This window comes from Acidobacteriota bacterium (assembly GCA_016716715.1).
Classification (GTDB): domain Bacteria; phylum Acidobacteriota; class Thermoanaerobaculia; order UBA5066; family UBA5066; genus Fen-183.
Map to the genome: position 1 here is coordinate 57,312 of JADJVE010000009.1, position 115,343 is coordinate 172,654.

At 70.1% G+C, this 115,343-nt stretch carries 96 protein-coding genes and 1 pseudogene (2 of these 97 cut by a window edge); 57 read left to right on the forward strand and 40 right to left on the reverse strand.

Annotation, left to right across the window (positions count from 1 at the left end; translation table 11 throughout):
- The 17 genes and pseudogenes from IPL89_14905 to IPL89_14985 form a co-directional block, all read left to right on the forward strand.
- Window positions 1-1,760, forward strand: the 3' portion of a protein-coding gene (locus IPL89_14905) for a bifunctional (p)ppGpp synthetase/guanosine-3',5'-bis(diphosphate) 3'-pyrophosphohydrolase (GenBank protein ID MBK9064460.1). The gene continues 424 nt to the left of window position 1, outside the view; 1,760 of the gene's 2,184 nt are visible here — the last part of the coding sequence; the start codon falls outside the window, past its left edge; the stop codon is at window positions 1,758-1,760.
- Between the two features lie 312 nt (window positions 1,761-2,072).
- Window positions 2,073-3,068, forward strand: coding sequence for a type IV pilus assembly protein PilM (gene pilM / locus IPL89_14910; GenBank protein ID MBK9064461.1), 996 nt, complete (start codon window positions 2,073-2,075; stop codon window positions 3,066-3,068).
- A 4-nt stretch (window positions 3,069-3,072) separates the two neighbouring features.
- Window positions 3,073-3,747 (forward strand): PilN domain-containing protein, encoded by a 675-nt coding sequence (locus IPL89_14915; protein ID MBK9064462.1) that lies wholly within the window; start codon window positions 3,073-3,075, stop codon window positions 3,745-3,747.
- A 12-nt stretch (window positions 3,748-3,759) separates the two neighbouring features.
- Window positions 3,760-4,425, forward strand: a complete 666-nt coding sequence (pilO, locus tag IPL89_14920) for a type 4a pilus biogenesis protein PilO (protein MBK9064463.1) — start codon at window positions 3,760-3,762, stop codon at window positions 4,423-4,425.
- Window positions 4,422-4,916: a pilus assembly protein PilP gene (locus tag IPL89_14925; GenBank protein MBK9064464.1), complete on the forward strand. Its 495-nt coding sequence runs from the start codon at window positions 4,422-4,424 to the stop codon at window positions 4,914-4,916. Before pilO ends, IPL89_14925 begins: the two co-directional genes overlap by 4 nt.
- Window positions 4,917-5,002: 86 nt before the next feature.
- Complete coding sequence (gene pilQ / locus IPL89_14930; protein ID MBK9064465.1) at window positions 5,003-7,720, forward strand: type IV pilus secretin PilQ; 2,718 nt, start codon at window positions 5,003-5,005, stop codon at window positions 7,718-7,720.
- Window positions 7,721-7,734: 14 nt separating this feature from the next.
- The gene (locus IPL89_14935) at window positions 7,735-8,103 is read left to right on the forward strand and encodes a hypothetical protein (GenBank protein ID MBK9064466.1); all 369 of its coding nucleotides are present in this window, start codon (window positions 7,735-7,737) and stop codon (window positions 8,101-8,103) included.
- The gene (locus IPL89_14940; GenBank protein ID MBK9064467.1) at window positions 8,100-8,324 is read left to right on the forward strand and encodes a hypothetical protein; all 225 of its coding nucleotides are present in this window, start codon (window positions 8,100-8,102) and stop codon (window positions 8,322-8,324) included. Before IPL89_14935 ends, IPL89_14940 begins: the two co-directional genes overlap by 4 nt.
- A 13-nt stretch (window positions 8,325-8,337) precedes the next feature.
- Window positions 8,338-10,929 (forward strand): IPT/TIG domain-containing protein, encoded by a 2,592-nt coding sequence (locus IPL89_14945; protein ID MBK9064468.1) that lies wholly within the window; start codon window positions 8,338-8,340, stop codon window positions 10,927-10,929.
- A gap of 94 nt (window positions 10,930-11,023) precedes the next feature.
- A complete protein-coding gene (locus tag IPL89_14950) occupies window positions 11,024-12,640 on the forward strand; it encodes a hypothetical protein (protein MBK9064469.1) in 1,617 nt (538 codons plus the stop codon).
- 39 nt (window positions 12,641-12,679) lie between these two features.
- On the forward strand, window positions 12,680-13,174 hold the full coding sequence (gene accB, locus IPL89_14955; GenBank protein ID MBK9064470.1) for an acetyl-CoA carboxylase biotin carboxyl carrier protein: 495 nt from the start codon (window positions 12,680-12,682) through the stop codon (window positions 13,172-13,174).
- 6 nt (window positions 13,175-13,180) lie between these two features.
- On the forward strand, window positions 13,181-14,554 hold the full coding sequence (accC, locus tag IPL89_14960; GenBank protein MBK9064471.1) for an acetyl-CoA carboxylase biotin carboxylase subunit: 1,374 nt from the start codon (window positions 13,181-13,183) through the stop codon (window positions 14,552-14,554).
- A gap of 14 nt (window positions 14,555-14,568) precedes the next feature.
- Window positions 14,569-15,108 carry a shikimate kinase gene (locus IPL89_14965; GenBank protein ID MBK9064472.1) on the forward strand — a complete coding sequence of 180 codons (540 nt, stop codon included), beginning with the start codon at window positions 14,569-14,571 and terminating at the stop codon, window positions 15,106-15,108.
- Window position 15,109: 1 nt separating this feature from the next.
- Window positions 15,110-15,868: a metallophosphoesterase family protein gene (locus tag IPL89_14970; protein ID MBK9064473.1), complete on the forward strand. Its 759-nt coding sequence runs from the start codon at window positions 15,110-15,112 to the stop codon at window positions 15,866-15,868.
- A complete protein-coding gene (locus tag IPL89_14975) occupies window positions 15,865-17,982 on the forward strand; it encodes a peptidylprolyl isomerase (protein ID MBK9064474.1) in 2,118 nt (705 codons plus the stop codon). The genes IPL89_14970 and IPL89_14975 overlap by 4 nt, the downstream gene beginning before the upstream one ends.
- Window positions 17,979-18,152, forward strand: a complete 174-nt coding sequence (locus tag IPL89_14980) for a hypothetical protein (protein MBK9064475.1) — start codon at window positions 17,979-17,981, stop codon at window positions 18,150-18,152. The genes IPL89_14975 and IPL89_14980 overlap by 4 nt, the downstream gene beginning before the upstream one ends.
- Window positions 18,149-19,061: pseudogene (locus IPL89_14985) on the forward strand (D-glycerate dehydrogenase). Before IPL89_14980 ends, IPL89_14985 begins: the two are co-directional and overlap by 4 nt.
- Before the next feature lie 56 nt (window positions 19,062-19,117).
- On the opposite strand, the gene IPL89_14990 reads toward IPL89_14985, so the two are convergent.
- Genes IPL89_14990 through IPL89_15000 form a run of 3 tightly spaced genes read right to left on the reverse strand, consistent with a single transcriptional unit; the run spans window position 19,118 to window position 22,809 of the window.
- Window positions 19,118-20,767, reverse strand: a complete 1,650-nt coding sequence (locus IPL89_14990) for a hypothetical protein (protein MBK9064476.1) — start codon at window positions 20,765-20,767, stop codon at window positions 19,118-19,120.
- Complete coding sequence (locus IPL89_14995) at window positions 20,764-21,492, reverse strand: ABC transporter ATP-binding protein (protein ID MBK9064477.1); 729 nt, start codon at window positions 21,490-21,492, stop codon at window positions 20,764-20,766. Before IPL89_14995 ends, IPL89_14990 begins: the two co-directional genes overlap by 4 nt.
- A gap of 9 nt (window positions 21,493-21,501) precedes the next feature.
- Complete coding sequence (locus IPL89_15000; GenBank protein ID MBK9064478.1) at window positions 21,502-22,809, reverse strand: Glu/Leu/Phe/Val dehydrogenase; 1,308 nt, start codon at window positions 22,807-22,809, stop codon at window positions 21,502-21,504.
- 218 nt (window positions 22,810-23,027) lie between these two features.
- Between IPL89_15000 and IPL89_15005 the strand changes: the two genes are divergently transcribed.
- The 14 genes from IPL89_15005 to IPL89_15070 all read left to right on the forward strand — a co-directional run bounded on the left by IPL89_15005 (window position 23,028) and on the right by IPL89_15070 (window position 40,939).
- Window positions 23,028-24,311, forward strand: a complete 1,284-nt coding sequence (locus IPL89_15005; protein MBK9064479.1) for a Glu/Leu/Phe/Val dehydrogenase — start codon at window positions 23,028-23,030, stop codon at window positions 24,309-24,311.
- A 42-nt stretch (window positions 24,312-24,353) separates the two neighbouring features.
- Entirely contained in the window at window positions 24,354-27,119 is a 2,766-nt protein-coding gene (locus IPL89_15010; protein ID MBK9064480.1) for a PEP/pyruvate-binding domain-containing protein, read from the forward strand.
- Window positions 27,116-27,697, forward strand: a complete 582-nt coding sequence (locus IPL89_15015; protein MBK9064481.1) for a sigma-70 family RNA polymerase sigma factor — start codon at window positions 27,116-27,118, stop codon at window positions 27,695-27,697. The genes IPL89_15010 and IPL89_15015 overlap by 4 nt, the downstream gene beginning before the upstream one ends.
- 204 nt (window positions 27,698-27,901) lie before the next feature.
- Window positions 27,902-28,207 (forward strand): hypothetical protein, encoded by a 306-nt coding sequence (locus IPL89_15020; GenBank protein MBK9064482.1) that lies wholly within the window; start codon window positions 27,902-27,904, stop codon window positions 28,205-28,207.
- A 9-nt stretch (window positions 28,208-28,216) separates the two neighbouring features.
- The gene (locus IPL89_15025) at window positions 28,217-29,185 is read left to right on the forward strand and encodes a hypothetical protein (protein MBK9064483.1); all 969 of its coding nucleotides are present in this window, start codon (window positions 28,217-28,219) and stop codon (window positions 29,183-29,185) included.
- 55 nt (window positions 29,186-29,240) lie between these two features.
- Complete coding sequence (locus IPL89_15030) at window positions 29,241-30,119, forward strand: 3-hydroxybutyryl-CoA dehydrogenase (protein MBK9064484.1); 879 nt, start codon at window positions 29,241-29,243, stop codon at window positions 30,117-30,119.
- Complete coding sequence (locus IPL89_15035; protein MBK9064485.1) at window positions 30,116-31,969, forward strand: tetratricopeptide repeat protein; 1,854 nt, start codon at window positions 30,116-30,118, stop codon at window positions 31,967-31,969. Before IPL89_15030 ends, IPL89_15035 begins: the two co-directional genes overlap by 4 nt.
- A 130-nt stretch (window positions 31,970-32,099) precedes the next feature.
- Window positions 32,100-34,883, forward strand: coding sequence for a TonB-dependent receptor (locus IPL89_15040; protein MBK9064486.1), 2,784 nt, complete (start codon window positions 32,100-32,102; stop codon window positions 34,881-34,883).
- Between the two features lie 2 nt (window positions 34,884-34,885).
- On the forward strand, window positions 34,886-35,650 hold the full coding sequence (gene fabG / locus IPL89_15045; GenBank protein ID MBK9064487.1) for a 3-oxoacyl-ACP reductase FabG: 765 nt from the start codon (window positions 34,886-34,888) through the stop codon (window positions 35,648-35,650).
- Complete coding sequence (locus IPL89_15050; protein ID MBK9064488.1) at window positions 35,647-36,642, forward strand: ketoacyl-ACP synthase III; 996 nt, start codon at window positions 35,647-35,649, stop codon at window positions 36,640-36,642. Before fabG ends, IPL89_15050 begins: the two co-directional genes overlap by 4 nt.
- Before the next feature lie 13 nt (window positions 36,643-36,655).
- On the forward strand, window positions 36,656-37,627 hold the full coding sequence (locus tag IPL89_15055; GenBank protein ID MBK9064489.1) for an alpha/beta hydrolase: 972 nt from the start codon (window positions 36,656-36,658) through the stop codon (window positions 37,625-37,627).
- Window positions 37,624-39,273 (forward strand): long-chain fatty acid--CoA ligase, encoded by a 1,650-nt coding sequence (locus tag IPL89_15060; GenBank protein MBK9064490.1) that lies wholly within the window; start codon window positions 37,624-37,626, stop codon window positions 39,271-39,273. The genes IPL89_15055 and IPL89_15060 overlap by 4 nt, the downstream gene beginning before the upstream one ends.
- Complete coding sequence (locus tag IPL89_15065) at window positions 39,270-40,082, forward strand: alpha/beta hydrolase (protein ID MBK9064491.1); 813 nt, start codon at window positions 39,270-39,272, stop codon at window positions 40,080-40,082. The genes IPL89_15060 and IPL89_15065 overlap by 4 nt, the downstream gene beginning before the upstream one ends.
- Window positions 40,079-40,939, forward strand: coding sequence for an alpha/beta hydrolase (locus IPL89_15070; GenBank protein ID MBK9064492.1), 861 nt, complete (start codon window positions 40,079-40,081; stop codon window positions 40,937-40,939). The genes IPL89_15065 and IPL89_15070 overlap by 4 nt, the downstream gene beginning before the upstream one ends.
- On the opposite strand, the gene IPL89_15075 is transcribed toward IPL89_15070, so the two are convergent.
- The gene (locus IPL89_15075; protein MBK9064493.1) at window positions 40,936-41,592 is read right to left on the reverse strand and encodes a TetR/AcrR family transcriptional regulator; all 657 of its coding nucleotides are present in this window, start codon (window positions 41,590-41,592) and stop codon (window positions 40,936-40,938) included. The two genes, IPL89_15070 and IPL89_15075, sit on opposite strands and share 4 nt — an antisense overlap.
- Window positions 41,593-41,601: 9 nt before the next feature.
- Entirely contained in the window at window positions 41,602-42,912 is a 1,311-nt protein-coding gene (locus IPL89_15080) for an aminotransferase class I/II-fold pyridoxal phosphate-dependent enzyme (GenBank protein MBK9064494.1), read from the reverse strand.
- A 93-nt stretch (window positions 42,913-43,005) separates the two neighbouring features.
- Between IPL89_15080 and IPL89_15085 the strand changes: the two genes are divergently transcribed.
- The 7 genes from IPL89_15085 to IPL89_15115 all read left to right on the forward strand — a co-directional run bounded on the left by IPL89_15085 (window position 43,006) and on the right by IPL89_15115 (window position 53,455).
- A complete protein-coding gene (locus IPL89_15085; protein MBK9064495.1) occupies window positions 43,006-44,670 on the forward strand; it encodes a hypothetical protein in 1,665 nt (554 codons plus the stop codon).
- Between the two features lie 47 nt (window positions 44,671-44,717).
- A complete protein-coding gene (locus tag IPL89_15090) occupies window positions 44,718-46,499 on the forward strand; it encodes a proline--tRNA ligase (GenBank protein ID MBK9064496.1) in 1,782 nt (593 codons plus the stop codon).
- 16 nt (window positions 46,500-46,515) lie between these two features.
- Window positions 46,516-47,337: an MBL fold metallo-hydrolase gene (locus IPL89_15095; GenBank protein MBK9064497.1), complete on the forward strand. Its 822-nt coding sequence runs from the start codon at window positions 46,516-46,518 to the stop codon at window positions 47,335-47,337.
- 95 nt (window positions 47,338-47,432) lie between these two features.
- Complete coding sequence (locus IPL89_15100) at window positions 47,433-49,688, forward strand: NADP-dependent malic enzyme (protein ID MBK9064498.1); 2,256 nt, start codon at window positions 47,433-47,435, stop codon at window positions 49,686-49,688.
- Window positions 49,689-49,731: 43 nt separating this feature from the next.
- Window positions 49,732-50,991 (forward strand): glycosyltransferase family 2 protein, encoded by a 1,260-nt coding sequence (locus IPL89_15105; protein MBK9064499.1) that lies wholly within the window; start codon window positions 49,732-49,734, stop codon window positions 50,989-50,991.
- Window positions 50,964-52,139: a glycosyltransferase gene (locus IPL89_15110; protein MBK9064500.1), complete on the forward strand. Its 1,176-nt coding sequence runs from the start codon at window positions 50,964-50,966 to the stop codon at window positions 52,137-52,139. Before IPL89_15105 ends, IPL89_15110 begins: the two co-directional genes overlap by 28 nt.
- On the forward strand, window positions 52,136-53,455 hold the full coding sequence (locus IPL89_15115) for an exopolysaccharide biosynthesis polyprenyl glycosylphosphotransferase (GenBank protein MBK9064501.1): 1,320 nt from the start codon (window positions 52,136-52,138) through the stop codon (window positions 53,453-53,455). Before IPL89_15110 ends, IPL89_15115 begins: the two co-directional genes overlap by 4 nt.
- A gap of 53 nt (window positions 53,456-53,508) precedes the next feature.
- Here the strand turns inward: IPL89_15115 and IPL89_15120 are convergent, their stop codons facing one another.
- Window positions 53,509-53,658, reverse strand: coding sequence for a lmo0937 family membrane protein (locus IPL89_15120; protein MBK9064502.1), 150 nt, complete (start codon window positions 53,656-53,658; stop codon window positions 53,509-53,511).
- A 122-nt stretch (window positions 53,659-53,780) separates the two neighbouring features.
- Between IPL89_15120 and IPL89_15125 the strand changes: the two genes are divergently transcribed.
- Window positions 53,781-55,028 (forward strand): hypothetical protein, encoded by a 1,248-nt coding sequence (locus tag IPL89_15125; GenBank protein MBK9064503.1) that lies wholly within the window; start codon window positions 53,781-53,783, stop codon window positions 55,026-55,028.
- Here IPL89_15125 and IPL89_15130 read toward each other — a convergent pair.
- Window positions 54,986-55,276 (reverse strand): hypothetical protein, encoded by a 291-nt coding sequence (locus IPL89_15130; protein MBK9064504.1) that lies wholly within the window; start codon window positions 55,274-55,276, stop codon window positions 54,986-54,988. The genes IPL89_15125 and IPL89_15130 overlap by 43 nt on opposite strands.
- Before the next feature lie 116 nt (window positions 55,277-55,392).
- Here IPL89_15130 and IPL89_15135 point away from each other — a divergent pair, with 116 nt between their 5' ends.
- Entirely contained in the window at window positions 55,393-55,626 is a 234-nt protein-coding gene (locus IPL89_15135) for a hypothetical protein (GenBank protein MBK9064505.1), read from the forward strand.
- 29 nt (window positions 55,627-55,655) lie between these two features.
- On the opposite strand, the gene IPL89_15140 is transcribed toward IPL89_15135, so the two are convergent.
- Entirely contained in the window at window positions 55,656-57,512 is a 1,857-nt protein-coding gene (locus tag IPL89_15140) for an O-antigen ligase family protein (protein MBK9064506.1), read from the reverse strand.
- Between the two features lie 24 nt (window positions 57,513-57,536).
- The gene (locus tag IPL89_15145; protein ID MBK9064507.1) at window positions 57,537-58,637 is read right to left on the reverse strand and encodes an A/G-specific adenine glycosylase; all 1,101 of its coding nucleotides are present in this window, start codon (window positions 58,635-58,637) and stop codon (window positions 57,537-57,539) included.
- 23 nt (window positions 58,638-58,660) lie between these two features.
- Between IPL89_15145 and IPL89_15150 the strand changes: the two genes are divergently transcribed.
- The gene (locus IPL89_15150; protein MBK9064508.1) at window positions 58,661-59,071 is read left to right on the forward strand and encodes a hypothetical protein; all 411 of its coding nucleotides are present in this window, start codon (window positions 58,661-58,663) and stop codon (window positions 59,069-59,071) included.
- 4 nt (window positions 59,072-59,075) lie between these two features.
- Here the strand turns inward: IPL89_15150 and IPL89_15155 are convergent, their stop codons facing one another.
- From IPL89_15155 to IPL89_15180, 6 genes are read right to left on the reverse strand one after another with little or no spacing between them, the layout of a single operon-like run.
- Complete coding sequence (locus IPL89_15155) at window positions 59,076-59,720, reverse strand: carbohydrate-binding family 9-like protein (protein ID MBK9064509.1); 645 nt, start codon at window positions 59,718-59,720, stop codon at window positions 59,076-59,078.
- Window positions 59,717-60,583 (reverse strand): CHAD domain-containing protein, encoded by an 867-nt coding sequence (locus tag IPL89_15160; GenBank protein MBK9064510.1) that lies wholly within the window; start codon window positions 60,581-60,583, stop codon window positions 59,717-59,719. Before IPL89_15160 ends, IPL89_15155 begins: the two co-directional genes overlap by 4 nt.
- Window position 60,584: 1 nt before the next feature.
- The gene (locus tag IPL89_15165; GenBank protein MBK9064511.1) at window positions 60,585-61,925 is read right to left on the reverse strand and encodes a nitrate/sulfonate/bicarbonate ABC transporter ATP-binding protein; all 1,341 of its coding nucleotides are present in this window, start codon (window positions 61,923-61,925) and stop codon (window positions 60,585-60,587) included.
- The gene (locus IPL89_15170) at window positions 61,922-63,643 is read right to left on the reverse strand and encodes an ABC transporter permease subunit (protein MBK9064512.1); all 1,722 of its coding nucleotides are present in this window, start codon (window positions 63,641-63,643) and stop codon (window positions 61,922-61,924) included. Before IPL89_15170 ends, IPL89_15165 begins: the two co-directional genes overlap by 4 nt.
- Window positions 63,640-65,415 carry a bifunctional diguanylate cyclase/phosphodiesterase gene (locus tag IPL89_15175; protein ID MBK9064513.1) on the reverse strand — a complete coding sequence of 592 codons (1,776 nt, stop codon included), beginning with the start codon at window positions 65,413-65,415 and terminating at the stop codon, window positions 63,640-63,642. Before IPL89_15175 ends, IPL89_15170 begins: the two co-directional genes overlap by 4 nt.
- A gap of 30 nt (window positions 65,416-65,445) precedes the next feature.
- Complete coding sequence (locus IPL89_15180; GenBank protein MBK9064514.1) at window positions 65,446-65,931, reverse strand: GNAT family N-acetyltransferase; 486 nt, start codon at window positions 65,929-65,931, stop codon at window positions 65,446-65,448.
- A 58-nt stretch (window positions 65,932-65,989) separates the two neighbouring features.
- Here IPL89_15180 and IPL89_15185 point away from each other — a divergent pair, with 58 nt between their 5' ends.
- From IPL89_15185 to IPL89_15195, 3 genes are all read left to right on the forward strand, one after another.
- Window positions 65,990-66,568 carry a class I SAM-dependent methyltransferase gene (locus IPL89_15185; GenBank protein MBK9064515.1) on the forward strand — a complete coding sequence of 193 codons (579 nt, stop codon included), beginning with the start codon at window positions 65,990-65,992 and terminating at the stop codon, window positions 66,566-66,568.
- Window positions 66,565-69,477 (forward strand): excinuclease ABC subunit UvrA, encoded by a 2,913-nt coding sequence (locus tag IPL89_15190; GenBank protein MBK9064516.1) that lies wholly within the window; start codon window positions 66,565-66,567, stop codon window positions 69,475-69,477. The genes IPL89_15185 and IPL89_15190 overlap by 4 nt, the downstream gene beginning before the upstream one ends.
- A gap of 531 nt (window positions 69,478-70,008) precedes the next feature.
- Window positions 70,009-70,653 carry an RDD family protein gene (locus IPL89_15195; GenBank protein MBK9064517.1) on the forward strand — a complete coding sequence of 215 codons (645 nt, stop codon included), beginning with the start codon at window positions 70,009-70,011 and terminating at the stop codon, window positions 70,651-70,653.
- Here IPL89_15195 and IPL89_15200 read toward each other — a convergent pair.
- Window positions 70,640-70,966, reverse strand: a complete 327-nt coding sequence (locus IPL89_15200) for a hypothetical protein (GenBank protein MBK9064518.1) — start codon at window positions 70,964-70,966, stop codon at window positions 70,640-70,642. The genes IPL89_15195 and IPL89_15200 overlap by 14 nt on opposite strands.
- Before the next feature lie 533 nt (window positions 70,967-71,499).
- Here IPL89_15200 and IPL89_15205 point away from each other — a divergent pair.
- Genes IPL89_15205 through IPL89_15215 form a run of 3 tightly spaced genes read left to right on the forward strand, consistent with a single transcriptional unit; the run spans window position 71,500 to window position 77,461 of the window.
- The gene (locus IPL89_15205) at window positions 71,500-74,565 is read left to right on the forward strand and encodes a hypothetical protein (GenBank protein ID MBK9064519.1); all 3,066 of its coding nucleotides are present in this window, start codon (window positions 71,500-71,502) and stop codon (window positions 74,563-74,565) included.
- Between the two features lie 8 nt (window positions 74,566-74,573).
- On the forward strand, window positions 74,574-76,022 hold the full coding sequence (locus tag IPL89_15210; protein ID MBK9064520.1) for a serine/threonine protein kinase: 1,449 nt from the start codon (window positions 74,574-74,576) through the stop codon (window positions 76,020-76,022).
- Window positions 76,019-77,461, forward strand: a complete 1,443-nt coding sequence (locus tag IPL89_15215) for an outer membrane protein transport protein (protein ID MBK9064521.1) — start codon at window positions 76,019-76,021, stop codon at window positions 77,459-77,461. The genes IPL89_15210 and IPL89_15215 overlap by 4 nt, the downstream gene beginning before the upstream one ends.
- A gap of 12 nt (window positions 77,462-77,473) precedes the next feature.
- Here the strand turns inward: IPL89_15215 and IPL89_15220 are convergent, their stop codons facing one another.
- The 9 genes from IPL89_15220 to IPL89_15260 form a co-directional block, all read right to left on the reverse strand.
- Window positions 77,474-78,604: a GGDEF domain-containing protein gene (locus IPL89_15220; GenBank protein MBK9064522.1), complete on the reverse strand. Its 1,131-nt coding sequence runs from the start codon at window positions 78,602-78,604 to the stop codon at window positions 77,474-77,476.
- A gap of 35 nt (window positions 78,605-78,639) precedes the next feature.
- Window positions 78,640-79,569 carry an SDR family oxidoreductase gene (locus IPL89_15225; protein ID MBK9064523.1) on the reverse strand — a complete coding sequence of 310 codons (930 nt, stop codon included), beginning with the start codon at window positions 79,567-79,569 and terminating at the stop codon, window positions 78,640-78,642.
- Complete coding sequence (locus tag IPL89_15230) at window positions 79,569-80,864, reverse strand: UDP-glucose/GDP-mannose dehydrogenase family protein (GenBank protein ID MBK9064524.1); 1,296 nt, start codon at window positions 80,862-80,864, stop codon at window positions 79,569-79,571. Before IPL89_15230 ends, IPL89_15225 begins: the two co-directional genes overlap by 1 nt.
- 72 nt (window positions 80,865-80,936) lie before the next feature.
- The gene (locus IPL89_15235) at window positions 80,937-81,836 is read right to left on the reverse strand and encodes an alcohol dehydrogenase catalytic domain-containing protein (protein MBK9064525.1); all 900 of its coding nucleotides are present in this window, start codon (window positions 81,834-81,836) and stop codon (window positions 80,937-80,939) included.
- A gap of 46 nt (window positions 81,837-81,882) precedes the next feature.
- The gene (locus IPL89_15240) at window positions 81,883-82,713 is read right to left on the reverse strand and encodes a hypothetical protein (GenBank protein ID MBK9064526.1); all 831 of its coding nucleotides are present in this window, start codon (window positions 82,711-82,713) and stop codon (window positions 81,883-81,885) included.
- 8 nt (window positions 82,714-82,721) lie between these two features.
- Window positions 82,722-83,288 (reverse strand): hypothetical protein, encoded by a 567-nt coding sequence (locus IPL89_15245; protein MBK9064527.1) that lies wholly within the window; start codon window positions 83,286-83,288, stop codon window positions 82,722-82,724.
- Window positions 83,285-83,848 carry a hypothetical protein gene (locus tag IPL89_15250; GenBank protein ID MBK9064528.1) on the reverse strand — a complete coding sequence of 188 codons (564 nt, stop codon included), beginning with the start codon at window positions 83,846-83,848 and terminating at the stop codon, window positions 83,285-83,287. Before IPL89_15250 ends, IPL89_15245 begins: the two co-directional genes overlap by 4 nt.
- A gap of 56 nt (window positions 83,849-83,904) precedes the next feature.
- On the reverse strand, window positions 83,905-85,338 hold the full coding sequence (locus IPL89_15255) for a hypothetical protein (GenBank protein ID MBK9064529.1): 1,434 nt from the start codon (window positions 85,336-85,338) through the stop codon (window positions 83,905-83,907).
- A gap of 8 nt (window positions 85,339-85,346) precedes the next feature.
- Window positions 85,347-86,669 carry a hypothetical protein gene (locus IPL89_15260; GenBank protein MBK9064530.1) on the reverse strand — a complete coding sequence of 441 codons (1,323 nt, stop codon included), beginning with the start codon at window positions 86,667-86,669 and terminating at the stop codon, window positions 85,347-85,349.
- 149 nt (window positions 86,670-86,818) lie between these two features.
- On the opposite strand from IPL89_15260, the gene IPL89_15265 reads away from it, so the two are divergent.
- From IPL89_15265 to IPL89_15275, 3 genes are read left to right on the forward strand one after another with little or no spacing between them, the layout of a single operon-like run.
- A complete protein-coding gene (locus tag IPL89_15265) occupies window positions 86,819-90,076 on the forward strand; it encodes a CHAT domain-containing protein (GenBank protein ID MBK9064531.1) in 3,258 nt (1,085 codons plus the stop codon).
- Entirely contained in the window at window positions 90,073-90,585 is a 513-nt protein-coding gene (locus IPL89_15270) for a sigma-70 family RNA polymerase sigma factor (protein MBK9064532.1), read from the forward strand. Before IPL89_15265 ends, IPL89_15270 begins: the two co-directional genes overlap by 4 nt.
- Window positions 90,582-91,205, forward strand: a complete 624-nt coding sequence (locus IPL89_15275) for a hypothetical protein (GenBank protein ID MBK9064533.1) — start codon at window positions 90,582-90,584, stop codon at window positions 91,203-91,205. Before IPL89_15270 ends, IPL89_15275 begins: the two co-directional genes overlap by 4 nt.
- A gap of 13 nt (window positions 91,206-91,218) precedes the next feature.
- On the opposite strand, the gene IPL89_15280 is transcribed toward IPL89_15275, so the two are convergent.
- Genes IPL89_15280 through IPL89_15295 form a run of 4 tightly spaced genes read right to left on the reverse strand, consistent with a single transcriptional unit; the run spans window position 91,219 to window position 95,084 of the window.
- Window positions 91,219-92,250 carry an NAD-dependent epimerase/dehydratase family protein gene (locus IPL89_15280; protein ID MBK9064534.1) on the reverse strand — a complete coding sequence of 344 codons (1,032 nt, stop codon included), beginning with the start codon at window positions 92,248-92,250 and terminating at the stop codon, window positions 91,219-91,221.
- Entirely contained in the window at window positions 92,247-93,419 is a 1,173-nt protein-coding gene (locus tag IPL89_15285; GenBank protein ID MBK9064535.1) for an MCE family protein, read from the reverse strand. The genes IPL89_15280 and IPL89_15285 overlap by 4 nt, the downstream gene beginning before the upstream one ends.
- A gap of 22 nt (window positions 93,420-93,441) precedes the next feature.
- Window positions 93,442-94,197 (reverse strand): ABC transporter ATP-binding protein, encoded by a 756-nt coding sequence (locus IPL89_15290; GenBank protein MBK9064536.1) that lies wholly within the window; start codon window positions 94,195-94,197, stop codon window positions 93,442-93,444.
- A 44-nt stretch (window positions 94,198-94,241) separates the two neighbouring features.
- Window positions 94,242-95,084, reverse strand: a complete 843-nt coding sequence (locus IPL89_15295; GenBank protein ID MBK9064537.1) for an ABC transporter permease — start codon at window positions 95,082-95,084, stop codon at window positions 94,242-94,244.
- Window positions 95,085-95,318: 234 nt separating this feature from the next.
- Here IPL89_15295 and IPL89_15300 point away from each other — a divergent pair, with 234 nt between their 5' ends.
- From IPL89_15300 to IPL89_15315, 4 genes are all read left to right on the forward strand, one after another.
- Window positions 95,319-96,224 (forward strand): hypothetical protein, encoded by a 906-nt coding sequence (locus IPL89_15300; protein ID MBK9064538.1) that lies wholly within the window; start codon window positions 95,319-95,321, stop codon window positions 96,222-96,224.
- Window positions 96,225-96,271: 47 nt separating this feature from the next.
- Entirely contained in the window at window positions 96,272-96,991 is a 720-nt protein-coding gene (locus IPL89_15305; GenBank protein MBK9064539.1) for a 1-acyl-sn-glycerol-3-phosphate acyltransferase, read from the forward strand.
- Window positions 96,992-97,081: 90 nt separating this feature from the next.
- A complete protein-coding gene (locus IPL89_15310; protein ID MBK9064540.1) occupies window positions 97,082-98,560 on the forward strand; it encodes an anion permease in 1,479 nt (492 codons plus the stop codon).
- Window positions 98,561-98,656: 96 nt separating this feature from the next.
- Window positions 98,657-99,715, forward strand: a complete 1,059-nt coding sequence (locus IPL89_15315) for an Mrp/NBP35 family ATP-binding protein (GenBank protein ID MBK9064541.1) — start codon at window positions 98,657-98,659, stop codon at window positions 99,713-99,715.
- Window positions 99,716-99,718: 3 nt separating this feature from the next.
- On the opposite strand, the gene IPL89_15320 is transcribed toward IPL89_15315, so the two are convergent.
- Both IPL89_15320 and IPL89_15325 read right to left on the reverse strand, forming a co-directional pair.
- Entirely contained in the window at window positions 99,719-100,204 is a 486-nt protein-coding gene (locus IPL89_15320) for a hypothetical protein (GenBank protein ID MBK9064542.1), read from the reverse strand.
- Window positions 100,201-100,518: a hypothetical protein gene (locus tag IPL89_15325; protein MBK9064543.1), complete on the reverse strand. Its 318-nt coding sequence runs from the start codon at window positions 100,516-100,518 to the stop codon at window positions 100,201-100,203. The genes IPL89_15320 and IPL89_15325 overlap by 4 nt, the downstream gene beginning before the upstream one ends.
- A gap of 59 nt (window positions 100,519-100,577) precedes the next feature.
- Here IPL89_15325 and IPL89_15330 point away from each other — a divergent pair, with 59 nt between their 5' ends.
- The 3 genes from IPL89_15330 to IPL89_15340 are packed head-to-tail and all read left to right on the forward strand — an operon-like array spanning window position 100,578 to window position 103,328.
- Window positions 100,578-101,336 (forward strand): urate hydroxylase PuuD, encoded by a 759-nt coding sequence (locus IPL89_15330; GenBank protein ID MBK9064544.1) that lies wholly within the window; start codon window positions 100,578-100,580, stop codon window positions 101,334-101,336.
- A 55-nt stretch (window positions 101,337-101,391) separates the two neighbouring features.
- On the forward strand, window positions 101,392-102,858 hold the full coding sequence (locus IPL89_15335) for a gamma-glutamyltransferase (protein MBK9064545.1): 1,467 nt from the start codon (window positions 101,392-101,394) through the stop codon (window positions 102,856-102,858).
- Between the two features lie 8 nt (window positions 102,859-102,866).
- Window positions 102,867-103,328 carry a gamma-glutamyltransferase gene (locus tag IPL89_15340; protein ID MBK9064546.1) on the forward strand — a complete coding sequence of 154 codons (462 nt, stop codon included), beginning with the start codon at window positions 102,867-102,869 and terminating at the stop codon, window positions 103,326-103,328.
- Here the strand turns inward: IPL89_15340 and IPL89_15345 are convergent.
- The 9 genes from IPL89_15345 to IPL89_15385 form a co-directional block, all read right to left on the reverse strand.
- Window positions 103,243-105,132 (reverse strand): hypothetical protein, encoded by a 1,890-nt coding sequence (locus tag IPL89_15345; protein ID MBK9064547.1) that lies wholly within the window; start codon window positions 105,130-105,132, stop codon window positions 103,243-103,245. The genes IPL89_15340 and IPL89_15345 overlap by 86 nt on opposite strands.
- Window positions 105,133-105,221: 89 nt before the next feature.
- Window positions 105,222-106,745 carry a beta-lactamase family protein gene (locus tag IPL89_15350; GenBank protein MBK9064548.1) on the reverse strand — a complete coding sequence of 508 codons (1,524 nt, stop codon included), beginning with the start codon at window positions 106,743-106,745 and terminating at the stop codon, window positions 105,222-105,224.
- Window positions 106,746-106,785: 40 nt separating this feature from the next.
- On the reverse strand, window positions 106,786-108,822 hold the full coding sequence (locus IPL89_15355; GenBank protein MBK9064549.1) for a M13 family metallopeptidase: 2,037 nt from the start codon (window positions 108,820-108,822) through the stop codon (window positions 106,786-106,788).
- A 63-nt stretch (window positions 108,823-108,885) separates the two neighbouring features.
- Complete coding sequence (gene ccsA, locus IPL89_15360) at window positions 108,886-111,282, reverse strand: cytochrome c biogenesis protein CcsA (protein ID MBK9064550.1); 2,397 nt, start codon at window positions 111,280-111,282, stop codon at window positions 108,886-108,888.
- 1 nt (window position 111,283) lies between these two features.
- Window positions 111,284-111,679, reverse strand: a complete 396-nt coding sequence (locus IPL89_15365; GenBank protein ID MBK9064551.1) for a cytochrome c maturation protein CcmE — start codon at window positions 111,677-111,679, stop codon at window positions 111,284-111,286.
- Window positions 111,676-111,807, reverse strand: coding sequence for a CcmD family protein (locus IPL89_15370; GenBank protein ID MBK9064552.1), 132 nt, complete (start codon window positions 111,805-111,807; stop codon window positions 111,676-111,678). The genes IPL89_15365 and IPL89_15370 overlap by 4 nt, the downstream gene beginning before the upstream one ends.
- Window positions 111,804-112,421 carry a cytochrome c biogenesis protein CcsA gene (gene ccsA / locus IPL89_15375; GenBank protein MBK9064553.1) on the reverse strand — a complete coding sequence of 206 codons (618 nt, stop codon included), beginning with the start codon at window positions 112,419-112,421 and terminating at the stop codon, window positions 111,804-111,806. The genes IPL89_15370 and ccsA (IPL89_15375) overlap by 4 nt, the downstream gene beginning before the upstream one ends.
- A gap of 107 nt (window positions 112,422-112,528) precedes the next feature.
- Complete coding sequence (locus IPL89_15380; GenBank protein MBK9064554.1) at window positions 112,529-113,824, reverse strand: hypothetical protein; 1,296 nt, start codon at window positions 113,822-113,824, stop codon at window positions 112,529-112,531.
- Window positions 113,824-115,343: the final stretch of a hypothetical protein gene (locus IPL89_15385; protein MBK9064555.1), read on the reverse strand. The gene runs 3,067 nt beyond the window's last position; only the last 1,520 of its 4,587 coding nucleotides appear in the window; its start codon lies beyond the right edge, outside the window — the gene reads right to left on this strand; its stop codon occupies window positions 113,824-113,826. Before IPL89_15385 ends, IPL89_15380 begins: the two co-directional genes overlap by 1 nt.

Consider the following 115,343-nt stretch of genomic DNA (forward strand, 5'->3'; position numbering starts at 1 on the left):
ACAACATGCGGACGCTCGAGCACCTGCCCGAGCCGAAGCAGCGCACCGTGGCCGCCGAGACGATGGAGATCTTCGCCCCGCTCGCGAACCGGCTCGGGATGGGCAAGATGAAGGGCGAGCTCGAGGACCTCTCGTTCCGGTTCCTCTACCCCGAAGAGTTCGCCACGCTGCAGACGGCGGTCGACGAGAGGATGAAGGCCTCGGCGGCCAGCGTCGAGAAGATCCGCCAGGAGCTCATCGCCAGGACGCAGGCCATGGGCATCGAGGCGGAGATCACGGGCCGTGTGAAACGGTACTGGTCCGTCCGGCAGAAGCTCATCCGGCAGGCCATTCCGCTCGAGCAGCTCTACGACGTCCTCGCGTTCCGCATCCTCGTCTCGAGCATCCCCGACTGCTACACGGTCCTCGGCATCGTGCACCAGTCCTGGCGGCCCGTTCCCGGGCGCATCAAGGACTACATCGCGATGCCGAAGCGGAACTTCTACCAGTCCCTCCACACGACGCTCGTCCCGGAAGGGGCCGTGCCGTTCGAGGTCCAGATCCGCACGCGGGAGATGGACCTCATCGCCGAGAACGGCATCGCGGCCCACTGGAAGTACAAGGAAGGGGAAGCGAGCCGCGCGCAGGAGGCGCACGTCGGCCTCCTGAGGCAGATCTTCGAGACGACGCGGGACGTGTCGGACCCGCGCGAGTTCCTCTCGTCGCTGAGGATCGACCTGTACCCGGACGACGTGTACATCTTCAGCCCGAAGGGCGCCGTCTTCGCGTTTCCTCGTGGCGCGACGCCGGTCGATTTCGCGTACCGCGTCCACACGGACGTCGGACACCACACCGTGGGCGCGCGCGTCAACGGGCGCCTCGTGCCGCTCAAGACCCCGCTCGTGAACGGCGACATCGTCGAGATCCTGACGTCGCCCTCCTCCCAGCCCTCGCGCGACTGGCTCAGCTTCGTGCTGACCGCGCGCGCGAAGAACAAGATCCGCGCCCACATCCATACGGCCGAAAAGGAAAAGTCCGTCGAGATCGGCCGGCGCCTGCTCGACCGCGAGCTCAAGAAGTGGAAGAAGAGCCTCCCGAAGCTCCTCGAGGCGAAGGCGTTCGATCCCTTCCTCGGGGACTTCGGCGTTTCGAAGGTGGACGACCTCATCGCGGACGTCGGCTTCGGCAAGCTGGCGCCGCGCGCCGTCGTCGCGAAGCTCCTGCCCGAAGCGGGGGGGGACGGCCAGGCGCCTGCGCAGTCCCGCGTGGCCGCGATCGGAAGCGCCATGCGCCGCGTCCTGCCGTTCGGGGCGGCGCCGGGGATCCGCGTCAAAGGGGAGAACGACCTCCTCGCGACGCTCGCGAAGTGCTGCCAGCCCGTCCCGGGCGAGGACATCGTGGGCTACGTTTCCCGCGGCCGGGGCGTCTCGGTCCACTCCGTGGGCTGCTCGAACGTGCGGAGCCTCCTGTTCGACCCCAGCCGGGAGATCGCCGTCCAGTGGGAGACGGCGAAGGACCAGTCCGTCACCGTGGACCTCGAGATCCACACCGAGGATCGCCAGGGCATGCTCGCCCGCATCACCCAGCTCCTCTCGGCCGCGAACTCCAACATCCGTTCGATCGAGGCCCGGACGAGCGGGGACGGCCGCGCGACGATCGACGCCAGCGTCACGACTCAGGATCGGCGGCACCTGGAGCGCCTCCTCGTCGGCCTGCGCGCGCTTCCGGGCGTCACCGACGTGAGACGAAAGCTGCATTCCTCGGACGCCGAAGCCGGCTGACCCTGGCCCCGGATGGTGTCCTTTTTCAGCGCGATCGAATCGGCGGGGCCCTGACGGAGCTTCGCCTCTACCCGCGTTTTCCTGAATTCCGGATGGGGCGGACTTGTACCACAATCGATTCCCGGCCGCAAGGGAAATCGCACATTCGCAACGACTTGACACTACCCGGGGGGGAACGCCCAGAATAAGGCGAGTCAATCTCTTTTCACGGCAGACCGTGTCTCGCGTTCCGGGGTAGGAGGTCAGCAGACCGTGCTGTTCCGCAAGGCGAAAAACCTCGTCGGACTCGACATCGGCTCTTCGGCCGTCAAGATGGTCGAGTTGAAGGAGGGCAAGGAGGGCACGTTCCACCTCGTGAAGGCGGGACTGGAGACCCTTTCGCCCGAAGCCATCGTCGACGGGGCCATCATGGACTCGTCTCTCGTCGTCGAGACCATCACCCGGCTCCTCGCGTCGACGGGCGTCAAGAACCCGAACGTCGCCGTGTCGGTTTCGGGCCACTCCGTCATCGTCAAGAAGATCATGCTGCCGACGATGCCGGAGGAGGAGCTCTCGGAGTCCATCCGCTGGGAGGCCGAGCAGTACGTCCCGTTCGACATCAACGACGTCTACCTCGACTACGTCGTCCTCGACCCCGGCGCCGTGGGCGAAACCATGGGCGTCCTGCTCGTGGCCGCCAAGAAGGAGAAGGTCGACGACTTCAAGAACGTCGTGACCCAGGCGGGGCGCACGCCGTCGCTCGTGGACGTCGACGCGTTCGCTCTCCAGAACTGCTACGAGGTCAACTACGGGGCCGATCCGGGCCGCGTCGTGGCTCTCGTGAACATCGGCGCCTCGGTCATGAACGTGAACATCCTGTCGCAGGGCCAGACGGTCTTCTGGCGCGACATCACGTTCGGCGGCAACCAGTTCACGGACGCGCTCCAGAAGGCCTATTCGCTCAACTTCGAGCAGGCCGAGTCCCTCAAGAAGGGCGAGCCCGTCGCGGGGCAGACGGCGCAGTCCATCCAGCCCGTCCTGACCGGCGTCTCGGAGGACGCGGCGGCCGAGCTGCAGAAGACGCTCGACTTCTTCCAGGCCACGTCGGGCGCCGACCGTGTGGATTCCATCGTCGTCTCGGGCGGCGGCTCGAAGGCCGCGCACTTCGAGGACGTCCTGAAGGACAAGTTCGGCCTCCCGGTCGAGGTCATGAACCCGTTCCGTTCGATCTTCACCGACGACCGCGCGGTGGACGCCGCGTGGCTCTCGGAGGCCTCGCCCTCGCTCGCGATCGCCGTCGGACTCGGCGTCCGGAAGATCGGGGAGTAGCCGCATGATTCGGATCAACCTCCTCGCCGAAGCCCGGCCCCAGCGCAAAAAGAAGGGCGTCTCCGCGCTCGGCGCAGGCGGGCGGCTGAACACCCTTCTCCTCGGCGGGGCGATCGGCCTCGCGGTCCTCGTCGGCGTCATCCAGTTCTGGGTGCTCCGCAGCCAGATCAAGGCGCAGGAAGAGAAGATCCGGACGGCGCAGGTCGAGGTCACGCGCCTCGAGTCCGTCCTCAAGGAAGTGAAGGACTACGAGGCGAAGAAGGCCCGCGTCCAGCGCAAGGTCGACCTCATCAACCAGCTCAAGCAGAACCAGCGCGGGCCCGTGCGTCTCATGGACGAGGTCTCTCGCGCGCTGCCCGACCTCGTCTGGATCGAGAGGATGGAGTACCACGGGAACGCGATCTCGCTCGAGGGCAAGGCCTTCAACCCGCCGGCCGTCGCGAACTTCATCGCGAACCTGAGGCTCGTGCCCGCGTTCCAGGAGCCCAAGCTCGCGGACCTTTCCGCCTGCTCCGGGGCCTCCGGTTCCTCGCTCTACTGCTACAAGATGTCCTTCACCTTCTCCAACCTCGACCGCACGCAGCCCGAGACGGCCGCTCCGCCGCCTCCGAAGCCGGCCGAGCCTCCGAAGAAGGCCGAACGCGGCGCGGGCGGCGCCGCCGGCGTCCAGGGAATGTAGGAGGGCGCGCGAATGGCCTCGCTCGACCTCAAGCAGCTGGAAGGGAAGCCCTGGTACTACGGGCTCGGCATCGGCGTTGCGATCGCGCTCGCGCTGTACGCCGTCGCGTACTACCAGATTCCGAACTTCTCCGAGATGAAGCAGACGCTCGAGAACAAGAAGAACGAGCTCGACGTTCTGCAGCAGAAGATCACGCAGGGCCGCGCCGCCGAGCGCCGGCTGCCGCAGCTCCGCGAGGAGGTCCGGCGGACCGAGCTCGACCTCCAGCGGCTCCTGGCGATCCTTCCGACGGCCCGCAACGCCGAAGAGCTCATCAAGAAGGTCCAGGCCCTCGCGGGCCAGGGCGAGCTCTTCACGAAGAAATGGTCGCCGAAGGAGTACATCAACCGCGACTTTTACGCGGAGTGGCCGATCGACCTGCAGGTCGACGGCTCGTACCACAACCTTGCGCTCTTCTTCGAGAAGGTCGCGCGATTCTCGCGGATCATCAACATCGAGGACCTCGTGATGACCGGCTACCCCGACGCGCGGGGCGGCCGTACTCTCGGGGCCAACTTCACCGCCAAGACGTTCATTTACCTCGGCGACACGGAGCCGGCGACGCCGGCCGGCGCGAAAGCCGCCCCGAAGGCCGCGCCGAAGCCGGCCGGCGTCTCGAAGAAGGACACGGAAGGATGAGCGCCCGCCACTCCAGCCTCCGTCTGCTCGCGGTGGCCGCTGCATTCGCCGCCCTCGCGGCCTCGCCCGCCGCGGCCCAGGCTCCGGCCGCCCCGGCGCCGCCGCCCGCCGAGACGCCGAAGATCACGGACCAGGACTTCACCCCCTCCGTCTACACGTACGAGGTCGGCGGCCGGCGGGATCCGTTCCGGTCGCTTCTCGTGCGCAACCCCTCGGAGAGGGAGCGCGTCCGTCCGCCGGGCCTCGCCGGCGTGATGGTCGACGAGCTCGAGCTCCAGGGCACGATCAAGGTCAAGCAGGGCTGGGTCGCGATGATGCGCGGCCCGGACAACAAGTCGCATCTCATCCGCAAAGGCACGACCCTCTTCGACGGCGAGGTCACCGACGTGTCCGCGACGGAAGTCACGTTCCGCCAGAACGTGAACGATCCGACGAACCCGAAGCCGTTCCGCGAAGTGGTCAAGGCGCTCGCACTCCAGAAGAAGCCGTGAGCGAAGGGACGTCCATGACGACGATGCTCAGTGGGTCCGGAAAAAGAAGGGGCTCTCCCGATCAGGTGGGGTCTGGTGGAGGAAGCATGCGCAACCCGTGTGTCCTCGCCGCCCGTGTCGCGGCGCTCGCGCTGCTCGTCCCCGTGCTCTCCGGCTGCGCGTCCTCGGGCGACAACGTCGCCGCGGGGAGCTCCGGAACCACGGCGCCGGCGCCGGTCGTCCTGACCGGAGCGACGCTTCTCGCGGACGGGGATTCCCCTCGTCTCCTCCTCACGGGGAACGGACCGCTCGCCCCGACGCTCTACAACCGCGAGGGTTCCACCAAGGTCGTCATCGACGTCGCAAATGCGGTGGCCGCGCCCGGCCTCGAGCCGCCGCGCGCCGACGGCACGCTGCTCTCGCGCCTCGAGATGAAGTCCTTCGTGGAAATGGGCAAGCCCCACATCCAGTTCGAGCTGACGGCGCGCGTCCCTCTCGAGCCCGCGATCTCCTCGGACTCCGGGTCGCCCGCGATGGCCGTCAGCCTGGTGAAGGCGGCGCCCGTCCTCGTGGCGTCGGCCGCTCCCGCGGCCCCGCCCGCCGAGATGCCCGTCGTCAAGGTCGAGGCCGAGCCGAGCGTGAAGGCTGAAGAAATCCCGGCCCCCGCGGCGACGACGTCGACGACGACCTCGATCGCGGTTTCCGAGGCGGCGCCGGTTCCCGTCCACCATGCGGCCACCGGGTCGCGCGCCACGCGCCTCTCGGGCGTCGCCGTCGCCCAGAGCGGCGGCAGGCTCGTCGTGACGCTTTCGGGCAACGGATCGTTCGCCTACGAGACGTTCGCCCTCGCGAACCCCCCGCGCTACGTCGTCGACCTTCCCGGCGTCCTCCTCGCGACGCCGAAGAAGTCGCAGGACGTCCGTCACCCGGCCGTCACGCGCGTCCGCGCCTCGCAGTTCAAGGGCGGGCTCGAGCCCGTCACGCGCGTCGTGTTCGACCTCGCGAGCCCGGTCGAGCCGGCCGCGAAGTCCGCTTCCGCGGGCCTCGCGTTCGCGTTCGGGTCGGGCTCCTCCGCGCCCGCGGTCGCCGCCGCGCCGATCGTCAAGGAAGCCCCCGCGCCGCTCGTGAAGGTCGAGGCTCCGGCTCCCGCGCCCGTCAACAAAGTCACGGCCGCGCCCGAGAAGGTCGCCGTGATCGCGGCCCCCGCGGCCTCGTCCTACGAAAAGCACGAAGTCGAGGACGCGGCCGAGCCTGTCGTGAAGGCCGCGCCCGCTCCGGCCACCCCGGCCCCCGTGGCGGTCGCGGCGGCACCTCCCGCCACTTTTTCGGCCCCGCCGCAGCCGGTTGCGGCGCCCGAACCCGCTGTTTCCGACGCGCCGCACATCGTGACGGCGACGCCGGAGATCCGGCTGATCCCGGCGGAAAAGCCCGCGCCCGTCGCGAGCGCGGCCTCCCGCCCCGTTCCCCCCGCGGCCGAGCCGGCGCCGAAGCGCCGGAAGACGTCCGAGGACAAGGCGCTCATCGAGGCGGCCGAGACGCTGTTGAACCAGCAGGACGCGGCCGGAAAGCCGCGCGAGATCGCGAATCCCTTCGAGGCGCGCACGCTCGGCGCCGGCGACAAGCAGTACACGGGCGAGCCGATCACGCTCAACCTCAAGGACGCGGACATCAAGGACACGCTCCAGAGGTTCAGCGAGCTCACCCAGCTCAACATCGTCCTCGACCCCGACGTGCGGGGCACGGTCACGGTCTCCCTCCAGGAGATTCCGTGGGACCAGGCGCTCGAGCTGATCCTCAAGATCAACCAGCTCGGCTACGTGCTCGAAGGCAACGTCATGCGGATCGCGTCGTCGAACAAGCTCCTCCAGGAGGAGCAGGCGCGGCTCGCGTTCTCGGCGGCGCAGGACAAGAATCGCCCGCTCCGCACGGTCCTCCAGAAGATCTCGTACTCCAACGTGTCCGAAATGGCGGCGACGGCTCGCAAGGTCATGTCGTCGCGCGGTGACATCTTCGTCGACGCCCGGTCGAACACGCTCGTGATCAAGGAGCTGCCGGATTACCTTCCGACGGTCCTCGACCTCATCAAGAACCTCGACGTCGCGAGCCCCCAGGTCATGATCGAGGCCCGCATCATCGAGGCGAACCGCACGTTCTCGAACGAGATCGGCGTCGTGTGGGGCTTCCAGGGTGTCGCGGACGCCGCCCACGGCAACACGACGGGCCTCGTCTTCCCGAACTCGGGGAACGTCGCGGGCAACGTCTCGCTCCCGAGCGGCGCGCCCCAGGTCCTCAGCCTCTCGCTCGCGAACGTCCTCGACACGTTCCGGCTGGACGCCTCGATCCACGCGGCCGAGTCGCGCGGCCTCGTGAAGGTCGTCTCGACGCCGAAGGTCCAGACGCAGACGGGGGAGGCCGCGAGCATCCAGTCGGGCTTCCAGATCCCGGTTCAGACGACGGTCAACAACACGACGTCCGTCCTCTACATCAACGCGACGCTCCGCCTCGACGTGACCCCGCAGATCACGAACGAGGGCACGGTCATCATGGACGTGACCGTCCAGAAGCGCGAACCCGCGGTCGGCATCAACATCGCCGGCGGCCAGAACATCCCGCTCACGACGCGCGACGCCAAGACGCGCCTCATGGTGCGCGACGGTGGGACGGCGGTCATCGGCGGCATCTTCAAGATCACGAGCAACGACGGCCAATCGATGATCCCCGGGCTCTGGAAGATTCCGATCATCGGGAATCTCTTCCGGAGTCGCACCCAGAGCGAGAACACCGACGAACTCATGATCTTCATCACTCCGCGGATCATCCGCTGACAGGAGCGCGTGCGATGAAGAAGACGACTTCCTCCGTTCTGGCCCTCGGAGCCCTGCTCCTGGCGCTCCTTCCGGGCTGCTCGACGAACACGCAGGGCGACGACGCCGCACCGGTCTTTCTGGTCGGCGAGTTCACCGAGCTTCTCCTCGAGAAGCTGCTCGTCGAAGGCACCCCCGTGCAGTTCAAGACGACGACGCTGCGCAGCCGCCTCAAGGTGCCGGGCTCCGCGTCGGTGCAGTTCCTCGACGTGCAGATCGACAGCTACGTCGTGAATTGGAGCCGCCTCGACGGCGGGACGAAGGCCTCCGCTCGGAGACGTTCGCCGGGAACATCATCGTGCCGGTTGGAGGCACGTCGACGCTCAACAATTACCAGTACATGACCGCGGACGCGCTCCTGCGGTCTCCTCTCGACCAGCTCTACCCGTTCAACGGCGGCATCGACCGCGAGACCGGGAGGACCTCGATCCGTCAGGCGGGCCACGTCATCTGGTACGGCCACACGCTCTCGGGTCAGCCCGTCGTGTCGAACGAGGCCACGTTCGACCTCACGTTCCGGTACAGCGCTGCGTCCGGCCGAATCGAGGGACAGCTTGCTCGGTGACGAGGTGAAACCCATGCGAAGAATCCCGTTTCCGGCCGCCGCGCTGGCCGCCGGCCTCGTGGCCCTCCTCACCGGCTGCGCCGGCGAGACGCCGACGTCGCCCACGGGCACGCAGCCCCCGGGCCCCCCAGGCACCTGCACGGTCTCGATCGCGATGCTGTCTACGTCCCTCTCGCCCGTCGTGGGGAGCGAGGTCGTCGTCCGCGCCGCGGTGACGAAGGGCGGCGCGGCGGTCCCCGACGGAACGTCCGTCCAACTGACGACCGACCTCGGCGTCTTCGCCGAGAACGGCCTGCCCACCGTCTCGAAGACGACGGTCGCCGGCGCGGCCGACGTCACGCTCTTCTCGCAGAACGCGGGCGCCGCTCACGTGAAGGCGGCCTACGACTGCGGGTCCGCCAGCCTCACGATCAATTACTCGGGCGCTTCGACGCTCGGCCCCTACGTGTCTTCCTATTCGCCCACGAGCGGAAGCTGCCTGGGCGGCGAGACGGTCACCATCCTTGGCGGCCTCTTCGGCAACACGGCGGGAATCGTCTACTTCGGCGGCGCTCCGGCCTCTCTCGTGACCTGGGCGACCAACTCGATCACGGTCAGGACGCCGATCCGGAATCTGAAGAACCCGGCCGTGCCGGAGCTCGTCGACGTCGTGATCTCGGCGGCCGGGGCGACGGTCACGGCGCCCATCAAGTTCACGTATTTCTGCATCGCGCCCGACCAGAAGATGTCGATCTCGTCCATCAACCCGATCGCCGGTTCGCCCGGCGGCGGCGACGCCGTGACGATCCTCGGGAGCCACTTCGGCCTGAACATCTCGACGACCCAGGTCACGTTCTGCGGCCTTCCGGCGCAGATCACGGGCCAGTCGGACTCGCAGATCACGGTCACGACGCCGGCCCACACGCTGGCCAACCCGGCCTTCTCCGAGGCCTGCCCGGTCGTCGTCACACGCGACCTCGGGCTCGTCTCCACGCAGTCCGCGACGTCGCCCGTGCCGTTCACGTACCGCGGCAGCGGCTCGACAGGAGCCTGCAACACCGACCCCACCTTCTACGTGACGAGTCTCAAGCCGACCTCGGGCAGCCCCGACGGCGGCGACGTCGTGACGATCACCGGCTCGGGCTTCCCGACGAACGCGACCCTTCTCCGGGTCGACTTCGGCGGCAACCCCGGCACGCTCGTCGGGAGTCCGACGTCGACGACGTTCCAGGTCTCGACGCCCCGCCGCGTTCTCGCGACGCCGGACGTGCCCGAGACCGTCGACGTCGTCGTGACGGACCTCGGCAGCGCCTCGCAGCGCTGCGCCCGCGTCGGTGGCGCCTTCGTTTACACGGCAAGGGCGCTCGACCCGGCGATCTACGGCAACTCGCCGGTCACCGGTCCCAACGACCAGTCGACGCGCGTCACCCTCTTCGGCACGAACTTCCAGTTCCCGATGCAGGTCTTCATGACGGGCGGCCTCACCTGCGGCGCGCAGCGCGTGGAAGCGGCGCAGCCCATTCAGGTGTCCCCGACGCAGATCATCTTCCAGACTCCGGTTGCGAACGGCGGGAACGCCTGCCTCGCGGGCCAGCTCGTCGACATCGTGATCCTGAATCCGTCGACCGGCAAGACGGCCAAGTGCGTGTCGTGCTTCAAGTACTACTCGTGCCCGGTCGTCAGCGTCGCGTCGCCGTCCATCGGAAGCACCACGCAGCCGACGACGGTCGTGATCTCGGGCAACAACTTCCCCGAGCCGACGTTTGCGAACTTCCGCCTCGCATCCTCGGGCACGCCGCTCACGTCCCTCCAGGTCACCAGCGTGTCGAACACCTCCATCATCGTGACGATGCCGTCGCTCCAGACTCTGCTCGGCGGCTCGCTGAGCTGCGGGAACACGGACGGCTTCATCGACCTCTCGTTCCCGGGCGTCACGTGCATCCCGAACACGATCTCGGTGCCGTTCGCCTACCACAGCGACCCGCCGACGGCCTCGACCGCTTCGCCGTCGAACCTGAGCCAGGACGGCACGCTGTACCCGGGCACCGGCTCGCCCGCGACGATCACGCTCGTCGGGACGAACTTCCAGGCCCCGATGACGGTCACGCTCATCAAGGACGGCGTCCCGGTGCCGAACACGCCGGTCAACAACGCGTCCGTCTCGAACCCGACGGTCCTGACGTTCGCGGCGCCCGCGGTCCCGAACAACGCGCTGAACCAGCAGAACTGCTCCTCGGGCGGGCCGATCAACGGCCTCAAGTACGTCTCGACGTCGTTCGGCATCCGGGTGAGGAACACGCTCACGGGGTGCACGGTCGACCTCCCGAACGTCCTCGTCTACAACCCGATCGACCTGACCTGCCGCGCGGCCCTTCAGATCATCACGCCGTCGCTGCCGAACGGCACGGCGGGCGCGGCCTACTCGGCGCAGTTCATCGCCTCGGGCGGCGCGGGCGCGCCGTACTCGTGGTCGGCCGTGGGCCTTCCGGCGGCGCTCGTGCTCAACGCGGCAACCGGCATCATCTCGGGCACGCCGGCCGCGGCGGGCACGGCCACCATCAACGTCACGGTCGTGGACGCGGCCGCCAACACCACGACCCGTATCTACACGCTGCAGGTCAACTGACGCCGCACTCGGGTCTCCAGGGTTCGGGCCGCCTTCGGGCGGCCCGAACTGTCTCGGAACCGGATGCCGTAGACTCGGAGACGGATCGAAACACATGGCTCTCTTCGGCGGCCCGTCCCAGCCCGTGACCCGTCTCGAGGAGCTGAAACGGCTCCTCCAGCGGGATCCCACGTCGCGCCAGTTCCTGGCGCTGGCGGAGGAGTTCCGGCGGCACGGGAAGTACCGCGACGCGGTCATCACGCTCGAACGCGGCCTCGCCCTCCATGCGAACTCCGTCGCGGGGCACGTCGCGCTCGGGAAGACGTACCAGCAGCTCGACCGTCTCGAGGACGCGATCCGGGCGTTCAACAACGCGCTCCGGATCGACCGTGAGAACCTCGTCGCGATCCGGCAGCTCGCCGAGGTCTTCCTCGCCAAGGGCGACAAGATCGAGGCGATCAAGAAGCTGAAGCTCTACCGCGGCCTCAAGGCCGGGGACCGCGACGTGAACGACATCATCGCGCGCCTCGAGCTGGAGATGTCGGCGGCCGTGAGCGAGCGCGCCGGCTTCCGCAGCGGAGCCCGCCCCGCGGCCGAGGCGCCGCCGGGGTTCCTGCCCGGCCCCGCCTCGTCGAGCACGCTCCGCCGCGCCGCGCTCCTCAGGAAGCTCGAGACGCGCGCGCCCGAGGCGACGGCGCCCCCCTTCCCGGTGGCGGAGCGGGCCGCCGACCCGATGGCCCTCACGTACGACGGCGCCTCGATCGCGCGCGCTCTGGAGAGGTCCCGGCCGATCCCGGTCGTGCCGCCGCCGCCGGCGCCGCCGCCTCCGCTCGAGGACCTCTTCCTTCAGACGACGCCCGAGCCGGCCGCGCCCGCCGTCGAGGTCTCTCCGTTCACGGCGCCGATTGCCCAGGTTCGCGAGACGGCTCCGGCGCTGGACCTCCCGGCCCCGCCGGCTCCCCTCGAGGTTTCCCCGCCCGAAGTGGACATCGACGACGTTCCCACCGCGCCATTCCAGTTCCCGGTGGACCTCTACCGCGTCGGATCGGCGCCCGAGCCCGCGGCAGCTCTGCCGGAGGCTCCGACCCCAGCCCCGGCCGCGGTTCAGGCGCCGGCTCCCGAGCCGGAAGCCGCACCGGCCCCCGCCGAACCGCCCCTCGTCACGCCGACGCTCGCGGCGCTTTACGAGCGGCAGGGCTTCGCGGCCGACGCGCGTGAGACCTACCGCACGCTCGCCGAGACCGAGGCGGACGAGGCGCGTGCCCAGGCCCTTCGCGACAAGGCCGCGGCGATCCCCGCCGAGCGGCGCGACCGGCCGCATCTCCGCCGGCTCGCCCGGCGCTTTCCGAAGCGCACGGAGGCGACGGCGAACGACCTCCACGCGATGATCCGCGCGCTCGTCGAATCGACCGAGGGTATCCGGGCCGCCACGTTGACCGATCTCGAAGGCCTGCCGGTCGTGACGGCCGGACCCGGCGCGCGCGAGGGCTCACAGGAGATCCTCGTCGCCGAGCTGACCTCCTTCCTCAACAACGTCGGACGCTCGGCGGGAGAAGTCGGCGCGGGGCGCCTGCGCAGCCTCGCCCTCGCCGGCGCCAACGGCACCGCCATCGTGTCCCGCGTGAGCGACGACTATTCGCTCATCCTGCACGTGGACCCCGATGCGATCCTGGGCGAGGTGCGATGGGAAGCCGAACGCACGGCCCGCGCCCTCGCCCCCGCGGTTCGCTGAGCGCCGAGAGAGAATTCAGGAAACGAACCGAGAGGACACATGAACGTCAAGGAAATCAAGGAACTGGTGGACCTCGTATCCCGACGCGGGCTCGCGGGTCTCGAGATCGAACGCGCGGGCTTCCGCCTGCGGATCGAGGGCGCCCCGCGGGTCCCGGCCGCGGGGCCGCGCGGCTGGGAGCCGGCCGTGTTCGCGGAGCCCGTCTCCCTGCCCGCGCCCGCCGCGCCGGTCGCAGGGCCGCCCGCCGTCGCCCGCGTCGCGCCCGGCCCCCCGGGCTCGGGCGAGACCGAGGGCTTCCACGTCCTCACGTCGCCCATCGTGGGCACTTTCTACCGCGCGGCCAATCCCGACGCGGATCCGTTCGTCAAGGTCGGCGACGTGGTCGAGAAGGGCAAGACGCTCTGCATCGTCGAGGCGATGAAACTCATGAACGAAATCGAGGCGGACGTGGCGGGGACGATCGTGGCGATCTACCCGCAGAACGCGCAGCCGGTCGAGTTCGGCGAAAAACTCTTCGCGATCCAGCCCCGCTGAGGCGACGTGTTCCAGAAGGTTCTCGTCGCCAACCGTGGAGAGATCGCGCTCCGCATCATCGCCGCCTGCAAGGAGCTGGGCGTCGCGACCGTGGCCGTCCATTCGGAGGCCGACCGTGACGCGCTCCACGTCCGGGCCGCGGACGAGTCGGTGTGCATCGGGCCGCCGGCGCCGTCCGGCTCCTACCTGAACATCACGTCGCTCGTCGCGGCGGCCGAGATCACCGGGGCCGACGCCGTGCACCCCGGCTACGGCTTTCTCGCGGAGAACGCGCACTTCGCCGAGATCCTCGAGGAAGTCGGCCTGAAGTGGATCGGCGCGTCGCCCGACTCGATCCGGCGCATGGGAGACAAGGCGGTCGCGAAGTCGACCGTCAAGGATTCCGGCGTGCCCACGGTCCCCGGAAGCGCGGGCCCGCTCGACTCGATCGAGGACTCGATGCGCCTCGCCGAACGGATCGGGTACCCCGTGCTCCTGAAGGCCGTCGCCGGGGGCGGCGGGCGCGGGATGCGCGTGGCGCGCAACGACAAGGAGCTCGCCGCGGCCTTCGAGCTCGCGACGCGGGAGGCCGAGCGCGCGTTCGGCAACGGCAGCCTCTACCTCGAGAAGTACCTCGCCGAGCCGCGCCACGTCGAGATCCAGATCTTCGGCGACGCCCACGGACGCGTCGTCCACCTTGGCGAGCGCGAGTGCTCGCTCCAGCGCCGGCACCAGAAGATCATGGAAGAGTCGCCGTCGCCGGCGCTCTCCGACGCCCTGCGCGCGAAAATGGGCGCGGCGGCCGTCGCGTGCGCGCGGGCCGTGAACTACGTCGGCGCCGGCACCGTGGAGTTTCTCCTCGACGAGGACGGGTCGTTCTTCTTCATGGAGATGAACACGCGCATCCAGGTCGAGCACCCGGTGACCGAGATGGTCACGGGCTTCGACCTCGTGAAGGAGCAAATCCGCGTGGCGGCGGGGGAGCCCCTGTCCTTCGGCCCGACGCCCGGCGACGGGGACGGGGCCGGCTGGAAGCCGCGCGGGCACGCGATCGAGTTCCGCATTAACGCGGAGGATCCCGTCACGTTCGCGCCGTCGCCCGGCACGATCACGACGTTTCACCTCCCGGGCGGACCCGGCGTCCGCGTCGACACGGCCGCCTACTCGGGCTGGAAGATCCCGCCGTACTACGACTCGCTCATCGCGAAGCTCATCGTCCACGGCCGCGACCGCGAGGAGGCGCTCGCCCGCGGCAGGCGCGCGCTCGAGCTCTTCATCGTCGAGGGCGTCAAGACGACGATCCCGCTCCACCTGCGGCTCCTCGACGACCCGGACGTGCGGCGCGGGCGCTTCTCCACGAAGTGGCTCGAGCGCTGGCTCCTCAAGCACGGACCGGGCTGACCGGAGGCCCGCGCGTGGCGGCCGCGCCGGGGCGCATCTACCTCGTCGGCTTCATGGGAAGCGGGAAGACGACCGCCGGACGGCTCCTCGCCGGGCTGTTCGGCCTCCCGTTCGTCGATCTCGACCTCGCGTTCGAGGCGATGGCGGGGCAGACGATCCGCGAGACGTTCGAGACGCGGGGCGAACCGTGGTTTCGCGAGCGCGAGGCCGAGCTCCTGCGCGGGACGGCGTCGCTCGGGGCGGCCGTCGTCGCGCTCGGCGGCGGGACGTTCACGTTCCCCGAGAATCGCGACTTCGTAAAGTCGCACGGGCTCTCGATCTTCCTCGACGCGCCGTTCGACGTGATCGCCGAGCGGCTGGCCGGCAAGACCGCCGACCGGCCTCTGTTTCCCTCCGAGGAGCGTGCGCGGGAGCTCTGGGAGGCGCGCCTCCCATCCTATAGAATGGCAGATCGGACGCTCGACGTGACACGCGACATGACTGCGGCCGACGTGGCCGGCCGACTGGCGGATCTCGCGGCACCGCCGCTGACGGCCCCGGACGGAGCGGCCTGACGTGCGCTACCTGATCATCTCCGATCTGCACTCGAACGACGAGGCGCTGACGGCCGTCCTCCGGCGCGTCAAGCGCAAGAAATTCGAGCGCGTCATCTGCCTCGGGGACTTCGTCGGCTACGCCGCAGACCCGAACAAGGTCCTCGACCGCTACCGCACCTTCCGGCGCCCGACGTACGCGATCCGGGGAAACCACGACAAGGTCGTCTCGGGCGTCGAGGAGGGCGCGCTCTTCAATCCGCCCGCCCTCGAGGCCGCTCGCTGGACGACGGACCGGCTCTCCCGCGAGAACGCCGACTTCCTGAGGAAGCTCGCCCCGGGTCCCGAGGTCGTCGACGGGAAGTTCGTCGTGTGCCACGGTTCGCCTCTGGACGAGGACGCGTACATCTTCTCGGACTTCGACGCGTCGCTGAACTTCGTACAGATGCACCGGCTCGCCGAGGGCGTCAACCTGTGCTTCTTCGGCCACAGCCACATCCCGTCGATCTTCACGCTCGAGCCCGGCGGCATCCGCGTCGAGGCCGTGCGCGACCCGCGGTACAAGCTGCGCCTCGACCCCGAGAAGCGCTACCTCGTGAACCCCGGCTCCGTGGGCCAGCCGCGCGACCGCAATCCGCGCGCCGCGTACGCGATCTACGATTCGGACGCGGGCGTCGTCCACTTCGACCGTGTCCCGTACGACGTCGCGACGACCCGCCGGAAGATCGAGCGCGCCGGGCTTCCGGCGGTGCTCGGGGACCGGCTCCTCGTCGGCCTTTGACCCACGGCGGGCGCCGCGCCGCGGCCACGGCTGGGATTCTTCTCGCCGCTGCCGGCTGCGTGTCTTTCGGCGGCGCGCCCGGCCCGCCGAAGGGCACGTACCGCGAGCGCCTCCACGGTTTCGCCGGCCTCCTCGCGATGGAGGACCGGCGCTCCTACGACCCGCTCCTCGCAGGCCGCATGGCCGCGTCCCCGGACCCGTGGCTGCGCGCAAAGACGGCGCTTGCCGCGGGCCGCCTCCGGGATCCCGACGCGTCGATCCTGATCCCGCCCCTGCTGGCCGATCCCGAGGCTTCCGTCCGCGGCGCGGCGGCGCTCGCGGCGGGGGTCTCGGGCGACGTGCGGCTCGTGCCGCTTCTTGCGAAGGCTCTCCGGGACGCCGACGCGGCGACGGCGGCCAACGCCGCCGAGGCGCTCGGCAAGCTCGGCGGCAAGGACGCGACGGACGCGCTCCTGGCCGTTCTCGCGGCGCGCGACGGCGTCACGTCGACACGCGCCGCAAGCGCACTCGCGATGTTCCGCAGGCCCGAGGCGAGGACGGTCGCGGCGCTGGTGAAGGTCCTCGCAGAGGATCCTCTTGCTCCCGAGCTGAGGCAGGCGGCCGTCTATTCACTGTCGCGCAAGCCAGAACCCGCAGCCGTTCCGGCGCTTCGCGCCGTGCTTAGAAAGGGTTCGGACGAGCCGATCGTCGTTTCCTGGGCAGCACGCGCAGTCGGGTTGCTGGGGGATGAAGAGAGCGCCGCGGACCTCGTCGCGCTCGCCCGCAGCCCGAGCGTCTCGATCGCGGTACAGGCGTTGGGCGCGCTGAATTCACTTTCTAAGCAGAATCTCTTCTCCGAGTCTTCGGACCTGACTCGGATCGTCCGGGGCGTCGGTCTCCTCCGAGCAAAAGACTTCGTCCCCGGGGTCGCCGTTGCGGCGATCCGCCTTCTCGGCGTGCTGCCGGATTCGCCCGAGTCGCGGGCGGCGCTCGAAGAGAACCTTCTTCGAAAGGGGTGGAGAGGGCAGACGGCTCTCGTCGCCCTGACGCGCCTCGATGGGGCACGGGCGCCCGAGAAGGCCGCCGCGCGGCTCGAGAAGGCGATCGTCGGCGGGACGCTCGAGCAGCGTCTCGGCGCCGCCGAGGCGCTGGAATATCTTGCCGGAGGAGAGACCGGGAAGGACAAAGAGGGGATTTCTTTGAATGACCCTCTCGTAACGACCCTTCTCGCTGATCCCGCCGCGCGCGTCCGCGCTGCCGTCCTTTCTTCACTTTCAAAGAATTCTTCTCCCCGGGCTTTCTTCTGGCTCCTCGCGGGCCTCGCTGACCGCGACCCTGCGGTGCGCGGAGTGGCGCTCGAGGAGTCCGCGCCCCTGCTCGAAAAGGGGAGTGAGGACCTCCGGCGCGCCTGGAAGTCCGCGTTCGACGCCGCGTTCGACTCGAGCGAACCGGACTTCACGGTCGGCGCGCTGGACGCCGCCGCCGCGCGTGGCGAGGCCGGGCGGGCTCTCGTCGCCGGCCACGCGAACGACGCCGACGCCGTGACGCGGGACAAGGCCCGGCGCGTTCTCGTCGAGAAATACGGCGCCGCGGCCGCCTCTTTCCGCCCGATTCCCGTGAATACGCGGCTCACGGACGCGGATTACGACCGTCTCTCGCGGGCCGCCAACGAATCTCTCTTCTCGGCGACGGTCGAGACCGCGCGGGGGACCGCCGTCCTCGACCTCGACGCCGAGGAGGCCCCGATGACGGTCGAGAGTTTCCGCGCGCTCGCCGCGAAGCGCTTCTTCGACGGCATCGTGATCCATCGCGTCGTCCCGGACTTCGTCGTCCAGACCGGCGATCCGCGCGGCGACGGGAGCGGCGGCCCGGGTTACGCGATCCGAGACGAGATCAACGCCCTCCGTTACGCGCGCGGCGCCGTGGGCATGGCCCTGTCCGGACCGGATACCGGCGGCTCGCAGTGGTTCGCGACGCTGGCGCCCCAGATTCACCTCGACGGCGGGTACACGGTGTTCGGCAGGGTGCGGAGCGGGATGGACCTCTTCGACGGCACGGAGCAGGACGACACGCTCGTCTCCGTGCGCGTGACGGAGCGCCCGCGTCCGGCGCGGCCGCCGGGAGCGTCCGAGTGAGGTTCTCGATCGGCCGCGCACTGCAGCTCGTCGGGATCGTGCTCGTGGGCGTCGGGCTCGCCATCGGCCTCTTCCGCGACGATCTGAGGTACGAAGAGCGGATGTTCTTCGCGGGCGGGGGCGTCTTCTTCGCCGGCTGGCTCCTCGTGAGGCCCTACAAGGCGCCATGAAGGTTTTCGTCGGACAGCCGCTCGTCGAGCCCTCGACGCAGGAGGTCCTCGCCGGGCACGTGGTCGTCACGGGCGAAGGCAGTCTCCCGCGCGCCGAGTGGCCGCTTCTCGCGGATGCGGACGCGCTCCTCCCGACACCGCGCGAGCGGATCACGGCGGAGGTGCTCGAGGCGGCTCCGCGGGTGCGCATCGTCGCGAGCCACTCGGTGGGCGTCGACCACGTCGACCTCGCCGCCTGCCGCGCGCGCGGAGTTCTCGTCACGAACACGCCGGACGTCCTCACGGACGCCACGGCCGATCTCGCCTTCGCGCTGATCCTCGCCGTCGCGCGGCGCCTGCACGAGGGCGAGGCGCTCGCCCGCTCGGGCACGTGGGACGGCTGGAAGCCGCAGGAACTGCTCGGCGTCTCGCTCGCGGGGAAGACCCTGGGCATCTACGGCATGGGCCGCATCGGCCGCGCCGTCGCACTTCGCGCGGAGGCGTTCGGGATGGACGTCGTTCCGTTCGAGAAGGACGGGACGGAAGAGGAATTCAGAAACTTTCTTCTGGAAGTAGATGTGTTGTCGATCCATGCGCCCTTGACCGAGGAGACGCGCGGGAGATTCGGAGAACGGGAATTCCTGCGAATGAAGAGAGGGGGCGATCCTGATCAACACCGCGCGCGGCCCCATCGTGGACGAGAAAGCGCTTGTCGCATCCCTTCATTCGAAGCATCTCTTCGGCGCCGGCCTCGACGTGTTCCAGCGCGAGCCGCAGATCGAGGCGGCCCTTCTCGGGCTGCCGAATGTGGTTCTCCTCCCGCACCTCGGGTCGGCCACCGCGGAGACGCGCCTCGCGATGGCGCGGCTCGCGTGCACGGAGATCGTGCGGTTCTTCGCGGGCGAACCGCCGCTCAACCCGGTGCCCTGAGCCTCGCTCGGGCGCTCGTCGCCTATTCACCCTTCTAAGAAAATCTTCTTAAAAGGTCACCCGATGCTGAGGTCTTGCCGCCCGAGCGAGCGGCCTGCCAGGACCATCGGAACCGCGGCCGCGGCAGCGGCCGCGCAGAGAAATACAAGCAGCATCGGTGCAAGCGTCAGACGTTGGTGGAGTAGCGCCCCCAGCAGCGTCCGCAGCTCCGCCGATACGGCGACCGTCGCGAAGAGGGAGAGGCCCGTGGACAGGACGAGCGCGAAGAGGCCGCCGGGCCCGAGCGCGACCGCGACGGGGTTCGGGGCGTCGTAGCGCGGGAAGAGGCCTCCGAGGCCGGTATGGAGCGCCGGGATCGCGAGGCCGCCGGCGAGCGCGACCGCGAGCGCGGCGCCCGTCGTCGAAGCGCCGGGCCTGAGGACCGCGAGGCTCGCGCCCGTCAGGACGAGCGAGGCGAGGACGGCGGGAATCGCGCGCGCCGCCCAGCGGGCGAGGAGGTGGCGGCGCGGGTCGAGCGGCAGCGACCGCAGCACCGCGGCCGCGCGCGCGTCCGTGGAGACGGCGGGATAGGCGAAGCGCAGCGACAGGGCTGAAACGAGGAACAGCGAGAGCCCGGTCTGCAGCCCGGCGACGAGGTCCCGGGCCGCGGGATCGGACGTCGGGAGAAGGCGCACGTTCAGGAGGTCGAGGAGGAACACGGCGGCCAGCGACCCGAGCTGCGCGGGGGTCGACGCGTCGCGCAGGACCGTGGCGACCTCGGCGCGCAGGAGGACGCCGCCGAGCGAGCGGGCCGGGCGCCGCCGCCCGGGACGGGTCGCGCCCGACGAAGCCTCGCGCACGTCGCGCCATACCGTCCGGTGAGCGCCGGCGAGCACCGCCGGCACGAGGGCGGCCGCGGCGAGTCCGAGCACGAGCAGCAGCGCTCCCGGCACGAGACCGGCCGGATCGCCGGCGAGCCCGAGCGCCGCGCCGCGCGCGGCCCAGGCCGGCGGGCTCGCCCCGGGAGCGGGAGGAGCCGACGCGCCGAACGACTGCAGAAGGCCGAGCGCCTCCACGGGATCGAGGAGGCGCTCCGGGCGCGCCGCGCGGAAGCCGACGAGAGCGGCCGAGAGGCCCAGCGCCGAGAGAAGAGCGGAGAAGAGGCGTGCCCGGCGCGCCGGGACGATTCGTACGAGGACGAGCGCGCCCGCGATCCCAAGCGATCCGGCGAGGAGGAAGAGACCGGTGACGGAGAGGAGGCCGGCGCCGGCGGCAAGGAGCGGAGCGGGCGACGCGGCCGCGGCGACGCCCAGCGCGGGAAGCGCGAGGAGGAGGGACGGCGCGGACGCCAGCGCGAGCGTGAGGGCGGCCTGGCGCGCGAGCAGGCGGCGGTGCGGGATCGGGAGCACTGCGAGGGCGAGGAGCTCCTCGGAGAGAAACAGCGTCGACACGGCCGTCGTGAGGGACCCGAGGATGACGAGCGCCGCGGCGGCGCCGAACGCGCCCGCGAGGAGACGCTCGACGAGGTAGAGGGGTCGGAGCTCGGGGAGGTACGCGAGAGCGGCCGCGGAGGCCCGGACCGCTGCCTCGAGCCCGGCGACCTCGAGTGCGACGAAGACGGCGAGCGCGAACAGGCCCGCGAGGGCGGGAATCCGGGCGCGGCCGCGCGTCCCGAGCAGCGCCCGCGCCGCGGCGCGCGCGGAGTTGGCCCGGTAGACGCCGTTCACGCCGGCGGATCCCCGGCGAGCGCGAAGAAGACCTCCGAGAGCGCGCCCGTGACGCCCGACGCGGTGCGGAGCGCCCCGGGCGCTCCGCGCGCGAGGAGACGCCCGTCGAACAGGAGGCCCGCGTCCGTCGCGAGCTCCTCGGCCTGCGCGAGCTGGTGCGTCGTGAGGAGGACGGCCGAGCCGCGGGCGGCGAGGGCGCGCAGGCGGCCGCCGAGGCTCCGCTGGGCGATCGGATCGAGCCCGACCATCGGCTCGTCGAGGACGAGCACCTCGGGGTCGTGCAGAAACGCCTGTGCGAGCGCGACGCGCTGCCGCGTGCCGTGCGAGAGCGTCTCGTTGCGCGAGTCCGCGACGGCCGCGAGGTCGAATTCCGCGAGCTCGTCGTCGATCCGCGCCTCGAGCGCGGCGCTGCGCGCGCCGAAGACGGCGCCGACGAAGCGGAGCGTCTCGCGCGGCGTCCACTTCGGCCAGAGGTAGGGCCGGTCCGGCACGAACCCGAGCCTCGACTTGGCGGCGACGGGGTCGCGTGCGACGTCGACGCCCGCGAGAAACGTCCGCCCGGAAGTAGGGGAGAGCAGGCCGGTGAGGAGGCCGATCGCGGTCGTCTTGCCGGCCCCGTTCGGGCCGACGAGAGCGAAGAGAGCGCCGGCGGGGATCTCGAGCGTGAGGTCCGAGAGGGCCGTCTTGTCGCCGTAGCGCTTGACGGCCCCCTCGAACCGGATCACGACGGGATCTTAAGCGTAGAGGCCGCGCATCTGAAGGTCGTGCGCCACGCGCTGGATCGCCACCATGTACGCCGCGATGCGGTACGTGACCCTGTGCTTCGCGACCATCTCGCGGATGTCCTGGAAGGACTGGACCATGATCTCCTCGAGACGCTCGTTGACTTCCTTCTCGCGCCAGAAGAAGCCCATGCGGTCCTGCACCCACTCGAAGTAGGAGACGGTCACGCCGCCTCCGTTCGCGTAGATGTCCGGCACGACGATCACGCCCTTCTTCTGGAGGATGTCGTCCGCGTCGTGCGTCGTCGGGCCGTTCGCGCCCTCGACGATGATCCTGGCCTTGATGTCGCCGGCGTTCTCGTCGGTGATCTGGTTCTCGAGCGCTGCCGGGATCAGGATGTCGCAGTCCACCGTGAGGAGGCCGGCCGGGTCCATCGGGGCGGCCCCGGGGAACCCGACGACCGACTTCTTCTCCGCGACGTACGCGAGGAGCGCGGGGACGTCGAGGCCTTCCGGGTTCAGGATGGCGCCGTTGATGTCCGAGACGGCGACGACCTTCGCGCCCTGCTCGTGGAACATCTTGGCCGAGATCGAGCCGACGTTGCCGAAGCCCTGGACCGCGACGCGCGAGCCGGCGAGCGGGATCCCGTGCGCGCGGCAGGCCTCGCGGCCCGCGATCATGACGCCGCGGCCGGTCGCCTCGACGCGTCCGCGCGACCCGCCGAGGGAGACGGGCTTCCCCGTGACGACCGACGTCACGGTGTGGCCGACGTGCATCGAGTAGGTGTCCATGACCCACGCCATCGTCTGCGAGTCGGTGCCGACGTCGGGGGCGGGGACGTCGCGCTCGGGCCCGAAGACGTCCATGAGCTCGGCCGTGTACCGGCGCGTGATCCGCTCCAGCTCGCCGCGCGACAGCTTGCGCGGGTCGCAGATCACGCCGCCCTTGCCGCCGCCGAACGGGATGTTCATGACGGCGCACTTCCAGGTCATCCAGGACGCGAGCGCGCGCACCTCGTCCAGGGTCACGCCGGGGTCGTACCGCACGCCGCCCTTGGCGGGCCCCCGCACCACGTTGTGGTGGACGCGGTAGCCCACGAAGACTTCGATCTTCCCGTTGTCCATGACGACGGGGATGCCCACCTTCACTTCCTTCATGGGCTCCCGGAGGACCTTGCGCAGCCCGGGGTCGAGCCCGAGGAGCTCGGCCGCGCGGTCGAAGCGCTGCGTCATCTCCTCGAACGGGTTGATCGGGGCGTTGGCGTGCCGGGACGGCTTGCGCGTGAGGACGCCCGAGGTCGATTCGGGGCTCAGGGTCATGGGATCACCCTTCCTGTGTCCTGCCGGGGCCGGCGGACACGCTGATCAGGCCGAATGTTAGGCCTTCAGCCGGCCTGATTCACCCGCCTCATGGCCGGGTCCGCGGGCCTCTCCCTACACTTCATAGGAATGCGTCCCACGTCTGCGACGTCTCTTCGGGGACGCCCGCCGATCCCTCAGGATACGCAGAAACAGGAAGGAAGACAGGGGAGAACCAGATGACAGGCTCGTTTAACGCCTTCGAAATGGCCCAGACCCAGTTCGACAAGAGCGCCGACATCCTCGCGCTCGACGCCCCGACCCGCGACCTCCTCCGGTGGCCGCTCCGCGAATACTGGTTCGCGATCCCGGTCCGCATGGACGACGGGAAGGTCAAGGTGTTCCGCGGCTTCCGCGTTCAGCACAACGACGCGCGCGGCCCCAGCAAGGGCGGTATCCGCTTCCACCCGCAGGAGACGATCGACACGGTCCGCGCCCTTTCCATGTGGATGACGTGGAAGTGCGCCGTCGTCGACATTCCGCTCGGCGGCGCCAAGGGCGGCGTGATCTGCGACCCGCACAACCTCTCCGCGCGCGAGCAGGAAGGCATCTGCCGCGGCTGGGTCCGCCAGGTCGCCAAGAACGTCGGGCCCGCGATCGACGTGCCGGCCCCGGACGTCATGACGACCCCCCAGCACATGGTCTGGATGATGGACGAGTGGGAGACGATCCACGGCCACCGCGGCCCCGGCTTCATCACGGGCAAGCCGGTCGGGCTGGGCGGCTCGCTCGGCCGCACCGAGGCGACGGGCTACGGGGCCATCTACACGCTGCGCGAGGCCCTCAAGAAGCTCGGAATCGACATCGCGAAGACGAAGGCCTCCGTGCAGGGGTTTGGCAACGTGTCGCAGTACGCGATCCAGCTCTACACGAGGATGGGCGGCACGGTCGTCGCGGTCTCCTCGTGGGACCAGGGCGACCAGACGTCCTACACGTTCCGCAAGGAGTCGGGCGTCGACGGCGCCCAGCTCATGGGGATCACGGACCACTTCGGCGGAATCGACAAGGTCAAGGCGAAGGCCCTCGGCTACGAGGTCAAGCCCGGCGGCGACTGGATCGCCGAGGACGTCGACATCCTGATCCCGGCCGCGATCGAGAACCAGGTCACGGGCGAGACCGTGAAGAAGATCGGCAAGCGCGTGAAGGTCGTCGTCGAGGGCGCGAACGGCCCGACGACGCCCGAGGCCGACGCGGTGCTCAAGGAGCGCGGCATCTTCGTGATTCCGGACTTCCTGGCGAACGCCGGCGGCGTCACCTGCAGCTACTTCGAGCAGGTGCAGAGCAACATGAACCACTACTGGACGCAGGAAGAGGTCCTCACGAAGCTCGACGGCAAGATGACGAAGGCCTTCCACGACGTCGCGGACCTCGCGGCGTCCAAGAAGCTCTACATGCGCGACGCGGCCTACGTGATCGCGGTCAGCAGGGTCGCAAAGGCCTCCCGGGACCGCGGCTGGGTTTAGGGTCCTTCCGCCCGGCGGCGTCCCGGTAAACTGGGGCCTCACGTGACGACGCCGGGCGATCATCTCCTCGAGGCGCTCCAGGAGCGGGCCAAAGAGCTCAGCACGATTTATCGCGTCAACGAGGCGTGCAAGGCGCCCCAGGCCTCCCTGGACGAGGTGTTCCGGAACGTCGTCCAGATCCTCCCGGCCGGCTGGCAGTTCCCCGCGACCTGCTTCGCGCGCCTCACCGTGGACGGAACGGTCTACGGCCCGCCCGGCTCCGTCGCTTCTCCGTGGCGGCAGGCCGCGCCGATCCGCGTCCAGGGCGACGCCGCGGGCACGCTCGAGATCTTTTACGGGGAGGAGCGCCCCGCCGCGGACGAGGGGCCGTTCCTCAAGGAGGAGCGCCGCCTGCTCGACGCGGTCGCCGAGCGGCTCGGACAGCTCCTCCTCGAGCGGCGCCTCCTCGACGCGCTCCACGGCCGCCGCGAGGACGGACCCGTGGACGCTCCGGGCGGCGAGTGGCGGATCATCGTCGACTTCCTCCGCCAGACGGACCCGCGCCACCTCGTCAGGATCTCGCGGCGGATGATCAACTACCTGTGCTGGAACGGCGTCGCCGCCGCGCAGGACCTCCTCCCGCACTTCGCGGGCGGGCGTGAGCCGCTCGAGTCCGACGAGAACCGGCCCTCGCCCCGCCGCAGCGCCGAGCACCTCCTCGGCGTCGCGGACGCGGCGTTCCGCCTCGCCTCCGAGCACCTCTCGTCCGCGGAGATCCGCTCGTGCATCCAGAAGTGGATCCGCGACGACAAGGCGGACTTCCTTCTCCGCGCCGCGGAGAACCCCGGCACGTCCACGGCCGAGCTCGCGCAGGCCCTCGCGCGCTTCCACGACTCCCATCGCGACGACCGGCAGCTCTCGCGCACCGTCCAGGTCGAGCTCCGCGTGTCGCTCGCGCGCCGGTTCCTGACGGACGACCTCGGGTTCGTGGACGTCGCGAAGGACTTCATCGACACGTCGGACTTCTTCGAGCTCGTGCGGCACGTGATCTCGCCCCCGAGAAGCTACGGCCGCGTGGGCGGGAAGGCCTCCGGCCTCTTCCTCGCAAGCCAGATCGTGAAGAAATCGACGGAGTTCGCGGACGCGCTCGGCGAGATCCGGATTCCGAAGACGTGGTACGTCTCGTCGGACGCGATCCTCGACTTCATCGAGTTCAACCAGCTCGACGACCTCTACGACCGCAAGTACCTCGAGATCGACCAGGTCCGGCGCGAGTACCCGCACGTCATCCAGGTCTTCAAGAACTCACACTTCTCGCCCGAGATCGTCAAGGGCCTCTCGGTCGCCCTCGACGACTTCGGCGACCGGCCGCTCATCGTGCGCAGCTCGAGCCTTCTCGAGGACCGCGTCGGGGCCGCCTTCTCGGGCAAGTACAAGAGCCTATTCCTCGCGAACCAGGGCCCGAAGGCCGAGCGCCTCACGGCGCTCCTGGACGCGATCGCGGAGGTCTACGCCTCGGTGTTCGGCCCCGACCCGCTGGAGTACCGCGCCGAGCGCGGGCTCCTCGACGTCCACGAGGAGATGGGCATCCTCCTGCAGGAGGTCGTGGGGAGCCGCGTCGGGAGGTACTTCCTTCCGACGTTCGCGGGCGTCGCGTTCTCGAACAACGAGTTCCGCTGGTCGCCCCGGATCGCGCGCGAGGACGGGCTCGTGCGGCTCGTGGCGGGGCTCGGGACGCGCGCGGTCGATCGCGTCGGGGACGACTACCCGATCCTCGTCGCGCCGGGGAAGCCCGGCCTGCGTGTGAACGTCACGCCCGCCGAGGTCGTCCGCTACTCGCCCCGCAAGGTGGACGTCATCGATCTTCAGTCCGGGACGTTCGAGACGATGGAGCTCGACCGTCTCCTCGACGAGTGCGGAGCGGACATCCCGGGCGTCGAGCAGATCCTCTCCGTGTCCGACGAGACCGGCGTCCACCGGCCGTATTTCCTGGACTGGACGTCGAAGAAGGGCCGGTTCATCGCGACGTTCGAGACGCTCCTCGAGTCGACGCCGTTCCTCTCCCGAATGCGGACCCTGCTCCGCGTCCTGAGCGAGAAGACGCACGGCCCCGTGGACATCGAGTTTGCGTCCGACGGAAAGGACCTCTTCCTCCTGCAGTGCCGGCCGCAGAGCTTCGCGGAGGAGTCCGCGGCCGCCGCGATCCCCTCCGACCTCTCGGGCGACCGCGTGATCTTCGAGGCGAAGCGCTTCGTCTCGAACGGCCGCGTGCCGGACCTCACGCACATCGTGTACGTCGACCCCGAGGGCTACGCGGCCCTGCCCGACGCGGCCTCGCTCCGGCGCGTGGGCCAGGCCGTGGGGCGCATGAACAAGCTGCTCCCGAAGCGCGAGTTCATCCTCATGGGCCCCGGGCGATGGGGGAGCCGCGGCGACCTCCGGCTCGGGGTCCCCGTCGGGTACTCGGACATTCACAACGCGGCGGCCCTGATCGAGATCGCGCGCCGGCGCGGGGCTTACGTCCCGGATCTTTCGTTCGGGACGCACTTCTTCCAGGACCTCGTCGAAGCGTCGATCCGCTACCTGCCGCTCTTCCCGGACGATCCCGACATCCGCTTCCGCGAGGGGTTCCTCAGGGACTCGCCGAGCGCGCTCCTCGAGCTCGCGCCGGAGTTCCGCGACCTCGAGGCGGTCGTCCGCGTGATCGACGTGCCTAAGGTCACGGGCGGGTCGGTCCTGCGGCTGCTCCTGAACGCGGACGAGGACCATGCCGTCGCGATCCTCTCGCCACCCGGGCAGGGCGCCCGGGCGCGGGTCTCCCGTTCGTGAAGACCGCGCCCGAACGCGACGACGCCGAGCTCGTCCGTGCCGCGCTCGGGCACGACGCCGACGCCTTCGAGATTCTCGTCGAGCGGTACCGCGTGCGGCTCTATCGCTTCGTCGGCCGGTACACGAACGACGCCGAGGACGCCCGGGACGTCACGCAGGAGGTCTTCCTGAAGGTCCACGCGGCCCTCGACTCGTACGACCCGAAGTACAAGTTCTCGACCTGGCTGTTCCGGATCGCGGGCAACGCCGCGATCGACCACCTGAGGCGGCGCAAGGTCCGGCCGCTGCCCCTCGAGCTCCCGGTGGGGGAGGACGGGGAGTCGCGCATCGCCGAGCCGCGCGAGAACCGTCCCGATCCGCTCGAGGACCTCACGCGGCGGCGCCTGCGCGAGGCCCTCGCCGCGGCGATCGACCGGCTGCCGGACGACTACCGCGAGCTCATCAGCCTCCGGCACTACGGCGAGATGCCGTACGAGGAGATTGCGGAGCTGAAGGGCATGCCTCTCGGGACGGTCAAGAACAAGCTCTTCCGGGCGCGACAGGCCCTGCGAGATCTTTTGCCGAAGGACATCGTATAGAGAGGCGGGATGATGCAGATTCGGGACGACGCCGAGCAGCTTTCCAGCCTCTCTCCAGAGGAGAGGGAGCGGGATCGCCGCCTTGAACTCCTTCTGGATGAGTGTGTTGCCTCATCTCCGGCCCCGGGGCCCGAGCTCACGGCCGCCATTCTGGCGGCTCGTCCGTTCGCCCCGTGGGAGGTCCGGAAGGCCCGGGCCTGGCGCGTGCCCGCCCTCGCCGCGTCCGGCCTCCTGGCGGCCAGCCTGGCCGTCTTTCTGGCCCCTCTCTGGTCGCTGGGCCCGGTCGCCGCGATGGATCTGTGGGTCCGCGTGATCGCGGCGTCCGCCTCCGGCGCCCTCGGCGCGGCGCTCGCAGCCGCGCCGGTGCTGGCGGACGCCACGGGCCGCGCGCTCGCCGGCGCCGAAGGCCTCAAGCCCGCGCTCGGCGGCCTGCTGCTCCTGTCGGGCGGATCGCTCGCGCTGATCGCCCGCAGGCTCGCGAAGCGGCCCGTCCGCGCCGCGCGCGGCTGACGCGGCGCCATGCGCAGCGGCAGCCGCCCGCTCGCCCTCACCCTTCTCGCCACGAGTCTGCTCGTCGCGTCGCCGATGGCGCGCTCGGAGGAGATTTCTGCTTCGGAGATTCGCGTGGGCAAGGGCGAAGCGAGATCCGGCGATCTCGTGGCTCTCGGAAGGAAGATTTTCTTGGAAGGTGAATTGGGCGGGAGCCTCGTCCTGGTCGGGGGCGGCGAGGCGATCGTGAGCGGGCGCGTCGGGGGCAGCCTCGTCCTGCTCGGTGCGAACGCCACGATTCGCCGCGGCGCCCGCATCGACGGCGACGTCCTCTCGGTCGGCGGCTCTCTCACCTTCGAAGAAAATTCCCCGATCTCTTCGGACGCACCTTCCGCGGGTCGCCACCCGCAGGTGGGCGGGCGCGTTCGCAGCGTCTCTGCCCTCGAGGCCGCCGTCGCGACGGAGCTGCAGACGTCCCCGGCGGCGTCGCTCGCGCAGTGGCCGTTCCTTCTCTCGTTCCGCCTCGCGCTCCTCTTCGCGTGGCTCGCCGCTTCGCTCGCGCTTCTCGCCCTCGCGCCGCGCGCGCTCGGCACCGCTGCCGACGGCGTGCCGGGACGCGGCGCGTTTCTCGCCGCGCTCGGCGCAACGGCGGTCCTCACCGCCGCTTTCGCCGGAGCGCTCGCACTGTCCGTGCTGCCCTCGCGGCTCGCGCTCGCCGCCGGCGCAGTCGTCCTTGCCGCGCTCGTCGCCGCGAAGGTCTGGGGACTCGCCGCGCTGTTCCTCGCGCTGGGCCGCCGCCTGAACGCAACGGCGCCCCGCGGGAGCGCGCTCTTCGGCGACCCGGCCGCCGCCGCGCTCGGTCTCCTCGCCCTCGGTGCGGCCTCGCTCGTTCCGGTCGCGGGCCCACTCGTCTGGGGCGCCGCGTCCCTCGTCGGGATCGGCGTTTCCCTTGCGGCTGTGGCAGCCCGCACCCCGCGCGTCGCGCTCGCGCCGTCCTGATATACGCTCCCGGCTCGGGCCGCGAAGCGGCCCCGACAGGGGAGCCCGCCAGGAAATGAGTCTCGAGAAAATCGGCGTCGTCGGCGCCGGCCAGATGGGAGCGGGCATCGCGCACGTCGCGGCGCTCGCCGGGAAGAGCGTGGTCCTCCTCGACGTCTCCGAGGACGCCGTGCAGAAGGGCCTGAAGACGATCGAGAAGAACCTCGGCCGGCAGGTCGAGAAGGGCAAGGTCACGGCGGAGGCCCGCGACGCCGCTCTCGCGCGGATCGCGCCCGCCACGGACCTCGCGCGCTTCGCGGACGCGGACCTCGTCGTCGAGGCCGTCGTCGAGAACGAGGCCGTCAAGAAGGAGCTCTTCGGAAGGCTCGACGGCCTCGTGAAGCCCGAGGGAATCCTGGCCTCGAACACGTCGTCGATCTCGATCACTCGCCTTGCGGCAGCCACGAAGCGCCCGGATCGCTTCATTGGGATGCACTTCATGAACCCGGTCCCCGTCATGACGCTCGTCGAGGTCATCCGGGGGATCGCGACGTCCGACGAGACGACGGCCTCCGTGGTCGCTCTCGCCGCGGCGATGGGAAAGACGCCTCTCGCGTGCCGCGACTTCCCGGGCTTCGTCTCGAACCGCGTCCTGATGCCGATGCTCAACGAGGCGTTCTACGTCCTCCACGAGGGGATCGCGACGCCCGAGGCCGTGGACGGGATCATGAAGCTCGGCATGAACCACCCGATGGGCCCGCTCACGCTGGCCGACTTCATCGGCCTCGACACCTGTCTCGCGATCCTCCGCGTCCTCCACGGCGGCCTCGGCGACGACAAGTACCGCCCATGCCCGCTCCTCGTGCAGATGGTCGACGCGGGCTGGCTCGGGAAGAAGGCGGGGAGAGGCTTCTACCGCTACGACGCTCCCGGTGGGGAGAAGACCGCCTCGTGATTTGCCAGGTGTGCGGGACCACCAACGAGCTCGACCGCGAGTTCTGCGGGAAGTGCCAGAGCAAGCTTCTCGTCGTCTCGGGCGCGGCCGAAACGTACGACGAGGGCACGTCCGAAGAAGGCGTCTCGCTGGACGAGCACCTCCTCGAGCGCGTCTCGGTCCTCGAGGAGATCGTCAAGCGGAGCGCCGAGACGCTCAAGATGCTCCTCGAGGCGCTGAACCGGCAGGAGAAGAACGGTTTCGTCTCGCAGACGGGCCTCCTCGCGCTCAAGGATCTGCTCGAGCGCAAGGGCCTCCTCGTCGAGGAGGAGCTCCTCGACCTCTGGGAAACGCGCGTCGATCTCCACATGGCGGCGATGGAGAAGCGCGAGCGCTTCCTCGAGCGCAAGGAGCGGATGCTCGGCGGGTTCTCGGGCGAGCGGCGCGAGCGGTTCAAGGGTCTTCTCGCGGACGCCGAGTTCGCGTTCTACGCGCTCGACCCCGAAAAGGCCGTGCGGTCGCTCGAAGACGCGTTCCGGCTCGACAAGACGAACGCGGAGCTCGCGTTCTACCTCGGTGAGACCGCGTTCAACGAGGGCGAGACCGAGCGCGCCGCGCAGCTGCTCAACACGGTTCTCGCGCGGGAGCCGCGCCACTTCGAGGCGCTCGTCTACACGGGGGTCCTCGAGAACGAGGCCGGACGGACGGACCGTGCGCTCGAGGCGCTCAAGGAGGCCGTCGCGGTCAAGCCGGACGCGTTCCTCCCGTACTTCGCGCTCGGCGCGCTCTTCGCGCTCCGCGGACAGCTCGCGCGCGCCGAGACGTTCCTGAGGAAGGCCGTCGCGATCGACGAGAACCCGCAGGCCTTCTCCCTGCTCGGCACGATCGCGTACGAGCGCGGCCGCCTCGCGGACGCGACGGAGGCGTTCCAGAAGGCGGTGCGGCTCGACCCGGACGACGAGGACGCCCTCTACCAGCTCGGGCTCTGCTACCTCGACCGCGGCTGGACGCAGAAGGCCACCGAGCGCTTCCAGTCCGCGCTCGAGCTGAACCCGAACCGCATCGAGTACCAGGAGGCCTGCAAGCTCCTCGCGCCCTCGGGCGCGCGGGCGCTCCCGAAGGTGACGGGCGAGGCCGCGCAGCTCGCGCGCCGCGCGGAGGCCGCGGCCCCGCGGGACCCGCAGAAGGCGCTCGCGATCTACCGGCGCGCGCTGAAGCTCGACGCGGAGAACCCGACGCTCCTGATCGCTTTCGCGCTCCTGTGCTCGGCCGTGGGCCGCACGTCCGAGGCCGTGGCCACGACGCGCCGCGTCCTGTCGCGCGAGCCCGGCGAGATGGTGACGGCGGCCGCGTACGCGACGCTCCTCGAGGCCCTCAAGGCGGAAGGGAAGTTTCGCGAGGGGAGCCGTGTCGCCGAGGAGATGCTCGGGGCGGTGCGCTCCAACTACGCGCGCTCGATCGCGTATTTCCAGCGCGCGACGGCGCTCGCGGAGATGGGGGAGGACCTCGACGCGGCCCTCGAGCTCGCGGACCTCTCCCTGAAGCTCTCGCCGAAGGAGATGCGGCAGTTCCCGCTCGCGGCCAAGGGCTGGGTGCACTACAAGCGCCGCGAGTTCGACCGCGCCGTCGAATGCCTGAGGCGCGCGACGGACCTCGGCGAGACGCCGACGGGCCTCACGCACCTCGGGCTCGCGTACCTTGCGCTCGGCGACGCACGCGCGGCGCGGCAGGCGTTCGGGCGCGCCAAGCGCCGCGACGTGCGCGTCTCGGGCGGCCGCGGCGGGCTCGAGGCGAAGATGCTCGAGCAGATCCGCCGGAACCTCCAGCTCACCGAAAAACTCGCGAACCGGAAGAAGACGCGCCTCGCCTGAGACTCACTTGCGCTAACGCAAGTCCTTCGTGCAGAGCGCTTCCCTTGTTGACATCGAGTTTTCCTCGAATGTAGAGTGCTTAAAACAAACCGACTGTCCGGTTTTGTAGGCTTTGCCGCAGGAGGAAACGATGTCCAAAGGCCGCCGCGCCTTCTCCCTTTCGAAACATCTTCTACTTCTCTCTCTTCCGGTCCTCCTCCTCGCGGCGCCGCGCGCCGCGGCCCAGACGGCGGCCGCGACGCTCGAGGTCGCCGCGGCGGACGCCTCGGGCGCACCCGTGCCGGGCGCCAGCGTCGAGGCGAAGAGCCCCGACACCGGCCTCACCCGCACGGGCGTCACGGACGTGACGGGCGTCGCGAAGTTCGCGGCGCTGCCCACGGGCGGGTACGACGTGACCGTCAAGCTGCAGGGCTTCGAGACGGTCGTGCAGAAGGGCGTCGTCCTCCGCGTCGGACAGACCGGCCGCGTGAACGTCACGCTCGCGCAGCGGAAGTCCGCCGAGGTGAGCGTCGTGGCGTCGGCCCCGCTCGTCGACGTCTACAAGATCGACTCCTCGACGAACGTCTCGCCGGAGCAGATCCGGGACCTCCCGACACCCGACCGCGACTTCCAGAACCTCGCGTTCATTGCCCCGACCGTCGAGCGCGAGCGCGGCGCCTTCCGCTTCGTGACGGGCGGCCCCGTCATCGGCGGCGGCGGCAACGCGAGCCAGGCGACCATCCTCGTCGACGGCGTCGATTTCACGGACCCTGCCCTCGGCCTCGCGAAGACGAAGTTCTCGCAGGACGCGATCTCGGAGTTTCGCGTCATCAGCAACCGCTTCGACGCCGAGGTCGGCGGCTCCGCGGGCGGCGCGCTTTCCGTCCTGACGAAGAGCGGCACGAACACGCTTTCCGGAACCGCGTTCGGCTTCTATCGCGGCCCGAACCTGCGCGCGAAGGGCGCCTTCGAGCAGGACTCCACCGTCGACTACGAGCGCAACCAGTTCGGCGCGACCGTCGGCGGCCCGATCGTGAAGGACCGGACGTTCTTCTTCGGCTCGATCGAGCAGGTCAACGCGACGACGCCCACGCTCTTCCGCCCGAAGGGAGCGTTCGTCTCCCAGGCAGCGGACTACAAGGTGCCCATCCACCAGACGCTCGGCTACCTCGGCCTCGACCAGACGCTTTCCGAGAACAACCACCTGACCGCGAAGCTGGACTACGAGCGTTTCCGCCAGGACAACTTCCGCGTCGGCGGCGTCCTCTCCATCCAGTACGGCCAGGAGCTGAACCGCGACAACCTCACGTTCGCGGTCGGCGACACGTGGAACCTCGGCAACGGCTCCGTGAACGAGGCGCGCGCCCAGTTCGGCACGCGGAAATACGAGGAGCCCACGAACACGGCGGTCACGGCCGAGTGGTACTCGAGCGGCAACACGCTGCAGACGGGCGGCAACATCCTCGGCAACCTGCTCGGCGACGGCACCCAGTTCGAGTTCCGCGACACGCTGTACCTGCACTTCACGGGCGCGGGATCGCACGACGTGAAGGTCGGCGCGGGAGTCCAGCGCGTGATCGACCGCTCGCGGATCGACACCTACCAGTACGGCCTCATGCTCTACCTGACGGACACGAAGGCTCTTCCGCTCGCCTACGCCTACGGCATCGGCTCGGCCGACGTGAAGGCGAACACGACGCGTCTCGCCGGCTACGTCCAGGACGACTGGCGGCCGATGTCGAACCTCACCGTGAGCCTCGGCGTGCGCTACGACTACGACTCCGGCGGCAACGACCCGAACATCTACCAGCCGAACCTCGGCCTCGACGGCCGCGCGATCGACACGAACAACTTCCAGCCACGCCTCGGGATCTCGTGGGACATCACGGGCAAGGGCGCATACGTCGCCCGCGGCGGCGTCGGGATCTTCACCGGCCGCTACCTCCTCGTCCCGGCGTTCACGGAGATGCAGCAGAACGGCTACACGGGCCGCGTGACGTACACGAACCTCAACGGAGCGCTCTTCGGGCTCCCGGCGTTCGCGCTCGACCCGAACAACCCGCAGAACACGGGCATCAAGTCCAAGCCCGCCGTCACGGTCCTGGACAAGACGCTCGACGCCCCCGAGTCCACGCAGACGACGCTCGGGTTCACGGCGAAGCTCGGCCAGACGGGCCTCTACGCGGACGTCGAAGGCATCTACATGAAGGGCCGCAAGGAGATCACGGTCACGGACCGCAACTGGAGCGGCAACGCGACCCACACCCGGCCGAACACGGCATTCGACCAGATCAACACGTACACGAACGACGGCCGCTCCGAGTACATGGCCGCCGTCTTCTCCCTGAACGGCAACATCAAGGGCGGCCACGTCGTGACGGCGTCGCTCACGATGGCCTCCAAGCACAACATCTCCGACGACTTCAGCCCCGAGTTCCCGACGGGCTACCCGAACGACCCCGCGAATCTGGATGCCGAGTACGGCCGCGCGCGGTCCTGGGAGCGGTACCGCATCGTCATCTCGGGAATCGCGCGCCTGCCCTGGGGCATCAACGTCGCGCCCGTCTTCGAATACGGCGCCGGGCAGCCGTGGACGCAGCGCCTCGGCTACGACTACAACGGCGACGGCAAGAACTCCGACCGCCCGGCGGGCGTGGACCGCTTCGCCGAGGACGGCCCGGCCTACCGCAACGTGAACATCCGCGTCTCGAAGATGTTCAACTTCAGCGGGATCGGCGTCGAGCTGATCGCCGAGTGCTTCAACGTCTTCAACACGGTCAACTACGACGTGACGTCGATCGACGGCGCCCGGTACCTGTCCGGACCGACGATCACGAACCCGGCGGCCGCCGCCGTCGTGAACCCGAACTACGGCAGGGCCTCCGCGACGCTGCCTCCGCGCGAAGGTCAGATCGGCCTCCGCGTGACCTTCTGACCATGCGCGTCGCCATCGTCACGGGAGGCGCGGCCGGCATCGGCCGCGCCACGGCCCTGCGCTTCGCCCAGGGCGGCTGCGCCGTGTCCGCGTGGGACGTGGACGAGGTGAAGGCCGCGGCTCTCGTTCCCGAGCTCCAGGCGGCGGGCGCGCCCGCCGCCGAGGGCCGGAAGGTGGACGTCACCGATGCCGCGGCGGTGGACCGCGCGGTCTCGGAGGTCTTCTCGCGCTTCGGGCGGGTCGACGTCCTCGTGAACAACGCGGGGATCGTGAAGGACTCGCAGCTCGTCAAGTGGAAGGACGGCGCCGTCGTCTCGACCATGTCCGACGGGGATTTCGACAGGGTCATCTCGGTCAACCTCAAGGGCGTCTTCAACTGCACGCGAGCCGTGGCCCCCGCGATGATCAAGCAGGGGAGCGGCGTCGTCCTGAACGCGTCGTCCGTCGTCGGCCTCTACGGCAATTTCGGCCAGACGAACTATGCCGCCACGAAAGCCGGCGTCATCTCCTTCACGCAGACGTGGGCCCGCGAGCTCGGGAAGTTCGGCATCCGCGTGAACGCGGTCGCGCCGGGCTTCGTCGCCACCGAGATCATCAAGGCGATGCCCGAGAAGGTCATCGCGGGGATGGTCTCGAAGACCCCCGTCGGCCGGATGGGGAAGCCCGAGGACATCGCCGAGGCCTACTTCTGGCTCGCGTCGGATGCGGCCGCGTTCGTCCACGGCGCGACGCTCTCGGTGGACGGCGGGCTGGTGCTCGGCACATGAGCCCCTCGGCCCGGATCATCTCGACCGGCTCCTATCTGCCGGAGATCGAGGTGTCGAACGACGCGCTGCGCGAGCGCTTCAAGACGATCGCGCCCGAATTCGTCGACAAGATGGAGGCGGGCAGCGGGATCAAGACCCGCTGGTGGGCGCCGCCCGACTGGGCGACGTCCGACCTCGCCGTCCGCGCGGCGCAGAAGGCTCTCGCGGCGGCGGGGAAGAAGCCCGAGGACGTCGACCTCGTCCTCCTCGGTACGGACTCGCCGGACTTCGTGACGCCGGCCACTTCCGTCGTCGTCCAGCACAAGCTCGGCGCGAAGAACGCCGGGACCTTCGACGTCGGCTGCGCGTGTGCGTCCTTTCCGACGTGCCTTGCGACCGCCGCCGGCCTCATCGCGACGAACAAGTCGTTGAAGACCGTCGTGGCGATCGGCGCGTACATGATGCACAAGCTCACGGACCCGAACGATCCGATGATCTTCTTCTTCGGGGACGGCGCGGGCGCCGCCGTGCTCGGGCCGTCCGACGCCCCGGGCTTCGTGGCGTCCGGCTTCCGCGCCGACGGGTCGTTCAACCGCAACTGGGCGATCCTTTCCGGCGGCACGGACGAGCCGGCTTCACTCGAGTCCGTGAAGGCCGGCCGCACGACGGTCAAGCTCATCGAGCGCTACCCGCCGGAGCTCAACAACGAAGGCTGGCCGAAGCTCGTGCGCCAGATGGCGGCGGACGGAGGGTTTGCCGTTTCCGACATCGACATGCTCATCCTGACGCAGGTCAGGCGGCCGACGATCGAGCTCGTCATGCAGGACCTCGGGCTGCCGATGGAAAAGACGCACATGGTGATGGACAAGTGGGGTTACACGGGCTCGGCGAGCGTCGCGATGGCGTTCGACGACGCCCGCGCCAAGGGGAAGGTCAAGGCCGGGGACCTCGTCGTCTTCGTGGCGTCCGGCGTCGGCTACAACATGGCGGGCGCCGCCTTCCGCATGGTCTAGGCTGCGGGGCACCGTGCCGCGCGCCGCGAAGATCCTCCTCGGCCTCGTCGCCGCCCTCGTCCTCCTCGGGGCGGCGGCGGGGGCGATCTTCTGGAAGAAGCCGCTCGCCACGCTCGCGTGGATCGGCCGCCGGAGGCTCTCGTCGTCGGGTTTCGAGAAGCACGTTCGGCCGTCCGCCGTGGGGCCGCAGGTCGTGTTCTCCGGCGGTGGCGGTGCGCCGGTCGTCCTCGTCCACGGCGCGGGCGACCAGGCCGGCGGGTGGTCGAAGGTCGCGCCGCGCCTCGCGAGGAGTTTCTCGGTCGTAGCGGTCGACCTCGCCGGCCACGGCGAGAGCGCGCCGGCGGAGGGGTCGCTGCCGTTCGCGACTCTTCTCTCCGGATTCGACGGCGCGATGAAGGAGTTGCCGCAGGGCAAGGTGACTCTCGTCGGAAATTCGCTCGGAGCATGGGTCGCGACGGTGTGGGCGAGGGAGCATCCCGATCGCGTGAGTCACCTGGTGCTCGTGAACGGCGGCCCCCTGCTCGGCGACCGCCCCGACCTCACGCTCCAGCCGAAGACGCGCGCGGAGGCCGACAAGACGCTTGCCGCCCTGCGCGACCCGTCGGCTCCGCTGATCCCGGATTTCGTCGTGGACGACATCATCCGCGAGGCGGCAAGGGGTCCGATCGCGCGGCTCGCCGCCGAGGCGAAGGGCATGCCCGCGTACCTCCTCGACGGAAAGCTCGCTGGTTTCGACGTCCCCGTGGACCTCCTCTGGGGCGCGTCCGACAAGCTGGTCTCCGTCGACTACGCGAAACGCCTCGCCGGACAGCTGCCGGCAGCGCGCCTCACGACGATCGACCGCTGCGGGCACGCGCCGCAGGTCGAGTGTCCCGACCGGTTCACGGAGGCGCTCCTGAAAGTCCTCAAGGATCCCGTGCCCGAGCCCACCGTCTCGTCGCCGCCGGTCGCCGCGCCCGCTGCCGCGACGGCCGCCCGGCCATGATTTCGGGCGACGTCCTCGGGGAGCGCGCGCGGCTCTCGCCGGACAAGACGGCGCTCGTCGAGGTCGCGACAGGCCGGCGCTTCACGTATTCCGAACTGGACGCGCGCGCCAGATCCGCGGCGCGGACGCTGACGGAAGGGCTCGGCCTGAAGAAGGGCGACCGCCTCGCCCTCCTCGCGGGCAATTGCGTGGAGTTCCTCGACGTCTTCTTCGCGTGCGGCAAGAACGGCGTCGTCCTCGTCCCGCTCAACACGCGGCAGACGGCGGCGGAGCTCCAGGGTGTCATCGAAGACGCCGAGCCGCGGGCTTTGATATTCGGTGCGACGTTTGAAGAGACCGTTGAAGATTTGCTTAGAAGGGTAAGAGGAGTCAGGGCAGTGCCTCTCGACGCTCCGGCAGCGCCAGGTGCGGCGGCCGCGTCCGCGCACAGCGCCCACACCACCTTCAAAGAAATCTCCTCTTCTCTTCCATCGGCGCCCACTGGCGCCGATGCAGAAGTCTCCGGTCCCGAAGACCTCTACTGCCTCCTCTACACGTCCGGAACCACGGGCAAGCCGAAGGGCGTGATGGTGCCGCACCGGATGGTGGCGTGGAACGCGGTGAACACCGTCGTGTCGTGGCAGCTCCGCGAGGACGACGTGTCGCCCATCTACACGCCGCTCTACCACGCGGGCGGGTTGGGCGCGTTCCTGACGCCCATCTTCGCGGTCGGGGGGACGATCGTCCTTCTCGCGGGCTTCGACGCCGCCGAGGTGCTCGCGACGATCGGGCGGGAGCGCTGCACGGTCGCCCTCGGGGTCCCGACGATCTTCCGGATGCTCCAGGAGCATCCCGACTGGGCGTCCGCGGACTTCTCGAGCATCCGCTACTTTGCCAGCGGCGGGGCGCCGCTGCCTCTCGACATCATCGAGACGTGGCAAAGGCGCGGCGCGAACTTCAAGCAGGGTTACGGCCTCACGGAAGTCGGTGTGAACTGCTTCGCGATGAGCGTCGAAGAGTCGATCCGGAAGGCCGGGTCGATCGGCCGGCCGATGATGTTCACCCGGGCGAAGCTGACGGATGAAGAGGGAAACGAGGTCCCGATCGGCGAGGTCGGCGAGCTCCTGCTCAAAGGCCCGCACGTCTGCAAGGGCTACTACAGGAACCCGGAGGCCACGGCCGCGTCGCTCGACGCCGAGGGCTGGTTCCACACGGGCGACCTTGCGAAGAAGGACGAAGACGGGTTCTTCACGATCGCGGGCCGCAAGAAGGACATGCTCATCTCGGGCGGCGTCAACGTCTATCCCGCCGAGATCGAGGCCGTCCTCTTCCGGCACCCGCTCGTGAAGGACGTCGCCGTCGTCGGCGTCCCGGACGAGAAGTGGGGGGAAGTCGGCGTCGCGTTCGTCGTGAGACGGGAAGAAGAGGGAAAGAGAGAAGAGAGGATTTTCTTAGAAGGTGAAGAGGGGAAGGCGGAAGCGGCGGCCGCGGCGGAGCTGACCGGATTCGTCGGTTCGCGCCTCGCGAAGTACAAGATCCCACGGGAATTCGTCTTCGTCGATGCGCTTCCGCGCACCCCATACGGCAAGGTCGTGAAGGGCGAACTCCGGTCTCTTTACCTTTCAAAGAAATCTTCTTCTTCGGCCTCTTCGGAAGTTCCCGAATGAGCGTCCTCGCCCACAAGGTGGAGGGCGAGGGTCCCCCTCTCCTGCTCCTCAACGGCGGGATGATGTCGTTCTCCGCCTGGGAGCCGATTGCGCGGCGTCTCGCCGTGCGGCACCGCGTCATCCGCTGCGACTTCCGGGGCCAGCTTCTCTCGCCCGGCGAGCCGCGCGCGTCCATGGAGGAGCACGCGGACGACGTCGCGGCGCTTCTCGAGTCGCTGACGTTGGGGCCGGTCGACGTCGTCGCGGCGTCGTACGGTGCCTACGCCGGGCTCCTTCTCACGGCGCGCCATCCGGAGCGCGTCGGATCCGTCGTCGCCGCCACCGTGACGGACGTCGCGAGGGCCGGCGACGCGGGGCTCGGCGAGGTGGGCGCGCGCCTCGCGGCCGCCGTCCGCGCCGCGGCCCGGGGCGGCGACCGGACGGAGGTCTACGACGCAATCGTGCAGCTCGCCTATACGCCCGAGTGGCAGGCCGCCCACGCGGACGAGCTCGCGCTGCGCCGCGGGCAGGTCGGCCTCCTGCCGGGCGCGTGGTTCACGGGGCTCGAGGGGCTGCTTACGGCTCTCGAAAAGGTCGACCTGAGGGCCGCCCTGGCGAAGATCTCCTGCCCGGTCCTCGTCGTCGCCGCGGAGCGCGACGCCGCGATGCCGCTCGAGAGGACGAAGGCCGTGGCGGACGGAATCCCGGCCGCGCACTTCGTCGTCGTGCCGGGCGCGGGCCACGCTCTCGTCGTCGAATGCGAGGACGAGTTCGTCCTCCTCGTCGAGCGCTTTCTCGCGCGCGTGCACCGCGCCGGAGGAACGGCGTGAGCGCGGCCCCTCCCCCCGCGCCTCTTCGCGAGGGCCGGCTCGTCCATGGCGGGTACGGCTACCACTGGGAGCTGTACGGGACCGGCGGCCGCGAAACGGTCTGCCTCTTCAACGGCCTCGCGATGTCCACGAAGAGCTGGCTTTCGTTCCTGCCCGAGATGGGGGAGCGCGACGTCCTCCTCTACGACTACCTCGGGCAGGGCGCCTCGGACGACGCGGAGCTGCCGGGCGCGCCGATCTCGTCTTTCGGAGACGCGCTCGCGGCGATCCTGGACGCCGAGGGGATTGCGAGGGTCCACGCGATCGGCGTCTCGTACGGCGGGTTCGTCGCCGCGGAGTTCGCGCGGCGCCACCCGGCGCGCGCGGCGTCGTTGACCCTCTCCGGGATCCTCCTGACGCAGGAGACGCTCTTCGCGATGTACCAGGACGTCTCGCTGCGCTTCTACGCGGGCGGGCCGCCGCTCTTCGACCTCTACACCCGTTACCTCTACGAGAAGATCTTCGCGGAGGCGTTCGTCGCGCGGGTCGGACCGAAGCTCGAGTCCATGCGTCAGGGTTTCCACGACCGCTACGCGAGCCGGATCGAGGCGCTCGTGCGCCTCACGAAGGCGCAGGACCCGTTCTTCGCGGCCCTCGGGGAGAACGCGGCGTCCTACGCCGCGATCCCGTGCCCGGTCCTCGTCCTCGCGGGCGCGGAGGACCGCGCGATTCCGCCGCCCCAGCAGCGGAGAATCCCGACCGTGATCCCGCATGCCGTCTACGAGGAGATCGCGGGCGCCGGGCACGTCGTCTATCTCGAGAAGCCCGAGGTGTTCTGGCCGCGCGTTCGCCTGTTCCTGGACGGGACGCGGCGCTAGCGGCGGGCCCGCGCGTGCGGGACCGGGGCGGCCGCGACGAGGCCGGGCTCCTTCAGCATTCCGTGGCGGAGGATCTCGGCGACCTCGCGCATCGCGACGTCGCTTCCCTTGCCGAACTGCTCCGGGACGCCGAAGAGGATCTCGACCGCGTAGTACTGGAGGAAGACACGGCTCGCGAGCATGACGGCGGTGGCGACCGGCACACCGGGGCGTATCTCGCCCGAGACCGCGTCGCCGTGCGACACGATGAACCGTTCGAAGCGTGACGCCATCTCCGAGTAGAACTTCCGGATGTGGTTGCCCGAAAGCTCCACGACGTCGACGTAGATGAGCGCGACGTGGCGCCGCCAGACGTGCACGCTCTCGCGCGCGGCGGCCGCGAGCTCCTCGAGGTTGTCGGGAAACGTCCCGGACGCGAGCGCCTTGTTGAACGGGAAGTCCGGGCTCTCGATCGCCTTCCAGTACTGGCCGAGGACGGTCTGGAAGATCGTCTCCTTGTCGGCGAAGTGGTGGTAGACGTTTCCCGTTGAGACCCCGGCGCGCTGGGCGACGTCGCGGATGCTCGTGCCGCGATAGCCCTGGCTCGAGAAGAGGTCCAGCGCCGCCTCGAGGATGGCGGTGCGGCTCTTCTCGGACTTCTTGTCCTGCTCCACGCCCCGAGTCTAGACGGCGGCGGGAGCCGCCGCGAGCATGGACTTCAGGCGCGGGAACGCGGCCGCGATCTCGTCCATCGAAACCGCGCCCACGGACAGCCGGAACCAGCCCGTGTCGCCCTCGAACCCGAAGGCCTGGAACGGCACGACGCCGAGGCCGGCCTCCTCGAGGAGGAGGCGCCGCACGTCGTCGTTCGTCTTCACGGGGACGCCCCTCACGGTGCGCCCGAAGAGGTCGAAGCGCACGGACAGGTAGATGGCGCCCTGCGGTTCGATCGCGTCGACGGGGAAGCCTTCTTTCTTCATCGTCATCACGCCGTCGTACAGGGCTTCCAGGCGCTCGGCGAGCTTCCTCCGCACGCCGTCGCGGTACGCGCGGACGGCCTCCGGCTGCGCGAGGAACTTGGCGACGCCTGCCTGCTCGGCCTTCGGAGCCCAGGCGCCGACGTGGCCGAGGATGTCCGACATCCGGCGGCGGATCGGCGGGGGCATCACGCCCCACCCGACGCGCATGCCCGTCGCGCAGAACGCCTTCGAGATCGCGTCGAGGAAAATGACGTACGGCGCGCTCTCGGGGACGAGCCCGACGGGCGTGTGGTGCTCGGTCTTCCCGAAGACGAGCGTCCAGTAGACCTGGTCGTACACGAGGTAGAGCGGGCGCCGCCGGCCCTCCGAGTCGCGCCGGCGGTTCTCCTCCACCACCATCTCCGTGAGGTCCGTCAGGGCCTGCTTCGAGATCGCCGTCCCCGTCGGGTTGAGCGGCGAGTTCAGGATCAGCAGGCGGGCTCCGGGGACGTGCGGGCGGATCTGGTCCGGCGTCGGGAAGAAATTCGACTTCGCCTCGACGCGGATCGGGATCCCGCGGGCGCCGGACAGGTAGGCGTAGTGGTTGTTGTTCCACGACGGCACGGGATAGATCGCGCCGTCGCCCGGCTCGAGGAGCGTGCGGTACGTCCCGTAGAGGAGCGGGCGGGCGCCGGCCGCGATCACGACGGACTCGACGGGATAGGAGAGCCCGAGATCGCGGGCGTAGAGCTTCACGACCTCCTCGCGCAGCGGGAGGATTCCCTCCGATGGCGGGTAGTTCGTCTGGCCCGTCTCGAGGGCCTCCTTCGTGGCCGCGAGGAGGCCGTCCGGGATGGGGAACTGGCGCGAGTCGAAGTCGCCGATCGTGAGATTGCAGACCGGGCGGCCCGTGGCCTGCAGGGCGCGGATCTCACCCGCGATGCGGAGAATCTCGGAACCCACGACGCCGCGGGCGAGAGGGGAGAGGCCTGCGTCGGCCTTCTCCGCCGACTGAAAATAGGAGGTGACGTCCATCGCGGCGAGTCTATTAGATTCGTCCCCGGGTTTTCGGAGGCGACCAGGCCAAGCGGTAGAATGAGGCGCATTCTCAGGGACCGGAGGTGAGCCATGAGGCTTCATTCCCTGTTCACCCTCGCCGCCCTGGCGGCCGCGCTCGGCGCTCGCGCTGAGGAACCCGCCGCCGCGGCCTGGAGACCGTTCGACCTCGGAGCCCACCAGCGGGCCGTCTCCACGAAGAGCGCGGCCGCCCAGAAGGCGTTCGACCAGGGCCTCGTCTGGTCGTTCGCGTTCAACCACGACGAGTCCGAGCGGGCGTTCCGCGAGGCCGCGCGCGTCGACCCGGGCCTCGCGATGGCGTGGTGGGGAATCGCGCTCGTGAACGGACCGCACATCAACAACACCGAGGTGGACGAGGCGCACGCGAAGGCGGCGTGGGACGCCCTCGGTGAGGCCCGTGCGCGCATCGCCGGTGCGAGCCCGGTCGAGAGGGCGCTCATCGACGCCCTCGGGTCCCGCTACGCGCTGCCCCAGCCCGCCGACCGCAAGCCGCTGGACGAGGCGTACGCGAAGTCCATGGCGGACGTCCATCGCCGGTTCCCCAAGGACGCGGACGTGGCCGCTCTCTACGCGGAAGCGCTCATGGACGTGCGCCCCTGGGACCAGTGGACGCACGACGGAAAGGCCCAGCCGGGAACCCGCGAGGCTCTCGACGCGATCGCGGCCGCGCTGGCCCTCAACCCGCGCCATCCGCTCGCCCTCCACCTGAAGATCCACGCCCTCGAGGCGTCGCCTCACCCCGAGCGCGCGCGCGCGGCCGCCGACGGACTGCGGGCGCTCGTGCCCGATTCGAGCCACCTCGTCCACATGCCGGCGCACATCTACGCGCGCGTGGGCCGGTGGGCCGACGCCGCGTCCGCGAACGAGCGCGCGATCGCGGCCGACGCGCGATACAACGCGCGGACGCCGACCCTCGGCCTCTACCGGCTCTACGAAGTCCACAACGTTCACTTCCTCGTGTTCACGGCGATGATGGAGGGCCGGCGGAAAGTCGCGCAGAAGCAGGCGGCCGCGGTCGTCGCGATGCTCCCGCCGCCGATGGTCCAGGAGCTGGCGTTTCTCCTCGAGGCGTTCCTGACCGTCCCCCACGAGGTGCGGATGCGTTTCGGTCTCTGGAACGAAATCCTCGAGGAGCCAATCCCCGGGACGAGCGTGCCGACTGCGCGCGCGTTCGCGCACTTTGCGCGCGGGGTCGCATTCGCGGCGCTCGGACGAATCGACGAAGCCGAAAGGGAGCGTGCGGCGTTCGCGGAGGCCGCTGCAAAGGTCCCGAAGGAGTATCTGTGGGGGGCGAACGCGAGCTCGGCCGTTCTCGCCGCGCACGTGCCGTACCTCGAGGGCGAGCTGGCGTTCCGGCGGGGAGAACGCGAGACCGCCGAGGCGAAGCTCCGCGAGGCCGTCCGGCTCGAGGACGCGCTCAAGTACGACGAGCCTCCGCCGGCCTCCGTGCCCGCGCGCCACGCGCTCGGGGCGGTCCTCCTGGCGGCGGGAAAGGCGAAGGAGGCCGAGGTCGTCTATCGCGAGGATCTCCGGCGCAGCCCCGAAAACGGCTGGTCGCTGCAGGGCCTGGCGCGCGCCCTCAGGATGCAGGAGAGGCCAGGCGCCTCGGAGGTCCAGGCGCGCTTCCGCGCCGCCTGGAGGCGGGCGGACATGGACGTCACGACGTCCTGTCTGTGCGTGCCAGGGGTGGCTGTCGGAGGCACCGGCGCGCGCTGACGCGCGTTCCGGGCGTGCGGAGGCGCGCCTGCTAATCTCCGCGGCCTATGCGCTGGTCCCAGTCGTTTCTCGTGACCCTCCGGGAGGTCCCCGGCGACGCCGAGGTCGTCTCCCATCAGCTTCTCTACCGCGCGGGCTTCATCCAGAAGCTCGCCGCTGGCATCTACTCGTACACGCCGTTCGGCTTCCGGTCGCTCAAGAAGATGACCGAGATCGTGCGCGAGGAGATGGACGCGACCGGAGCCCAGGAAGTCGACCTCCCGATCCTCCAGCCGAAGGAGCTCTGGGTCGAGTCCGGCCGCTGGGACCGCTACCAGAACGAGGGCATCCTCTTTCACCTGAAGGACCGCAAGGACGGCGAGTTCGCGCTCGCGCCGACGGCCGAGGAGGCCGTGACGGACATGGTCCGGCGCTCCGTGACGTCCTGGCGGCAGCTTCCGTTCAACCTCTACCAGATCCGCACGAAGTTCCGCGACGAGATCCGCCCGCGCTTCGGCCTCCTGCGCGGGCGCGAGTTCCTCATGAAGGACGCGTACTCCTTCGACCTCGACCAGAAGGGTCTCGACGCCCACTACGTGAAGATGGACTCCGCGTACCGGAAGATCTTCGACCGCTGCGGCCTCGAGTTCGCGGTCGTGCAGGCCGATTCGGGCGCAATCGGCGGCTCGGCTTCGGAAGAGTTCATGGTCGTCGCCGACACGGGCGAGGACGCGCTCGTGTTCGCGGAAGCCGGCGACTACGGCGCGAACATCGAAAAGGCCGTGACGGCGCCCCTCCCCGAGCCGTGGGCGGGGGAGGAGGCGAAGGCTTTCGGCGAGGCGAACGCGCCAACGCCGGGGATCACGACGACCGAGGGTCAGGCGCAGCACCTCGGGACGACACCGGAGCGAATCGTCAACACGATGATCTACGAGGCGGTGGGCGCGGACGGAAAAGCGCGCCTGGCGGCCGTCCTGATCCGAGGGGACCTCACGATCAACGAGGTCAAGCTCCCGAAGGCGATCGGCGCGCTTCACGTGAAGCTGGCTTCGGAGGAGATTCTTCGAAAGGTGACGGGAACGCGCCCCGGCTTCGTCGGGCCGCTCTCCCTTCTTCCTTTCGCAGAGAATCCCGTCTTCGTCTTCGTCGACCGCTCTCTCGAGCACGGACGAAACCTCTGGTGCGGGGCGAACCAGGAGGGGCTGCACCATTCCGGGGTCGACATCAATCGCGACGTGATGGGCATTTCCTCGTTCAAGGGCGTCGTCGAGGCCGCCACCGCCCGCGACGGCGACCCCTCGCCCGCCCCGAAGGGCGGCGCGCTGCGAATCAAGCGCGGCATCGAGGTCGGGCACATCTTCAAGCTCGGCACGAAGTACTCCGAGGCCATGAAGTGCGAGGTCGCCGACCAGGCGCAGAAGATGGTGCCCCTCGCAATGGGGTGCTACGGGCTCGGCCTCGGCCGGACCATCGCCGCCGCCATCGAGCAGCACCACGACGAGCACGGAATCGTGTGGCCCGTCCCGCTCGCGCCCTACGCGTGCGTCGTCGCCGCCCTGCAGCGCGACGCCGAGGTCCTCGCCGCCGCCGACAAGCTCTACGAGGAGCTGAAGGCCGCGGGCGTCGAGGTGTTCTACGACGACCGCGACGAGCGGCCGGGCGTGAAGTTCAAGGACATCGACCTCATCGGCTTTCCGGTGCGCGTCGTCGTGGGCGGCAAGTCGCTCGCGAAGGGCGTCGTCGAGGTCTCGACGCGGCGCGAGAAGCAGGCGCAGGGCATCGCGCTCGCGGATGTCGTCGGCGTCGTGAAGAAGACGCTCGCGGCGGGCGCGAAGACGCTGGTCGTGTAGGAGCACGGGAGCGGCCGTGGCGCTGGACGAAACCCGCCTGACCGAGCACGTCTCGGTGTTCACGCACGGCGGCGAGACGCTTCTCGAGAGCTACGGCTCGAACGCGACGGTCTTCTTCGGGAAGGGCGCGGTCGTCGTCGTGGACCCGTTCGTCGCGCCGCGGCAGGCGGCGGCGCTCGGCGCGCGGATCGCGGATCGCACGCCGGACCCGGTCACGCACGTCGTCCTCACGCACCACCACACGGACCACGCTCTCGGGGCGTCCTTTTTCGCCTCCCTCGGCGCGGACGTCATCGCGCACGAGGCCGCCGCGCGGCGCATGGCGGTCGAGCACGGCGCCCTCATCGCCGAGCGGCGCCGGGACCCCGCGCTCGGCGGCCTCTTCGACGGCGCCGAACCGCACGCGCCGAAGCGCCTTGTCCGGGACTCCCTGGCGTTCGAGGCCGGCGGAATCCGGTTCGACGTCTTCCACCCGGGGCACGCGCATACGCCCGGCGATCTCTGCGTGTACGTGCCCGCGCTCGGAGTCCTCGTGTCGGGCGACCTCGTGTCCACCGGGTATCACCCGAACCTCGAGGACGCCGACGTCGCCGGGTGGAGGGCCGCGCTCGCACGCCTGCACGGCATCCCGTACTGGACGCTCGTGCCGGGTCACGGACCGGCTGGCGGGCGCGAGGCCGTCGAGGACCAGATCGCGTACTTCGACGCCGCCGAGCGGACCGTGAAGGAGGCGGCGGAGTTCGGGTTCGACGCCGTCGCCGCCCTCAAGGCCGCTTTCCCCGAGCGGCTGCTGGCTGCCGTGCTCCCGGACGCGGTCAAGGCGCTTTCCGCGCGCTGAAACCGGGCGTCCCTTGATGCGCCCGCATCATCGGGAGGCGCGTAAGGCCGGGGCTAAGATTCATCGCCCGGTTCAGGAAGAAAGGAAAACAGCGCGTGAGCTTCACCAAACAGGACGCCCTCGACTACCACTCGACGGGCCGCAAGGGAAAACTCGAGGTCATCCCCTCCAAGCCCTGTGCGACCGCCCGCGACCTTTCGCTCGCCTACACGCCCGGCGTCGCCGAGCCGTGTCTCGAAATCGCCCGGGACCCCGAGCTCGTCTACGAGTACACCGGCAAGGGGAACCTCGTCGCCGTCATCTCGAACGGCACCGCCGTCCTCGGCCTCGGCGACATCGGCGCTGCCGCCGGCAAGCCGGTCATGGAGGGGAAGGGAGTCCTGTTCAAGAGGTTCGCGGACGTCGACGTGTTCGACATCGAGGTGGACGAGCACGACCCCGACAAGCTCATCGAGTGCGTCGCCCGCCTCGAGCCCACGTTCGGGGGGATCAACCTCGAGGACATCAAGGCGCCCGAGTGCTTCTACATCGAAGAGCAGCTCAAGAAGCGCATGGGCATCCCGGTGTTCCACGACGACCAGCACGGGACCGCCATCATCTCGGCCGCCGCGTTCCTGAACGCGCTCGAGATCGCGGGCAAGAAGATCGAGGACGTGAAGGTCGTGTTCGCGGGCGCCGGCGCCGCCGCGGTCGCCTGCGCGAACCTCTACATCACGTACGGCGTGAAGCTCGAGAACATCCTCATGGTCGACCGCACCGGCGTCATCTGGAAGGGCCGGACGGAGAACATGAACCCGTACAAGGAACGCTTCGCGCGCGACACGAAGAAGCGCACGGTCACCGAGGCGCTCGACGGGGCCGACGCCTTCATCGGCGTCTCGGCCGCGAAGCTCATCAACGGCGACATGATCAAGAAGATGGCAAAGGACCCGATCATCTTCGCGATGGCGAACCCGGTGCCCGAGATCACGCCCGAGGAGGCAAAGGCGTCTCGGCCCGACTGCATCATGGCGACGGGCCGGTCCGACTACCCGAACCAGGTCAACAACGTCCTCGGCTTCCCCTTCATCTTCCGCGGCGCGCTCGACTGCCGCGCAACGCAGATCAACGAGGCGATGAAGCTCGCCGCCTCCAAGGCCCTCGCGAACCTCGCGAAGGAGGACGTGCCGGACTCCGTCGCCCGCGCGTACGGCGTCGAGGGCTTCAAGTTTGGCCGCGAGTACCTCATCCCGAAGCCGTTCGACTGGCGCGTCCTCCTGCACGTGCCGCCGGCCGTGGCCCAGGCCGCCGCGGACACGGGTGTCGCGAAGAGGCCCATCAAGGACATGGAGGCCTACAAGCGGAAGCTCGAGGGCATGCTCTCGCGCTCGCGCTCGTTCATGCAGGTCATCCACGAGAAGGCGAAGCGCGACCCGAAACGCGTCGTCCTCGCCGAGGGCGACGATCCGAAGATCCAGCGCGCCGCGAAGATCCTCGCCGAGGAGGGGCTCGCGAAGCCGATTCTTCTCTCGCGCGGGAGGAAGGCCGAGGCGGCCCTCAAGGCGATGGACGTCAAGACGCCGATCGAGGTGATCGACCCCGAGACAAGCCCGAACTACGCGAAGTACGTCAAGGCATACGCCGAGAAGCGCAAGCGAAGCGGCGTGACTCTCGAGGACGCCGAGCGGACGCTCCGGTTCCGCAACTATTACGCGGGGATGATGGTCGACCAGGGCGACGCGGACGTCACCCTGTCGGGCCTCACCTCGAACTACCCGGACACGATCAAGCCCGCGCTCCAGACGATCGGCGTCAAGGCCGGCGTCAAGAAGGTCTCTGGCCTCTACGTCCTGATCCTCCAGGACCGGGTGTTCTTCTTCGCGGACACGACGGTCAACATCGACCCGACGGCCGAGGATCTCGCGGAGATCGCGCTCCTCTCGGCCGACACGGCGAAGCTCTTCGGGATCCAGCCCCGCGTCGCGATGATCGCGTTCTCGAACTTCGGCTCCACGGTCCATCCGTCGACGAACAAGGTGCGCGACGCGGTCAAGCTCGTGAAGCAGCGCCGTCCCGACCTCGAGTGCGACGGCGAGATGCAGGCCGACACGGCCGTCCTGCCGGAGTTCCTCAAGGAGAACTATCCCTGGACGGACCTCAAGGGCCCGGCCAACGTCCTCGTCTTCCCCGAGCTCCAGAGCGCGAACGCCGCGTACAAGCTCGTGTGGCGCCTCGCGAAGGCCGACGCGATCGGGCCGATCCTCATGGGGATGAGCAAGCCCGCCCACGTCCTCCAGCGCGGCGTCGAGGTTTCGGACATCGTGAACATGGCGGCCTTCGGCGTCGTGGACGCCCAGTCGCGCAAGAAGTAGCTCCCGGCCACGCGGCCCGCTCGTCCGTTACGATGCGGGCCGCGTGGACATCTTCACGACCGGCACGGCCCTCCTCGCCGCGTGGGCGGCGACGCCAGCCCTCGACGCCTTCCTGAGGTGGCGCCGCCTTACGGCGCCGCAGGGGGGCGCGCGAGACGCCTCCGGCGCTCGCGCGCCCGGAATGCTCCTCGCCGTGATTCCGGCGCGCGCCGAGGGCCCTCGGGTGGGGGATCTGGCTTCGGACTTGAAGAGGGAGTCGGAGAAGACGAAGGAAGAGAAGGTTTCTTTGAAGGTGGAAGAGGGGGAGGGCGGCGGTTCGGTCGACGTTCTCGTGCTCCTGGACGGCCCGGACCCCGATGCCGAGGCCCGTCTCAAAGCGGACGGGGTTTCTTACCTTTCTAAGAAATCTCCCGGTCCTGCGAAGGGTCATGCGCTGGCATTCCTCGCCGAGCGCCTGGGCGCGCGCCTCGACGATTACTCATACATCCTCGTCTTCGACGCCGACATGCGTCTGCCCGAGGGGTTCTTTCGGGACCTCCGCGTGCCGGAGGGAACGGAGGCGTTCCAGCTGCCGGTTCGCCCTGCGGGCGTTCCGGCGCCGGGCGCCCCGCGAGTCGAGGCGTTGTCGCTCGCCGAGGCGCGGCTCGATGACCGGGTGCGCGACGCGGAGGGGCTGCCCGTGCGCCTGCGCGGCAAGGCGATGGGCTTTTCGCCGCGCGCCTTCCGCCTCGGCCCGGCCGCCGCGACGCGGACGACGGCGGAGGACTCCGAGGCGACGCTCAAACTTCTCGCGAGGGGCGTCGTCGTGCGTGCGCTGGATGGCCCCTTCGCCTTCGACGAGCCGTCCGCGGACGCGGGCGCGATGGGCCGCTCGCGGGCGCGGTGGTTCGGCGGGCACCTGAAGCTGCTCTTCTCGGGCTTCGGGGATCTCGTTCGCTCATTCCCTCGGCGGCCGATCGGGACTTTAGTGCTGGCGGCGGATTTCTGGCTCCGGCCGAGGATCTTTCTGCTTGGGACCCTCGCCTTTCTTGCAAGTGTCTCGGATGCTGCGATGGTGGTTCTTTCTTCGAGTGGCGCGTGGCGCGCTCTGCCTTTCCTTCTGCTTCTTTCACTTCTAGGAAAATCTTCTCTTCTCTTTGAGTGGCTCTCGATCGCAGCGCTTCGCCGCCGCATCGGCTATCCCGCCGAATGTCCCCCGGTCTCGGCCGCCGATCTCTCCGACTCTCTTCTCATGTGGATCGGCGCCGCTGTCCGCGGCGTCACCTCACCCTCGCGGTGGCACCGCGCGAGGCCGCCCGCGTGAAGGCGGTCCTTCTCGTCCCTCGCCTGCCGGGCACCGGGCACACGGGCGACCGCCTGCGCGCGGAGCTGCACCTCGCGGCGCTCGCGCAGGCCGGATACGAGACGCATCTCGTCGGGGGAACGGAGACCGGGAGTTTTCTTCGAATGAGTCATGCGGCGGCCGTCCACCCCGTGCGTCTCGACCGCATCCGGTTGCCCGCGGCGCTCGCGCGGGCTGCCGTCACGGGCGAGCCGCTGCAGTCGGCACTCTTCGCAGGATCCTTCGGCCCAGCCCTGCGCGAGGCGGCACGGGATGCGGACATTCTCGTCTGCGTTCTTCTGCCGCGCCTCCTTGCGCACGTGGGCCCGCTGCCGGCTTTGCCGCGTGTCGTGGACTTCGTGGACGCGCTCGCGGCCGCGGCGCGCCAGGCCGCGAACGACGATCCGGCGCCGTGGCGCCGCGCGTACTGGGAGGCTGAGGCGCCGCGCCTCGCGCGCGCCGAGACGCGCGCGGCCGAGGGCGCGTCGGTCCTCTTCGCGACGACGCCGTTCGACGCGGCGCACCTCCCGCCGGGGACGCGCGCCGTCGCGAACGGCGTCGACGTCGGGCCGCTCGCCCCGGGGCCGCGCGGCCCCGTCGTGGCATTCTCGGGCCGGCTCCGGTACCGTCCGAACGTCCTCGCCGTGAAACGTCTACTCGACGACATCTGGCCCCGGGTGAGACGGGATGCGCCGGCGGCGCGCCTCGTCCTCGGAGGCGCCGACGCTCCCGCCTGGCTGCTCGCGCGCTCGGGGAAGGACGGCGTCGAGGTCGTGAGCCCCGTCGCGGACATGGCCGCGTTCCTCCGGACGGCGCGCGTGGCCGCGGCTCCAGTCGCCATGGGAACCGGCACGCCGAACAAGATCTTCGAGGCGTTCGAGGCGGGCGCCGCCGTGGTCGCGTCCCCAGAGGTCGCGGAGCGGGCGGCGGCGGGCGGCGAGACGCCGCCGGTGAGGACGGCGCGCACGAACGAGGAGTTCTCCGCCGCCCTCGTCGCTCTTCTGAAGGATGCGGACGCTGGGGTGCGGGAGGGTGCGCTCGGGCGGGCGTGGGTCGAGACGCACGCGGACCGCCGGAAATCCGTCGACGTCCTCGCGGCGGGCTACGGCGAAACCCGGGAGCGCGGATGAGGCCGCGCGGGCGCTTCGCGGGCCGTACGGCCCTTCTGGCGGCCGGCGACGCGGCGGTCGCCTCGGGACTCTTCGCCCTCGTGGTTGCGCTGCGGCGTGCGCTGCCGCTGCCGGGCACGCAGGGCACCCTTCCGGCGCCGAACGTACCGCTGGATGCACCCTGGCTGGCAGGCGTCGCTCTCGTCACGCTCGCGGCGCTCTGGCTCGCCGGGACGTACGACGAGCCGCTTGCGTCGCTCAAGGAGCGGGGCGGGCTCCTCGTCGGGACGCTGCTCGCCGGCGGCCTCCTCCTCGCTCTTTACTTCTTCGCGGGCCGGTCCGTGCCGCGCACGGTTCTGCTCCTGTGGGTTCCGCTCTTTTCGGTGGGCCTCGGGCTCTGGCGGCGTGTCGCCGAAGCGGTCGCTCCCATCGGGATGCGCCCCGTCCTCGTCCTCGGAGCGGGGGAGGACGCGCGGCGGGCGGCCGACGCGCTGGCGTCGGGCCGCATCACCGGCCACACGCTCCTCGAGTGGCGGGAGGACGCCTCCCGCTTCGAGTCGGGTCCCGCCCGTGACGTCCTCTTCGCCTCCGACCGCCCGGAGGACAGGCGCATCCTCGTGGCGCTGCTGGAGCGCAGCCTCGAGCACGACTTTGACCTGTGGATCCTGCCGGGAGTCGCCGACGTCGTCGCGTCGCGCGTCGTGACGCGCAGCCTCGGGGACCTGCCGCTCGTGCCGGTCGCGACGCGCGGTGCGAGCGCGTTCGCGTTCGCGTGGCGCCGCGCTCTCGACCTCGTCCTCGGGTCCGCGCTGACGGTCCTCGCGGCCCCCGTCCTTCTCGTCGTTACGGCCGCCGTCGCGCTCGAGAGCCCGGGCGCGCCGTGGCTCCGGCAGAAGCGCGTCGGGCGCGGCGGGAAGATCTTCACGCTCTGGAAAGTGCGGACCATGCGTCAGGACGCGGAAGCCGGGACCGGCCCGACGCTCTCTTCTCCCGAAGACGAGCGTGTGACGCGAATCGGCTCCGTGCTGCGCCGTTCACGCCTCGACGAGCTTCCGCAGCTCCTCCTCGTTCTGGCGGGCTCGATGAGCCTCATCGGCCCGCGGCCGGAAAGGCCCGAGTTCGTCGCGACGTTCGAAAAGGAGGTGCCCGCGTACCGGCTCCGGCACGCGTTGAAGCCAGGCCTCACCGGCCTGGCGCAGGTCATGGGCGCGTACGCGACCCAGCCCGACGTCAAGCTGCGCTACGACCTCGGGTACCTCTTCCACTGGACGCCCGCGCTCGACCTGTTCGTGCTCCTCCGCACGGTCGTGACCGTGCTCAGGGGCAGCGGAATCTGAAGAAAGCGCGGGCGGGCGTTGTAACTATTACCACGCCTCGGCGCACGTTCGTCTCAGACGACGCGTCGGCCCTGGATCAGGTTGATGATGAGGACCACGACCGCGACGACGAGCAGGATGTGGATGAATCCTCCGAGCGTGTAGGACGTGACGAGGCCGAGGAGCCACAGGACGAGAAGAATGACGAAGATGGTCCAGAGCATTTTCCTATCCCCCTGACTCTCTTCAGCAACCTCCGTGCCTGACACGTGGAATGGATCGTGCTGTTCTTCCAACAGGGAGGACGTCCATGCCGCGGCGGAGCACCCCGGTCGGGCTTTGGCGGGTGTTGCGTTGGCTGGCGGTTCTCGGGGCCGGCGCGGCGGCGGCGGTCCTCGCTCTCGCCGGAGCGACGGGCCTCGTCCTGCGCTCGGACTGGCTCCTCGGGCAGATCGACGCGGATCCGGACTCGCTCTTCGTGACGTTCACGGAGGCGCGGGCGTCTCTCGTGCCCGGCCGAATCCGGTTCGCGACGCTCACGCTCCGGAGCCGCGATCAGAACGTCGAGTGGGAGGCCCGGCTCGAGGACGTCACCGTGGACGTTGCGCTTCGGAGCCTGGCCGCGCGCCGCTTCCGCGCCGAGACCGTACGCGCGGCCGCGCTGACGTTTCGTTTGCGCGAGCGCCTCGCCGCCGACGAGGCAACGCCGGCGCGCGCCGGACGCTACCCGCCCATCCCGGGCTATCGGGATCCGCCTCTGCGCGCCCCTCCGGAGCCTCGCGCTGCGCCGGGAAATCCGTGGTGCGTCGTGGTCGACGACCTGAGGGTCGCGCTCGTCCGCGAGATCTGGATCGACGCCTGGCGATGGGAGGGCAAGAGCCGACTGTCGGGAGGCCTCTTCCTGCGCCCGGGCATCGAGGCGGAGGTCCTCCCGAGCGAGCTCAACCTGGAGAGCGGAACGCTGCACTGGGGAGCGTACGCCGTGTCGCGGGGCACCGCCGGTCGCGTGCGCGCCGCGCTCCCGCGCTTTGTCACCCAGAAGTATCCGGGCAACGAGGTGTGGAAGATCATGTCCGGCGCCGCTTTGCTGGACGGGACGCTCGACGCTCTTCCATTTCTTTCCCGGGACGGCGGCAAGGCGCCCGTCGAGGGAGGCGGCAGCGTGCGCGTGCGCGTCTCCATGACGAACGGGCGCGGCGGGGGACGGGTGACGGCGACGCTGCACGACGCCCGGCCGCTTCTCGCGTTGCTCCCGTCCGGGCCGCCCGCGTGGATTGCCGGGCTTCTCGATCTTCACGACTTCGAGGTGTCCGCCGTCGCCCGCATCGCCCCCGGATTTCTCGCCGCTTCGCCCGTGCAGGCCAGGGCTGGAACGTTCTCGCTCGACGCGGACTGGCGGACGGCGCGTGGGCACGAGTGGGGCGCGCTGCTCTTGAAGAAGGGGATCCTCTCCCTCGGGCTGACGCTCGGAGACTCCGCGTCGGCGACTCACCTCGTCGGCGCGGCGAGCTGGTTCGAAGCCGAGGGCCGGCCCGGAGGACTACGGACCGATCAGCCGCGGGATTCGACAGGGGTCGCGCGGCCGAGCAGGTAGACCGTCGCGGCGCCGAGAGCGAGGATCCCGAGAAGGATCGGGACGGTTCGGCTGCGCCGGGGCTTTTCGAGCGACGTCCAGTTGCGTACGAGCGTCTTTCGGATCTTCGCCCCCTCCGAACCCGCCTCGTCGAGCACGCGGCTCACGGAATTCGAGACCTGGGCGACGGTTTCCCCGGTCCGTCCGCCGAGGTCCGAAGCTCCGGTCCGCAACGCCCCGAGAATCTGATCGAGCACTTTCTGCGCCATTTTGAAACTCCTTCCGGGTGAAGCCCGGCATGCACTCCCCTGCAAGAACGCCGCCGCACACGCGCCGACCCGCCGCTGGCACATGCGTTGCTCCTTGCGGGCCGGAGGACCCTCCCATGGAAAACCTGCATAGCCCCACGACTGCCGACCAGGCCCCGAAGAACCCGAACGACACCCAGGCAGGCAATCTGTCTGGCCGCGCGCGGGAAATCGCCGACGCCGCGCGCCGAAACCTCGGACAGGCAGCCGGGAAGGTGAGCGACTACGCGGACGACAACACCGCGATGGTGGCGATCGCGGCGTTCGGGGTGGGTCTCCTCGTCGGGCATCTCGTGACGCGCGAGTCCTGACGCGGCCCGGATCCTGGGGATCGTGGCGATCAGCGGATCGGAGGAAGCGCCGGCGCGCGCCCGCCGCGCGCGAGGCCCGCGGCCGCGGCGTCGACGTCCGCGACGACCCGCGCGCGGTCCACGCCCGGGGGCAGCGCGTCGACGAGGCGCGGGAGGATCCACACGGCGCGGCGGAACAGCGCGTCTCCCTCTGCCTCCCGGCCGAGAGTCCTCTCGACACGGCCGAGGTTGAGGTCGCTCTCGGCTCGCTCCTCGAGAGCGACCGAGCGCGCGTAAAGCTCTCGCGCCCGCGGGAGATCCTTCTCGACCCAGGAGACCGAGCCGAGAGCGAGGAGAGCCGTGGCCTCGCGCGGACGGATCGCGACCGCCCGGCGGAGCCGCACGCGCGCCGCGCCGAGGAGCTCCTCGCGCACGGGACCGGCCTCGTCGGGCGCCTCGGCCGCCTCGCGCAGCAGGGCCTCGCCCTCCGCCTGGGACGAGACCGCGACGCCGCGCGCGAACGCGACCGCGAGAAGGGCCGCACCCGCGGCTGCAAAGAGCCACCGCGCGCCGGACGGAAGGGGCGCGGCGGGCGCCTGGCCCGGAGCCGTCCGCCGCCACGCGAGTCCGAACAGGAACGCGATCGGCCCGGACGCGACGGGAAGCCGCAGAGGGAAGCCCCCGAGCGAGAGGACGAGCGTGGCGGCGATGCACGCGAGGAGCGCGTCGGTCGTCGGGTTGGCCTCGGCGCCGGGGCCGTGGCGCATCGCGAGGAGGCCGGCGACGAGCGCGAAGAGCGCCGCGAGCAGAGCGGCCGCAGCCGGGACGCCGCACTCTGCGGCAGCCGTCAGCGGCTCGCTGTGGGCGTTGTCGAAGTGTGCGGACTCGGAGCGGTGGACGAGTCGGCGGCCGGATCTCTCCTCGGCGGCGATGCGTGCCGGGACGAAGGCGTTCGAGAAGGCGCCGGGCCCGACGCCCAGGAACGGGCGCGCACGGATCATCTCGGCGGCGGCGAGGACGCCGATGTCGCGCTGCGTCGTCGCCGCGGCGACGTCGCCCTGCCGGAGCTGGGACGCCTTCTCGATCGCGCGGCGCGCTCCGCCAGAGATCGCGAGGAGCGCCGCGAGGACGAGGAGCGCGGCGAGCGCGGGCGCGCGCCGGCGCGGCGCGAGGAGCGCGTGGACGAGGGCGCCGGCGACGAAGGCGAGGGCCGGGGCGACGGCCTCCGCCGCGAGAATCCCGAGCAGGGACGCCGCGAGCCCGGCGGCCGCGAGCGCGCGCAGGCGGGGCGGGCGCAGGTGGTCTGCGGCCGTCGCGAAGAGGAGCACGGCCGGCACGACGAGCGCCATCGCGAGGTCGCCCGGGTTCCCCACGAGGCCCGCGGCGAAGAACCGAGGCTGCGGGGCCTGCAGCGGAAGCCGCAGGACGCCGAGCCATCGCTGCGCGGCCGCGAGAAGGCCCGAGAACGCGCCCGCGAAACACAACGCGGTGGCGGCGCGGGCGGCGACGCGCCCGCCGGCGCGCGACGCGCCCGCCGCAACGAGCGCGAGCGGCGAGAGAACGGCGCCGAGGACGAGCGGGTCCACCACGCGCGCGTTGGCGGCTGCCGACGCGAGGGCGAGCGCCACCACGGCGCCGAGCGCCAGCGGCGCGAGGCGGGACGCCCGGCCCTGCGCCTCGCCGCGCGAAAAGCCCCACGCTCCGGCGGCCGCGAGCCCGAAGAGGGCAAGGCTCGAGCCGAGCGCCTGCGCGAGGAGCTTGCTCTCGCGCAGCGCCCCGCTCGACGCCGTCGAGTAGACGAGGAAAGGCAGGACGAGCGCGAGGAGGACGCCGGCTGCCACGAGCCGGCTCTCCGGAGCGTTCTCCGGACCGGACGCCGCGGGCTGCCGGGAAGCGGAACGGGCCATTCGACGGCGAGGATAGCCGACGCGTCAGGCGCCGCCGCGCGCGCGGTGTGCGCGCCACGCGGCGAGCACCTTCAGGAGCAGTCCGCCGTGCGCGACACGGGAAATCTGGCTCGGAGAAAGGGCACGGATCCCGCGCGCTTCGGAGGGGCGGCGACGCGGACGAGCGACGGAAGAAGGGGAAGGAAGATTTTCTTTGAAGGTGAATAGGGAGATGAGATAGCGCCGTTCGAGCACGGAATGGCGCAGCGTCGCCACCGGCTCGAGGGCGCTGACGTCACGCCCCGCGATCCGCTTCCACCACCTTCTAAGAAGATCTTCAGGGCGTCTCCCGGCGGGAACACAAAACAGTGGCACGACGAGGTGGCCCGGGACGAACTCCTGATCTTCAACCAGCAGAAGTCTCTTCTTTCTTTCGACGATCGCGGCGACGAGATGCACGTGTCTCGTGGGCGGGCGGGCGGCCGCGCGCGGGAACGCCTCCGGCGTTCCGCTCGCGGCCGCGCGGCAGGAGGAGCGGAGCGGGCAGGCGCCGCAGCGCGGCGCGCGCGGCGTGCAGACGAGGGCGCCGAGCTCCATGAGGGCCTGGTTGAAATCGCCCGGATTCCGCATCGGCACGAGCGGCCGGGCGAGCGCGCGGACCTTCACGAGCGTCGCGGGCGCCTTCGGGTCGAGCCTGAGCGCCCACAGGCGGCAGAGGACGCGCACGACGTTGCCGTCCACGACGGGCTCTCTCACGCCGTACGCGATCGAGGCGACGGCGGCGGCGGTGTACGCGCCCACGCCGGGCAGCGCCCGCCAGCCCTCGAGCGTGCGCGGAAACGCCCCCTCGGCCGCGACGGCTTTTGCGGCGCGGTGGAGGTTGCGGGCGCGCGCGTAGTACCCGAGGCCGCTCCACTCGGCGAGGACGTCGCGCTCCTTCGCCCGGGCGAGCGACTCGACGGTGGGAAAGCGCGCGCGGAAGCGTTCCCAGCGGGGCACGACGACGTCGAGCGTCGTCTGCTGCGCCATGACCTCGGAGAGCCAGATCGCGTACGGGTCGCGCGTGGCGCGCCACGGCAGGTCGCGCTGCGCGCGGCGGTACCAGCGCGCGAGGCGGCGCGTCACGTCGCGCGGGTCGTCGATCACGGGCGGGAGTCTAGACTCGGCGCGTGGACGTCGACTGGGAGGGCCTCACGGTTGCTTTCGCGGCGCGTTCGAAGCTCATGAACCACTTCCTCGACCGTTCCTCGGGGGAAGTGCACGCGCACCTGAACGGCTCGCCGGAGCTGCGCGAGGCGCTGCTGCACGAACGGTCCGGGCGCTATCTGCGAATCCCGAAGTCCACGCCCGATGTCGACGCCGCGCGCTGCCGCGCGTTCGCGCCGGGAATGAAGAGCGACGCCGTGCGTGATAAGGCGCTTGCGGCGCTCGACGCCGACGGCCCGAACGCGTTCCGCGAGGCGCTGATCGCGTCTCCCGAGGACGAAGCGGCCTGGTTCGTGTTCCGCGACCGCCGCGTGCGCGAGGAGCTGCGTGCGTGGCTCCTGGCGCAGGGCGTGCGCGCCGAGCCTCCGCGCTGAGCCGTCAGGACCGCGGCCCGAACGTCAGCCGCGCGAACCGGCTCGGCACGTGAAAGTCGGGCGGGCGATCGCGCAGCGTCGGCGAGAGAGCGAGGAACCGCGTGGTTCGGCCGCGTGCGATCCGGTACGCGTTGCCCCGCCGCTCCTCGCGGTCCCTGGGGGCGCGTCCTCCGGGCAGAGAGGTCCACGGAATCCGGATCAGGCAGCGCCACCGCAACCACTCCCTTGGAGGCCGGCCGTCGGGTTCTCCCGAGGCGGTCGCGCTGATGCCGGCGAGGCCTTCGCCCGGGGCGAGCTGCCAGGTCGTGCGGCTGTCGTCCGGGTTCCGGACGCGGGCGCCGTAGAGCGCGCCCGACGGGTTCACGACGATCTCCTGGTAGAGCGACGGGGTGCCGGGCGAGGCGAGGAAAAGCTCCACGCATTCGTCGCGGAAGACCTCGCCGCCGGCGGGCTGCGTCACGAGGAGCGGCGGCTCGGCCGGCGCTTCGAAGAGCGCGAGGAACGCGTCGGCCGTGAATCCGAATCGCACCGTCGTCGCGGCCGCGGGCCCGGGGCCGCCTCCGACGTCGACCAGGGCGTGCGCCGGAGCGTTCGCGAGCGCGTTCTCGCCCACGAGGCGCGGAACGTGGACGGCGGGCGGCGGCGTCACCAGCGCCCCACCGCGGTCTTCAGGGCGGCGAGGAGCGCGCGACAAGCCGTCTGCGCCCGGGCGAGGGCGCGCTCGGTGTCGGCGAGGAGCGGCGGCAGGAGGCGCAGCGCCTCGCGGCGCCTCGCCGCCGGGAGCGCGCCCGCCGTGACGCGCACGAGGGCGATCAGCTCGGCGCGGTCGTGGGCTCGGCCCGCCTCCTCCTGGAACCTCTCGAGGAGCGGCAGGAGCCGGATCGACCCGGACAGCCGGGCGAACTCGAGGCCGTAGCGCAGGTCGCGCGCGTCGATCCGGGCCTCGTGGAGGTTCCCTTCCTCGGGGACTCCGCGGATGAGGAGGCGCCGCGCGCGCCGGACGAGACGCCGCCGGATTCCCTTCTCGAGCCGGCGCTCGAGCCGCCCGCCGTCGAGGTCCGCGAGCGAAGACGCGAGCGCCGCGAGTGTGGCGTCGCGCGTCGCGAACTCCCGCCGCACGTCCGCGAGCAGGGCGTCCAGGCGCTCGGCGGGTGCGGCGGCGCGGGCGTCCCGCTCCAGCCGCTCCGCGAGCCGCTCGGCGGAAGGGCGCCGTCGCGCGTCGCGACGAAACCGGGCCCGAAGGAGGGTCGCGGCGACGTCGTGAGTGCGCCGCACTCCGAGCGCCCTCCGGAGGTCCCGCGCGGCCGCCTTGAGGCCGGCCCCCGAGCCCTTCGCGGGCACGTCCTCGGTGAGGCGGGCCAGCGAGACCGTTCGCCGGAGAATGACGCGCACGGCGTGGAGCCGCTCGCCGGTGGGAGCGCCGGCGCCCCCCGCGAGAAGGGTCTCGAGCGCGGCGCGCCGCTTCGAGAGGGCCGCCGTCAGGGCGGGCACGCGGCGTCGGGTTCCCTCCACGTCATGCCTCGGCGACAGCGTCGCGGCCCGAGAAGAGGGCGAGCTGATCCGTATTCGCGTCGTACTCGAAGATCTGGATCGCGCGGCCCCAGTTCACCATCGTCTCGAAGAGCTCGGAGGCGCTCACCGTCGGGAGGCTCGCCGCGAGGACGTCGCGGAGGGTCTCGCCGGGCATCGGCGTGTCCGGGTCGCGGGCGAGCTCCCGCACGAGGAGGCAGAACGTGCCGAGGGAAAGGATCTGCGGCCTGAGGAGCATGATCTTCGCGTCGAACGGCGCCGCGACGACCCTCTTTCCGAGATCGGTGAGGAGGACGTCGTTCTTCGGCGTGTCGACGAGGTCGAGCAGCTCGGCGGCCTTCACGACGGTGAGCGTGCGGCCGAAGTCGTATTCCGTGAGTGCGTCCACGGCGAAGAGGTTCATCGTTCCGCCGGCGTCCGCGAGGATCTCGAGCAGGCCGAGGATCTCGCCCATGCGGGCGGGCGGCAGCGGGATGAGCGGGGTCTCGACCCGGCGGCCCGGGACCGGAGCGGCGGCTTCCTCCTCCTCGGGAAGGTGGACGCCCGTCACGACGTCGTGGATGTGCTCGACCATCCTGAGGAACTCGGGGTGCCGGTACTCGCGCGGGTGCGGGAGCGTGTTGACGATCTCGCGGCGCACGGTGCCGGGGTTCGCGCCGAGGACGATGATGCGGTCCCCGAGGAACACGGCCTCTTCGATGAGGTGCGTGATGAGGAGGACCGACGACAAACCCGTCAGGCGCTCCGTGAAGAGGCGGTAGACCTCGGTGCGGAGGAGCTCGGCCGTGAGCACGTCGAGCGCCGAGAACGGCTCGTCCATGCAGAGGAGCTCGGGACGGCCCACCAGGGCGCGCGCGATCCCGACGCGCTGCTTCATGCCGCCCGAGAGCTCCTTCGGAAACGCCCGGGCGTGGCCGGCCAGGCCGACGGCCGCGAGGACCGCCTTGACGCGGTCGTCCGCGTCGGCCGCGTCCGAGGCGCGGCCCGCGATTCCGACGCGGACGTTCTCCTCGACCGTGAGCCACGGGAAGAGCGCGAAGTTCTGGAACACGACGGCGGCGCCCGGATGGATGCCGACGAGCGGCTTGCCGTGCTGTTCGACGATCCCGGCCGACGGCGGGATCAGGCCGATCAGGATGCGCAGGAGCGTGGACTTCCCGCAGCCCGACGGCCCGAGGACCGCGACGACCTCGTTCGGCCGGATCTCGAAGTCGATGCCCTCGAGGACGACGCGCGAGCGGCCGCCCTCGTCCTCGAAGATCTTGTCGACGCCCCGGGCCGAGGCGATCGGGGCGGCGGGAGCGGGGACCGGATTCGCGCTCATCGGTTGAGAGCGTACTTCGTCTCGGCCAGGCGCGAGAGCCTGCGCCAGACCGTGCGGTTGATGAGGACGAGCGCGAAGGACATCGTGAGCACGCCGGCCGCCAGCAGCGGGAAGTTCGCCTCGCGGGTGGCCTTCGTGATGAGAGACCCCAGGCCGAACGTCTCGAGCGTCCGGCCGCCTGAAACCAGCGTCTCGGCGACGATGGAAGCGTTCCAGGCGCCTCCGGCAGCGGTCACGAGGCCCGTCACGAGGTACGGGAAGACGGCCGGAAGGAAGAGCTTCCGCCACCGGGCGCTTCCGGCCACGCCGTAGACGTCGGCCGCCTCGATCAGGTCCGGGGGCACCGCGCTCGCGCCCGCGAGGACGTTGAAGAGGACGTACCACTGCGCGCCGAGGAGCATGAGGACGGCGGCGATCACGGAGAACGGCACATGGAACGCGAGGAGCGCACCCGTGACGAGCGGAAAGAGCATGGGCGCCGGGAACGAGGCGACGATCTGGACGATCGGCTGGAGGCGCCGCGACCACGTGGGCGAACGCCCGACGAGAATTCCGACCGGGAGCGTCCAGGCGACGGCGAGGGCGAGCGCGCCGAGCGTCCTCAGGAACGTCGCCCCGAGGGCGGCTGCGAGGAGGAGCCAGTCGTGCGGCGTCACGGCGGAGAGGAGGCGCACGAGCTTCCACGCGCCGAGGAGGGCCGCGGCGAACGCGCCGAACCCGAGGACGAAGAGGAGCGCGGCGCGTACGCGCGCCCCCGCGTCGGCGCTCCCGGGAGCGTTCTCCGGCGGCGGGGGAAGCGGCGCGGCGGGCGCCTTCGGCCGCCGCCGGCGCTTGAGGCGCATGCGGCGGAGGACGGCGGAACGGCGGAGGAGGTCGAGCACCCACGAGTGCGCCTCGGGCTCGCCGGAGACCTCGGCCGTCCGGAAGCGCTGCGACCACGCGACGAGCGGGCGCCAGAGGAGCTGGTCGACGGCGACGATCATGACGGTCATCGCGAGGACGGCCCAGGCCATGGCGGCCTTGTCGCCCTTCTCGATCGCCACGGCCATGTACGAGCCCACGCCCGGCAGCCGGAAGTCGCGGTCACCCAGCGTGAACGCCTCGTTGACCGTCAGGAAGAACCAGCCTCCCGCCATCGACATCATCGAATTCCATACGAGGCCGATGACGGACGACGAGACCTCGACCGTCCGGAAGCGCTTCCAGAAGGAGAACCGGTGGATCCGCGCGACCTCGTTGAGCTCGTTCGGGATCGAGCGCAGAGACGCGATGTAGGAGAAGGTCATGTTCCAGACCTGCCCCGTGAAGATCATGACGATGCACGCGAGCTCGAGCCCCACGTTCGTCCGCGGGAAGAGGGCGACCATTCCGAGGACGAGCCCCGGCAGGAAGCCGAGAACGGGGATGCCCTGCCCGATGTCGAGCAGCGGGATGAGGATCTTCTCGGCGCGTTTTCCGTGGGCCGCGATCGTCCCGTAGACGAGCGTGAAGACGAGCGAAAGCAGGTACGCCGCGAAGCCGCGCGAGAGCGAGAGCAGCGTGTAGCCGGGCAGCGCCGACGGCGAGAGGTCGATCTCGACCGTGGGCCGGATCGGGGCCTCCCAGCGCTGCGCGAGCGCGACGACGCCCGCGACGGCCGCTCCGATGGCGATGAAGATCAGGACGTCCACGGCCGCGCCCGGGGCGCGGGCGACGGGGTTTCGGCCCCTGAAGGTCAGGGGCGCGGTCTCCGCGGGAGGATGAGGCTGCGGCCTCCGGTCTCACCCAGCGGGTCCGCCATCGGGAGCTCCGGCTCCGGGAAGCCGATGTGCCAGCCCTGCGCCCGGTCCACCCCGAGCTCCGGCAGGATCTCCATGACGTCCTCGGACTCGACGCCCTCGGCGACGGTCTTGACGCCGAGACCGCGGCAGATGCCCGCCATCCCGCGCACGAACACGCGGTTCGCCTTCTCCCGCGGCAGGTCGCGGACGTAGCTGATGTCGAGCTTGAGGGAAGAGACGGGGAGCTCGCGGAGGTAGCGGAACGAGGAGAAGCCCATGCCGAAGTCGTCCAGCGCGAAGTGGAAGCCCTCTGACGTGAGCGCGTGCGTGAAATCGCGCACGCGGTCGAAGTCGCGCAACGCGGCCGTCTCCGTGATCTCGAACGTGACGCGCTCGGGCCGGATGCCCTTGGCGCGCGCCAGGCGCGAAATGTCGGCGACGAGCGTGTCGTCGTCGAAGTCGAGGCCCGAGAGGTTGATACCGATCTCGAGCTCGGGGCTGATCCGCTTGCGCGCGGACGCGAGAGCGTCGAAGGCGGCCGCGATCACGGCGCGGTCGATGGCGGTGATGATTCCGAATCGCTCGGCGGCGCCGAGGAACTCGCCGGGCAGGGCGATGCGGCCGTCCGGCTCGCGCATGCGCACGAGCGTCTCGACGGCGACGATGCGGCCGGTCCCCACCTCGGCGACGGGCTGGAAGTACGGGACGAAGCGGGACTCGGCGAGCGCGGCGCGGATGCGGTTCGACTGTTCGCGCAAGCGGCCCGTGCGGTCGCGCTCGCGGTCCGAGGGGTCGTGCAGGCGCACGCGCGCGCCGCCGCGGCGCTTGGCCTGGTGCATCGCGAGGTCGGCCGCGAGGAAGAGGTCGGCCGCGCCCCCGGCGTGGTCCGGGAACACGGCCACGCCCGCGCTCGCCGTGAGCGAGAGCGCGTTGCCCTCCCAGTCGGGTGCGAGCTTCCGGATGATGGAGACGACCGCTTCGGCGCGCACGGTCGCCTCCGACGCGCCCGTTCCGGGCATCAGCATGGCGACCTCGTCGCCCCCGACGCGCCCGCACATTTCGCCGGGCAAGAGCGACGGGCGAAGCGTGTTCGCCATCGCGCGCAGGTATTCGTCCCCCGCGAGGAGCCCGTGCGTGTCGTTCAGCGTCTTGAAGTTGTCGAGACCCAGGATGATGAGCGCGAGCGGGCGGGCGAACAGGTCGGCGCGCGCGATCTCGCGCTCGAGCTCGAAGTGAAACTGCTCGCGGTTCGCGAAGCCCGTGAGGGCGTCGGCGGGCTCGGCGACGGTCTCGGCGGCATCGCCGCGGGTCCCCGCCGCTCCGGTGACGTCGCGCGCCGAAGCGATGAAGCCGCCCTCGCCGGCCTGCGGGGCGAAGCACGTGGAGATCCAGTACACGCGCTCGCCGACGTCGACGCCGGCCGGGAGGCGCACTTCGAAGTTCTTCACGCCGCCCGAGGCCCCCGCCCCGAGGAAGCGGACGCGGCCCTCCGGGTTCGTCCAGAACGGGCCCGCCGCCTCCGGGGGGCCTGCGATGCTTCCGGGGCTCGGTACGCCCTCGGCAAGCGCCACGAGGTTCGCGAGCAGGACCTGCCCGTCCCGGTCGAAGAGGACCGTCGCGTCGGGCGAGTCGATGAGGAGTGTCGCCGGACGCCGGATCACGCCGGAGGCCTTGCGCCCTTCGCGCAACTTGATCGGCTGCGTGTCGGTCTGCGACTTCGGTTTCTGCAACGGGTTCCTTCTCGGGCGCCGGAAGCCCGATTATCGCCCGAGAGCGACCAGGGCGTCACCCGTGAGGCGGTACGTCCTCCAGCCCTCCATGGGAACGGCCCCGAGGGCCTTGTAGAAGCCGATCGCGGGCTCGTTCCAGGTGAGCACGCTCCACTCCATCCGCCCGCATCCCCGCGACACCGCGATCTGGGCCAGGCGGACGAGAAGCGCCTTGCCGGCGCCGAGCCCCCGTCGCTCGGGCTTCACGTAGAGGTCCTCGAGGTAGAGGCCGGGGCGCGTGAGCCACGTCGAGTAGTTGTGGAAGAAGAGCGCGAAGCCGATGACCTCGCCTCCGGCCTCGGCGACGATCGCCTCGGCGTAGGGCCGCGGGCCGAACAGGTGTTTCTCGAGGAGCGCCGGGTCCGCGTGGCAGTCCTCCGGCTGGCGCTCGTACAGGGCGAGGTCCTGGATGAGCCCGACGATGGCGGGCACGTCCTCGCGGAGCGCCTCGCGCAGGATGAAGGCCGGTTCGTTCATGCGATCCCCCGTGTGCGGTCCGGGGCGCATGTTACGGGGGAGGTGTTAAAACGGTCCCGTGGCGGCTCACGGGTCTTTCTACGGCCTCCTGACGCGGCGGGTGGGCGAGGTCCGCCTCGCGGCCGCGCTCCCGCACCTGCCGTCCGGCGGCAGAGTCCTGGACGTGGGCTGCGGCCTCACCGACCTCGCGGCGCGCATTCCGGACTACGTCGGCTGCGACCGCAACCCGGACGTGCTCGCGCAGCAAAGAAAGAAATTTCCGAAGAGAGATTTCTATGAATGGGATATCGGGCGAGGCGCGGCTCCGGCGGCGCTCCTGGCACGGGCACCATTCGAAGGAATTCTCCTCCTCGCCGTCCTCGAACACGTGCCAGACGCTGCGGCCGTCCTTGCCCGTCTCTCACCGCTTCTTTCTCCTGGGGGCCGGTTGATCGCCACGACTCCCCATCCGATCGGCCGCTGGCCGCTCGAGGCCGGCGCGGCCCTCGGCCTTCTTTCCTCCCACGCCCACGACGAGCACGAGACGCTGCTGGGGCGTGAAGCCCTCGAGGCGGCGGGCCGCTCTTCGGGGCTCTCCCTCGTCCACTACCGGAGGTTCCTCCTCGGCATGAACCAGCTCGCGGTCTTCTCCCGGTGACGGCGCGCCCCCGCCCCGTCCGCCGCGGCGCGGACGCGATCCGGGTCGTGAACGCCCGCACGCACAACCTGAAAGACGTCACGTGCACGATCCCGGTGGGGGCGCTCACCGTCGTGACGGGCCCTTCGGGGTCGGGCAAGTCGTCGCTCGCCTTCGACACGCTCTACGCCGAGGGCCAGCGGCGCTTCGTCGAGTCCATGTCGACGTACGCGCGGCAGTACCTCGAGCGGCTCGAGCGGCCGGACGTGGACGAGATCACGCACGTCCTGCCCGCGATCGCGATCGAGCAGAAAGCGGCCGCGCGCTCGGCGAGGTCGACGATCGGCTCGGCCACCGAGATCCACGACGTCCTGCGCCTCCTCTTCTCGGCCGCGGGGACGCTGCGCTGCCCGGACGATGGCAGCGCCGTGCGCCGCGAGACGCCCGAGACCGTCCGCGCGGCGCTCCTCGAAGAGTTCGGCGAGGGAGCGCGCCTCCTCGTCATCGCCCCGAGGAAGGTGACTTCGTTCGCGGCGGAGAGCGCGGAGTGGAGGCGCCTCGGCTTCTTCCGGTATGTCGGAGCGGCGGGTGACGTTCTGGAAATTGAAGAGAAGATTTCTTCGAGTGGAAGAAAGGGGAAGGGCGCTTTTCCCCTTCTCATCGGCCGCCACGTGCTGCGGGGCGACGATCCGGAGATTCTTTCTTCACTTTCAATGGCATTCGACTCTTCGGACGGCGAGGTGCGCGTGCTGCGCGCCGGAGAGCCGCTCGCGTCCGCCCGAACGTTTCGCCGCGGGCTGTCGTGCAACGCCTGCGGGCGCGCGTTCGCGGACCCGGTCCCCGCGCTCTTCTCGTTCAACTCGCCGCGCGGGGCGTGCGAGACGTGCCAGGGCTTCGGGCGCGTCGTCGGGATCGACGCGGCGCGCGTGATCCCCGACGCGCGCAAGTCGTTGCGTGAACGTCCCATCGCGCCGTTCAACTCGCCCTCGTACGAGAGCGCTTACGACGAGCTGAAGGCCGTCTCGCGCCGCCTGAAGCTGCGGTGGGACGTGCCGTGGAGCGAGCTGACGCAGCGGGAGCGGGACGTCGTCTGGAAGGGCTCCGGCGACTGGTACGGCGTCGAGGGGCTCTTCAAGTACCTCGAGAAGAAGCGCTACAAGGTGCACGTCCGCGTGCTTCTCTCGCGCTACCGCGGCTACTCGAGGTGCCCCGCGTGCGGCGGCGCGCGCCTGAGGCCCGAGGCGCTCGCGGTGACGGTGGGCGGGAAGACGATCGCCGACGTTTGCGACCTGACGCTCGACGGGTTCGTGGCGTTCCTCGGCGCGCTCCCGCTGCGCGACGCCGAGCGCGAGCGGGCGGCCTCCCTCGTCGACGAGCTGACGCGGCGAGCCCGCACGCTGGTCGAGATCGGCCTCGGCTACCTGACGCTTGCGCGCACGATGCGCACGCTGTCGGGCGGCGAGGCGCAGCGCGTCCAGCTCGGATCGGCCATCGGCAACGCGCTCACGGGCACGCTCTACGTCCTCGACGAGCCGACGGTGGGCCTGCACCCGCGCGACACGCGCCGCCTTCTCGCCGTCCTCGAAAGGCTCGCGGCGGCGGGCAACGCGGTGGTCGCCGTGGAGCACGACACGGACGTCATCCGCGCTGCGGACCACGTCATCGACCTGGGCCCAGGGGCGGGTGCTCTGGGCGGGCGGCTCGTCTTCGAGGGGACGCCGGAGGCGCTGACCGAACAGGACACCGCGACGGGCAGGTCGTTGAAGAAGGAGAGAGAGGTATTTCTTGCTTCGGAGAGCAGGCCATACGGTCAGAGCGCGTCGAGCCAGAGCCTCGCAGCCGAAACGGTGGGCGCCTACGGCGCTTTCTTAGAAGGGGGTGTAAGTGGCCGCGCGCGCGAGCGGGCCAGTGCGCTCCGGGTTGTCGGAGCTCGCGCGAACAACCTCCAGAACCTGTCCGTTTCGTTTCCGCTCGGTTGCCTCGTGGCCGTGTCCGGGGTCTCGGGGTCGGGGAAATCTTCCCTCGTCGTCGACGTCCTTGCCGCGGGTGCGCGGCAGCGGATGGGCAAGGGCCTTCTCCCGGGAATCGAGGCGGTGGGGGAGCACGACGGTATCTTCGGGCTCGAGCACCTTTCGGACGTCGTCCTCGTCGACCAGTCGCCGCTCGGGCGCTCGTCGCGCTCGAACCCCGCGACCGTGACGAAGACGTGGGACGAGATCCGCACGCTTCTCGCGCGGACCCCGGCCGCGAAGGCCCGGAAGCTCGAGAAGGGCGCGTTCAGCTTCAACGCGGTGGGCGGACGCTGCGAGCGGTGCGAGGGCGCCGGCGTCGTGACCGTGGACATGCAGTTCCTCGCGGACGTGACGATCGTCTGCGACGTCTGCGACGGACGTCGGTTCAAGCCCGAGGTCCTCGAGGTGCGCCTGCGCGGGAGGAACGTCGACGGGCTCCTCGCGACGACCGTCGACGAGGCGCGCCTCCTCTTCGCGGACGCGCCCGCCATCGCGGACCGCCTCCAGCCGCTCGCGGACGCCGGTCTCGGCTACCTCACGCTCGGCCAGTCGACGGCGACGCTCTCGGGAGGCGAGGCGCAGCGGCTGAAGATCGCCACCTTCCTCCGGGGAGCCGAGGCCCCGAAGGAGCCGGTCCTGTTCGTGTTCGACGAGCCGACGACGGGCCTGGCGCCGAGCGACGTCGACGTCCTCCTCGCCGTGTTCCGCCGGCTCCTCGCGGCCGGGCATTCGATCGTCGCGGTAGAGCACAACACCGCCTTCCTGGCGCGCGCCGACCACCTGATCGAGCTGGGTCCGGACGGCGGTCCGGACGGCGGCCGCGTCGTCTTCGAGGGCGCGCCGGCGGCGCTCGCGGCCCGCGGCGGGACGCCGACCGCGCATGCGTTGAAAGGACGGGTACAATTTCCGCTACGGTGACGGAAGAGAAGTGGAAATACGTTCTCTCGGCCGAAGGCCGCGAGATCGAGCTTTCGGACGGAGAGGTGACGCTCGGGCGGAGCCGCACGTCGACGGTGCGGCTCGAGCACGAATCGGTCTCGCGCTCGCACGCGCTCCTGACGTTCGACCGCGGCGAGGCCGTCGTGAAGGATCTCGCCTCCTCCAACGGCACGTTCGTGGGCGGAAAGCGGATTTCGCGCGAGACGCGCCTCGTGAACGGCGACCGTCTCCAGCTCGGCGCCGCGGTGATCGATGTGCGGCTCCTCGCGCCGGACGCCGCGTCCGAGCGCACGGCCCTCATGACGCCCGACCAGCTGCCTGACGCGCCGCCCCCGCGTCCGCCCTCGGGCATCACGTACGAGCCCGTCCCCGGCCTCACGAACCCCGGCCTGTCCGGGCCCGAGGCGCCGCTCGGGCCGGATCCGATTTCGGCTTCGGATCTGTTCCGTGCCGTGGACCGCCCGCCGGTTGCGGATCCTTCCATGGTGGTCGACGTGTTCCCGCCCATGGGTGGGGCGCCCGACGAGGTCTCCCACGATCGCGCCGCCCACGATCGTGCCGCCCGCAATTGCGCCGCCGCAGCGCGAGCTTGCCGACTACTCGATCCGCGTCCACGAGGCCGAGAAGGCGGCTCGCATTCCGCCCGCCGACAGAGCCGCGAGCTTTCGGGAACGCCGCACGCCTTCCCTCAACGAGACGCCGCGCGGCGTGGCGAACCCCTTCGCCCGCCTTCTTGCGGCGCTCGTCGACGCGGTGATTCTCGCCGCGATCAACGTGCTGCTCTTCGCGCCCGTTTTCCTGATCGACTACTTCCGGGCCGAGCTCCAGACGCGCGACGCCGCGCCCGACTGGGCGTTTCGCGCGATCACCGGGCTGTCCATCCTCCTCGCGCTTCTCGCGAACGTCCTCTACGTGGTCGGCGGCTGGGCGTGGCGCGGCCGCACTCCCGGCAAATCGCTTCTCGGCCTCGCCGTCGTCAGGCGTGGCGGGCCCTCGGGCCAGGGCATCGGATGGGGGTCCGCGTTCATCCGCGCGATCGTCTGCGTCCTCGCGGGCCTCCCGCTGGGGCTCGGGTGGGCGTGGGCGTTCTTCGAGAAGGACAGGCGGGCTTTCCAGGACCTCGCGGCCGGAACCTGGGTGATCAGGGTCCGTTGAGCGCCGCGAGGAGCGCGGGGGAGAGGAGCTGCTCCTCCACCTTCCTCGGACCGCCCCGTTCGCGCCAGGCGCCGAGCGAGCGGCGTGCGCGGGCCAGGAGGAGCGGGTCGGACTCGCCCTCGAGAACGTAGCGCGTCCCGAGGACGAGACACTGCAGGAGGTCCGCCTCCCGAGCCTCGGGCCGCGCGGCCCTGAGTCCGGCGAGGGCCGCCTCGGCGCCGTCGAAGTCGCCGGCCGAAAAGAGAACGAGGACTCTCTCGATCGTGGCGCCGCCCGCGTCGGCACGGGTCGGGCGGGCCGTCGGCGCGAGCATCGCGGGCGCGGCGGTCGGGACCGGCGTCGGAACCGGGGGGAAGAGGCGTCGGCGTCGCGGCGGCCTGGAGGGCGGCCGCGGCGCGCCGGTCGAGCGCGTCGACCCGCGCGAGGAGGTCGCCGTACTCCGGGAACCGCCGGATGAGCCCGGCGTCGCGCGAGCGCGCGAGGTCCTCGCGCGCGGCGGCGTCCTCCCCGAGCTCCATCCGCGCCGCTCCCCTCCAGTAGTACGGGTCGTAGAGGTCGACGTAGTAGCGGTTCGTCCCGAAGTGCTCCTTCACGTCGCGATGCCCGGTCCCGAGCGCCTCGTCCATCCGCTTCAGGACCTCCAGCCAGTCCTTTCGGCCTGCCGCGGCCACGCCCGCCTGGTAGGCCTTGACCGCCGCGTCGGGGGGTAGAATCGACTGCGGCGCGGCGGGGCCCGCCAGCGTCAGCAAAAGCGCGGCCAGGGCCGGAGTCCGGCCTGAAGCGCGTGGGGTGGGGACCGCGACGGGACACTCCCTCGGAAGCATTTAGAAGGGATTCTAGAGAACGATGGGTTTCCCTCCCCGTTTCACGCTCCGCCTCGCCATCGCCACGATCCTGGCCGCCGTTTTCGGCGCGCCCGGGGCGTACGCCCAGACCACGCCGTACCCGTGCCCGGCTGCCTCGCCCGCCCTCACGGGTCCGTCCGTGGCGCAGGCGGGCGAGGCCTACGCCGTCTCGTGGACGAACGTCCTCGGGAACCTCGTCTCCTCGAGCGCCGCGTACTCGTACACGCTCCTGCGCGCGGCGGACAAGGATTTCACGAAGGTCACCGACTCGATCACGACCCAGCGCTCCGCGCTGACGCTTCCGGCGCCGACGGCCGGTGTGAGCACCCTCTACCACCGCGTCGTCGTCTCGACGCCTTGCCCGACGCTCATCGCGATCGTGTCGAACGTCCTCGCGGTCCCGGTCAAGACGACGTGCGACGTCCCGCCCTCCGTCGGCACCCTCACGGCCTCCCCGGAGAACCCGCCGGCGTTCTCCACGTGGGTCGTTTCGTGGAACACGCTCGGCACCGGCCCCGGGCCCGGAGTCGGCGCGGCGAACCTGAAGTTCCGGATCCGGCGGACGAGCGCGCTCGAGCCCGAAGGCAAGGAGTGGGTCGTGGACGGCGGCGCCGCCTCGTTCGCGGGCCCGCCCGGCGACTACGTATTCGAGGTTCGCGCCGAGGCCGTGTGCGGCAGCGTGGGCCCGTGGTCCCCGCCGAAGAGGGTCACGGTCGGGACCGTGGTCAAGCCCTCGCTCGTTCTCGTGTCCGAGCCCGCGCCTCTCGCGCGGCTCGTTCCGGCGGCGGGCGTGAAACCCGGGACGTCGTTCGCGGTTCGCAACGGGGGCACGGAGCCGCTCACGGCGACCACGCAGTGCGACGACTCGGGCTTCGCGATCGTTCCGGCAAAGTTCACGCTCTCGGCCGGCGCCGTCCAGGAGATCTCGGTCACGTCGCTCTACGTGACCGCGCTCGCCCAGCCCGTGAAGGCGGCGGTCACGGTTTCTTCCGGCGCCACGACGCTCAGCGTGCCGATCACGATCGTCCTCGCCGCCTCGGCCCCGGCCGCGCCGGTCGTCTGGAGCCAGCCGGCGGCCGACGTCGACGTGAACGGCACGGCGGTGACGCGCAGCCTCGTGAACAGCGGCGCGACGTCCGCGGCGTTCGTCGGCTCGGTCAAGGCGCCGTGGATCTCGCTCCAGTCGCTGGACGGGCAGGCGTGGGACCGCCCGATGGCGCCGTACGAGACGCGCCCCGTCCGGCTCGTCATCGATCGCGCGAAGCGCCGCGGCGAGACCGGGACCGAGGTGGGCGCGGTCGCGATCACGACGGTCGGCTTCGCCGCGCCGCAAACGCTCGTCGTCAACGACGACGGCCCGAGGATCCCGCCTGCCGGGGCCGGCACGGCGGCGACGCCGGCCGCCCTCGCGAAGACGCGCGTCCTCTACGCCGCGTTCCCGAATGCGGTCGACGCCCGCGGCGTGGGCCGCTTCGCGGCGGACCTGTGGATCACGAACACGGACGTCGTGAACCCGATCACGCTGTCGCTCTTCTTCAATCCGATCGGGGCGCCCGCCGACGGCTCGGCCATCAAGCGCTTCGACGTCCAGCTCGCGGCCGGCGAGACGCGCCGCTACCGCAACGTCGTCGCGACGCTGCTCGGTTCCGAGGGGGCGTTCACGGTCGAGGTCCGCTCCTCGGCACCTACCGTGAGCGCGACCGCGCTCGTCGCGAACACGGCGCTCCCGGCCGTCGCAGCCGCGCGCCGCGCGCTGACGGGCGTGGCCTCCGGCTCCTACGGGTTCGAGATGCGGCCGACGTCGCCGGGCGAAGGGGCGAAACAGAGCGACCCGGTCCACGTCGTGTCCGGGCTTGCCAAGGACGCGAACCGCCGGTCGAATCTCCTGCTCCTCGAGACGTCCGGTTACGACACCACCGTCGAGGTCACGTTGAAGGACAAGAGAGGCGCTCCCATCACGAAGGGCGGGCAGATCGTCCGGATCACGCAGATCGTGCCCGCGAACGGCACGATTCAGCTGAACGGCGACGAGGTGCTCTTCGACGGTCCCGTGAATGGCGCATATGTGTGGGCCACGATCCAGTGGATGTCGAGCGCGACCGACGGCGCGGGGGCTCCGAAGGGCTCTGTCGTCGGGATGGCGACGGTCATCGACAACCGGACGCAGGACTCGTCGCTTCACGTCGGGGTCTCGACGACCGCGCTGAACCCGAGCTACGTTCCGGTCTCCAGCCTGGCCGCTTCGCGGACCGCGCTGGCGTCTTTGCCGTACGGCGGTGACTCCGCTCCGCTCGCGTTCCCGACCGTGCACTCCGCCGGCGCGACGCTGGCGACGGGAACCCGCCCCTTCTGGCGGACGCGCCTCACGATGACGAACACGAGCACGACCGAGGATCGGAACTTCCGCCTGAAGTACGTCGACGCCGCGGGCAATGCGGTCACGAGCCTCACGCAGCCCCTCCCGGTGGGGGCCGTCGTCGCCTACGAGGACGTACTCGAAGAAATCTTCGATGCTCTCCCGGTCACGAACACGTACGGCCAGATCATCATCGAGAGCAAGAAGAACAACGACGGGACCTGGGCCTCCGGCTGGGCCGACGTGGACGTCCAGACCGAGGCCTACACGATCGACCCGGTCGGCGGCTTCGGCGAGTTCAAGACCGGCATGGAAGGCTACGCGTACTTCCACGGGTACTCGTCGTTCCAGTCGAACCTCGGGACGATGTCGTTCGACGGCGCCGAGAACAGCACGAACTACAGGACGAACATGATCCTGCACGAGGTCGGCGGGGCGACGTGCGACGTCATCATCTCGGCGTACATGCCCGGCTCGTTCGTTCCGGTCGCGTCCGTCACGAAGCGTCTCGCGCCGAACGGCTACTTCTCCGACGAGCTCTTCACGAACGTCCTCGGCCTGAACCTCACCGAGGTCACGGACGTGCGCGTCGTCGTGAGGCAGATCTCGGGCGACGGCGTCTTCCTCGCCTTCGCCTCGAAGATCGACCGCGCCAGCGGCGACCCCGCGAACGTCTTCCTGCGCCCCGCCGCCGCGGGCACCGGGCGCTGACGGGGTCCTTGGCCGGCGCCGTCGAACGGATCGCCCATTACCGGATCCTGAAGCGGATCGGCCGCGGCGGCATGGGGATCGTCTACCAGGCCGTCGACGAGCGCGACGGCCGCCTCGTCGCCCTGAAGGTCATCCGCGAGGCCGAGGCCCCCGGCGACGAGTCCGCCGTCCACCAGCACGAGGCGCGCGTGCGCTTCGACCGCGAGGCCGCGATCCTCAAGAGCCTTCTCCACGTCAACGTCGTGACGTTCTACGAGATCGGGGAGGAAGACGGCACGCCGTGGCTCGCGATGGAGTACCTGGACGGCGTGCCGCTGACGTCCTACGCCGGCAAGCCGTGGACGGAGACGCTCCCGCTCCTGGTCCAGGCCGCGCACGGGATGGAATACCTCGCCTCGCGCGGGATCGTCCACCGCGACCTTTCGCCCGACAACATCCTCGTGATCGAGCGCGGCGGCGATCTCATCGTCAAGCTCCTCGACTTCGGCATCGCGAAGCTGTTCGAGCACGCGACCGGCCTCGAGTCCCTCACGGCGACGGGCTTCTTCCTCGGGAAGGTCGCGTACGGGTCGCCGGAGCAGCTCGGCGCGCTCGGCCACGGAGCGACGCTCGACTGGCGGAGCGACGTCTACAGCCTCGGCGTCATCTTCTACCAGGTCCTCGCGGGGCAGCGCCCGTTCGACGGCAAGGCGCCGGTCGAGTACATCGCGGCGCACCTGAACGCCACGGCGCCGCCCGTCGCCGCGCCGCACGACGCGCCCGCCCTGCCCGTGCCCCTCGTGCGCCTCATCGGGCAGATGCTGGAGAAGAAACGCGAGGACCGGCCTGGCGGCTGGCGCGAGATCGTGGACCGGCTCGTCGCCGTCCTCCGCTCGTCCGGCAGCACGGTGCGGCTCCCGGAATCCGTCGACCACCCGCTGCCGCCGCCGGCGGCCACGGGCCGGACGGCTCTGGTCGGCCAGATGCCGGCGACGACGCCCTCGCGCCGGGGGCGCGGGATCGAGGCGCGCATGCTCGCGAGCGTTGCCGCGGCGGCCCTCGTCCTCGTCGCGGCGGCCACGTGGTACGCGCGCCGCCCGCACGAGCCGGCCGATCCGCCCGCGCCCCGGCCGCGGCCCGCCGTGTCCGCGTCGGCGTCCGCGGCGCCCGGGGGAACCCCCGCCCCGGCCGCCCTCCTCGGCCGCCTGAAGATCCTCGCGCTGCCGTACGCGCGCGTCCTCGCCGTCGTGGACGCCGCCGGGAAGGCCGTCGCGCTCCCGAAGGACGCGACGACGCCCCTCCTGCTGCGCGACCTCGCGCCCGGAACGTACCGCGTCGCGCTCGCGGGGCCGGACGGGACGCGCCGCGTGGAACGGCGCGTCGACGTCGCGGCGGGAACGGCCGAGCTTCTTTCCGAGCCGTTCGAGACGCCTTCCTCACTCGCCCAGATGCTCGGCACCGGAGGTTCGAAGCCATGACGTTGCCTCTCAGCCGGGCGACCTCGGTCCTCGTCGCGCTCCTCGCCGCGTGGGCGCCGACCGCGGCCGCCCAGCTCGACTCGGCCCTCCTCTCCAAGCTGCGCTTCAACCTCACGAACCCCGGCGGCAAGTCCCTTGCGATGGGCGGCGCTTTCTCCGCGATCGCCGACGACGCGACCGCGGCGCTCGCGAATCCGGCGGGTCTCGGCCTGATCTCGTCCATCGAGATCGCGGTGTCCGGCAAGCGCGTGAACGAGACCCTCGCCCTGTCGACGGCCCGTTCGGTCGCGACGGGCAGCCTCGTGACGCCCTATCCGCCCGTCCAGACGTCCTCCGTCGGCCTCGACGCGAGCACGACGGGCGTCGAGTTCGCCGGCGTCGTCGTTCCGATCTCGCGACGCCTCGTCGCCGCGCTCACGTACGCCGAAAACCTCCGGTTCGAGGGCGACGCGGGGCCGGGCGGCTACCCGTACCTCGAGCTGCGCGACAACCGCTCCGGCGGAACCACGCGCCGCGATTTCCTTTACGAGTACCGCGAGTACGGCTCGGCGAAGCTGTCGAACCGGCTCCTCGCGGCGTCCCTCGCCTATCGCGTGACGGAAAGCCTTCGGCTCGGGGGAGGGGTCACCCTGAACCGCTCCACGTTCGACCTCGACGGCGACGCGGGCGGCCCGCACCGGATCGTGAGCCAGACGTACCTCTCGCCGACGGTCCAGGAGACCCTCACGACCACGCTGGGCGTGCAGGGCCTCGGAGGCACGCAGGTCGGCTTCGTCGCGGGCGTCCACGCCGACCTCATCGCGGACGGCAAGCTCACGTTCGGCGCGGACTACCGCTGGACCCAGGCCGCCGAGGGCACGCTCGTGATCGGCGGCTACGTGCCGACTGCGCTCGCGGGTCAGACCGCCCGGACGTTCAAGTTCCGCGTCCCGAGCGACGCCTCCGTCGGGCTCGCCGCACACCCGATGCCCGGGCTCACGATCGCCGCCGAGGTCCAGTGGGTGAGGTACGGCGACATCTTCGACCGCGCGCTGCCCGTCGTCTCGTACGCGGGTCTGGTGGGGCCTGCCGGCTATCCCGTCCGGGACGTTCTCGCGGATCTCTCGCCCGCTCCGAACGTCTTCGTGCCTCGCCTCGGCTTCGAGTACGTGGCGGGCAGCAAGGACGTGCGGGTGGCGCTCCGCGTCGGGTACCACCGCGAGCCCGCGCACGGAGTCACGGCGAGCCTCGCCGCGCGCGACGGCTCCGGGCAGCCCTACCCGATCACGGACCCGCCGTTCTCCGAGGGCGTCGCGGCCGTGTTCGACGGAGGGAAGGCGGACGACAGGTTCACGGGCGGGCTCGGCCTCACGGTCTCTCGCGCGCTCTCCGTGGACTTCGGATTCGACGTGGGGCGCGACTCGCAGCAGTTCGCCGTGAGCCTCTTCTACCGGTTCTAGGGGGCCGGGCGCTCAGGACCGCTCGGGCTGCTCGTCGCGCGTCTCCATCGCGCTGCGGTCGCGGGCGCCGTCGCGCGTCGCGTCGTCGAGCGCGGCCTCCGCGCGCCGGATGAGGTCCTCGATCGTCGTCTTCTCGAGGGGCCGCCGGATGGAGATGCCCGCGGACGCCGTCACGCCGGCCGCCTTCGCCGCGAATCCCCGGATGCGTTCGACGGCGGCGCGCGTGCTTCCTTCTTCGGCCTCGACGAGGAGGGCGGCGAACGTGCCGGGGCCCCACCGGGCCGGCACGTCGATGCCGCGGATGGCGCGGGCGACGCCCTGGCCGAAAGCCGCGACGATCTCGTCGACGGCGGCGGTGTCCTTTTCCTTCCGGATCGCGTCGAAGCCGTCCAGCTCGAGAAGGACGAGCGCGAGGGGGCGGCGCGTGCGCTCGGCGCGGAAGAGCTCGTCTCGCGAGCGCGCGAGAAACGTCCCGCGGTTCGGGAGGTTCGTGACGGCGTCCGTCGTGGCGCGCGTGAAGAGGCGGCGCTCCTCGTCCGCGGCGGTCGGGAGCAGGAGGGCCGTGAAGGCGAGGAAGGCCGTGCCGAGGAGCACGCCCGACGCGGAGTTCGCCTGGGGAAGCTTCCGGGACGCGATCTCTGCGACGCCTCCGGCGAGGAGGATGCCCGTCGCCGCGAAGGCGAGGAAGGTGTCGCGGCGGCGGTTCTCCTTCCGCGCGAGCACCCAGGCGACCCCGGCGCCCACGACGAGGAGCGAGGCCACGGCGAGGCTGTCGAGCCAGCCCGCGGACATGGGCAGCGCGAGGGCGAGGGGCGCTCCGACGACGGCCGGGACGAGGACCGCGAGCCTCAGGCCGCGCGCTCCGAGGCCGAGGATCCGGAGTAGGAAGAGAAAGCCGATCGCGGGCAGGAGGAACGAGAGGGCCCGCACGAGCCTTCCGAGGATCTCCCGCGAGATCGGGACGGGGACCGGAGCCAGGAGCGGCGTCGCGAGCCAGAACGCGACCGCGAACGCGAGAGCCGCATAGAGGCCGAGCTCCACGCGCGCGCGGTTCCAGCGCAGGAGAAGCACGGCGAGAATGCCCAGCGACGCCGCGAGCAGCGCGCAGAAGAGCACGAGGACCTGTGACAGTGTGAAGAGCACGACTCTGGACGGATTCTACGCCGGGCGGGGCGCTGTCAGGTGCGGGAAGCGAAGTACTCGATCGTCTTCCGAAGGCCCTCTTCGAGCCCGACCTTCGGCTCCCAGCCGAGCGTCGCCTTCGCGAGGGAAATGTCGGGCCGTCTCTGCCGCGGGTCGTCCACGGGCAGGGGGCGGTGGACGATCGGAGCGCGCGCCCCGGTGAGCCGTTGAATCGTCCCGGCGAACTCGAGAACCGTCATCTCGGCCGGGTTGCCGATGTTCATCGGGCCCGGGTGGTCCGACACGAGGAGGCGGTGGATGCCGTCGATGAGGTCGGAGACATAGCAGAACGAGCGGGTCTGCGAACCGTCTCCGAAGACCGTGAGCGGTTCCCCGCGGAGCGCCTGTCCGATGAGGGACGGCACGATGCGCCCGTCGTTCGGCCGCATCCGCGGGCCGTACGTGTTGAAGATCCGGACGATGCGCGTCTCGACCTTGTGGAAGTTCCGGTACGCGATCGTCATCGCCTCGGCGAAGCGCTTCGCCTCGTCGTAGCAGCCGCGCGGGCCGACGGGGTTCACGTTCCCCCAGTACGTCTCGGGCTGCGGGTGGACGAGCGGGTCGCCGTAAACCTCGGACGTCGAGGCGAGGAGGAAGCGGGCGCCCTTGGCGCGGGCGAGGCCGAGCGCCTTGTGCGTCCCGAGCGCGCCGACCTTGAGGGTCTGGATGGGAATCTGGAGGTAGTCGATCGGCGAGGCGGGGGACGCGAAGTGGAGGATCGCGTCGACCGGCCCGTCGAGGTAGATGTACTCCGTGACGTCGTGGAAGACGAAGCGGAACTTCCGGTTTCCGGCGAGGTGCGCGATGTTGCGCACGTCGCCCGTCACGAGGTTGTCGAGGCCCACGACCTCGTGCCCCTCGGCGAGGAGCCGGTCCGTGAGGTGACTGCCGAGGAAGCCCGCGGCCCCCGTGACGACGACGCGCATCAGGCGCGCCCGAGCCCGACGTAGTTCCAGCCCGCCTTCTTCATCTCCTTCGGCTCGTAGAGGTTCCGGAGGTCGACGAAGTTCTTCGCCTTCATCGTCTTCTCGATCCGGGGGAGGTCGAGCTTGCGGAACTGGTTCCAGTCCGTGGCGAGGACGAGAATGTCGGCGCCCGCGATGCAGGCGTACTGGTCCTCGGCGAGCTTGAGCCGCGGCATCTCCTTGCGGGCGTTCTCCATCGCGGCCGGGTCGTACGCGACGACGTCCGCGCCGCGCGCGAGGAGGTCCGAGGCGAGCTTCAGGCTCGCGCTCTCGCGGATGTCGTCCGTCTCGGGCTTGAAGGCGATGCCGAGGAGCGCGACGCGCTTGCCCTTCACGCTCCCGCAGAGGCCCTCGACCTTCTCGATCATGCGGGCCTTGACCCGGTCGTTCGCGGAGAGCGTCGCCTCCATGAGCTCGAACGTGTAGCCCACCTTGCGGGCGAGGTCCACGACGGCCGAAGAGTCTTTCGGGAAGCACGAGCCGCCGTAGCCGGGGCCCGGGTTCAGGAACTGCGGGGCGATGCGCTTGTCGAGGCCCATCCCGCGCGCGACGTCCTTGACGTCGGCGCCCATCTTGTCGCACATCATCGCGATCTCGTTGATGAACGTGATCTTGAGCGCGAGGAAGCCGTTCGAGGCGTACTTGATGAGCTCGGCCGACTCGACGTCCGTGACGACGAACGGAACGCCGGCGATCGAGAGAGGCGAGTAGACGTCTTTCACGATCGCGATGGCTTCCTCGTCGCGCGACCCGATCACGACGCGGTCCGGGTGCATGAAGTCCTCGATCGCCGAGCCCTCGCGCAGGAATTCGGGGTTCGAGACGACCGAGAACTTGTGCTTGCCGTTCTTCTTGAGGATCTCCTCGATCTGCGCGCCGGTGCCGGTCGGTACGGTCGACTTCGTCACGACGACCTTGTAGCCGTTCATGTGCTCGCGGATCGACTCGGCGACCTGGAAGATGAACGACAGGTCGGGCGAGCCGTCGTCCTTCGGCGGCGTGCCGACCGCGATGAAGATCACGAGCGAGCGCTCGATGGCCTCGACGATGTCGGTCGAGAAGCGCAGACGGCCCGCCTTCTCGTTCTTGTGGATGAGCTCCTCGAGGCCCGGCTCGTAGATGGGGGAGACGCCGTTCTTCAGGAGCGCGATCTTGGTCTCGTCCTTGTCGACGCAGGTGACGTCCATGCCGAAATCGGACAGGCACGCGCCCGTGACGAGGCCGACGTAGCCCGTGCCGACCATGCAGATGTTCATTGGGAAAAAGCCTCCAGCGGGGGAATCCCGGGGAGGGCGATTCTACCCTCCGCAGCGCGTCGAGACCCGATTTCAGGGCCTGAGGAGGACTTTCAGGACTCCGGGACGGGCGGCCTCGCGCAGGGCGCGTCCCGCGTCGCCGAGAGGGAATTCCGACGAAAGGAGGGGACGGACGTCCACCTTCCGCGTTCGGAGGAGTGCGAGGGCCGGCGCGAAGCGACCGCAGCGCGACCCGACGACCGTCACCTCGTTCACGACGAGCGAAGCGGCGTCGAACCGGGCCGGAGCGTGGTGGGTGGACTTCCACACGATCGTGCCACGCGGCTTCACGAGCGCGAGGGCGCGCGGCATGCCCGCGGGAGAGCCCGTGGCCTCGACGACGAGATCGAACGAGGCGGCCCGCACGCGGGACGTGCGCCCGAGGAGTGCGACGTCGGCGCCCGCGTCCCGCAGCACGGCCGCGGCGAGGCGCCCGAGCTTCCCGGCGCCGAGAACGGCGGCGCGCGTCCCGACCGCCACGGGCACCTGGTCGAGGATCTCGCAGGCGGCGGCGAGCGGCTCGACGAAGACCGCCTCTTCGTCGGCGACGCCGGCCGGCACCTCGAAGAGGTTTGCTTCGGGAAGGGTCAGCCACTCCGCGTGCGCGCCCGAGTGGCCGCGGATGCCGAGGACGGTCCGCCGCGGGCAATGGCGGCCGAGCCCCTCGGCGCACCACGAGCAGCGCCCGCACGCGAGGTTGATCTCGCCGACGACCCGCTTGCCGAGGAGCGGGGACGAGGCGGGCCCCTCGACGACGCCCACGAACTCGTGGCCCGGGATGCCCGAGAAGCTGTGGTATCCGCGCTTCAGCTCGAGGTCCGTGTTGCAGATCCCGGAGAGGAGGACCCGGACGAGCGCGAAACCCTTCCGCGGCGCGGGCCGCCGCACGTCGCGGACGGCGGCCTTCCCGTGGTCGAAGACGAGCGCGCGCATTCCATCCATGCTACGCGAGCGTGGCCGGACGAGTCAGACCATTCGCTCAGTGCCAGCTGCCCTTGTGGGGCGATTTTGGCGTGAGGGTCGCCGAGGCGTGGGACGACGCGTACGCCGTGTCGCCCTGGAAGAGGACGTGGACCGAAGGCGTCACGCTCTGGACGTGCAGGACCTGGAACGCGATGTTCCCCGACCCGTCGGACTTCGGCACCGCGCTCGCCTGCCCGCCCGTCACGGTCACGACGACGGACCTGTTCGGCAGGGCCGTCCGGTTGGCGCCCGTCGGGAGCGTCTTGTAGAGCGTGACGAAGACGTCCTCCGCCGCTGTGATGCTCGCGGCGGCGGCGAGGTTTGCCGGCAGCTGCCCGGTCACGTGGCGGATCTCGAGGAGCGTCGGCCCAGCGTGGACCGAGAGCTTCGCGCTGGCCCAGGCCGAGGCGTTCAGGTCCGCGCCGGCGAGGACGCGCACACCCAACCCGGTGCTGTCGTAATGGCGGTCGTCCGGGACGTCGATGTTGATGGGCTTGTTGCACGGTGCCTCGAGAGTCCGGTCCGGCAGGGACGGGAACCGGATCTCGAATCGGCAGGTCGGGACGACCCAGCGGAGATTCTCGGCCGGTCCGCCCGAGAACGTGACCCGGGGCGTGATGACCGCGCCCAGGCCCATGTAGGCGTCGACCGGGGCCAGGGTGAGGCTCGTATCCGCCTTCGGGCGCGGCGTCGGGATGAGTGCGGACGCGGCCGGGACCGCGGAGGACGGCAGCGAGGCGGCCGGCTTGGTCGAGTCCGCGCGCGCGGGGAGCGCGAGGCCGAATAGCGGGAGGGCGGCGACCAGGAGGCGAAGGAAGCCGTGGAGAGGCGCGCCTGCCGGGGTCATGTGGGCCGTCACTTCTTCACCGGTGTTGAGGCGGCGAACGGAATGTGCGGGACGCGCGCGACGGGCTGAGGGCACTTCACGACGAACGAGCCGGGCGTTTCGATCGTGCGGGCCGGCCCCGGGATCAGCTGCGTGTTTTGGAGCGTGAGGCGCACCCGAGCGACCTGCGTCTCGGCGATCGCGTTCGCCGGGCACGAGAACCCGAAGGCGACCGGGACCTGGACGGGCGACGCGGGCGCGCCGATCGACGGCGGCTTGCACGCGGCCGGCGCCTGAACGAGCTGCGGGAGCGCTCGCCCGGCCGGAGGCACCGACGGGACCGCCGCGTAGCCGACCGTGATCCCGCGGGCGACCGGAATGTCCACGGGAGGAAGGTCGCACCCGACCACGGCCTTGACGACGTTCCCCGCCGCGAACGCCGCGGGCGTCGCCGCCGCACCGCCGGGCACGGGCGCGAGAGACCCGGACGCCGGGTCGATCGAGACGAACGCGAAGTCGGCGCCCATGGCCGGGGCTGCGGGGTGCGCGAGGGACGCGGCCGCGAGGAAGGCGAGGGCGTGCGGGAGGTTTCTCACGGCTTCGCCTGCATCGTGACCGTCACGTTACGGACGACGACGTCGTTCGTGTAGTTCGAGTCGTTCTTTCCGTTGTTCGCGAGTGACGCGCCCACCTGGAACGTGCACTTCACGACGCCGTCCTTCACGACCGGCGGCGGCGCATTCGGGGGCGAGGGCATGTACTTGATGTCCGCGGGATTGAATCCGAGGGGCTGGACGACGATCGACTTCGTCGGATCGAGCCCCTTGATGAGCGTGTCGGAACCCGTATAACGAGGGATGCAACTCTTCTTCGTCACGGCGTCCTCGCCCACGACGAAGACGCCGATGCGGAAGGACTCGTCCTCCGACTTCGACCCGCCGATGTTGACGATCGCGAAGTGCATGGGCCACTGGTCGGGAGCGTTCGGGGACATGCTGACCGCGAGGTCGGGTTTCAGCGCGTTCAGCGCGGCGGACCGGGACACGTTCACCGACGGCGCCTTGGCCTGCGGCTGGCCCTTGGCCGTGTCGGCCGAGCCGGGAAGCGCGAGGAGGGCGATCGCGGCGAGCGTGAAGTTCAAGTGGAGACGTTTCATCTTGTTCTCCTTCGGAGCGGCGTCGTGCGGCTTCATTGAAAGTCTCCTCGTGTCTTTCACTTCGCGGACACGGCTTCGCGGATCTCGCGCGTGAGGGTGTTGTTCTCCGGATGGGGATCGCCGTGGTTCTGGTTGGCTCCGAGTCCGGCCGTGAGCGTGTAGCGGCAGTCCACGATGTGCGCGATGGGGCTCCGCGTCGCGGCGGTCGCCGGCGCGGACACGGGACGCTCGCGTGCGAGAGCGGGTTTGTTCAAGGCGTTCCATGCGGCGACGGCGGCCGGCAAGGCCTTCGTGAGGAGCGGGATCGCCGCCGACCCGCCGGGCTCGAGCGCCGGAACGGCCTCGTCGAAATCGACAAAACGCGGGGCGCAGCTCTTCGCGACGTCGTCGGCGCCGACGTTCTTCAGGACGACTCTCGCGCGGACGAGGGTGCTCTCCGAGGCCTTGCCCCCGAGGTTCTTCACGACGAGCTCCATCGGCCAGCCGTCGCCGGCCGGCAGGGCGAAGAGCGCGACGTCGGCCGGGCCGGCGAGCATCTTTCGCGCGACCTCGGGAATCACGGCGGGCGCTGGCGTCGCCGCGAAGATCGGGATCGGCGTGGGCGTCGGGGCGGGGGCATAGACGAAGCGGACGAGGAGGCGGCGGACATAGCCCGTCGCCGAAGCGAACGCGGAGGAACCCCAGCTCGATTCGACCCGTGCGGTGACGCCGCCCGCGACGCGCACGTTTCCGCCGGCCTTGACCGGGATGACGAGGCTCGTCACGCGCTTGAGGCCCGGTTTTTTGTAGCTGTCCCAGTGGTCGTGTGTGCCGAGGCTGCCGTCCTGCCGGATCAGGAGGACGTCGAAGAAGCCGTCGCCCGGCATTGCTCCTGTCGCCTGCAACATCACTCCCGCGCGGGCGCTCGCGCTCGTGAGACCTGCGTTCGTATCGACCGTGGCATGGCCGACATCGACCTCCGCCGAGGCGAGCATTGCGACAGCGTTGGGAGGGACGTCGATGTCCACGCCCGCGTAGGAACGGTACGTGTTCGAGGTCATGCCGTTGTCGTCGAACGTGTCGGACTCGGCGACCACCCAGCCGTTGGGCATGACGTCCCCGTGGTTCGCGACGAAGGCTTTGAATGGGGGGAGATAGACGCGGGTGTCGCCGTCCATGGTGAACGGGACGGCGAAGGCGCCTTCAGGCAGGACGCGCACCGTGTTCGCCAGGAGATGCCCGACGCCGGCTGCGCCCCAGGCCTTCTCGATGACGGCCCGGTTTGCGTCCTGAAGCGCCTTCAGCGCGCGGGACCGGGCCTCCCCCTTGAGACCGGAACGGAGAATCGCGCTCTTCTTGTCCTCGTAGGCTTTGTAGGCCGGATCGGCCAGCAGCTTCGCCTGGAGCGCCTGGTTCACCTCGCCTTGCGCGGCCGGCACGATCGTCAAGGCGGCGAGGGCGAGGAGGAGAAGGAGGCGAATGCGCCGGATGGGTCCCGGGATCAGGGTCATGGGCTCTCTCACCGGAAGAAGGCGTTCACATCGAGAATGAAGTCCACGTTTCCCGGCGCGGAGTTCTGCACTTTGAGCGAGCCCGACCCGTCGAGCGCCAGTTGCACGATTCCGTTGTTTGCCCGCGTCTGGCCCGCCAGAAACGAGATCGACCAGGTGCCCGTCCGAGCGCCGTCTCCGCGATAGAGGGAGAGGAAGCCGCTTCCCGCCGTGTTCGTCACGGTCATGTTCACGGAGATCGCCAGCGCGTCTGCCGGGATCCCGCACGTGCCGGCCACGACGAAGGTCCTGTCCGGCGATCCGGCAGGCTGAAGCGGAGGCCCGCCGAGCGGACCCGACGGGTTCCTCGTGTCGAGCATGCGGCAGGGAGGAACGACGTACGTGCCGGGCGGCCCCGTGGAGGCGCCTGTCGTGATCCGCCCGATCCGGTTGCCGCTCAGCTCCGTGAACCAGAGGCTGCCGTCGGGACCCGCCGTGATGCTCTCGGGATATGCGCCGGCCGTGATGCCGGTGCCGAAATCGGTGACGACGCCGAGCGGGGTCGACCGCCCGATCCGGTCGATGTTGACTTCCGTGAACCAGAGTTTGCCGTCGGGGCCGGCCGCAATGCCGTGCGGGAACGCGAGGCCTCGGTTGACGCTGAACTCGGTGACGACGCCGGCCGGGGTAATCCGCCCGACCTGGTCAAATTCCGTGAACCACAAGTTGCCGTCGGGGCCGGCCGTGATGCCATAAGGGTTTGCGCCGGGGGTGATGCCGGCGCTGAACTCGGTGACCACACCGAGCGGGGTAATCCGCCCGATCCGGGCGAGGTTATTTTCCGTGAACCACAGGTTGCCATCGGGGCCGGCCGTGATGTTCCTGACTCCCGCGGTTGGGCTCGTGTAGAAAACGTCGGCGACACCGAGCGGGGTAATCCGCCCGATCCCGCCGAAGTCCTCCGTGAACCAGAGGTTGCCGTCGGGCCCGGCCGTGATGCCCTGAGGCTTCGAGCCGAAGCCGAAGCCGCTGCTGAACTCGGTGACCACACCGAGCGGGGTAATCCGGCCGATCTGGTTGGCGGTTCGTTCCGTGAACCACAGGTTGCCGTCGGGGCCTGCCGTGATGCCGAAGGGCCTCGAGTTTGCGGTGATCCCGGCGCTGAACTCGGTGACGACCCCGAGGGGGGTAATGCGCCCGATCCGATTACCGGCAGCCTCGGTGAACCACAGGTTGCCGTCGGGGCCGGCCGTGATGGAGTGAGGCTGGGCGCCGGCGGTGATGCCCGCGCTGAACTCGGTGACGACCTGGGCCTGCGCGACGCCGCTGCCGAGGCCGAGCAGGGCGAACACGAGGCTGATTGCACGAATCCACCGAGAGGACAGACACATGAAGCGTGACCTCACCGGGAAAGACGCCCGGGGCGAGCGGGCGGCATAGAAGCATTTCGCTTATTGAGGGGCCCGGCCCGCCGCATTTTTCGGCGCTCTAAGATGCGTCCGTGCTTCGCCGTCCACGTCTGCTCGCTGCCGCGATTGCCGGTCTGGCCCTCGGCTCGGCCGGCCGGGCGGACGTCGTCATCGTCGAGGCCCGGCCCGGCGGCGAAGCCGCGAAGGCGAAGCTGAAGCCCGGGGACCGGCTCGTCTCGTGGCGGCGGGCCGCGACGAAGGCGGCGCCCGCGGCTACGGGCTCGTTTCGGGCCCCGTGGGACGTCGACGATCTCGAGCTTGCCGAGGTCCCGCGCGGGCCTGTCACGGTCGCCTACGCGCGCGGACGAGAGAAGGCCGAGGCGCGGCTCGGCGGCGGCGAGTGGCGCCTGAAGACACGCCCCGAAGCCGAGAGCGAGATGGCGCTCGCGCAGACCCTCGACCGCGCGGCGGACCTCGCCGCGAAGGCCCGCTACGTCGAGGCAAAGGTCGAGTGGGAGGCCGCGCGTGAGGCGAGCGTCCGGCTCAAGGACGACCGCCTGAGAGCGCTCGTCCTCCGTTCCGAAGCTCGCACGCTCATCTCGCTCGGCGACCGCAAGGGCACCGAGGAGGCGCTCCGCGAGGCGCTCGCGATCCGTGCGCGAACCGATCCGGGCGGACCGCCGGAGGCACTGTCGCTCGCCGGCTTGGGCCTCGTCCTCGGCAACTTCAAGGGGCAGGAGAGAGAGGGCGAAGAGCTCCTCCAAAGGGCTCTCGCGATGATCGAGAAGAGCGCCTCGGGCTCCCTCGCGCACGCCCGCGTTCTCATGAATGCCGGCGGTCTTGCGGTCCGTCGCGAGGACCTCGACGAGGCCTGGCGCCGTTTCACGAAGGCTCTTGCCATCGCTTCGCGCCTCGCGCCGGACGGCGACGCCGCCGAGTCCTGCTACACCGGCCTCGGTCAGGTCGCGAGGAGCAGGGGCGACTTCGCGGCCGCGGAGGGCTACCAGCGCCGCGCGCTCGGGATCGTGCTCGCCCGCGACCCCGAGGGCGTCTCCGCGGCGGGCGTCTGGAACAGCCTCGGCGTCATCCGCAAGCAGAGGGGCGACCTCGCGGGAGCCGAGGAGGCTTACGGGCGGGCCGCGGCTCTCTACGAGAAGGCGGCGCCGGGCTCGATGAACGTGGCGGGCATCACGGCGAACCTCGGGAACCTCGCTCTCGAGCGCGGCGACTTCGCCCTCGCCGAGGAGCGGCACCGCGACTCGCTCGCCATCCGCGACAGGCTGGCCCCCGAGGGCCGCGACGTCGCGGCGTCGCTCGGAGACCTCGCGCGCGTCACGCTCCTCGAGAAGCGGCTGGAAGAGGCGAGGTCGCTTGCCGCTCGCTCCCTGGACCTCGCGCGGAAACTGTCTCCGGGGAGCCTGGCCGAGGGTTCTGCCCTCGGGCGGCTCGCCGAGGTCGAGGCCGCCGGGGGAGAGTGGCCGGCCGCGGAGGAGCACCTCCGGGCCGCGCTCGCGATCGGCGTCCGTCTCGCGCCGCGGAGCCTTCCGACCGCCGCGACGCGCCGGACGCTCGCGGAGACCCTGCTCGCGCAAGGCAAGATCTCCGAAGCCCTGCCGTTCGCGAGGGAGTCCGTCGAAACCAGCCGGCGCATCGCGCCCGGCACGACGGCGGAGGCGTGGTCGTGGGGCGTGCTCGCAAGGGTGCTCGCGAAGGGGGGCGACGACGCCGGCGCCGAAGCGTCGTTCCAGGCCGGGCTCAAGGCCCTCGAAGAACAGGCCGACCGCCTCGGGGTCGCGTACGACGGCGCGTCCGCGTTCTCGTCGTGGACGAGCGACGTGTACCGGGACACCATCGACTTCTTCGTGGCGCGCGGGCGCGGCGCCGACGCGCTCCACGTCCTCGAACGTTCGCGTGCGCGCCGTCTCCTCTCGATGCTCAAGGCGCGAGACGCCGTCCTCGACCGGTGGCCGGAGTCGCTCGCGAAGAGGCGCGGGGAGCTTGCGGCCGCCGAGGCCGAGGTCGAGAAGTCGCTCGCCGCGCTCGACCCGGAGAAGGACTCGATCAAACTCGAGGCTGCGCAGGCGAAGTTTCGCGACCTCCGGTCGGCGCGGGCAGGCCTTGTCTCGCAGCTTGCGTCCTCGGACCCGCTCTTCGCGAGTGCTCTTCACCCCCGGCCTCTCGATCTCGAGGGCATTCGCGCGGGTCTCGACCCGGGGACGCTCTTCCTCGCATGGACCGTGGAGCCGGCGCGCACGCTGATGTTCGTCGTTCCCGCCGGAACGGGCCCTCAAGCAAAGGGTCTCGGCGTCCATTCGATCGCGCTGGGATACGACGAAGTGCGACGCGAGGTGGAGATCTATCGGAGTCTCCTGGCCTCGGGCGAGGCCCAGGCGGCCCGTGCCCGCGTGCAGGCCGGCCTGCTCGGCGACTTGCTGCTGGGGCCGGCCGCGGGTTTTCTGGCGGGTGCCGAACGGCTCCTCCTCGCCCCGGACGGACCTCTCCTGACGCTTCCGTTCGGCGCGCTCGTCGTGCCCGGAAGCGACGGCGCCTGGCTCGCCTCGCGCCTGCCGTTCGTCGTCGCGCCCTCGGCCACGGCGTTTGCCGAGATGCGGCACACCGCCCCCGCGAAGGGCCCGGCCCGGCTCGTCGTCTTCGCGGACCCCGCTCTCTCCGAAGCGGCCGGGAAGTCGGCCCCCGAGGCCGCCTTCGGCGACGCGGCACGAGGAGGCGAGGGCGCGCCGCTCGCGCGCACCCGCAAGGGTCTGGCGCCGCTACCCGGCGCCCGCGAAGAGGCGAAGGCGATTGCGGGCCTCTGGGCGGGGCCGAAAGTCGTCTATTTCGGACCCGCGGCCACGCGCGAACGGGCTCACCGCCTGGGCCGCTCCGTGCGTTACGTCCACTTCGCGACCCACGCGCTCGTGGACTTCCGGTTTCCGATGGAGTCGGCCCTCGCGCTCGCGCCCGGAAAGGCCGGCGGCACCCTCGAGGAAGCCGCCGGCCTTTTGCCGGCCTGGGACATCATCGACTCGATGCGGCTCGACGCGGATCTCGTCACGCTCTCCGGCTGCGAGACGGGCCTCGGCCCGGGGGGCGGGGGAGAGGGCCTCGTGGGCCTTTCCCGGGCATTCCAGATCGCCGGTGCCCGAACGGTCGCGGCCTCGCTCTGGTCCGTGTCGGACCGCTCGACGAAAGAGCTCATGACGCGCTTTTACCGTGGCCTCGCTCGGGGCCAGCGCAAGGACGACGCGCTCCGGGCGGCGCAGCGCGCGCTCGCCTCCGGGGAGGCCGGCCCGGCGCTCGCGGGCCCGTGGCACTGGGCGGCGTTCGAGCTTTTCGGAGACGGCCGGTGAGCGCCGCGGGCGCCGGCGCGGAAGGCCTCGACGACTTCCGCGAGGTCTTCCTCGAATACCACCCGCGGCTCTTCCGCTATTTTCGCTCGCTCGGGTTCGCGTCGGAGGACGCCGACGATCTATGCCAGACCGCCCTCCTCAACGTCTACCGGGGGAGAGGAAATGTGAGGGACGCCACGCTCTTTACGCCCTGGGTCTACAGCGTCGCCCGGAACGCGGCCCGCGACGCGTGGCGGAAGAAGAACGACGCGCGGTTCGAGGCCCTCGAGGACCGCGACGTCGAGGCTTCCTCTCCTTCGGCCGAGCGCGAGGTCGTTGAGAAGGAGAAACTCGAACGGGTCCGCGAGGGACTAGTAGCCCTGCCCGCGCGGATGCGCGCGTGCTTCCTGCTCCGCGTGCAGGAGGAGCTTTCCTACGAGGCGATCGCCGAGCGCCTCTCGCTTTCGCCCGGGACCGTGAAGGTGCAGGTGTGGAACGCGAGGCGAAGGCTGCGCGAGGTGCTCTCATGATCCCAGCGAAGCCGGCGGGGCCGCACCCCGACGCCGAATCCCTGTTCCGGGCGCACGCGGCGCCGAAGGTCGCGGGGTCCGCGGAGATCCTCGAACACGCGGCGACCTGCGCCGCCTGCAGCACGGAGCTCGCGGCCCTGGAGGCTTTCTCCTCGAATCCGCCCGACGCGTTCGGCGGTGCGGCGCGCCGGGCCGAGGAGGCCTGGGAGACCTTCGCGGGGCGCCCTGCCCGGCGTCCTGCGCGGATCCCGACGCCGGCGCTGGCGATCGCGGCGGCGCTCGTCCTCCTCGCCGGGGCCGCCCTTCTCGTGCGGCGCCCCGCGGCCGACGTCGAGCGGGGGAGCGTCGCCACCGGCCTCCTCGCGCCCTCGGGGGTCCTCGAAGCGCCCCCGGAGGAGTTTCGCTTCCCGGGCACGGGCGCCTCGAGCGTCCATGTGAGCGTGTTCGACGCGGATCGGAGCTACGCGTGGACGAGCCCGGCGGCGCCTCCAGGGCGGCCCGTGGCGTTCCCGGCAGACGAGCGGGCGAAGCTCAGGCCGGGCGTCGTCTACACGTGGGTCGTTCTCGGAGACGGTCGAACGCTGCCCGCGCGGACGTTCGAGATCCGCCCGGGCCGTTGACGCCCTCGGCGGGTCACTTCTCAGGCGCCCGCTTCTTTGCGCCGTCGAACGGGCGGCGGAACATGTCGAAGAGCTCGCGCCGCGACACGGGTCTCGGCGGCTCGGCGGGGGGCGCCGCGGGCGCCTCGGCCGGCTGGTAGGCGCGGGCCGCCTCGGCGGGGAAGAGACGGGCGCGGACCGTGTCCCAGACGATCTCGCCGAGGCCGAGCTGCGGGGAGAAGCCGAGCGTCTGCCACGCCTTCTCCATGTCGGCGATGCGGGGCGCGCGCGCCGCATCGCCCTGCACGGTCAGCCGGCACTCGCGGGCGGCGCGCACCGCGAGCGCGCGGACCACCTCGGACGGCTTCACGGCGAGGCCGAAGCCGAGGTTCACGATCTCGCCGATCGGGCGCTTGCGCAGCGCGAAGAGGACGCCGCGCACGACGTCCTGCGGGTGCACGAAGTCGCGCGGCGCGTCGTCCGGCAGAAAGACCTCCTCGCCGGCGAGGAGCGCCTCGAGCGCGTCGATGGGGAAGCGCGCGGGCCCGGCCCCGGGCCCGGCGGCGGCAAAGACGCGCAGGATCACGAACGGGAGGCCGGACGCGAGGAGCGCCTCCTCTTCGGCGGCCTTCGCGAGGAGATCGCGGTCCTCGCCCGGCTCGATCGGCTCGTCTTCGCGGGCGCGGAGATCCGTCTCGGCGCGGGGCCCGTAGAGCGCCGCGTCCGAGAGGTGGACGAAGACGCCGATGCCGGCCTGGCGGGAGGCCTCGACGAGCGGCCCGAGGCCCGGGGAGTCGAGCGGGAGGCGCATCGCGTTCACGACGGCGGAGGGGCGGTGCTCGGCCAGGAGCCCCTCGAGAAGGTTCGCGTCCGTCCCGTCGCCGCGCGAGATCGTCAGGCGCGGGTGGCGCTTCACCGAAGCGGCCCGCTCCTCCTTCTGCGCCCGGCCCTCTCCGGCGTCGTCGAACGTGTCGAGGAGGACGACGTCCTCGCCGGCGCCGAGGAGCTGGCGCACGACGGCGGCGCCGAGAAACCCCGCGCCTCCGGCGACGAGGACGCGGCTCACGGGACCGGGGTGGCGGCGGGTGCCGCCTGCGCGTCCTCGTACCGCTTCTGGATTCCCGACTTCTGCCGGTCGCGCACGAGCCAGCGGAGCGTCTTGCTCTCGTTGATCCCGACGAGGATGTCGTTGATCGCCTCGGCGACGGACGGGTCCGCGATGAGACGGCCGGCCGTGCCGTCCGTGGAATCCAGCTTCGCGGCGACGTTCGCGAGGTGGGAGGAGAGCTTTCTCAGGTCGTTCGTGAAGTCCTTCGCGAACGCCTCGTCCTTCACGAGCTTCGGGAGGAGGCCGCCGCCGCCGGAGAGGTCCTTCGAGAAGGACGCGAGCCCGTCGGCGGTCGTCTTCAGGGAGTCGACCATCGCGAAGAACTTCCTCTTGCCCTCCGGGTCCGAGAGGAGCGCGGGGACGAGGCCCTCGCCCGTGGCCGTGCCCTTCTCGACGGTCGCGAGGATGCGGTTCAGGGAGGCCGTCGCGCCCCTCAGCTCGACGAGGACGCTGTCGGCGGTCTTCTCGTCGTGCAGGAGCCGTCCGACGAGGCCCCGGCCCTGCCGGACGTCGACGACGAGGCCGTTGAGGTTGTCGAGCGTCTGCCGCAGCGACTTCGAGAGGTCCGCGCCGTTCTTCGTCTCCGACGTGATTTCGCCGAGGAACCCCTCGCCCTTCTCCGTGCGGCCGAGGATGTTCTTGAGCGACTTCGAGATCGCGACGACGTTGTCCACGAGGTCGCCCGAGCCCGCGAGGATCTTGTCGAGCTCGGCGCCGCGGAACGCGATGATCTCGTGGTCGGGCTGGAGGTCGGGCTTGTCGGGCGAGCCTGGCGTCACCTCGAGATACTTGTCGCCGAGGAGGCCGATCGTCTTGATCTCCGCGCGGCTGTCCGTCTTGACGAGGTGCTGGTACTTGCGCTCGATGTCGAACTGCAGCGTCAAGTCCTGGCCCGGCGCGCGGGGGACGTCGATGTCGCGCACGGCGCCGACGACGACGCCCGCGAGGCGCACCTGGTTGCCCGGCAGCAGCCCCTGGGAGTTCGGGAACCGCGCGAAGTACGACGTGCGGCGGACGAAAAACCCCTTCGTGCCGCCGATGAAGAGCAGCGCCCCCGCGAGGAGGATGAACGACGCGAAGAGGATGACCCCGACGCGCGTCTTCGTCCGGATGTCGGCTCTCACCATTCGGGACGTTGCTCCGTGCGCATCATGCCAAAGACTCCCCGGCCGAGAGGAATTCCCTGAGTTCGGCCACGTCCGAGGCCTTCGCCTCTGCCGGCGTGCCGATGAAGGCGAACCGCGCGTTCTTGAGGAACGCGATGCGGTCCGCGACGAAGAGAGCCGAGACGATGTCGTGCGTCACGACGACGGACGTCGTCGAGAGGCGGGTGTTCAGGTCCTTGATGAGGCGGTTGATCGTCATGGACGTGACGGGGTCGAGGCCCGTCGTGGGCTCGTCGTAGAGCAGGACCTCGGGCTTGAGCGCGACCGTCCGCGCGAGGGAGACGCGTTTCTTCATGCCGCCCGAGAGCGAGGAGGGAAGGAGGCGCTCGACGTCCCGCCCGAGGTTCACGAACCCAAGCACTTCCGCGACGCGCTCGGAGATCCGGTCCTCGGGCCAGCTCGTGTGCTCGCGCAGCGCGAAGGCGATGTTCTCGAAGACCGTCATCGAGTCGAAGAGCGCGCCGCTCTGGAAGAGCATCCCGACCTTCTTGCGGATCGGGACGAGAGACTCCTCGGGCAGATGCGAAATCTCCTCGCCGTCGACCCAGACCTCGCCCTTGTCCGGCTGCTCGAGGCCGTTCATCTGCCGCAGCGAGACGGACTTGCCCGTCCCCGAGCCCCCGAGAATCACGAGGACCTCGCCGCGCTTGACCTCGAGGTCCACGTCGTCGAGGACGCGCTTCTGGCCGTAGGCCTTGGACACGCCCTTGAACTCGATGATCGGCGCGCCGGCGGGCATCCCCGTGCGGAGGATGCGCATGACGCCGGTCTCGGAGAGCGGCCTCACTTGAGGCCCAGCGGGAGCAGGAGGAATAGCTTCGTCAGGAAGAAATCCGACATGAGGACGACGATCGCCGCGATCACGACGGCGACGGTCGTCGCGCGCCCGACGCCGTCGGCGCCGCCCGTCGCGTTCAGGCCGTTGTAGCAGCCGATGATCCCGATCTCGAAGCCGAAGAACGGCGTCTTGAACAGGCCATGAAGGATGTCGTTCACGTGAACGGACTGCGAGACCGTGGAAAGGTAGAACGAGGCGCCGATCCTCAGGTCGACGACGGCGATGAAGAGGCCCCCGACCATCCCGATGAAGTCCGCGAGGAGGGTCAGGACGGGCAGCATGAGGGTCACGGCGAGGACGCGCGGCAGGACGAGCTTGCGCGCCGGGGAGGCCCCGAGGGCCCGCAGGGCGTCCACCTGCTCCGTGACGGCCATCGTCCCGAGCTCGGCGGTGATCCCGGCGCCCACGCGCGCCGCAACCATGAGCGCCGTGAGCGAGGGACCGAGCTCGCGCGTGATCGAGAGGACGACGACGCGGCCCACGAAGAGCTTCCCGCCGAACTGCGAGAGCGCGGAGGCCGTCTGAAGCGCGAGCACCATGCCCGTGAAGAGCGCCGTGAGGTTCGTGATCGAGATGGACTGCACGCCGAGCGCGTCCATCTGGCGGAGGATCTCGGACGTCTCCCACTTCTCGCGCGAGGCGCGCACGAGGTCGCGGACGAGCCAGGCGACGCCTCCGAGGTGGAAGGACACGTTCCCGAACCAGCGCTTCAGCCGCGCCATCTTCCAGAGCGGCTCCTTGAGGACCGCGATGTACTGCGTCGTCGAGTCGTACTGGGACGGGGGCACGGGAGGATTCTACGGGGCGGGCCACGGGAAAACGCCTGGTGACCCGGCTCACGGCGGGAGGCGCAGGCTGGCGCAGCCAGCCGGTTCGCGGGCGAATGGCGCGCCCGGACCGCATTTCGCCGCTCCGAGGCGACCCGTGGCCCTTGAACTCGGGGCCCCGGAGCCTCACGTTGTCCCCGTCCGATCACCGAACGACCGTCACGCCCTCCGGGGCACGAACCGAAAGGAGAATTCATGCGTCACACAACCTCCCTTCTCGCCCTCGCGGCGCTCGCCGCGGCGGCCGTCCCCGCCGCCGCCCAGCCCAATGTCGCCGCCGCGGCTCCTGCCGCCCGCGTCATCGGCGCCAAGCTGGAGGCCCAGCCGCGCGCCTACAAGGGCCCCTGCCCGGTCACGATCAAGTTCGTCGGCTCGATCGAGACGGCCGGCCCCTCCGCCGTGAAGTACGTCTTCGACCGCAACGACGGCGGCATCGACACCGTCGACCGCCATTTCACGGCGGTTGCGCCGTTCCACCAGCCCGTCGAGACGACGTGGACGCTCGGCGCGCCCGGCATGCACTACGCCGGGTGGGAGCAGATCCGGATCGTGCTGCCGACCGCGAGCGCGGGCTTCAAGTCGAACAAGGCCGACTTCGAGATCACGTGCGACGGCAGCCCGACCACGCAGCCGGGCGGCGGCGAGAAGAAGCCCGACCTCATCGTCGCCGAGTTCGGCATGAAGAAGTGGGGAGCCTGCAAGGCGGGCAGCGCCGTCTACACCTTCCAGGTCACGGTCAAGAACGTCGGCACCGCGCCGTCGCCGTCGTCGGCTTCCCTCGGCAACAAGGCCCTCGTCCAGGCGATGGCCTCGGATTACCCGGGGTGGGGCAACGGCGTCTTCCTGAACGCGCTGGCGCCCGGCGCAAGCCAGACCGTGGACATCCCCGTCTACTACCTCCAGGCCGATCCCGGCTTCATGGTCACGCACGCCCCGCACCCGTTCAACGCGATCGCGGACCCGCTCGGCCTCGTGAACGAGGGCGCCGCGGGCGAGGCGAACAACACGAAGGGGCCGATCAACATGGGCGCGCCGGAGGGTTGCCCGAAGCCTCCGCAGCCGACGAGGCCCGCGCAGCCGGGTGCCGCCCAGCCGAAGTAGCGTCCGCCCTTCCCGCGTCCGGCCCGCCGGGTCGCTAGACTCGGCGGGTGCCGCGGAGCCTGCGTGACGTCCTCGTGACGACTTGGGGGTGGACGAACATCGCCGTCTCGACGGCGCTCTTCGGCACGCTCGCGATCCTCACGTCCTGGGTGCCGCCGCGCGGACGGCTCTACCTCTTCTGGGCCCGCAACTGGGCGAAGAGCCTGCTCTGGCTCAACGGGATCCCGGCACGGATCGAGATCTCGCACGAGGCCGCAGCCCTCCCGCAGGCGATCTACATGTCGAACCACGAATCCGGGATCGACATCCTGCTGCTCCTCCTCGCGATCCGGCAGGACGTGCGCTTTCTCGCCAAGCGCGAGCTCTTCTTCGTGCCGTTCATGGGCTGGTCCATGTGGCTCGCGGGCTTCGTCCCCGTGGACCGCCGGCGGACGGACAAGGCCAGGGATGTCCTGTCCGGTCTCGACCGCCGCCTCGCCTCGGGCATCTCGATCCTGGTGTTCCCGGAGGGCACGCGCTCGCGCGACGGGAAGCTCGGCGCCTTCAAGAAATCCGGGTTCCTGACGGCGCTGAAGTCGGGCCTTCCGATCGTCCCGGTGTCCGTCTCGGGCGCCCGCGCCGTCCTCGGCGCCCAGGGCATTGTGATCCGCCGCGGCCCCGTCGTCGCGCGCGTCGGCCGCCCCATCCCGACCGCGGGGCTCGGCGTTCACGACCGGGCGGCGCTCATGGCGCGCGTGCGGCGCGAGATCCTGTCGCTGCGCGGCTGAGCCCCGACGAGCGGATCGAATCGGCTGATTCCTTTGCATCAGGCCGCGGGGTGGGCCAAGCCTCAGCTTGTAGCTGAAGGAGTCTTGCCGATGAAGTCTCAAGCACACGCCTCGCACGGCCCGCTGGACTTCCTGCACTTCGACGTCCACGCGCACCCCGATCTCTGGAAAGGCCTGCTCGCGGTGCTCGTGGGCGGCGTCGTCGCCATCCTGCCCGTGCCGGACGGCCTGAAGCCCACGGCCTGGTATTTCTTCGCCCTGTTCTGCGCCGTCGTCGTGGGGCTCGTCCTCGAGCCGATCCCCGCCGCCGCCGTCGGCGTCACGGGAGTCGCCATGGCGGCGGTTCTCGGCCTCGTGGAGCCGAAGCCGGCCGACGCGATCAAGTGGGCCCTCTCCGGGTTCTCGAACACGACCGTGTGGCTCATCTTCGGCGCGTTCATGTTCGCTCTCGGCTACGAGAAGTCCGGCCTCGGCCGGCGGCTCGCCCTCGGCCTCGTGAGGAAAATGGGCGGAAACTCGCTCGGCCTCGGGTACGCCGTCATGCTCTCGGACGTCGTCCTCGCGCCGTTCACGCCGTCGAACACGGCGAGGAGCGGCGGGACGATCTTCCCGGTCATCCGCAACATCCCGGGCCTCTACGGGTCCGAGCCGGGGCCGACGTCGCGGCGCCTCGGCGGGCCGCTCATGTGGACGGCCCTCGCGACGACCTGCGTGACCTCGACGCTGTTCCTGACGGGCCTCGCGCCGAACCTCCTCGCGCTCGAGATCGTCAAGAAGACGGCGAAGGTCGACATCTCGTGGGCGGCGTGGCTCGTCGGGGTCCTGCCCGTCGGCGTCCTCCTTCTCGCGGTCCTTCCGCTTCTCGTCGGCCTGTTCTACGCGCCCGAGATCCGGAAGAGCCTCGACGTCCCGGCCTGGGCCGGCAAGGAGCTTCAGGGGATGGGGACGGTCTCGAGGAACGAGATCGTGATGGCGTTCCTCGCGCTGGGCGCCCTCGCGCTCTGGATCTTCGGCGGGAAGTTCATCGATCCGACGGCCGTGGCCTTCGCGGCGATCGCCCTCATGGTGATCCTCGGGGTCGTCGCCTGGGACGACGTCCTCGCGAACAAGTCCGCGTGGAACGTCCTCGTGTGGTTCGCGACGCTCGTCGCGCTCGCGGACGGCCTGAACCGCGTGGGCTTCGTGACCTGGTTCGCGAAGAAGGCCGCGGCCCCGCTCGCCGGATACGCGCCGCTGACGGTCACGATCCTCCTCGCGGTCCTCTTCTTCGTGACGCACTACATGTTCGCGAGCATCACCGCTCACGTGACCGCGATGCTCCCCGTCATGCTCGCCGTGGGCGCCGCGGTGCCCGGCCTCGACGTGCGGCTGTTCGCGATGCTGCTCTGCTACACGCTCGGGATCATGGGGATCCTGACCCCGTACGCCACGGGCCCGTCGCCCGTCTATTTCGGGAGTGGCTACGTCCCGCGAAAGGACTTCTGGCGGCTCGGGGCGATCTTCGGCTTCATTTACCTCGCCGTCCTTCTCGCGATCGGCGTCCCGTGGATGCTCTGGATGAAGCCCTGAGATTTCGGATTTCTTGGAAGGTTGAGAGGCGCCGGGGCGGGGGAACCCGTCCCGGCTTTATTGTGAGATCCTCTCTCACCGAGAGGGAATCCAAACTTGTCCACGACCACGCTCAACGAACAGTCCGTCCTCGACGCGCTCCGGAAGGTCAAGTACCCCGGATTTTCGCGCGACATCGTCTCCTTCGGCTTCGTCAAGGACCTCACGATCGGAGGCGGCAACGTCTCCTTCCGCCTCGCCCTCACGACCGACGCTCCCGCGGCGGCGGAGACGCTCAAGCGCGAGTGCGAAACCGTCCTGAAGTCCATCCCGGGCGTCACCGCGGTGACGATCGCCGTGACGGCCGCCGCGCCCCAGCCGCCCGTCATCGCGGGCGCGATCGGACGCAAGGACATCCTCAAGGACACTCGCTTCGTCATTGCGATCGCCTCCGGCAAGGGCGGCGTCGGGAAATCCACGGTCTCGGCCAACCTCGCGATCGCGCTCAAGACGCTCGGCTACGAGGTCGGTCTCATGGACTCGGACATCTACGGCCCGTCGCAGCAGATGATGATGGGCATCAACACGAAGCCGTTCGTGAACGAGGAGGAGAAGATCCTCCCGATCGAGCGCTTCGGCGTGCGCGTCATGTCGATCGGCTTCCTGATGGACGTCGACACGCCCGTCATCTGGCGCGGGCCGATGATCTTCAAGGCCGTCGAGCAGTTCCTCGGCGACGTGGCCTGGGGCAAACAGGACTTCCTGCTCGTCGACCTGCCGCCCGGCACGGGCGACGCCCAGCTCACGCTCACGCAGAAGGTCGCGCTCTCGGGCGCGGTCATCGTGTCGACCCCTCAGGACGTCGCGCTCATCGACGCGCGCAAGGGCCTCGCGATGTTCCAGAAGGTGAACGTCCCGGTCCTCGGGATCATCGAGAACATGAGCTACTACGAGTGCCCGAAGTGCGGCAACCGCGACGAGATCTTCAAGCACGGCGGCGGCAGGAAGACGGCCGAGCTGCTCGGGGTCCCGTTTCTCGGCGAGGTCCCGATCGACCCGCGCGTCGCGATCCAGGGCGACGCGGGCACGCCGATCATGGCGTCCGACCCGGAGTCGACGGTGTCGAAAGCGTTCCTGCGCCTCGCCGAGCAGGTGGCCAAGGCGGTCGGCGCCTGACGGCTACTTCGGCGGAGCGATCGTTCCCTGCGTGCAGCCCTTGACGCTTGCCGGGTCGAGGTTCAGGAACGCCGGCAGCTGCCCCTTGGACCTGTTCGTCGCCGATGAGGAGTCGTCGGGGCACAGCCTTTCGCTCCCGCTCGGTGCGACGAGACTGAGTACGCAGGACCAGGCCCTTGCGTTCGCTGGCTCGTGCTCGGGCCGGTTCGCGTTGAACTTGACGCTGACGCTGCCGCTGAAGCCGCCCTGCGCGATGGCAAAGGTCGTGCTGCCACTGCCGATCGAGGCGTTGGCCGTTTCCCTGTTCGTGGCCGCCCCAGTGCCACCGATTCCCCGGACGACGCAGCTCACGCGGCCCTGCGTGAACGCGGGGTCCAGCTTCGCGAGCTGAACCGGCACCTCGAACTCGAAGTCCTCGGCGGGCGCGGGGAGCGCGGCGACGAGCAAACCGGAGAGAGCGAGCCACACGAGGGAGCGGGTCTGCCTCATTTCGTTCCTCCGGTTCCCAGGCCCTTCGCGCCGAGGGCGTCCGTCCTGATGTGGAGAGGCCTGAACGGCACGGGGACGGTTCCGAGTCCCTGGGCTTTAAGGGTTTCAGTTCTGACGCTGAGCGGCTTGAAGGGCGCGGCGGCGGCGCCGAGGCCGGTGGCCGCGAGCCTCTCCGTTCGGACGCGAAACGGCTTAAACACGGGCGCGGGCGTCGGCGTGGGCGTCGGCGCTGCGAAGGCGCCGGCCGGCAGGACCAGCAGGGCGGCCGTCCACGCCGCCACGATCGCGATACACCCGAAACGCGAGGACTTCATCGGCTTGGGGCGTTAAGCGTATCACCGTTGCTAAGATCCCGTCTCAGTACGGAGGACTCATGGACGGCAACAACCTGCTCGAATCCCTGTTCCGCTGGGCCCACGTCGTCGCGGGCATCCTGTGGATCGGCCATCTCTGGTTCTTCAACTTCGTGAACTCGAACTTCGTCCCGACGATGGATGGCGACACGAAGAAGAAGGTCGTGCCCGAACTCATGCCCCGCGCCCTCTGGGCGTTCCGCTGGGGTGCGGCGTGGACGTGGATCACGGGCCTCGTGCTCCTCGGTCTCGTCTACTACAACACCGGGCTGCTGTTCAAAGACCCGGCGGTGAAGACGTGGGGCACCGGCGGCATCGCCGTCCTCGTCGCGCTCCTCTTCTTCGCCGTCTACGACCCGCTCGCGAAAGCGATCGCGAAGACCGAGATCCACTTCTGGCTCGGCCTCGCCGTGGCGACGGCGGCGGTCTTCTTCTTCTCGCGCTTCGGCGGCTTCGGCTTCCGCGGCACCGCGATCCACCTCGGCACGATGTTCGGGACGATCATGGCGGCGAACGTCTGGATGCGGATCTGGCCCGCGCAGCGGAAGATCATCACGGCGACGAAGGCCGGCGAGAAGCCGGACCCGGCCGTCGCCGCGATGGCGGGCCTCCGCAGCAAGCACAACACGTACATGTCCGTGCCGCTCGTCTTCACGATGCTCGCGCAGCACGCGACGTGGGCCGCGAGCTACGAGTGGGCGCTTCCGGTCGTCGTCCTCGTGGGCTGGGGCTTCACGTACTGGATGTACAAGAAGGCCGCGACCGTCAAGGGGTTCTGAGCGGCGGAGGAGGTAGGATCGCCTCCGGGCCGTCTTGAACGGCTCGGAGGCGTCCATGATCCCGTCAGGCCGGTCTCTGCGCGTCGGATTCGCCGTCGTCGCCCTCTCGGGCGCATTCGGGCCGCCTTCCCTGGCGGCGACGAACAAGCCGCCCCTCCACGCGAAGAAGTGGCTCGCGATCACCGGCAAGCCTCTCGCCGCGACCGCGGGGGCGATGATCTTCCAGAAGGGCGGGAACGCGGTCGACGCGGCTGCCGCGATGATCGCCGCGACCTCGACGATGTGGGACACGCTGTCCTGGGGCGGCGAGACGCAGGCGCTGATCTACAACCCGAAGACCGGGAAGGTGATCGGGATCAACGCGCTCGGGGTCGCGCCGACCGGGGCGACGCCCGAGTTCTTCCGGTCGAAGGGGATGGCGTACCCGCCCGAGTACGGTCCGCTCGCCGCCGTCACGCCCGGGACGCCCGGCGGGATCATGGTGATGCTGGCCGAGTTCGGGACGCTCTCGCTGGCCGACGTCCTCGCGCCCGCGATCGACATGGCGGACGGCTATCCCGTCGAGCAGCAGCACGTCTCGACCGCGCTCCGGCAGCGGGACTGGCTCCTGAAGTGGCCCGAGTCGAAGCGCGTGCTCCTGCCGCGCCCCGGCGACCAGCCGCCCCAGGCCGGCGAGATCTTCCGGCAGCCGGATCTCGCCGCGACGCTGCGCAAGCTCGTCGAGGCGGAGAAGCAGGCGCTCGCGGCGGGGAAGAGCCGGAAGGACGCGATCCTTGCGGCGTACGACCGCTTCTACAGGGGCGACGTCGCGAGGGAGTTCGTGCGCGGCTCGCAGGAAGTCGGCGGCCTTCACACGCTCGAGGACCTCGCGGGCTGGAAGGTCCGCATCGAGGAGCCGGTGAAGACGACGTACAAGGGCATCGACGTCTACAAGCTCGACGTGTGGACGCAGGGCCCCGCGATGCTCCAGGCCCTGAACATCCTCGAAGGGGTGGACCTTAAGGGGATGGGCTACAACAGCGCGCGGTACATCCACGCGCTCTACCAGGCGATGAACCTCGCCTTCGCGGACCGCGACTTCTACTACGGCGACCCGTACGTCCCGCCCGCCGAGCCGACGAAGGGGCTGCTGTCGAAGGACTACGCGAAGAAGCGCGCTTCGACGATCGACTGGACGAAGAACGATCCGAACGTGAAGCCCGGTGATCCCTATCCGTTCCAGGGTGAGAAGAACCCATATTCGGATTTCCTGGAAAGGTGGAAGACCCCCACGCCGAAGCCGCGCGGCCCGCAGGCACCAATCAGGACGCGCTGTCGGCCGCGCTGCGCCCGCCCCCGCTTACCTTCGAAGAAAAGCCCCTCTCTTCCTCTCCCTCTTCAGCAGACGTCTTCTCCTCCGATTCTTTCTTCGCAGGAACCACGTCCGTCGAAGCCGCGGATGCCGAGGGCTGGGTCGTCTCCGTCACGCCCTCGGGCGGCTGGCTCCCGGCGGTCATCGCGGGGAAGACCGGCATCGGGATGAGCCAGCGGATGCAGAGCTTCGTCCTCGACCCCGCGGACGGCCCTTACAACGTGCTCGCTCCGGGCAGGCACCCGCGCGTCACGCTGACGCCGACGCTCGCGCTGAAGGACGGCAAGCCGTACCTGTGCTTCTCGGTGCAGGGCGGGGACTCGCAGGACCAGAACCTCCTGCAGTTCTTCCTGAACGTCGTGGAGTTCGGGATGACGGTGCAGGAGGCGGCGGAGGCCGCGAACGTCAACAGCTACCAGATGCGGAGCTCGTTCGGCGCGCACGAGTCGCGGCCGGGCGCGATGATGATTCCCGCGTCTCTACCCGCGTGGGTCCGCGCCGAGCTGACGAAGATGGGCTACAAGCTCGAGCCCGCCGCCAAGACGTCCGGACCCATCAACGCGATCTGGCTCGACCGCGCGCACGGCACGATGTGGGGCGGCTCGAGCGACCACGGCGAGGACCACGGGATCGGCTGGTAGGGACGACGAAGCGTCGAGTCAACGGCCCTGATTCGGGGTAGGAGTCGGGGCCGGCGCTGGATTCGGGAGGGAGGGCGCAAAGACGCCGGCCTTTGGGAGCAGTCCGGGGCTCAGGACTCTCGCCCGTCGGATCCCGGCGTCCCAGATCGTGGTGCTGATGACGTTCGAGGCGATATTGAAGACGTCGGTGAAGCCGAGGTCGGGGCCGGAGGGGTTGACGTCGCTGTCCTTCGTGTCGTCGGCGTCGGCGTCCTTGGGGCTGAAGGAGTCGTTGGCGCCGGGCAGGACGACGCGGATGCGGTAGAGCCGGGCAGGGGCGCGCAGGGTAGATGCCCGAGCCGTTCGTGACGGCCGAGGCAATCATCTGCGACTGGCGGGGTTCCAGAGCTGGACCGTGACGCCCGCAAGACCGGGCTCGCCGGCGTCCTGCCTGCCGTCGCCGTCGAGGTCGTCCCACACGAAGTTGCCGATATTGACCGGCGTGGGCGTGCGCGTGGGCGTGGGTGTGCGGAAGACGCGGATCCCGGCGTCCCAGATCGTGGTGCTGATGACGTTCGAGGCGATATTGAAGACGTCGGTGAAGCCGAGGTCGGGGCCGGAGGGGGTTGACGTCGCTGTCCTTCGTGTCGTCGGCGTCGGCGTCTTTCGGGCTGAAGGAGTCGCTGGCGCCGGGCAGGACGACGCGGATGCGGTAGGAGCCGGGCAGGGGTGCGACGACGCTGTAGATGCCCGAGCCGTTCGTGACGGCCGAGGCAATCATCTGCGACTTGGCCGGATTCCAGAGCTGGACCGTGACGCCCGCAAGACCGGGCTCGCCGGCGTCCTGCCTGCCGTCGCCGTCGAGGTCGTCCCACACGAAGTTGCCGATGTTGACCGGCGTGGGCGTGCGCGTGGGCGTGGGTGTGCGGAAGACGCGGATCCCGGCATCGAAGATCGTGGTGCTGATGACGTTCGAGGCGATGTTGAAGACGTCGGTGAAGCCGAGGTCGGGGCCGGAGGGGTTGACGTCGCTGTCCTTCGTGTCGTCGGCGTCGGCGTCCTTGGGGCTGAAGGAGTCGTTGGCGCCGGGCAGGACGACGCGGATGCGGTAGGAGCCGGGCAGGGGCGCGACGACGCTGTAGATGCCCGAGCCGTTCGTGACGGCCGAGGCAATCATCTGCGACTTGGCCGGATTCCAGAGCTGGACCGTGACGCCCGCAAGACCGGGCTCGCCGGCGTCCTGCCTGCCGTCGCCGTCGAGGTCGTCCCACACGAAGTTGCCGATGTTGACCGGCGTGGGCGTGCGCGTGGGCGTGGGTGTGCGGAAGACGCGGATCCCGGCGTCCCAGATCGTGGTGCTGATGACGTTCGAGGCGATATTGAAGACGTCGGTGAAGCCCGTGTCGGGGCCGGAGGGGTTGACGTCGCTGTCCTTCGTGTCGTCGGCGTCGGCGTCCTTGGGGCTGAAGGAGTCGCTGGCGCCGGGCAGGACGACGCGGATGCGGTAGGAGCCGGGCTGGGGCGCGACGACGCTGTAGATGCCCGAGCCGTTCGTGACGGCCGAGGCGATCATCTGCGACTTGGCGGGGTTCCAGAGCTGGACCGTGACGCCCGCAAGACCGGGCTCGCCGGCGTCCTGCCTGCCGTCGCCGTCGAGGTCGTCCCACACGAAGTTGCCGATATTGACCGGCGTGGGCGTGCGCGTGGGCGTGGGTTGTTGAACCACGGCGGCCTTCGCGAGGGAGCCCGGCTTGATCGCGCCCTGGGCGAGCACCTCGTGGGGCGCGAAGCAGAGGACCAGCAATGCGCCGGCGGTCGTCTTCATACGTTGATCCGGAATCTCAACGCCATTCTATCCGACGGGGGATGCGCCCCCCCCGCTCGAAGGGAAAATGAGCGGACCCGAGGGGGCTTTCAGGGACGTCGGGCGGGCCGGAGGACGGCCGCGAAGGGGAGACCGAAGCGGGCGCGGGATCCGGTCGACATCGCGAGGACGTAGCCCCGGAGCGTGCCGTCGTCCTCGAGGCGCAGAAGGAGCCCCAGCTTGTGGGGGGCGGCGCGTGTTTCCGCTGTCTCGAGGCCCGAGGGGAGGTCGCCCCGGAAGGCGGCCCCGTCCTCGCGCACCGAGGAAAGGCGGGCGGCCTCGCGGCCGTCCAGCGAGCCGGTGACGGTGCCGTCCTCCCGGAACTCGAGCTCGAGAGCCACCGACCTCTCCGGCGTCCGCACGACCCCCCTCCACCAGCCGAGCCACGGAGCCGGCGTCTTCCAGTCCCGCGTGCGCAGGGCTTCCGGAAGATCGAATCGATCCGGTGGCGCCGCCACGCCTCGAAGCGCCGCGAGGAGCTCGGTCGTGAAGAGCAGGGTCTCGCTGTCGCCCGCGGGAGTATTCATCGCGACCGCGGCCGCGACGCCGTCCGCGGGCCGGACCTGCAAAGAGGCGGAGCCCGGAGCCGCCGAGCCGTCCGCGATCAGGACGTCGCCTTCCTCCGCCCCGAAGCCGCGCCACCATCCGAGCGTGTAGAAGCCCCTCGCCCTCTTCAGGAGCGCGCAGGTTTCCGGCGAGAGCGCGTAACGCGCCGACGCCACGCGTGTCGAGGTGAAAGAGAGTCCGAAGAGGGCGAGGTCGTGGACGCTCGACCAGAACCCCGCGCCGCCGTCCGGTTGCATCGTGTCGAACGCGAGGCGCTCCCCGGCGGACGAATATCCGGCCGACAGGAACGGGCGGTGTGACGGGTCCGGCCGGAGCGCCGTCCGGCGCAGGCGGAGGGGAGTGAGGAGCTCTTCGGCCACCACGCGCGGAAACTCCCGACCCGCGGCGCGCGCGACGATCTCCTCGACGACGCCGAAGGAGAGGTTCGAGTAGTGGAAACGGCGGCCTGGCTTGAACGCCGCGAACCCATGCGCACGCAGGACTTCGGCCATCGTCGGGACGGGGCGCGTCTCGTCCGTCCAGTAGAACTCGTACATGTGGGGGATCCCCGCCGTCATGTCGAGGAGCGCCCGCACGGTGAGCGCGCGGGCGTCGCCGGGCTCCACGGCGAGGAGGTCCGGCGGCAGCCACTTCCGCGCGGGTTCGTCGAGCCCGATCCGGCCCCGCTCGGCGAGGCGGAGCGCGGTAGTGGCCGTGAGCGACTTCGCGACGGAAGCCGTGAAGTACATCGTTTCAGGCGTCGCGGCGCGGTTGCCCTCGCGATCCGCGAGCCCCCAGGCCCGCTCCCAGACGACGCGGCCGCCTCGGGCCACGGCGGCCGCGACCGAGGGGGCCTTGCCGGCCTCGACGAGCGCGCGCATCCGCGCGCCGACGTCCTCGATGCGCCTGCGCTCCTCCTCCGTCAGCGCCGGAGAAAAGGACTGCGGCTCGTCTTCGCCGTGGACCGGGCGTCCGGCGAAGACGAGGACCAGAAGGAGCCCGATTCGCGTCTTCGTCCTGCCCGTCACGTCCGAGAGACGTCCGTCGCGCGCAGGGGTTTCGCCCGTCCTACCAGATGCTCGGGCGGTCCGCCTCCGCGCGGCGCATCGGCGTTCCCTCGGCGCAGCCGAAGGCGTCGTAGAACTCCGGCAGGTTGGACGGCGGGCCGAGGGCGCGCCACTTGCCGGGGCTGTGCGGGTTCGTGTTGAGCTGGACGCGCATCGCTTCGTCGCGGTACTGGCTGCGCCAGATCGTCGCGTACGAGAGGAAGAAGCGCTGCTCGGGCGTGAAGCCGTCGATTTTTTCCTTCGGCTTGCCCGCGTACGCCTTCTGCATCGCGGTCCAGGCGATCTTGATCCCGCCGAGGTCGCCGATGTTCTCGCCGAGCGTCAGCTTGCCGTTGATGGACTGGTCCGGCAGCGGCCTGTACGCGTCGAACTGCTTGACGATGAGCGCCGTGCGCGCGTCGTACGCCCTGCGGTCGTCGGCCGTCCACCAGTTCTTGAGGTTGCCGTCGGCGTCGTACTGGCTGCCGGAGTCGTCGAAGCCGTGCGACATCTCGTGCCCGATCACGACGCCGATCCCGCCGTAGTTCACGGCGTCGTCCGCGTCCTCGTAGAAGAAGGGCGGCTGAAGGATGCCGGCGGGGAAGACGATCTCGTTCAGGGTGGAGCTGTAATACGCGTTCACGGTCGGGGGCGTCATCCCCCACTCGTTGCGCTCGATCGGCTTGCCGAGCTTCGCGAGGTTGCGCTTCGTCTCGAAGACGCGGGCACGGCGGACGTTTTCGGCGAACGGGACGTCGCGCGAGATCGTCAGGGCCGAGTAGTCCTTCCAGACGTCGGGATAGCCGATCTTCACGTTGAACGCGGCCAGCTTCCGCTGGGCCTGGGCTTTCGTCTCGGCGCCCATCCACGGCAGCGCCTCGATGCGCTCCTTGAGGGCCGCCCGCATGTTCTCCACGAGCACGCGCATGCGCTCCTTCGCCTTCGGGCTGAAGGCGCGCGCGACGTAGATCGGTCCGACGGCCTCACCGAGCGCCATGTCCGTGGCCGCCTGGACGCGGCGCCAGGGCTCTTCCTGCTGCGGCGTCCCGTTCAGCTTCTTCCCGTTGAAGGCGAAGTCCTCGTCCTGGAAGGCCTTCGAGAGGAACGGCGCAGCGGCGCGGGCGGCATGCCAGCGCAGGTACGTGCGCCAATCCGCGGGCGGGACCGAACGCGCGAGCGCGCCGAAGCCCGTGAAGAACCCGGGCTGTCGGACGTTGACCTCCGTCGAGGCCGAGGCGCCCATGTCGGCCATGAACTTCGCGAAGTCGAAGCCCGGGGCTTCGGCGTTCAGGGCCGCGAGCGTTTTCTTGTTGTAGGTCTTCTGCGGGTCGCGGTTCTCGACGCGCGTGAGGGAGGCCTGGGCGAGCTTCGTCTCGATCCCCATGACGACGTCGGCCTCGGCCTTCGCGGCCTCCGGCGCGTCGCCGGCGAGCTCGAGCATCTTCGCGACGTGCGCGCGATACGCTTCGCGCAGATCCTTCGACTTCACGTCGTCCTTGATGTAGTAGTCGCGGTCGGGGAGGCCGAGGCCGCCCTGGTTGAAGATCCCGATGTAGCGCGTGGAGTTCCGCGCGTCCTGGGCGACGCGGAAGCCGAAGCCGGCGTTCGCGCCCGAGAGATGCAGCTCGGCGAGGACGGCGGGGAGGTCGTCGGCCGATTTCAGCTTCGCGATCGTCGCGAAGGAGGGTGCGAGCGGCGCGGCGCCGGCCTTCTCGCGGGCGGCGGCGTCCATGCCGGTCGCGTAGAAGTCGGAGACCTTCTGCTGGGGCGTGCCCTTGGGCCAGTCCGTCTTCCCGGACGTTTCCTCGAGGATCTTCTTCACGACGTCGCGGTTGCGGTCCGCGAGCGCGTCGAACCCGCCGTAGCGGCTGCGGTCGGCCGGGATCGGGTGAGCGGCCAGCCACGCGCCGTTCGCGAACTGGTAGAAGTCCTCGCAGGGCTTCGCGGACGCGTCGAAGTCGGCGGGGTCGATCGCCTTCGGCTTCGCGGGAGGAGGCTGGGCGAAGAGGGAGATTGCTGCGAATGAAAAGACGAGAACGAGTGCAGCACGAAGACGCATGGCTTCTCCTTTGGGCCGGAGTCTAACGGGAGACCCTGACAACCGGACCCCCGCTGCCTGCGATCAGGCGACGGCGGCTTGCCGGGAGTCCTTCGCGCGCCTGAGGAGCGCCACGAGGCCGCCCAGCATCATCACGTAGAAGCCGCCCCAGACGAGGGAGATCAGGGGCTTCGTCGTGACGTCGATCGAGAGCGTCTCGGCCGTCGCGGGCTTGAGGTCGCCGCCCGCGGCGACGCCCATGAGCTCCAGCTCGCAGGTCCCCTCGTTCGGGGACACCCGCTTGATGCGCATGCGGCCCTTGCCGGGGAGCGGCGTGTCGGGCGCCTCTGTGGCCTGCCCGCCGTCGGTCGCGCCGAAGTACATGACGAACTTAGCCGTCTTCTCCTCGGCGGCCTCGGCAGTCGTCACGAGGAAGTTGGCCGTCACCGTGACGTGGGGACGCGTGGCGTCGTTGATCGCCGAGCGATCCGCCGAGAAGTCCAGGAACTTGATCTTGATCCCGTCGGCGCTCTTGCTCTCGCCCTTCTTGAGCGCGATCGTCGAGCCCTCGACGCGCGCGGGCTGCCCCGGGTCGTAGGACTGCGGCGAAACGTAGAGGTCCATGAGCGGGGTCGAGCGCACGTCGGGGTTCGCCATCATCTGCTGCGTGCGCTGGTTCATGTACATCTTCGGGTAAGCCTTCCAGACCTTGCCCGAAGGCGACGCGACTTCGACCTCCATCGCCTGCTTGGCGCGGCGGTCGTTCAGGTCGAGCATGTTGAGCTCTTCGGGCTGCTTGACGTCGCCCTTCTCGTTCACGAAGACGACCTTGGTGAACGTCATCGTGTGGCGGCCCACCTGCGTCGGCTGGCCCTTCGGGAGGTTGATCTGCTGCTTCGTCTCGTAGACGCCGGAGACGAGGATCCCGACGAGCATGATCGAAACGCCCACGTGCGCGAGGTAGCCGCCCACGGTGGAAACCGCCTTGCGCCGCACGAAGAGCGCGACCGTCTGCGCGTTCGCGGCCATCCCGAAGACCGCGAAGGAGAGGATGGCGAGGTCGCGCACGGAGTGGACGCCGGCCGCGAAGGCGACGCCGCCGCCCATGAGACCGATGGCGGCGGCGACGAACGCCTTCTTCGCCACGACGGCGAGCGTCTCCCCGCGCCAGGACAGGAACGGGACGAGCGCGACGAGGAACGCCATGAGCGCGGCGATCGGCGCGTGCGTGACGTTGTAGAAGCTCGTCGAGACCTGCGAAGCCTTGCCGCCGATGCGGGTGAGGATCGGTGCGGACGTGCCGAGGAGGATGACGAGGCCCGAGGCGCTGAACAGAGTCACGGAGAGGATGAAGAGGACGGAGCGCGAGAGGAACGGCTCCTCCTTCTCCTTGCCGGCCGCGTCGAGGTCGGACACGACCGGGATCTCCTTCCACCGGAAGGCGAGGAGGCCGAGGCCTCCCACGAGGAAGACCACGATGATGGCGACGAGCCAGCCCGTGATCCCGAGGTCGATGAAGGAATGGACGGAGAAGTCCGCGAGGACGCCGGAGCGCGTCAGGAACGTGCCGTAGAGGATGCAGCAGAACGCGAGGATCGCCAGGATGATGTTGATCTTCCGGTGCTTCTCGCGCGCCTTCTGGAGGAACATCCCGTGGACGAGCGCCACGGTCGCGAGCCACGGCACGAGCGACGTGTTCTCCACCGGGTCCCACGCCCAGTAGCCGCCCCAGCCGAGCGTCTTGTACGCCCAGTAGCCGCCCATGAGGATCGCGGTGCCGAGCGTCACGAACGTGAAGAGCGCCCAGGGCATCGCGCGGACGACCCAGCCGTCCCAGCGCTTCATCCAGAGCGCCGCGATCGCGAACGCGAACGGCACGCTGAGCGAGGCGAAGCCGGAGAACATGACCGGCGGGTGGATGACCATCCACGGGTCCTGCAGGAGCGGATTCAGGCCCTGGCCGTCGGGCGGGATCTGGCCGAGGAAGCGGAACGGCGACTGCTTCACGAGGATCGCGACGATCCCGATGAAGGAGGCGACGTACACGATCATGACCGGCGGCTCCTGCTCCTTGGCTGAACGTAGGACGAAGAGGCCGATGAGCGAGCCGAAGAAGAGCCAGAGAAGGAACGAACCCTCCTGTCCGGCCCAGAACGTCGAGAACAGGTAGTAGTAGGGGAGATCCCGGCCCGAGTACGACGACACGTACGAGAGGCGGAAGTCGTGGGACAGGAGCCGGCCCATGAGGAGGACCGAGGCGAGGACGACGGAGAACGTGAAGGCGTAATAGAGGCGGCGGGCGAGGAGAAGAGGGGACGAAGAGGGGATTTCTTCGAATGGCAACAGGGCAGGGCCGCCGGCCGTCGCCGCGGCCACGCGCATTGCGCGCCAGTACGTCAGCGCGCAGAGGACGCCGAAGACGAGCGCCGCCCACATCGCGACGGTGCCCGGCGCGAAACCGAGGGGGGATCCCAGGCCCATGTCAGGCCTTCTTCCCGTACTGCTTCTCGATCTCCTCGCCCTGGTATTTCGAGGGGCATTTCACGAGGAGCTTCTCCGCCGTGAATTTGTCGTTCTCGTAGCGGCCGATCGCGACGATCGACACCGCGTCCTCGAAGTTCGCCGGCTTGACGTCCGTGTAGGACACGGGGATCAGCTCCTTCGTCTGCGGGTCGACGAGCGTGAAGTTGAGGACCTTCTTGTCCTGGTCGTATTTCGTGGAGCCCTTTTCGAGGGCGCCCATCACCTGAACGGTGCGGCGAGAGGCCTTCGCCTCGGTGAACGACACGTAAGGCGTCATGGTCTTCGTGAACGTCGTCAGTCCGAGGGCGAGGAAGCCGAGGATCAGGATGGCTCCGGCCCAGTAGGCGCGTTTCATTTTGTGTTCTCCCCGCCGGAACGCGCCTCGGCGGCGCGCACCCGGCGATCCAGGTAGATGAGGTAGCCGAAGATTCCGGCCCAGATGACGATGTTCACCGCGGCGACGTATCCGAGAGCCGTGCTCATGCCGACCTCTCGCGGACGAGGCGGGAAATGCGGCGGTCGAGGTTCCACATCCAGTAGAAAAGTCCCATGAAAGCCACCATCGACGAGAAGAAGATCAGGCGGATGTCGGACGACATCTTCACCTTTCCCTCCGTGTTGATCACGGTGTCCGGATGTAACGACTGGTACATGCGCGGCACGGCGAAGACGAGGAACGGCACCGTCACGACCGCGACGAGCGCGTAGGCCGCAGAGAGGGTCGCGCGGCGCTCGGGGTCCTCGAGCGCGCCCCTGAGACCGAGATACGCGCCGTAGACGAGGAGGAGCAGGACGATCGACGTTTCGCGCGGGTCCCAGTTCCAGTACGAGTTCCACATGACGCGGGCGAAGATCGAGCCCGTCACGGTCGCGAGGACGCAGAAGAGGAACCCGAGGCGGGCGGCCGCGGAGGCGGCGTCGTCGTCCTCGATCCGCCGCTTCCTCAGGTACATCCACGAGTACCAGGCCGCGACGAAGAAGGCGACGGTCGACACCCAGGCCTGCGGGACGTGGAAGAAGACGATCCGCGAGGACTCGCCGACGAAGTTCTGGGCCGGGCGCGCATAGAGGAAGGCCCCCCAGCAGATTGCCGCCATCCCGAGGCCCAGGAACCACTTGGAGATGAGTCCGAGACTCTTCACGCGGGGATCATACCTTCCGTAACGGGACGGCCCATTAGTTCACTTGCTTCAGAGACTCGGTGTCAGAAACGGTAGGTCAGGCCCAGGAGCCAGCGGTTTTGTGTCGCCGTGTCGTCGTCCAGCTGCTCCCCCGTCACGAGAAGCGAGAACGAGCGGGACATGTTCCAGATTCCCGAAAGGCTGTAGCGCCTCGAGGAAGGGCGGTTCACGATCGTGAGGCCGCCCGTGTCGGTGAGCTGCAGGACGGACAGCGACGTGGAGTAGTCGAGGGTCAGGTAGAACTTCGACCCGAGGCTCCTCCCGAGGGAGAAGTACCAGGCGTCGTAGCTGTTGCTGCCCGGGCGGTTCGTCCGGTTGTCCGACACGAACACGTCGAAGCCGGAGCCCGCGACGTTCATCGCCGAGAGGCCGAACTGCAAGCGGTCCTGCGCGACGTCGTCGCGGTTGCTCTTGTCCTGGTAGTAGCCCGCCCAGGCGCGCCACCCGCGGGCGAACTCGACGGTCGCGCGGCCGCCCATCGAGTCGAAGAGAAAGCCATCGAGGCTCTTGGCGTCGATCGGCCGGCCCGCGATCTGGTCCTGCGTGATCGACCGCGCGTCGATCGAGCGGCCGTGCTGGTAGAGCGCCTGGATCTCGAAGGCCCGTACGGGGGCCCAGCGGGCGGTCGCGAAGAAGTAGGCGAGGCCGCCGTTTCCCACCCCTCCGGGCCCGGTCAGGTCGTATTCGGCCGCCTGGTAGAGGAAGAACTCCCGGCCGATCGGGATGAAGTTCGTGGTCGTGAGAACGTTCCGCTCCGCGAGGTTCTGGTTGCGGATCGTCACGAAGCCGAGCACGTCGCGCCAGCCGCGCTCGCCGTCGTACGCGACGTAGGCGCCGCCTTTCTTGACGTCCTGAACGTAGCCGGGGTCATAGCCCTTCGGCTCGAGACCGCCGAAGACGCCCATGCGGATCTTGCCGGCCCGCGTCTCGAGCGCGAGGCCGCCCACGCCGCCGAGGGCGCCGAGGTCGTTGAGGTACATCTGCCCGAGGCGGACGGCGACCTTGCCGTTTGCAACCCGGCCGCCGACCCACGCGTCGTAGACGGTCCAGCGGGGGTCGCGGTTCGCGACGGACGGGTACTCGGAGCCGCGGGCGTCGAGCGAGAACTCCATGCCGTCCAGGTCCCGCGGCGGCGTGTGAATCGAGACGGACCCGCTGAGCTCGTTGTAGGCGCTCGTCGTCCCGTCGACGTTCTTCGTGCGGATGACCTGCCCGAACACGGAGATGCGGCCCCAGTCGAGCGCCGACTGCGCCACGGCCGGAGCTCCCCATGCCGCGATCGCCGCGAGGACGGCGAGGTTCGCGAGGCCACGGCGCATCAGCCCTTCCCGTTCGGGTGGCACGAGTAGCACGCCGTCGACGTCCAGGAGTAGCCGGCGCGGCCCTTGTGCTTGTTGTCCGTCTGGGACTTCGTGTGGCAGCCGATGCAATTGAATACGGTGAACACGTTCACGGTCGTGTGGCACTGGTTGCAGGGAACGTTGTGGTTCGAGACGAGCGGGAAGTACGTGTGGTTGAACTTGCCCTGCTGCCAGGTCGCGTCCGTCGCCCTGTGGCAGGTGTCGCACGTCGTGGGGAAGCCGGCCGCGAGGTGGCTCGGGTTCTTCGAGCTGTTGTAGACAGTCAGATGGCAGCCGACGCACGTCAGCGGCGCGTTGCGGTACGGCGTCGTCGTGTGGCACTTGGCGCAGGCCTGCGTCGCGTGCACACCCACGAGCGCGAACGGCGTCATCGACGAGTGGTTGAAGATCGACGGTTTCCATGCGGGCGCCGAGAACTGGTGGCACGTGTCGCAGGCCGTCCCGAAACCGCCGGAAAGGTGCGGCGGGGTGACGGACGCGCGGAAGTCGTTCTGGTGACACGTGTAGCAGTCACGGGCCGTGCCCTTGTAGACGTTGTTCTTGTGGCAGGCGGTGCAGGCCTGCGTCACGTGGACGCCGGCGAGCGGGAACGTGGTGTTCGTCGAGTGGTTGAAGCTCGCGGGCCTCCAGGCCGGCGCCGAGAACTGGTGGCACGTGTCGCACGTCGTCGGGAAGCCGGAGGTCACGTGGGGCGGGGTGACGGACTTCTGGTAGTCGGCGAGGTGGCACGTGTAGCAGTCGCGGGCCGTGCCCTTGTAGACGTTGTTCCTGTGGCAGGCGCTGCAGAGCTGCGTCGTGTGGACGCCCGCGAGCGGGAAGGTCGTGGAGGTGGAGTGATTGAAGGTGGAGGGCTTCCAGGCCGGCGCGGAGAACTGATGGCAGGTGTCGCACGTCGTCGGGAAACCCGCCGAGGCGTGCGGTGGATTGACCGACTTCTGGTAGTCGGGCTGGTGGCACGTCCAGCAGTCGCGGGCGGTGCCCTTGTAGACGTTGTTCTTGTGGCAGGCGGTGCACGCCTGGGTGACGTGTGTGCCGGCGAGGAGGAACGTCGTGGCGGTGTTGTGGTTGAAGCTTGCGGGCTTCCAGGCCGGGTCGGCGAACTTGTGGCACGTGTCGCAGGTCGTCGGGAAGCCCGCGGCGACGTGGCCCGGGTTCACCGAGTTCTGGTACTGGGTCTTGTGGCACGTCCAGCAATCGCGGGCCGTCCCCTTGAAGACGTTGTTCTTGTGGCAGGCGCTGCAGAGCTGCGTCGTGTGCGTGCCGGCGAGCGGGAACGTCGTGGACGTCGAGTGATTGAAGGTGGAGGGCTTCCAGGCCGGCGCGGAGAACTGGTGGCACGTGTCGCAGGTCGTCGGGAAGCCCGCGGCGACGTGGCCCGGGTTCACGGAGTTCTGGAAGTCGGTCTTGTGGCAGGAGTAGCAGTCGCGGGGCGTGCCTTTGAACACGTTGGCGACGTGGCAGGTCGCGCAGGTCTGCG

Excerpts from the sequence above, each read along its gene's own strand:
- pilM (MBK9064461.1), top strand. The coding sequence starts at position 2,073 with ATGGTCGAGTTGAAGGAGGGCAAGGAGGGCACGTTCCACCTCGTGAAG.
- IPL89_14915 (MBK9064462.1), top strand. The coding sequence starts at position 3,073 with ATGATTCGGATCAACCTCCTCGCCGAAGCCCGGCCCCAGCGCAAAAAG.
- pilO (MBK9064463.1), top strand. The coding sequence starts at position 3,760 with ATGGCCTCGCTCGACCTCAAGCAGCTGGAAGGGAAGCCCTGGTACTAC.
- IPL89_14925 (MBK9064464.1), top strand. The coding sequence starts at position 4,422 with ATGAGCGCCCGCCACTCCAGCCTCCGTCTGCTCGCGGTGGCCGCTGCA.
- pilQ (MBK9064465.1), top strand. The coding sequence starts at position 5,003 with ATGCGCAACCCGTGTGTCCTCGCCGCCCGTGTCGCGGCGCTCGCGCTG.
- IPL89_14935 (MBK9064466.1), top strand. The coding sequence starts at position 7,735 with ATGAAGAAGACGACTTCCTCCGTTCTGGCCCTCGGAGCCCTGCTCCTG.
- IPL89_14940 (MBK9064467.1), top strand. The coding sequence starts at position 8,100 with ATGACCGCGGACGCGCTCCTGCGGTCTCCTCTCGACCAGCTCTACCCG.
- IPL89_14945 (MBK9064468.1), top strand. The coding sequence starts at position 8,338 with ATGCGAAGAATCCCGTTTCCGGCCGCCGCGCTGGCCGCCGGCCTCGTG.
- IPL89_14950 (MBK9064469.1), top strand. The coding sequence starts at position 11,024 with ATGGCTCTCTTCGGCGGCCCGTCCCAGCCCGTGACCCGTCTCGAGGAG.
- accB (MBK9064470.1), top strand. The coding sequence starts at position 12,680 with ATGAACGTCAAGGAAATCAAGGAACTGGTGGACCTCGTATCCCGACGC.
- IPL89_15000 (MBK9064478.1), bottom strand. The coding sequence starts at position 22,809 with ATGACCCTGAGCCCCGAATCGACCTCGGGCGTCCTCACGCGCAAGCCG.
- IPL89_15005 (MBK9064479.1), top strand. The coding sequence starts at position 23,028 with ATGACAGGCTCGTTTAACGCCTTCGAAATGGCCCAGACCCAGTTCGAC.
- IPL89_15025 (MBK9064483.1), top strand. The coding sequence starts at position 28,217 with ATGCGCAGCGGCAGCCGCCCGCTCGCCCTCACCCTTCTCGCCACGAGT.
- IPL89_15030 (MBK9064484.1), top strand. The coding sequence starts at position 29,241 with ATGAGTCTCGAGAAAATCGGCGTCGTCGGCGCCGGCCAGATGGGAGCG.
- IPL89_15040 (MBK9064486.1), top strand. The coding sequence starts at position 32,100 with ATGTCCAAAGGCCGCCGCGCCTTCTCCCTTTCGAAACATCTTCTACTT.
- fabG (MBK9064487.1), top strand. The coding sequence starts at position 34,886 with ATGCGCGTCGCCATCGTCACGGGAGGCGCGGCCGGCATCGGCCGCGCC.
- IPL89_15050 (MBK9064488.1), top strand. The coding sequence starts at position 35,647 with ATGAGCCCCTCGGCCCGGATCATCTCGACCGGCTCCTATCTGCCGGAG.
- IPL89_15060 (MBK9064490.1), top strand. The coding sequence starts at position 37,624 with ATGATTTCGGGCGACGTCCTCGGGGAGCGCGCGCGGCTCTCGCCGGAC.
- IPL89_15065 (MBK9064491.1), top strand. The coding sequence starts at position 39,270 with ATGAGCGTCCTCGCCCACAAGGTGGAGGGCGAGGGTCCCCCTCTCCTG.
- IPL89_15080 (MBK9064494.1), bottom strand. The coding sequence starts at position 42,912 with ATGGACGTCACCTCCTATTTTCAGTCGGCGGAGAAGGCCGACGCAGGC.
- IPL89_15085 (MBK9064495.1), top strand. The coding sequence starts at position 43,006 with ATGAGGCTTCATTCCCTGTTCACCCTCGCCGCCCTGGCGGCCGCGCTC.
- IPL89_15090 (MBK9064496.1), top strand. The coding sequence starts at position 44,718 with ATGCGCTGGTCCCAGTCGTTTCTCGTGACCCTCCGGGAGGTCCCCGGC.
- IPL89_15115 (MBK9064501.1), top strand. The coding sequence starts at position 52,136 with ATGAGGCCGCGCGGGCGCTTCGCGGGCCGTACGGCCCTTCTGGCGGCC.
- IPL89_15120 (MBK9064502.1), bottom strand. The coding sequence starts at position 53,658 with ATGCTCTGGACCATCTTCGTCATTCTTCTCGTCCTGTGGCTCCTCGGC.
- IPL89_15130 (MBK9064504.1), bottom strand. The coding sequence starts at position 55,276 with ATGGCGCAGAAAGTGCTCGATCAGATTCTCGGGGCGTTGCGGACCGGA.
- IPL89_15135 (MBK9064505.1), top strand. The coding sequence starts at position 55,393 with ATGGAAAACCTGCATAGCCCCACGACTGCCGACCAGGCCCCGAAGAAC.
- IPL89_15140 (MBK9064506.1), bottom strand. The coding sequence starts at position 57,512 with ATGGCCCGTTCCGCTTCCCGGCAGCCCGCGGCGTCCGGTCCGGAGAAC.
- IPL89_15165 (MBK9064511.1), bottom strand. The coding sequence starts at position 61,925 with ATGAGCGCGAATCCGGTCCCCGCTCCCGCCGCCCCGATCGCCTCGGCC.
- IPL89_15180 (MBK9064514.1), bottom strand. The coding sequence starts at position 65,931 with ATGAACGAACCGGCCTTCATCCTGCGCGAGGCGCTCCGCGAGGACGTG.
- IPL89_15200 (MBK9064518.1), bottom strand. The coding sequence starts at position 70,966 with ATGCTCGCGCCGACGGCCCGCCCGACCCGTGCCGACGCGGGCGGCGCC.
- IPL89_15205 (MBK9064519.1), top strand. The coding sequence starts at position 71,500 with ATGGGTTTCCCTCCCCGTTTCACGCTCCGCCTCGCCATCGCCACGATC.
- IPL89_15215 (MBK9064521.1), top strand. The coding sequence starts at position 76,019 with ATGACGTTGCCTCTCAGCCGGGCGACCTCGGTCCTCGTCGCGCTCCTC.
- IPL89_15225 (MBK9064523.1), bottom strand. The coding sequence starts at position 79,569 with ATGCGCGTCGTCGTCACGGGGGCCGCGGGCTTCCTCGGCAGTCACCTC.
- IPL89_15230 (MBK9064524.1), bottom strand. The coding sequence starts at position 80,864 with ATGAACATCTGCATGGTCGGCACGGGCTACGTCGGCCTCGTCACGGGC.
- IPL89_15235 (MBK9064525.1), bottom strand. The coding sequence starts at position 81,836 with ATGCGCGCGCTCGTCTTCGACCACGGGAAGGCCGCCGTCCGCGACGTG.
- IPL89_15240 (MBK9064526.1), bottom strand. The coding sequence starts at position 82,713 with ATGACCCCGGCAGGCGCGCCTCTCCACGGCTTCCTTCGCCTCCTGGTC.
- IPL89_15250 (MBK9064528.1), bottom strand. The coding sequence starts at position 83,848 with ATGAAACGTCTCCACTTGAACTTCACGCTCGCCGCGATCGCCCTCCTC.
- IPL89_15255 (MBK9064529.1), bottom strand. The coding sequence starts at position 85,338 with ATGACCCTGATCCCGGGACCCATCCGGCGCATTCGCCTCCTTCTCCTC.
- IPL89_15275 (MBK9064533.1), top strand. The coding sequence starts at position 90,582 with ATGATCCCAGCGAAGCCGGCGGGGCCGCACCCCGACGCCGAATCCCTG.
- IPL89_15285 (MBK9064535.1), bottom strand. The coding sequence starts at position 93,419 with ATGGTGAGAGCCGACATCCGGACGAAGACGCGCGTCGGGGTCATCCTC.
- IPL89_15290 (MBK9064536.1), bottom strand. The coding sequence starts at position 94,197 with ATGCCCGCCGGCGCGCCGATCATCGAGTTCAAGGGCGTGTCCAAGGCC.
- IPL89_15300 (MBK9064538.1), top strand. The coding sequence starts at position 95,319 with ATGCGTCACACAACCTCCCTTCTCGCCCTCGCGGCGCTCGCCGCGGCG.
- IPL89_15310 (MBK9064540.1), top strand. The coding sequence starts at position 97,082 with ATGAAGTCTCAAGCACACGCCTCGCACGGCCCGCTGGACTTCCTGCAC.
- IPL89_15320 (MBK9064542.1), bottom strand. The coding sequence starts at position 100,204 with ATGAGGCAGACCCGCTCCCTCGTGTGGCTCGCTCTCTCCGGTTTGCTC.
- IPL89_15325 (MBK9064543.1), bottom strand. The coding sequence starts at position 100,518 with ATGAAGTCCTCGCGTTTCGGGTGTATCGCGATCGTGGCGGCGTGGACG.
- IPL89_15330 (MBK9064544.1), top strand. The coding sequence starts at position 100,578 with ATGGACGGCAACAACCTGCTCGAATCCCTGTTCCGCTGGGCCCACGTC.
- IPL89_15335 (MBK9064545.1), top strand. The coding sequence starts at position 101,392 with ATGATCCCGTCAGGCCGGTCTCTGCGCGTCGGATTCGCCGTCGTCGCC.
- IPL89_15340 (MBK9064546.1), top strand. The coding sequence starts at position 102,867 with ATGCAGAGCTTCGTCCTCGACCCCGCGGACGGCCCTTACAACGTGCTC.
- IPL89_15345 (MBK9064547.1), bottom strand. The coding sequence starts at position 105,132 with ATGAAGACGACCGCCGGCGCATTGCTGGTCCTCTGCTTCGCGCCCCAC.
- IPL89_15355 (MBK9064549.1), bottom strand. The coding sequence starts at position 108,822 with ATGCGTCTTCGTGCTGCACTCGTTCTCGTCTTTTCATTCGCAGCAATC.
- ccsA (MBK9064550.1), bottom strand. The coding sequence starts at position 111,282 with ATGGGCCTGGGATCCCCCCTCGGTTTCGCGCCGGGCACCGTCGCGATG.
- IPL89_15365 (MBK9064551.1), bottom strand. The coding sequence starts at position 111,679 with ATGAAACGCGCCTACTGGGCCGGAGCCATCCTGATCCTCGGCTTCCTC.
- IPL89_15370 (MBK9064552.1), bottom strand. The coding sequence starts at position 111,807 with ATGAGCACGGCTCTCGGATACGTCGCCGCGGTGAACATCGTCATCTGG.
- ccsA (MBK9064553.1), bottom strand. The coding sequence starts at position 112,421 with ATGGCGGCAATCTGCTGGGGGGCCTTCCTCTATGCGCGCCCGGCCCAG.
- IPL89_15380 (MBK9064554.1), bottom strand. The coding sequence starts at position 113,824 with ATGCGCCGTGGCCTCGCGAACCTCGCCGTCCTCGCGGCGATCGCGGCA.